The sequence below is a fragment of the Actinomadura latina NBRC 106108 genome (genome assembly GCF_001552195.1).
In the GTDB taxonomy this organism is placed as follows: domain Bacteria; phylum Actinomycetota; class Actinomycetes; order Streptosporangiales; family Streptosporangiaceae; genus Spirillospora; species Spirillospora latina.
The window spans coordinates 227,030-336,372 of sequence record NZ_BCQS01000007.1 but is presented as its reverse complement, the minus strand read 5'-3'; the positions used below and the strand labels follow the sequence as shown (position 1 = coordinate 336,372).

The 109,343-nt window shown below is 72.6% G+C and carries 110 protein-coding genes and 2 pseudogenes (1 of these 112 cut by a window edge); 51 read left to right on the top strand and 61 right to left on the bottom strand.

What is annotated here, in order from left to right:
* Together AL2_RS13690 and AL2_RS13685 are read left to right on the top strand one after the other, a co-directional pair.
* Positions 1 to 397, top strand: a 397-nt coding sequence (locus AL2_RS13690; RefSeq protein WP_174550841.1) for an alpha-glucosidase C-terminal domain-containing protein, incomplete at its 5' end; no start/stop codon positions are given.
* A gap of 2 nt (positions 398 to 399) precedes the next feature.
* The gene (locus AL2_RS13685; protein ID WP_067633714.1) at positions 400 to 1,830 is read left to right on the top strand and encodes a maltokinase N-terminal cap-like domain-containing protein; all 1,431 of its coding nucleotides are present in this window, start codon (positions 400 to 402) and stop codon (positions 1,828 to 1,830) included.
* Between the two features lie 13 nt (positions 1,831 to 1,843).
* Here the strand turns inward: AL2_RS13685 and AL2_RS13680 are convergent, their stop codons facing one another.
* Positions 1,844 to 2,602, bottom strand: coding sequence for a GntR family transcriptional regulator (locus tag AL2_RS13680; protein WP_067633712.1), 759 nt, complete (start codon positions 2,600 to 2,602; stop codon positions 1,844 to 1,846).
* Between the two features lie 201 nt (positions 2,603 to 2,803).
* Here AL2_RS13680 and AL2_RS13675 point away from each other — a divergent pair, with 201 nt between their 5' ends.
* The 3 genes from AL2_RS13675 (at position 2,804) to AL2_RS13665 (ending at position 6,054) form a co-directional block, all read left to right on the top strand.
* On the top strand, positions 2,804 to 3,022 hold the full coding sequence (locus AL2_RS13675; RefSeq protein ID WP_067633710.1) for a hypothetical protein: 219 nt from the start codon (positions 2,804 to 2,806) through the stop codon (positions 3,020 to 3,022).
* A 402-nt stretch (positions 3,023 to 3,424) separates the two neighbouring features.
* Positions 3,425 to 5,656: a 1,4-alpha-glucan branching protein GlgB gene (glgB, locus tag AL2_RS13670; protein WP_067633709.1), complete on the top strand. Its 2,232-nt coding sequence runs from the start codon at positions 3,425 to 3,427 to the stop codon at positions 5,654 to 5,656.
* Between the two features lie 44 nt (positions 5,657 to 5,700).
* Positions 5,701 to 6,054 (top strand): ACT domain-containing protein, encoded by a 354-nt coding sequence (locus tag AL2_RS13665; RefSeq protein ID WP_067633707.1) that lies wholly within the window; start codon positions 5,701 to 5,703, stop codon positions 6,052 to 6,054.
* 28 nt (positions 6,055 to 6,082) lie between these two features.
* On the opposite strand, the gene AL2_RS13660 is transcribed toward AL2_RS13665, so the two are convergent.
* Complete coding sequence (locus AL2_RS13660) at positions 6,083 to 6,940, bottom strand: NUDIX hydrolase (protein ID WP_067633705.1); 858 nt, start codon at positions 6,938 to 6,940, stop codon at positions 6,083 to 6,085.
* A gap of 100 nt (positions 6,941 to 7,040) precedes the next feature.
* On the opposite strand from AL2_RS13660, the gene AL2_RS13655 reads away from it, so the two are divergent.
* From AL2_RS13655 to AL2_RS13645, 3 genes are all read left to right on the top strand, one after another.
* Positions 7,041 to 7,529, top strand: coding sequence for a PaaI family thioesterase (locus AL2_RS13655; protein WP_245666628.1), 489 nt, complete (start codon positions 7,041 to 7,043; stop codon positions 7,527 to 7,529).
* Positions 7,530 to 7,603: 74 nt separating this feature from the next.
* Positions 7,604 to 9,307 carry a signal peptide peptidase SppA gene (sppA, locus tag AL2_RS13650; protein WP_067633704.1) on the top strand — a complete coding sequence of 568 codons (1,704 nt, stop codon included), beginning with the start codon at positions 7,604 to 7,606 and terminating at the stop codon, positions 9,305 to 9,307.
* On the top strand, positions 9,292 to 9,786 hold the full coding sequence (locus AL2_RS13645) for a flavin reductase family protein (protein ID WP_083946488.1): 495 nt from the start codon (positions 9,292 to 9,294) through the stop codon (positions 9,784 to 9,786). The genes sppA and AL2_RS13645 overlap by 16 nt, the downstream gene beginning before the upstream one ends.
* A gap of 24 nt (positions 9,787 to 9,810) precedes the next feature.
* Here the strand turns inward: AL2_RS13645 and hutI are convergent, their stop codons facing one another.
* The 5 genes from hutI to hutH all read right to left on the bottom strand — a co-directional run bounded on the left by hutI (position 9,811) and on the right by hutH (position 16,835).
* Complete coding sequence (hutI, locus tag AL2_RS13640) at positions 9,811 to 10,983, bottom strand: imidazolonepropionase (RefSeq protein ID WP_067633702.1); 1,173 nt, start codon at positions 10,981 to 10,983, stop codon at positions 9,811 to 9,813.
* Positions 10,980 to 12,335: a formimidoylglutamate deiminase gene (locus AL2_RS13635; protein WP_067633701.1), complete on the bottom strand. Its 1,356-nt coding sequence runs from the start codon at positions 12,333 to 12,335 to the stop codon at positions 10,980 to 10,982. The genes hutI and AL2_RS13635 overlap by 4 nt, the downstream gene beginning before the upstream one ends.
* A gap of 9 nt (positions 12,336 to 12,344) precedes the next feature.
* Complete coding sequence (locus AL2_RS13630; RefSeq protein ID WP_245666624.1) at positions 12,345 to 13,544, bottom strand: allantoate amidohydrolase; 1,200 nt, start codon at positions 13,542 to 13,544, stop codon at positions 12,345 to 12,347.
* Between the two features lie 83 nt (positions 13,545 to 13,627).
* A complete protein-coding gene (hutU, locus tag AL2_RS13625; RefSeq protein ID WP_083946477.1) occupies positions 13,628 to 15,280 on the bottom strand; it encodes a urocanate hydratase in 1,653 nt (550 codons plus the stop codon).
* Positions 15,281 to 15,290: 10 nt separating this feature from the next.
* Positions 15,291 to 16,835, bottom strand: a complete 1,545-nt coding sequence (gene hutH, locus AL2_RS13620; RefSeq protein WP_067633698.1) for a histidine ammonia-lyase — start codon at positions 16,833 to 16,835, stop codon at positions 15,291 to 15,293.
* 80 nt (positions 16,836 to 16,915) lie between these two features.
* On the opposite strand from hutH, the gene AL2_RS13615 reads away from it, so the two are divergent.
* From AL2_RS13615 to AL2_RS13560, 12 genes are all read left to right on the top strand, one after another.
* Entirely contained in the window at positions 16,916 to 17,695 is a 780-nt protein-coding gene (locus AL2_RS13615; protein WP_067633696.1) for an IclR family transcriptional regulator, read from the top strand.
* A 127-nt stretch (positions 17,696 to 17,822) separates the two neighbouring features.
* The gene (locus AL2_RS13610; protein WP_067633694.1) at positions 17,823 to 18,272 is read left to right on the top strand and encodes a YbaB/EbfC family nucleoid-associated protein; all 450 of its coding nucleotides are present in this window, start codon (positions 17,823 to 17,825) and stop codon (positions 18,270 to 18,272) included.
* Positions 18,269 to 18,664: a YbaB/EbfC family nucleoid-associated protein gene (locus AL2_RS13605; protein ID WP_067633692.1), complete on the top strand. Its 396-nt coding sequence runs from the start codon at positions 18,269 to 18,271 to the stop codon at positions 18,662 to 18,664. The genes AL2_RS13610 and AL2_RS13605 overlap by 4 nt, the downstream gene beginning before the upstream one ends.
* Before the next feature lie 19 nt (positions 18,665 to 18,683).
* Positions 18,684 to 19,013, top strand: coding sequence for a hypothetical protein (locus AL2_RS13600; protein WP_083946476.1), 330 nt, complete (start codon positions 18,684 to 18,686; stop codon positions 19,011 to 19,013).
* Positions 19,013 to 19,507: a WXG100-like domain-containing protein gene (locus AL2_RS13595; RefSeq protein WP_067633691.1), complete on the top strand. Its 495-nt coding sequence runs from the start codon at positions 19,013 to 19,015 to the stop codon at positions 19,505 to 19,507. The genes AL2_RS13600 and AL2_RS13595 overlap by 1 nt, the downstream gene beginning before the upstream one ends.
* Complete coding sequence (locus AL2_RS13590; protein ID WP_067633689.1) at positions 19,500 to 20,120, top strand: hypothetical protein; 621 nt, start codon at positions 19,500 to 19,502, stop codon at positions 20,118 to 20,120. The genes AL2_RS13595 and AL2_RS13590 overlap by 8 nt, the downstream gene beginning before the upstream one ends.
* A complete protein-coding gene (locus AL2_RS13585) occupies positions 20,117 to 20,644 on the top strand; it encodes a hypothetical protein (protein ID WP_067633687.1) in 528 nt (175 codons plus the stop codon). The genes AL2_RS13590 and AL2_RS13585 overlap by 4 nt, the downstream gene beginning before the upstream one ends.
* A complete protein-coding gene (locus AL2_RS13580) occupies positions 20,644 to 21,165 on the top strand; it encodes an SUKH-4 family immunity protein (RefSeq protein WP_067633686.1) in 522 nt (173 codons plus the stop codon). The genes AL2_RS13585 and AL2_RS13580 overlap by 1 nt, the downstream gene beginning before the upstream one ends.
* Before the next feature lie 82 nt (positions 21,166 to 21,247).
* Complete coding sequence (locus AL2_RS13575) at positions 21,248 to 21,766, top strand: EndoU domain-containing protein (RefSeq protein WP_210748222.1); 519 nt, start codon at positions 21,248 to 21,250, stop codon at positions 21,764 to 21,766.
* Between the two features lie 18 nt (positions 21,767 to 21,784).
* On the top strand, positions 21,785 to 22,225 hold the full coding sequence (locus AL2_RS13570) for a hypothetical protein (protein ID WP_067633682.1): 441 nt from the start codon (positions 21,785 to 21,787) through the stop codon (positions 22,223 to 22,225).
* Between the two features lie 64 nt (positions 22,226 to 22,289).
* Positions 22,290 to 22,688 (top strand): hypothetical protein, encoded by a 399-nt coding sequence (locus AL2_RS13565; protein ID WP_157438134.1) that lies wholly within the window; start codon positions 22,290 to 22,292, stop codon positions 22,686 to 22,688.
* A gap of 351 nt (positions 22,689 to 23,039) precedes the next feature.
* On the top strand, positions 23,040 to 23,522 hold the full coding sequence (locus tag AL2_RS13560; protein ID WP_067633678.1) for a DUF4189 domain-containing protein: 483 nt from the start codon (positions 23,040 to 23,042) through the stop codon (positions 23,520 to 23,522).
* A 5-nt stretch (positions 23,523 to 23,527) separates the two neighbouring features.
* Here the strand turns inward: AL2_RS13560 and AL2_RS13555 are convergent, their stop codons facing one another.
* Positions 23,528 to 23,959, bottom strand: a complete 432-nt coding sequence (locus tag AL2_RS13555; RefSeq protein WP_083946475.1) for an ATP-binding protein — start codon at positions 23,957 to 23,959, stop codon at positions 23,528 to 23,530.
* Positions 23,960 to 24,294: 335 nt separating this feature from the next.
* Here AL2_RS13555 and AL2_RS13550 point away from each other — a divergent pair, with 335 nt between their 5' ends.
* Together AL2_RS13550 and AL2_RS13545 are read left to right on the top strand one after the other, a co-directional pair.
* The gene (locus tag AL2_RS13550; protein ID WP_067633676.1) at positions 24,295 to 25,176 is read left to right on the top strand and encodes a helix-turn-helix domain-containing protein; all 882 of its coding nucleotides are present in this window, start codon (positions 24,295 to 24,297) and stop codon (positions 25,174 to 25,176) included.
* Positions 25,173 to 25,364, top strand: a complete 192-nt coding sequence (locus AL2_RS13545; protein WP_067633675.1) for a DUF397 domain-containing protein — start codon at positions 25,173 to 25,175, stop codon at positions 25,362 to 25,364. The genes AL2_RS13550 and AL2_RS13545 overlap by 4 nt, the downstream gene beginning before the upstream one ends.
* Positions 25,365 to 25,466: 102 nt before the next feature.
* On the opposite strand, the gene AL2_RS38510 is transcribed toward AL2_RS13545, so the two are convergent.
* Positions 25,467 to 26,462 carry an SDR family oxidoreductase gene (locus AL2_RS38510; RefSeq protein WP_210748224.1) on the bottom strand — a complete coding sequence of 332 codons (996 nt, stop codon included), beginning with the start codon at positions 26,460 to 26,462 and terminating at the stop codon, positions 25,467 to 25,469.
* A pseudogene (locus AL2_RS40070) lies at positions 26,435 to 26,518 on the bottom strand (NAD-dependent epimerase/dehydratase family protein); the annotation flags it as partial. The gene AL2_RS38510 and the pseudogene AL2_RS40070, both read right to left, overlap by 28 nt.
* Before the next feature lie 92 nt (positions 26,519 to 26,610).
* Between AL2_RS40070 and AL2_RS13535 the strand changes: the two are divergent.
* Together AL2_RS13535 and AL2_RS13530 are read left to right on the top strand one after the other, a co-directional pair.
* The gene (locus AL2_RS13535) at positions 26,611 to 27,687 is read left to right on the top strand and encodes a hypothetical protein (RefSeq protein WP_067633673.1); all 1,077 of its coding nucleotides are present in this window, start codon (positions 26,611 to 26,613) and stop codon (positions 27,685 to 27,687) included.
* 74 nt (positions 27,688 to 27,761) lie between these two features.
* A complete protein-coding gene (locus AL2_RS13530; RefSeq protein WP_067633671.1) occupies positions 27,762 to 28,652 on the top strand; it encodes an endonuclease/exonuclease/phosphatase family protein in 891 nt (296 codons plus the stop codon).
* A gap of 66 nt (positions 28,653 to 28,718) precedes the next feature.
* Here AL2_RS13530 and AL2_RS13525 read toward each other — a convergent pair whose 3' ends face one another.
* From AL2_RS13525 to AL2_RS13510, 4 genes are read right to left on the bottom strand one after another with little or no spacing between them, the layout of a single operon-like run.
* Positions 28,719 to 29,642 (bottom strand): ABC transporter substrate-binding protein, encoded by a 924-nt coding sequence (locus tag AL2_RS13525; RefSeq protein WP_067633670.1) that lies wholly within the window; start codon positions 29,640 to 29,642, stop codon positions 28,719 to 28,721.
* Positions 29,643 to 29,663: 21 nt separating this feature from the next.
* Entirely contained in the window at positions 29,664 to 30,350 is a 687-nt protein-coding gene (locus AL2_RS13520) for an ABC transporter permease (RefSeq protein ID WP_067633794.1), read from the bottom strand.
* Positions 30,347 to 30,997: an ABC transporter permease gene (locus AL2_RS13515; protein WP_067633668.1), complete on the bottom strand. Its 651-nt coding sequence runs from the start codon at positions 30,995 to 30,997 to the stop codon at positions 30,347 to 30,349. The genes AL2_RS13520 and AL2_RS13515 overlap by 4 nt, the downstream gene beginning before the upstream one ends.
* Positions 30,997 to 32,127: an ABC transporter ATP-binding protein gene (locus AL2_RS13510; protein WP_067633665.1), complete on the bottom strand. Its 1,131-nt coding sequence runs from the start codon at positions 32,125 to 32,127 to the stop codon at positions 30,997 to 30,999. Before AL2_RS13510 ends, AL2_RS13515 begins: the two co-directional genes overlap by 1 nt.
* Positions 32,128 to 32,286: 159 nt before the next feature.
* Here AL2_RS13510 and AL2_RS13505 point away from each other — a divergent pair, with 159 nt between their 5' ends.
* Complete coding sequence (locus AL2_RS13505) at positions 32,287 to 33,750, top strand: aromatic amino acid ammonia-lyase (RefSeq protein ID WP_067633663.1); 1,464 nt, start codon at positions 32,287 to 32,289, stop codon at positions 33,748 to 33,750.
* Positions 33,751 to 33,757: 7 nt separating this feature from the next.
* Here AL2_RS13505 and AL2_RS13500 read toward each other — a convergent pair whose 3' ends face one another.
* The gene (locus tag AL2_RS13500) at positions 33,758 to 34,765 is read right to left on the bottom strand and encodes a LacI family DNA-binding transcriptional regulator (protein WP_067633662.1); all 1,008 of its coding nucleotides are present in this window, start codon (positions 34,763 to 34,765) and stop codon (positions 33,758 to 33,760) included.
* Between the two features lie 157 nt (positions 34,766 to 34,922).
* Here AL2_RS13500 and AL2_RS13495 point away from each other — a divergent pair, with 157 nt between their 5' ends.
* Complete coding sequence (locus AL2_RS13495) at positions 34,923 to 35,447, top strand: cysteine dioxygenase (protein ID WP_067633660.1); 525 nt, start codon at positions 34,923 to 34,925, stop codon at positions 35,445 to 35,447.
* A gap of 136 nt (positions 35,448 to 35,583) precedes the next feature.
* Here AL2_RS13495 and AL2_RS13490 read toward each other — a convergent pair whose 3' ends face one another.
* A complete protein-coding gene (locus tag AL2_RS13490) occupies positions 35,584 to 36,729 on the bottom strand; it encodes a hypothetical protein (RefSeq protein WP_157438131.1) in 1,146 nt (381 codons plus the stop codon).
* The gene (locus AL2_RS13485) at positions 36,653 to 37,795 is read right to left on the bottom strand and encodes an acyltransferase family protein (RefSeq protein WP_067633656.1); all 1,143 of its coding nucleotides are present in this window, start codon (positions 37,793 to 37,795) and stop codon (positions 36,653 to 36,655) included. The genes AL2_RS13490 and AL2_RS13485 overlap by 77 nt, the downstream gene beginning before the upstream one ends.
* A gap of 168 nt (positions 37,796 to 37,963) precedes the next feature.
* On the opposite strand from AL2_RS13485, the gene AL2_RS13480 reads away from it, so the two are divergent.
* Positions 37,964 to 38,743 carry an SGNH/GDSL hydrolase family protein gene (locus AL2_RS13480; RefSeq protein WP_067633654.1) on the top strand — a complete coding sequence of 260 codons (780 nt, stop codon included), beginning with the start codon at positions 37,964 to 37,966 and terminating at the stop codon, positions 38,741 to 38,743.
* Positions 38,744 to 38,746: 3 nt separating this feature from the next.
* Here AL2_RS13480 and egtD read toward each other — a convergent pair whose 3' ends face one another.
* The 4 genes from egtD to egtA are packed head-to-tail and all read right to left on the bottom strand — an operon-like array spanning position 38,747 to position 43,018.
* Positions 38,747 to 39,700, bottom strand: a complete 954-nt coding sequence (gene egtD, locus AL2_RS13475) for an L-histidine N(alpha)-methyltransferase (protein WP_067633652.1) — start codon at positions 39,698 to 39,700, stop codon at positions 38,747 to 38,749.
* 28 nt (positions 39,701 to 39,728) lie between these two features.
* Complete coding sequence (gene egtC / locus AL2_RS13470; RefSeq protein ID WP_067633650.1) at positions 39,729 to 40,463, bottom strand: ergothioneine biosynthesis protein EgtC; 735 nt, start codon at positions 40,461 to 40,463, stop codon at positions 39,729 to 39,731.
* The gene (egtB, locus tag AL2_RS13465; RefSeq protein ID WP_245666620.1) at positions 40,464 to 41,819 is read right to left on the bottom strand and encodes an ergothioneine biosynthesis protein EgtB; all 1,356 of its coding nucleotides are present in this window, start codon (positions 41,817 to 41,819) and stop codon (positions 40,464 to 40,466) included.
* On the bottom strand, positions 41,810 to 43,018 hold the full coding sequence (gene egtA, locus AL2_RS13460; RefSeq protein ID WP_067633648.1) for an ergothioneine biosynthesis glutamate--cysteine ligase EgtA: 1,209 nt from the start codon (positions 43,016 to 43,018) through the stop codon (positions 41,810 to 41,812). Before egtA ends, egtB begins: the two co-directional genes overlap by 10 nt.
* Positions 43,019 to 43,299: 281 nt before the next feature.
* On the opposite strand from egtA, the gene AL2_RS13455 reads away from it, so the two are divergent.
* Complete coding sequence (locus AL2_RS13455) at positions 43,300 to 44,556, top strand: RNA polymerase sigma factor (RefSeq protein ID WP_067633646.1); 1,257 nt, start codon at positions 43,300 to 43,302, stop codon at positions 44,554 to 44,556.
* 7 nt (positions 44,557 to 44,563) lie between these two features.
* Here the strand turns inward: AL2_RS13455 and AL2_RS13450 are convergent, their stop codons facing one another.
* Positions 44,564 to 45,223, bottom strand: a complete 660-nt coding sequence (locus AL2_RS13450; RefSeq protein ID WP_157438130.1) for a rhomboid-like protein — start codon at positions 45,221 to 45,223, stop codon at positions 44,564 to 44,566.
* A 7-nt stretch (positions 45,224 to 45,230) separates the two neighbouring features.
* Positions 45,231 to 46,788, bottom strand: a pseudogene (locus tag AL2_RS13445) (MFS transporter); the annotation flags it as partial.
* A 228-nt stretch (positions 46,789 to 47,016) separates the two neighbouring features.
* Here AL2_RS13445 and AL2_RS13440 point away from each other — a divergent pair.
* Together AL2_RS13440 and gad are read left to right on the top strand one after the other, a co-directional pair.
* Entirely contained in the window at positions 47,017 to 47,688 is a 672-nt protein-coding gene (locus tag AL2_RS13440; protein ID WP_067633640.1) for a TetR family transcriptional regulator, read from the top strand.
* Positions 47,689 to 47,738: 50 nt separating this feature from the next.
* Entirely contained in the window at positions 47,739 to 49,169 is a 1,431-nt protein-coding gene (gene gad, locus AL2_RS13435; protein ID WP_067633638.1) for a glutamate decarboxylase, read from the top strand.
* Positions 49,170 to 49,173: 4 nt separating this feature from the next.
* Here the strand turns inward: gad and AL2_RS13430 are convergent, their stop codons facing one another.
* The 3 genes from AL2_RS13430 to AL2_RS39155 are packed head-to-tail and all read right to left on the bottom strand — an operon-like array spanning position 49,174 to position 51,984.
* Positions 49,174 to 50,346, bottom strand: a complete 1,173-nt coding sequence (locus tag AL2_RS13430) for an acyl-CoA dehydrogenase family protein (protein ID WP_067633636.1) — start codon at positions 50,344 to 50,346, stop codon at positions 49,174 to 49,176.
* Positions 50,347 to 51,453: an acyl-CoA dehydrogenase family protein gene (locus AL2_RS13425; protein ID WP_067633634.1), complete on the bottom strand. Its 1,107-nt coding sequence runs from the start codon at positions 51,451 to 51,453 to the stop codon at positions 50,347 to 50,349.
* Positions 51,454 to 51,984 (bottom strand): hypothetical protein, encoded by a 531-nt coding sequence (locus AL2_RS39155; RefSeq protein WP_245666618.1) that lies wholly within the window; start codon positions 51,982 to 51,984, stop codon positions 51,454 to 51,456. It lies immediately after the preceding gene.
* Positions 51,985 to 52,195: 211 nt separating this feature from the next.
* Here AL2_RS39155 and AL2_RS13415 point away from each other — a divergent pair, with 211 nt between their 5' ends.
* Positions 52,196 to 52,831, top strand: coding sequence for a TetR family transcriptional regulator (locus tag AL2_RS13415; protein ID WP_083946473.1), 636 nt, complete (start codon positions 52,196 to 52,198; stop codon positions 52,829 to 52,831).
* Positions 52,832 to 52,916: 85 nt separating this feature from the next.
* Positions 52,917 to 53,153 carry a DUF397 domain-containing protein gene (locus tag AL2_RS38315; RefSeq protein ID WP_067633630.1) on the top strand — a complete coding sequence of 79 codons (237 nt, stop codon included), beginning with the start codon at positions 52,917 to 52,919 and terminating at the stop codon, positions 53,151 to 53,153.
* A gap of 56 nt (positions 53,154 to 53,209) precedes the next feature.
* Here AL2_RS38315 and AL2_RS13405 read toward each other — a convergent pair whose 3' ends face one another.
* The 11 genes from AL2_RS13405 to uraD all read right to left on the bottom strand — a co-directional run bounded on the left by AL2_RS13405 (position 53,210) and on the right by uraD (position 64,599).
* The gene (locus AL2_RS13405; RefSeq protein WP_067633628.1) at positions 53,210 to 54,553 is read right to left on the bottom strand and encodes an alpha/beta fold hydrolase; all 1,344 of its coding nucleotides are present in this window, start codon (positions 54,551 to 54,553) and stop codon (positions 53,210 to 53,212) included.
* A 131-nt stretch (positions 54,554 to 54,684) separates the two neighbouring features.
* On the bottom strand, positions 54,685 to 55,698 hold the full coding sequence (gene alc / locus AL2_RS13400) for an allantoicase (RefSeq protein WP_067633626.1): 1,014 nt from the start codon (positions 55,696 to 55,698) through the stop codon (positions 54,685 to 54,687).
* Positions 55,695 to 57,074: an amidohydrolase family protein gene (locus AL2_RS13395; protein ID WP_067633625.1), complete on the bottom strand. Its 1,380-nt coding sequence runs from the start codon at positions 57,072 to 57,074 to the stop codon at positions 55,695 to 55,697. Before AL2_RS13395 ends, alc begins: the two co-directional genes overlap by 4 nt.
* The gene (locus AL2_RS13390) at positions 57,059 to 57,877 is read right to left on the bottom strand and encodes a hydroxypyruvate isomerase family protein (protein ID WP_067633623.1); all 819 of its coding nucleotides are present in this window, start codon (positions 57,875 to 57,877) and stop codon (positions 57,059 to 57,061) included. The genes AL2_RS13395 and AL2_RS13390 overlap by 16 nt, the downstream gene beginning before the upstream one ends.
* Positions 57,874 to 60,207 carry a xanthine dehydrogenase family protein molybdopterin-binding subunit gene (locus AL2_RS13385; protein WP_174550840.1) on the bottom strand — a complete coding sequence of 778 codons (2,334 nt, stop codon included), beginning with the start codon at positions 60,205 to 60,207 and terminating at the stop codon, positions 57,874 to 57,876. The genes AL2_RS13390 and AL2_RS13385 overlap by 4 nt, the downstream gene beginning before the upstream one ends.
* Positions 60,207 to 61,586 carry an 8-oxoguanine deaminase gene (locus AL2_RS13380; protein ID WP_174550839.1) on the bottom strand — a complete coding sequence of 460 codons (1,380 nt, stop codon included), beginning with the start codon at positions 61,584 to 61,586 and terminating at the stop codon, positions 60,207 to 60,209. The genes AL2_RS13385 and AL2_RS13380 overlap by 1 nt, the downstream gene beginning before the upstream one ends.
* Positions 61,583 to 62,065, bottom strand: coding sequence for a (2Fe-2S)-binding protein (locus AL2_RS13375; RefSeq protein ID WP_067633621.1), 483 nt, complete (start codon positions 62,063 to 62,065; stop codon positions 61,583 to 61,585). Before AL2_RS13375 ends, AL2_RS13380 begins: the two co-directional genes overlap by 4 nt.
* Entirely contained in the window at positions 62,065 to 62,943 is an 879-nt protein-coding gene (locus AL2_RS13370) for an FAD binding domain-containing protein (RefSeq protein WP_067633619.1), read from the bottom strand. The genes AL2_RS13375 and AL2_RS13370 overlap by 1 nt, the downstream gene beginning before the upstream one ends.
* Before the next feature lie 14 nt (positions 62,944 to 62,957).
* Positions 62,958 to 63,821: a factor-independent urate hydroxylase gene (gene pucL / locus AL2_RS13365; protein ID WP_067633617.1), complete on the bottom strand. Its 864-nt coding sequence runs from the start codon at positions 63,819 to 63,821 to the stop codon at positions 62,958 to 62,960.
* 5 nt (positions 63,822 to 63,826) lie between these two features.
* The gene (gene uraH / locus AL2_RS13360; protein ID WP_067633615.1) at positions 63,827 to 64,138 is read right to left on the bottom strand and encodes a hydroxyisourate hydrolase; all 312 of its coding nucleotides are present in this window, start codon (positions 64,136 to 64,138) and stop codon (positions 63,827 to 63,829) included.
* Positions 64,135 to 64,599 (bottom strand): 2-oxo-4-hydroxy-4-carboxy-5-ureidoimidazoline decarboxylase, encoded by a 465-nt coding sequence (gene uraD / locus AL2_RS13355; protein WP_245666616.1) that lies wholly within the window; start codon positions 64,597 to 64,599, stop codon positions 64,135 to 64,137. The genes uraH and uraD overlap by 4 nt, the downstream gene beginning before the upstream one ends.
* A 199-nt stretch (positions 64,600 to 64,798) precedes the next feature.
* Between uraD and AL2_RS13350 the strand changes: the two genes are divergently transcribed.
* The 3 genes from AL2_RS13350 (at position 64,799) to AL2_RS13340 (ending at position 69,219) form a co-directional block, all read left to right on the top strand.
* Positions 64,799 to 65,383 carry a rhodanese-like domain-containing protein gene (locus tag AL2_RS13350; RefSeq protein WP_067633611.1) on the top strand — a complete coding sequence of 195 codons (585 nt, stop codon included), beginning with the start codon at positions 64,799 to 64,801 and terminating at the stop codon, positions 65,381 to 65,383.
* Complete coding sequence (locus tag AL2_RS40065; RefSeq protein ID WP_312032887.1) at positions 65,380 to 67,692, top strand: TSUP family transporter; 2,313 nt, start codon at positions 65,380 to 65,382, stop codon at positions 67,690 to 67,692. The genes AL2_RS13350 and AL2_RS40065 overlap by 4 nt, the downstream gene beginning before the upstream one ends.
* 81 nt (positions 67,693 to 67,773) lie before the next feature.
* Positions 67,774 to 69,219, top strand: a complete 1,446-nt coding sequence (locus AL2_RS13340; protein WP_067633609.1) for a PucR family transcriptional regulator — start codon at positions 67,774 to 67,776, stop codon at positions 69,217 to 69,219.
* A gap of 37 nt (positions 69,220 to 69,256) precedes the next feature.
* Here the strand turns inward: AL2_RS13340 and AL2_RS13335 are convergent, their stop codons facing one another.
* Positions 69,257 to 69,889 carry a TetR/AcrR family transcriptional regulator gene (locus AL2_RS13335; protein WP_067633607.1) on the bottom strand — a complete coding sequence of 211 codons (633 nt, stop codon included), beginning with the start codon at positions 69,887 to 69,889 and terminating at the stop codon, positions 69,257 to 69,259.
* A gap of 148 nt (positions 69,890 to 70,037) precedes the next feature.
* On the opposite strand from AL2_RS13335, the gene AL2_RS13330 reads away from it, so the two are divergent.
* Positions 70,038 to 71,429 (top strand): MFS transporter, encoded by a 1,392-nt coding sequence (locus tag AL2_RS13330; RefSeq protein ID WP_067633605.1) that lies wholly within the window; start codon positions 70,038 to 70,040, stop codon positions 71,427 to 71,429.
* Here the strand turns inward: AL2_RS13330 and AL2_RS13325 are convergent.
* The 7 genes from AL2_RS13325 to AL2_RS13295 are packed head-to-tail and all read right to left on the bottom strand — an operon-like array spanning position 71,398 to position 78,453.
* Positions 71,398 to 72,258 (bottom strand): alpha/beta fold hydrolase, encoded by an 861-nt coding sequence (locus tag AL2_RS13325; protein WP_067633603.1) that lies wholly within the window; start codon positions 72,256 to 72,258, stop codon positions 71,398 to 71,400. The two genes, AL2_RS13330 and AL2_RS13325, sit on opposite strands and share 32 nt — an antisense overlap.
* A gap of 54 nt (positions 72,259 to 72,312) precedes the next feature.
* On the bottom strand, positions 72,313 to 73,044 hold the full coding sequence (locus tag AL2_RS13320; RefSeq protein WP_067633601.1) for a Clp protease N-terminal domain-containing protein: 732 nt from the start codon (positions 73,042 to 73,044) through the stop codon (positions 72,313 to 72,315).
* Between the two features lie 49 nt (positions 73,045 to 73,093).
* Positions 73,094 to 74,008 (bottom strand): NAD-dependent epimerase/dehydratase family protein, encoded by a 915-nt coding sequence (locus tag AL2_RS13315; RefSeq protein WP_245666614.1) that lies wholly within the window; start codon positions 74,006 to 74,008, stop codon positions 73,094 to 73,096.
* 8 nt (positions 74,009 to 74,016) lie between these two features.
* Positions 74,017 to 75,528 carry a class I adenylate-forming enzyme family protein gene (locus AL2_RS13310; protein ID WP_067633597.1) on the bottom strand — a complete coding sequence of 504 codons (1,512 nt, stop codon included), beginning with the start codon at positions 75,526 to 75,528 and terminating at the stop codon, positions 74,017 to 74,019.
* The gene (locus tag AL2_RS13305; RefSeq protein ID WP_067633595.1) at positions 75,525 to 76,682 is read right to left on the bottom strand and encodes a cytochrome P450; all 1,158 of its coding nucleotides are present in this window, start codon (positions 76,680 to 76,682) and stop codon (positions 75,525 to 75,527) included. Before AL2_RS13305 ends, AL2_RS13310 begins: the two co-directional genes overlap by 4 nt.
* Positions 76,679 to 77,449, bottom strand: coding sequence for a glycosyltransferase family 2 protein (locus tag AL2_RS13300; RefSeq protein WP_245666612.1), 771 nt, complete (start codon positions 77,447 to 77,449; stop codon positions 76,679 to 76,681). The genes AL2_RS13305 and AL2_RS13300 overlap by 4 nt, the downstream gene beginning before the upstream one ends.
* A gap of 2 nt (positions 77,450 to 77,451) precedes the next feature.
* Positions 77,452 to 78,453, bottom strand: coding sequence for a 3-oxoacyl-ACP synthase III family protein (locus tag AL2_RS13295; protein WP_067633591.1), 1,002 nt, complete (start codon positions 78,451 to 78,453; stop codon positions 77,452 to 77,454).
* A 190-nt stretch (positions 78,454 to 78,643) separates the two neighbouring features.
* On the opposite strand from AL2_RS13295, the gene AL2_RS13290 reads away from it, so the two are divergent.
* Complete coding sequence (locus AL2_RS13290; protein ID WP_067633589.1) at positions 78,644 to 79,840, top strand: cytochrome P450; 1,197 nt, start codon at positions 78,644 to 78,646, stop codon at positions 79,838 to 79,840.
* 8 nt (positions 79,841 to 79,848) lie between these two features.
* Here AL2_RS13290 and AL2_RS13285 read toward each other — a convergent pair whose 3' ends face one another.
* A complete protein-coding gene (locus AL2_RS13285; RefSeq protein ID WP_067633588.1) occupies positions 79,849 to 80,241 on the bottom strand; it encodes a hypothetical protein in 393 nt (130 codons plus the stop codon).
* Between the two features lie 199 nt (positions 80,242 to 80,440).
* On the opposite strand from AL2_RS13285, the gene AL2_RS13280 reads away from it, so the two are divergent.
* From AL2_RS13280 to AL2_RS13245, 8 genes are all read left to right on the top strand, one after another.
* Positions 80,441 to 81,685, top strand: coding sequence for a cytochrome P450 (locus AL2_RS13280; protein ID WP_067633586.1), 1,245 nt, complete (start codon positions 80,441 to 80,443; stop codon positions 81,683 to 81,685).
* Between the two features lie 107 nt (positions 81,686 to 81,792).
* The gene (locus AL2_RS13275) at positions 81,793 to 82,950 is read left to right on the top strand and encodes a steroid 3-ketoacyl-CoA thiolase (protein ID WP_067633584.1); all 1,158 of its coding nucleotides are present in this window, start codon (positions 81,793 to 81,795) and stop codon (positions 82,948 to 82,950) included.
* A 69-nt stretch (positions 82,951 to 83,019) separates the two neighbouring features.
* Positions 83,020 to 84,009: an MBL fold metallo-hydrolase gene (locus AL2_RS13270; protein ID WP_067633582.1), complete on the top strand. Its 990-nt coding sequence runs from the start codon at positions 83,020 to 83,022 to the stop codon at positions 84,007 to 84,009.
* Between the two features lie 198 nt (positions 84,010 to 84,207).
* Positions 84,208 to 85,479 (top strand): cytochrome P450, encoded by a 1,272-nt coding sequence (locus tag AL2_RS13265; RefSeq protein WP_067633572.1) that lies wholly within the window; start codon positions 84,208 to 84,210, stop codon positions 85,477 to 85,479.
* A gap of 30 nt (positions 85,480 to 85,509) precedes the next feature.
* Complete coding sequence (locus tag AL2_RS13260) at positions 85,510 to 86,757, top strand: cytochrome P450 (protein WP_067633566.1); 1,248 nt, start codon at positions 85,510 to 85,512, stop codon at positions 86,755 to 86,757.
* A gap of 28 nt (positions 86,758 to 86,785) precedes the next feature.
* Positions 86,786 to 88,096, top strand: coding sequence for a glycosyltransferase family 4 protein (locus AL2_RS13255; protein WP_067633561.1), 1,311 nt, complete (start codon positions 86,786 to 86,788; stop codon positions 88,094 to 88,096).
* Between the two features lie 41 nt (positions 88,097 to 88,137).
* Positions 88,138 to 88,899: a class I SAM-dependent methyltransferase gene (locus tag AL2_RS13250; protein WP_174550846.1), complete on the top strand. Its 762-nt coding sequence runs from the start codon at positions 88,138 to 88,140 to the stop codon at positions 88,897 to 88,899.
* Positions 88,889 to 89,998, top strand: a complete 1,110-nt coding sequence (locus AL2_RS13245; RefSeq protein WP_067633542.1) for a glycoside hydrolase family 15 protein — start codon at positions 88,889 to 88,891, stop codon at positions 89,996 to 89,998. Before AL2_RS13250 ends, AL2_RS13245 begins: the two co-directional genes overlap by 11 nt.
* A gap of 59 nt (positions 89,999 to 90,057) precedes the next feature.
* On the opposite strand, the gene AL2_RS13240 is transcribed toward AL2_RS13245, so the two are convergent.
* Positions 90,058 to 90,759, bottom strand: a complete 702-nt coding sequence (locus AL2_RS13240) for a class I SAM-dependent methyltransferase (RefSeq protein WP_245666610.1) — start codon at positions 90,757 to 90,759, stop codon at positions 90,058 to 90,060.
* Between the two features lie 162 nt (positions 90,760 to 90,921).
* Here AL2_RS13240 and AL2_RS13235 point away from each other — a divergent pair, with 162 nt between their 5' ends.
* The 4 genes from AL2_RS13235 to AL2_RS13220 all read left to right on the top strand — a co-directional run bounded on the left by AL2_RS13235 (position 90,922) and on the right by AL2_RS13220 (position 94,490).
* The gene (locus AL2_RS13235) at positions 90,922 to 91,113 is read left to right on the top strand and encodes a ferredoxin (protein ID WP_067633540.1); all 192 of its coding nucleotides are present in this window, start codon (positions 90,922 to 90,924) and stop codon (positions 91,111 to 91,113) included.
* 67 nt (positions 91,114 to 91,180) lie between these two features.
* A complete protein-coding gene (locus AL2_RS13230) occupies positions 91,181 to 92,269 on the top strand; it encodes a Zn-dependent alcohol dehydrogenase (RefSeq protein ID WP_067633538.1) in 1,089 nt (362 codons plus the stop codon).
* Positions 92,270 to 92,317: 48 nt separating this feature from the next.
* On the top strand, positions 92,318 to 94,174 hold the full coding sequence (locus AL2_RS13225; RefSeq protein ID WP_067633536.1) for a DUF8508 domain-containing protein: 1,857 nt from the start codon (positions 92,318 to 92,320) through the stop codon (positions 94,172 to 94,174).
* Between the two features lie 130 nt (positions 94,175 to 94,304).
* Complete coding sequence (locus tag AL2_RS13220) at positions 94,305 to 94,490, top strand: hypothetical protein (protein ID WP_067633535.1); 186 nt, start codon at positions 94,305 to 94,307, stop codon at positions 94,488 to 94,490.
* Between the two features lie 276 nt (positions 94,491 to 94,766).
* Here AL2_RS13220 and AL2_RS39745 read toward each other — a convergent pair whose 3' ends face one another.
* The 3 genes from AL2_RS39745 to AL2_RS13210 form a co-directional block, all read right to left on the bottom strand.
* Entirely contained in the window at positions 94,767 to 94,892 is a 126-nt protein-coding gene (locus tag AL2_RS39745) for a hypothetical protein (protein ID WP_281181582.1), read from the bottom strand.
* Positions 94,893 to 94,900: 8 nt separating this feature from the next.
* On the bottom strand, positions 94,901 to 97,468 hold the full coding sequence (locus AL2_RS38035) for a hypothetical protein (protein ID WP_067633533.1): 2,568 nt from the start codon (positions 97,466 to 97,468) through the stop codon (positions 94,901 to 94,903).
* Positions 97,469 to 97,579: 111 nt separating this feature from the next.
* Positions 97,580 to 98,140, bottom strand: a complete 561-nt coding sequence (locus AL2_RS13210; RefSeq protein WP_067633531.1) for a DUF1707 SHOCT-like domain-containing protein — start codon at positions 98,138 to 98,140, stop codon at positions 97,580 to 97,582.
* Positions 98,141 to 98,346: 206 nt separating this feature from the next.
* Here AL2_RS13210 and AL2_RS13205 point away from each other — a divergent pair, with 206 nt between their 5' ends.
* Both AL2_RS13205 and AL2_RS13200 read left to right on the top strand, forming a co-directional pair.
* Positions 98,347 to 98,931 (top strand): Uma2 family endonuclease, encoded by a 585-nt coding sequence (locus AL2_RS13205; protein ID WP_067633529.1) that lies wholly within the window; start codon positions 98,347 to 98,349, stop codon positions 98,929 to 98,931.
* A 42-nt stretch (positions 98,932 to 98,973) separates the two neighbouring features.
* The gene (locus AL2_RS13200; protein WP_245666608.1) at positions 98,974 to 99,666 is read left to right on the top strand and encodes a cupin domain-containing protein; all 693 of its coding nucleotides are present in this window, start codon (positions 98,974 to 98,976) and stop codon (positions 99,664 to 99,666) included.
* Here AL2_RS13200 and AL2_RS13195 read toward each other — a convergent pair.
* The 11 genes from AL2_RS13195 to AL2_RS13145 form a co-directional block, all read right to left on the bottom strand.
* Complete coding sequence (locus tag AL2_RS13195; RefSeq protein ID WP_067633527.1) at positions 99,663 to 99,869, bottom strand: hypothetical protein; 207 nt, start codon at positions 99,867 to 99,869, stop codon at positions 99,663 to 99,665. The two genes, AL2_RS13200 and AL2_RS13195, sit on opposite strands and share 4 nt — an antisense overlap.
* Positions 99,870 to 99,902: 33 nt before the next feature.
* Positions 99,903 to 100,907, bottom strand: coding sequence for a sugar phosphate isomerase/epimerase family protein (locus AL2_RS13190; protein WP_067633525.1), 1,005 nt, complete (start codon positions 100,905 to 100,907; stop codon positions 99,903 to 99,905).
* 2 nt (positions 100,908 to 100,909) lie between these two features.
* Positions 100,910 to 102,049, bottom strand: a complete 1,140-nt coding sequence (locus tag AL2_RS13185; RefSeq protein ID WP_067633523.1) for a Gfo/Idh/MocA family protein — start codon at positions 102,047 to 102,049, stop codon at positions 100,910 to 100,912.
* Between the two features lie 145 nt (positions 102,050 to 102,194).
* Positions 102,195 to 103,259 (bottom strand): ABC transporter substrate-binding protein, encoded by a 1,065-nt coding sequence (locus AL2_RS13180; RefSeq protein ID WP_067633521.1) that lies wholly within the window; start codon positions 103,257 to 103,259, stop codon positions 102,195 to 102,197.
* A gap of 86 nt (positions 103,260 to 103,345) precedes the next feature.
* Positions 103,346 to 104,410, bottom strand: a complete 1,065-nt coding sequence (locus AL2_RS13175; protein ID WP_083946469.1) for an ABC transporter permease — start codon at positions 104,408 to 104,410, stop codon at positions 103,346 to 103,348.
* Positions 104,407 to 105,915: a sugar ABC transporter ATP-binding protein gene (locus AL2_RS13170; RefSeq protein ID WP_067633520.1), complete on the bottom strand. Its 1,509-nt coding sequence runs from the start codon at positions 105,913 to 105,915 to the stop codon at positions 104,407 to 104,409. Before AL2_RS13170 ends, AL2_RS13175 begins: the two co-directional genes overlap by 4 nt.
* Before the next feature lie 13 nt (positions 105,916 to 105,928).
* Positions 105,929 to 107,116, bottom strand: coding sequence for an ROK family transcriptional regulator (locus AL2_RS13165; RefSeq protein WP_210747985.1), 1,188 nt, complete (start codon positions 107,114 to 107,116; stop codon positions 105,929 to 105,931).
* Positions 107,117 to 107,298: 182 nt separating this feature from the next.
* Positions 107,299 to 107,904, bottom strand: coding sequence for a GTP-binding protein (locus AL2_RS13160; RefSeq protein ID WP_067633518.1), 606 nt, complete (start codon positions 107,902 to 107,904; stop codon positions 107,299 to 107,301).
* The gene (locus tag AL2_RS13155; RefSeq protein ID WP_067633516.1) at positions 107,885 to 108,274 is read right to left on the bottom strand and encodes a DUF742 domain-containing protein; all 390 of its coding nucleotides are present in this window, start codon (positions 108,272 to 108,274) and stop codon (positions 107,885 to 107,887) included. Before AL2_RS13155 ends, AL2_RS13160 begins: the two co-directional genes overlap by 20 nt.
* A gap of 1 nt (position 108,275) precedes the next feature.
* Complete coding sequence (locus AL2_RS13150; protein WP_067633514.1) at positions 108,276 to 108,722, bottom strand: roadblock/LC7 domain-containing protein; 447 nt, start codon at positions 108,720 to 108,722, stop codon at positions 108,276 to 108,278.
* Positions 108,719 to 109,343, bottom strand: the 3' end of a protein-coding gene (locus tag AL2_RS13145; RefSeq protein ID WP_067633512.1) for a sensor histidine kinase. Its footprint extends 2,084 nt past the window's final position; the window shows 625 of its 2,709 coding nt (coding positions 2,085–2,709); its start codon lies off the right edge, out of view; its stop codon occupies positions 108,719 to 108,721. The genes AL2_RS13150 and AL2_RS13145 overlap by 4 nt, the downstream gene beginning before the upstream one ends.

Below are 109,343 nucleotides of genomic sequence, written 5' to 3'. Positions count from 1 at the left end.
CCAGGCCAACAACCCCGGCAGCCTGCTGCACTGGACCCGCAAAATGATCGAGATCCGGCAGCGCCACCCCGTCTTCGGCGTCGGCTCCTACGTCGAACTCTCCGCCTCCAACCCCTCCGTCCTCGCCTTCACCCGCGAGATCAACGGTGGGGACGCCAACCAGTGGGGCGGCATGGACACCGTCCTCTGCGTGAACAACCTGTCCCGTTTCCCGCAGCCGGTGGAACTCGACCTGCGGCGCTTCCGCGGCTCCGCGCCGATCGAATGCATGGGCGGCGTCCAGTTCCCGGCCATCGGCGAACTCCCGTACCTGCTGACGCTTCCCGGACACGGCTTCTACTGGTTCCTGCTTCCGCCGGCGCCCGGGGAGACCGAACCGGGCGAAGGAGTGATGTAGCCGTGCCGCCGCCCGACCCTTCCCTCGTCCGGCTCCTGTCCGACTGGCTGCCCCGGCAGCGGTGGTTCGGCGGCAAGGACGTCCCCATCGAGGAGCTGTCCATCGGCACCGCCACCGAACTGCGCGCCGGCGACCCCGCACTCCACCATCTCGTCCTCGACGTCCGCCAGAACGGCGCCACCGAGCACTACCAGCTGCTCCTCGGCGTCCGCCACGAGCTGCCCGAGCGGCTGCAGTCCTGCGCGATCGGGCGGACGTCCGGCGAGCCGGCGGTCACCGGGCACGTCTACGACGCCGTCCACGACCCGGAACTGACCGGGATCCTGCTCGACTTCATGGCGGACGAGACGGCCGTCGAGCCGCTGCGGTTCCGCCGCGCCCCCGGGACCGGCATCCGCACCGGCCTGGACGGCCTGCCCACCTCGGCCGAGCAGAGCAACACCTCGCTCATCTTCGACGACGCCTACATCTGCAAGCTGTTCCGGCGCCTGTCCCCCGGCGTCAACCCCGACCTGGAGGTCAACCTGGCGCTGTCACGCCAGGGCTGCGAGCACGTCCCGGCCGTGCACGGCTGGATCGAGCTGGAACCGGGCGCGCACGGCGGCGGCGACGAGCCGGTCACGCTGGCGCTGCTGTCGGAGTTCCTCCGCACCGGGACGGACGGCTGGCAGCTCGCCCTCACCAGCGTCCGCGACTGGTTCGCACAACCGTCGCCGCCCGGACCGGTCGCGGCGTTCACGACCAGCGACGCGGGCGACGCCGGCGGCGACTTCGCCGCCGAGGCCGAGCGGCTCGGCGCCGCCACCGCGCAGGTGCACCGCGACCTCGCCGCCGCGTTCGGCGTGACCTGGACGCCGCCCGAGGTGCTGCGGGACATCGTCTACGGGATGAACGAGCAGCTCGACCAGGTGACCGCCGCCGTCCCGGAGCTGCGCCCGCACGCGCACGCGATCCGCGCGGTGTTCGACCAGGTCGCGTCCGAGGCGGCGTCGCTGCCGTTCCAGCGGGTCCACGGCGACTACCACCTCGGCCAGGTCATGCGCACCGACGCGGGCTGGGTGCTGCTGGACTTCGAGGGCGAGCCCGCCCGCGCCCCCGCCGAGCGGCGCGCCCTCGCGCACCCGCTGCGCGACGTCGCGGGAATGCTGCGCTCCTTCGAGTACGCCGCGCGGTTCCTGCTCGCGCGGGACGGCGGCCTGCCCGCCGACACCGCCGACACGCTGGAGCAGCGCGCCCGGACGTGGGCGGAGCGGAACCGGGCGGCGTTCTGCGACGGCTACGCGGCGGCCGGCGGGCCCGACCCGGCCGCGCACGCGGCGCTGGTCCGGGCGTTCGAGTTCGACAAGGCCGTCTACGAGGTGCGGTACGAGGCGCGGAACCGGCCCGCGTGGCTGCCCGTCCCGCTGAAGTCGCTGGCCAGCCTCGCCGGCTGACCGTCCCGCCCGGTCAGAGGTCGATCGAGTAGTCGAGGACGACGCGGTCGGCGGGCAGCACGATCTCCCGGCACACCTCCATGACGCCGTCGCGCGCGAGCATCCGGCGGGTGATGCCGAGGACCGGCACGCCGCCGGTCATCCGGAGCGTCTCGGCCTCCTCGGGGGTCGGCATGCGGGACCGGACGGCCTCCTCCACCCGGATCGGCGGATGCCCGAGGTAGGCGAGCTGCGCGAGCGTCCCGCCGGGCCACGGCTCGCGCGCCGGGTCGGAGACGGGCGTGTCGCCGACGAGGTCCCACGGCAGGTAGTTGACGGATATCTGCTGCGGTTCGCCGCGCGCGTGGAAGACGAACCGGCGGCGCAGCAGCTCGGTGCCGGCCGGCAGCTCGAACAGCGCGCCCAGCTCACCGTCCGCCCGCACCCGGGTGAACTCCTTGTCGAGCCGGTACTCCGCCCAGGTGATCTTCTGGTCGCGGGTGAAGGTCGTCTCGGGGACGGCCAGCGGCCGGCTCACCGCGCGGTACCGGTCCATCGCGACGCGGCGCGCCGGCGGGACGACCTTGACGAGGGTGCCGCCGCCGCGGCGGGTCTCGACGAGGCCCTCCCCGCGCAGCAGCGCGACCGCCTGCCGGACGACGATCTCCGACACGCCGTGGGTCTCGCACAGCTCGGCGATGGTCGGCAGCCGGGTCCCCGGCGGCAGGCTGCCCTCCCGGATCCCCTCCCGCAGCGTGTCGGCGATGCGCAGGTAGGCGGGACGGTCCGGCACCGGCGTCACCTCCCAACTCGGTTGCCAGGCGTTCGAATCACGTTCGACCTGGTGTTCGATCCTTGCTCGTCCCTCCCTGCCATCCATACCTTCCACGCGCTATCCGCGAGGGAACGGTCCGCTTACGGACAGCTTGACACCTCTCAGACCAAGTAAGACTTTTGTATACAGAAGAACGGCCTCGGGGAAGGGACGACCTTGATGGGCGACTTCGATGAGTTGAAGGCGGCCATCGAGGAAGAGTTCCCGGGCTGGCAGGTGTGGCGCAGTGACGCGGGACGCTGGTATGCGACCCGCAGCGGCGACCTCAGCGACGCCGAACTCCAGGCGGGATGTGCGATGACCGTGGCCGCGGACGACTCGGCGGGGCTCCGCGGACTGCTCGCCGAACAGGCGCGCCAGGGACGCGGGGACAGGTGAACGGGCGCCATGGGGAACGGCGCGGCCCGGTCCGCGAGCGGGGGCGGACCGGGCCAGGGCCCTCCGGCACGGCAGGTACCTGTGTCGCTGAGGTGACACATGAGTGGATCCCTGGGCGGTGGGGTCGGTGTCACCCCTGGGGCGAGGCTGCCGTTCCCCGAACGGGCGGGGGCCCGAACGGGCGGGCCCGGAAGGGCGGAGCCCGCTGGACGTGGCCGCACGGGCGGCGCCATTCGGCGCGACCCCACGACGAAGAGTCGAGCCGCCCGTGCGACCGCAACCCGTCCTCCAGGCGATCATGAACTTCAAGCTCGTGGAAACAGGCCGGCCCGTCATGTGAGACCGGCGCTTCTCGGGGCACCCCTACAGGGATGAAGCTCAGTGACGGGAGGCCATGAGGTCATGGCACGGGTGACGCGCGCGGAGATCGACCGGCTCGTCGGCGGCGACCACCACGATCCGCACGGCGTCCTCGGGGCGCATCCGGGCAAGGACGGCGTGACGGTGCGGGCGCTGCGGCCGCTCGCGGAGAAGGTCGAGGTCGTCCTGCCCAACGGCGACCGGTATCCGCTCAGCCATTTTCACGAGGGCCTGTTCAGGGGCACGCTGCCGGCCGGGACGTCGCTCGCCGACGGCGACGAGGGGAAGGCGCCGCTGGCCGTCCCCGACTACCGGCTCGCCGTCACCTACGGGGACGGCATCGAGTCGGTCCAGGACGACCCCTACCGGCATCTGCCGACGCTCGGCGACCTCGACCTGCACCTGATCGGCGAGGGACGGCACGAGGAGCTGTGGCAGGCGCTCGGCGCGCGGCCCCGCTCCTACGCGTCCGCGTTCGGCACCGTGCACGGCACGGGTTTCGCGGTGTGGGCGCCGACGGCGCGCGGCGTGCGCGTGGTCGGCGACTTCAACCACTGGGACGGCCGCGCCCACCCGATGCGGTCGCTCGGCTCCACCGGCGTCTGGGAGCTGTTCGTCCCGGGCGTCGGCGACGGCATGTGCTACAAGTACGAGATCCTCGGCGCGGACGGCGTGTGGCGCAGCAAGGCCGATCCCATGGCGCAGTGGACGGAAGGCCCCCCGGCGACGGCGTCCCGCGTGTTCACCTCGTCCTACGAGTGGGGCGACGGCGAATGGATGGACGGCCGCAAGGACCACGACTGGCTGCACGAACCCATGAGCGCGTACGAGGTGCATCTCGGGTCGTGGCGGCCTGGGCTCGGCTACAGGGAACTGGCCGAGGAGCTCACCGAGTACGTACGCGACATGGGGTTCACGCATGTCGAGCTGCTCCCGGTCACGGAACACCCCTATGGCCCGTCGTGGGGCTACCAGGTGACGTCCTACTACGCGCCGACGGCACGGTTCGGCGACCCGGACGACTTCCGTCACCTCATCGACCGGCTCCACCAGGCGGGTATCGGCGTCATCATGGACTGGGTGCCGGCCCACTTCCCCAAGGACGAATGGGCCCTGGCACGGTTCGACGGCACCGCCCTGTACGAGCACGACGACCCGACGCGCGGCGAGCATCCCGACTGGGGGACGCTCGTGTTCAACTTCGGGCGCGCCGAAGTCCGCAACTTCCTCGTGGCGAACGCGTCGTTCTGGCTGGAGGAGTTCCACATCGACGGCCTGCGCGTGGATGCCGTGGCCTCGATGCTGTACCTCGACTACTCGCGCAACGAGGGCGAGTGGTCACCGAACATCTACGGCGGCCGGGAGAACCTGGAGGCCATCTCCTTCCTCCAGGAGATGAACGCCACGGTCTACAAGCGCAACCCGGGCGTCGTGACGATCGCGGAGGAGTCGACGGCGTGGCCGGGCGTGTCCCGTCCGACCCATCTCGGCGGGCTCGGGTTCGGGTTCAAGTGGAACATGGGCTGGATGCACGACACGCTCCAATACCTGCACCACGAGCCCGTGTTCCGGCACTACCACCACAACGAGATCACGTTCTCGCTGGTGTACGCGTTCTCGGAGAACTACGTCCTGCCCCTGTCGCACGACGAGGTCGTCCACGGCAAGGGGTCGCTGCTGAGCAAGATGCCCGGCGACGCGTGGCAGCAGTTCGCGGGGCTGCGCGCCCTGCTCGCCTACATGTGGTCGCATCCCGGCAAGCAGCTGCTGTTCATGGGGCAGGAGTTCGGGCAGGGCGCCGAATGGGCCGAGGAGCGCCCGCTCGACTGGTGGCTGCTCGACAACGCCGCCGAGGGCGCCAACCACCTCGGGCTGCAGAAACTCGTCCGCGACCTGAACCGCGCCTACCAGGCCGAGTCCGCCTTGTGGACGCGCGACAGCGACCACGAGGGGTTCCGCTGGATCGACGGCAACGACGCGGGCGGCAACACCCTCTCCTACCTGCGCTACGGCACGCCCCGGGACGGCGGCGAGCCGCCGGTCGTCGCGTGCGTCGTCAACTTCGCCGGCAACCCGCATGAGAACTACCGGCTGGGCCTGCCCCGCGCGGGCGGCTGGCGGGAGGTCGTCAACACCGACGCCTACGACTACGGCGGCAGCGGCGTCGGCAACATGGGCCGCGTCGACGCGACCGCCGACCCGTGCCACGGGCTGCCCGCGTCCGCGGTGCTGCGCGTCCCGCCGCTGGGCGCGGTCTGGCTGGTTCCCGAATAAAGCTCGTTCCCGCAAAGGGCTCGCGCCTGCATAGGGTGGTGCGCATGCAGCGCCTGCACATCGTCCCCGGCCAGTTCACGGTGGAACACCTGCCGCACGCGACGTTCCCCGAGGACGACGAGTGGATCGCGCTGGTGCGCGCCCCGGAGGGCCTCACCATCGTGCGGGACGCGTCACCGTTCGCCGAGGTCGAACGCTGGGCCGGCTTCTACGGCGACGCGGGCCACGGCCTGGACGTGCCCGGCATGCTGGCCGCGATCGTGGGGCCGCTCGCGGAGGCCGAGGTGCCCGTCTTCGTCGCGTCCACGTACCACGCCGACCTCGTCCTCGTCCCCGAGCACCGGCTGAAGGACGCGACGACGGCGCTCCGCGACGCGGGCCACCGGGTCGAGGTCTAGCCGCGCGCAGAGCTAGAGGCGCAGCGATCTAGAGGCGGTCGAGGAGCCAGCGCGGGCCGGTGACGGCGGCGCCGGCCGCCTCGCAGCGGGCGCGCAGCTCCCGGTCCGCCGTGACCACCAGGTGCGCGGTGTCGGGCCCCGCCCGCTGGACGAGGTCCACGATCTGGTCGTCTCCGCTGCCGGGCGCGGCCACCACGCTCACCCCGCCGGACGGCTCGTCCGCGACCCGCCGCGCCGCGCCCTCCACGACCATGACGACCTCGGGGAAGCAGTGGTCGAACGGGACGACCCCGGCGGGCAGGCCCCGCACGCCGGAGTCCAGTGCCTTCAGGTCGTCGCGGAGCCGCGCGTTGGCTCCCGCGCGGTCCTTCCACCAGCCGTCTGCGCGCGCGCCCACGACGTTGGCCGCGTCCACGACGAGGACGAGGCCCTTCATCGCGTCCTGCAGGCGGGGCCACGACCGGGCGAACGGCTCGAACAGCTTGCGGTCGGTGACCTCTTCCAGCTGGACCCATTCGGCCCTGCGCGTCTCCCTCGACGCGGCGTCCACGGGGATGCGCGCGGACAGCGACCCCAGCACGGACGTGTACCTCCAGCCGCCGTGGTCCTCGACGCTGGTGCCGTGCACGTTCACCACTCCGGTGTCGAGCGTGCACTCCTCGGACGTCTCGCGCAGCGCGCCGGTGACGGCGTCCTCGTGGCTGTGCAGCGCGCCGCCGAACATGCCCCACGTCCCGCCGCCGATCCCCCACCACGCGCGCTGCTGCAGCAGGATCCACACCTGGCCGCCGGGGTCGCGGTGGTAGGCCAGCAGTCCCGCGGCGCCGAACCGCCCCCAGTGCGTGTGGCCCTGCCCGCAGCCGGCCCAGCCGTCGCCGTCTCCCATGCGTCCGAGGTTAGCGCCGGACGCCCGTGATGAACCGCATAGTGCCGCGTCCCCGGCGACCGAATACCATTCGAAGATCACCGTGATCAGGGAGAGTGAGTTGAGCGTCGACGCGAGCACGGAGGCCTTGCAGGAGGCCGCCGAACTGTGGAACACGCTGTCCGGCGCCGGCTTCATCCAGGCGATGATCGACAAGCGGCTGCCCGAGATCTCCGACATCAGCGACTACATCGGCCAGGCGGTCCGGTTCGCCGAGCCCGGCCGGGTGGACATCGCGTGGACGCCGGAGGACAAGCTCTGCAACCCCGGCGGGACCGTCCACGGCGGCTACATCGCGATGATCCTCGACAACGCGGTCTGCCTCGCGGCGAGCAGCACGTGCGACCGCTTCATGCCGATGCTCACGCTCAACCTCAACGTCGACTACCTGCGCGGCGTCCAGTCCGGCCAGACGTACACGGTGACCGGGACGTGCCTGCACCCGGGCGGCACCCGGATGGTCTCCAACGCGCTGGTCACCGACCCGCAGGGCCGCCCCGTCGCGCAGGCGTCCGCGAGCGTGATCCCCAACAAGGCGTTCGCGCGCTGAGGTCCTCCCTCCGGCGGAACGCGGCCGGACCCGGGGCGCGGGAAGGGCCGCGGGCGAGCGCATAGGCTGGTGCCATGGTGGATCCCGGCACAGTCCTCAACGTGATCAAACAGGCCCGCGACCGGCGGACGGCCCCGCTGATCCTCGAGCTCGACCTCACCGACGGGCTCATGGAGACGCCGCCGTCCGACCCGATCGCGGCGATCCTGTCCATGCGCCGGACGAACCTGCGGGACGTCCTGGACGGGCTGCGCCGCGCCCGCTCCGACAGCCGGGTGCGCGCCCTCGTCGTGAAGGTCTCCGGGGGCATCGGGCTGGCGCTGGTCCAGGAGCTGCGCGAGGCCGTCCAGGGGCTGCGGAACGCCGGCAAGCTCACCGTCGCGTGGGCCGAGACGTTCGGCGAGGGCGGGCGCGGCACCGTGCCGTACTACCTGGCCACCGCCTTCGACAAGGTCTACCTGCAGCCCACCGGCGAGGTCGGGCTTACCGGGATTGCGCTCGAGGAGCCGTTCTTCGCGGGCGCCCTGGAGAAGGCCGGCATCCAGCCGCGGTTCGCCAAGCGGTACGAGTACAAGACCATGGCGAACACGTTCATGGAGAAGACCTACACGCCCGAGCACGAGGAGTCGTCCCGGCGGCTCGTCACCTCGCTCGGCGAGCAGATCGCCGCCGGGGTCGCCGCCGCCCGCGGCCTGCCCGCGGACAAGGTCCGCGAGCTGGTCGACCGCGGCCCGTTCCTCGCCGCCGAGGCCCTCGACGAGCGGCTCGTCGACCGCCTCGCCTACCGCGACGAGGTCTACGCCGACCTGCGCGCGGAGTTCGGCGCGGAGGCGCAGCTCCGGTTCGTCTCCCGCTACAACCGCGCGCACGGCCTCGCGGGGCGCATCCCGCAGCCCGGCAGGCAGGACGTCATCGCGCTGATCAACGGGCACGGCCCGATCCGGCTCGGCCGCAGCGGCCGGGGCGGCCCGCTGCCGAACTCCGGCCCCGCGATGGGATCCGACACGATCGGCGCGGCGTTCCGCGCCGCCGTGAAGGACGACCGCGTCAAGGCCATCGTGTTCCGGGTGAACAGCCCCGGCGGCTCCGCCGTCGCGTCCGACGCGATCTGGCGCGAGGTCGTCCTCGCCCGCCGCGCCGGCAAGCCGGTGATCGTCTCCATGGGCAACGTCGCCGCGTCCGGCGGCTACTACGTGTCGATGGCCGCGGACACCATCGTCGCGCAGCCCGGCACGCTCACCGGCTCGATCGGCGTCGTCGTCGGCAAGGCCGTGGTGAGCGGCCTGCTCGACCGCGTCGGCATCGGCCTCGGCGCCGTCGCCGACGGCGACCACGCCCGCATGCTGAGCGCCACCAAGGACTTCAGCGACTCCGAGTGGGAGCGCGTCAACGCGTCCCTCGACCAGATCTACGACGACTTCACCGCGAAGGTCGCCGAGGGCCGCGACCTGTCCCGCGAACGCGTCCACGAACTGGCCCGGGGCCGCGTCTGGACGGGCGCGGACGCCAAGGACAACGGCCTCGTCGACGAACTGGGCGGCATCGACACGGCCCTCGGCCTGGCCCGCAAGAAGGCGGGGCTGGCGGCCGACACGCCGATCCGGGTCTATCCGCACACGTCGCCGCTGGAGCGGCTCCGCCCGCCGGAGTCCAGCGAGGACCGCGCCGCCGCGTCCGCCCGCTTCGACGGGTGGGGCTCCCTCGGCGGCCTCGCCGCCCGCCTGGGCCTGCCCGCCGCGGGCCCGCTCACCCTCCCGGGAACCTGGGAGATCCGCTGAGCGCCGACTTCGTCGAGGCCGTCGCGGGCTTCGCCACGGGCGTGGTCGTCCTGACCGTCCGCGACGGCCGCGACGACCTCGGCACGACGGTGACCTCGTTCATGTCCGTCTCCCTGGACCCGCCCATGGTGCTGGCGGGCGTGGCGACGTCGTCCTACCTCTCCGAGGTGCTCAACCGCCGCCCCCGCTGGGCGGCGACGATCCTCTCCTCGTCCCAGCGCGCCCTGGCCGGCCGGTTCGCGGCGGAGGGCCGCCCCAGCGCCCGCATCCTGCTGGCCGCCGAACCGCACCACCGCGGCGAGCATTCGGACGCCCTGATCCCCGAAACGGGCATCTCCGCCCTGGAATGCGAAACCCGCCAGACCATCGAAGCGGGGGACCACACCCTCTTCGTAGCCGAAGCCCTCGCGACGGACTACATCACCCGCGACCAGAAACCCCTGGTAAGGGCGAACCGCCGCTATCTCAGGGGCGACTAGAGCGCCCGACCGCGGCGACCCCGGCTACTGGCGGCCCCCGACCCGGTGGCCCGCTTTCCACACGGCGGCCGTTTGGGGGACGCCGGGGCGGTAGGCGAGGTGGATGTGGGACGGGGCGTCCAGGACGTGGACGTCCGCGCGGGCGTCCACGGCGAGGTGGCCCACGTCGGTGCGGCGCAGGGCCCGGGCGCCGCCGGCGGTGGCGGACCAGACGGCTTCGGCCGGGGTCATGTGCATGTCGCGGACGGCCACGGCGATGCAGAACGCCATGCTGGAGCTGTAGCAGGAGCCCGGGTTGCAGTCGGTGGCGAGCGCGACGGTGGCTCCGGCGTCCAGGAGGCGGCGGGCGTCGGGGTAGGGCTGGCGGGTGGAGAACTCGACGCCGGGGAGCAGGGTCGCGACCGTCTGAGACGCGGCCAGGGCGTCGATGTCGGCCTCGCTGAGAAAGGTGCAGTGGTCCGCTGACGCGGCGTCCAGTTCGACGGCGAGTTGTACGGCGGGGCCTTGGGTGAGCTGGTTCGCGTGGAGGCGGGGGCTCAGGCCCGCTTTCATCCCCGCCCGCAGGATCTCGCGGGTCTGGTCGGCGTCGAACGCGCCTTCCTCACAGAAGACGTCCACCCAGCGGGCGTGCGGGGCGCAGGCGGAGAGCATCTCGGTCGCGGCGAGACGCGCGTAGCCCGGCGCGTCGTCCTTGTACTCGGCGGGGACGACGTGGGCGCCCAGGTACGTCACCTCGTCGGCGAGTTCGGCGGCGATGCGCACCGCGCGTTCCTCCTGCTCGACCGTGAGGCCGTAGCCGGATTTGCACTCGACGGTCGTCGTTCCCTGGCGCGCCATCTCGTCGATGAGGCGGCGCAGGTTCGCGCGGAGATCGTCGTCGGACGCGGCGCGGGTCCGTTCGACGGTGGTGCGGATGCCTCCGGCCGCGTACTTCCGGCCGCTCATGCGCGCGGCGAACTCCTCGGCGCGCTCGCCGGCGAAGACGAGGTGGGCGTGGGAATCCACGAAGCCGGGGAGGACGGCGCGCCCGGCGGCGTCGAACGACTCGTCGGCGGCGGGCGCGTCCGCGGACGGCCCGGTCCACGCGACCCGGCCGTCCTCGACCACCAGGGCGGCGTCCCGGATGATGCCGAGGCCGCCGCCGGCGGCGGGGTCGTTGGTGACCAGTTCCCCGATGTTCCCGATGACCGTGCTCAAGCGGGCTCCTCCCGGGTGGCGGCGGTGATGGCCGCGGCGAGGGCGGCGGGGACGTCGTCGATCATGAGGTGGCGGCCGTCGTGGACGATGGGGCGGCCGGAGACGACGACGTGCCGGACGTCGGCGGAGGTGGCGGCGAAGACGGCGGCCTCGGCGGCGTGGCCGGGCGCCGCGCCGGCCGTGCGGACGGAGTCGAGGTCGACGGTGACCAGGTCCGCGTACGCGCCGGGCTCCAGGCGCCCTGCCTCGGGCCAGCCGAGCCCGTAGTGGCCGTTGGAGGTCGCGGCGGCGAGCAGTTCCCCGGCCGTCCAGTGGCCGCGGGCGCGGGTGCGGAGCCGCTCGTCCAGCTCGACGGCGCGGGCCTCCTCGAACAGGTCGATGACGGCGTGCTGGTCGGAGCCGAGGCAGATCGGGACGCCGGCGTCGGCGAGGGTCCGGGCGGGGCCGATGCCGTCGGCGAGGTCGCGTTCGGTGGTCGGGCACATGCACACGCCGGTCATCGTCGTCCCGAGGAGGCCGATGTCCTCGCCGGTGAGGTGCGTCGCGTGGACGGCCGTGGTGAGCGCGCCGAGCGCCCCCGACTCGGCGAGGAGGCGGGTGGGGGTCATGCCGTAGGCGTCCTGGCACGCCTCGTTCTCGGCGGGCTGCTCGGACACGTGGACGTGCAGCGGCGCGCGGTGCTCCTTCGCCCAGGCCGCGACGGCGCGGAGCTGCTCGCGGGGCACCGCGCGGACGGAGTGGATCGCGGCGCCGACGCGGGCGTGCAGCCGGCCCGCCTTGTCGGTCTGCTCGTAGAGGGTGTCGACGCGGCGCGCCCAGTTGCCGGCGGTGCCGTCGCCGAAGCGCAGCTGCGGGCCCTGGAGCGGACGGCCGATGCCGCCGGCGAGGTAGCAGGTGTCGAGGAGGGTGATGCGGATGCCGGCGTCGGCCGCGGCGGCGATCAGCGCCTCGCCCATCGCGTTGGGGTCGGCGTAGGGCGTGCCGCCGGGTTCGTGGTGGAGGTAGTGGAACTCGCCGACGCAGCTGATCCCGGCGAGGGCCATCTCCGCGAACACGGCGGTGGCCAGGGCGCGGTAGGAGTCGGGGTCGAGCCGGTCGGCGACCTTGTACATCTGCTCCCGCCACGCCCAGAACGTCCCGGAGCCCGCTTGGACGCGGGAGCGGAGGGCGCGGTGGAAGGCGTGGGAGTGGGCGTTGGCGAGGCCCGGGAGCGTCAGGCCGGGCAGGCGCTGCGCGTGGGGGGCGGCCGGGACGCCGGCCGCGATGCTCGTGATCCGCTCGCCGTCGGCCTCGATGAGCACGTCGGCCGCCACACCGTCTCCGAGCCAGGCGAACTGGGCATGCCACTGCATAACGGACCCTTACCCGCGTGCCAGGTCGTCCAGTACCGCGGTCAGGGCCTCCACTCCGGCCAGGCAGTCCGCCGGCTCGGCGAACTCGGCGGGCGCGTGCGAGACCCCGGTCGGGTTCCGGACGAACAGCATCGCGGCCGGCAGCCGGGCCGATAGCACGCCCGCGTCGTGACCGGCGCCGGTCGGCAGGACGGGCACGCCGCCCAGCGTCCCGGCCACCCGGTCGCGCAGGGCGCGGTTGAAGTCGACGATCTCGGTGTAGGACTCCTCGGCGAGCTCGACGCTCACCCGGTGCGGGCGCGCGGCGACGCGGGCGGCCTCGTCGACCTCCATCACGGTGCGGCGCACGGCGTCGTCGGCCGGCCCCCGGGCGTCCAGCCAGGCGGTGACGGACGAGGCGATCGCGTTGACCCCGCCCGGCACGACGCCGACCTTTCCGACCGTCGCGACCGTGCCGTTGCGCTCGGCGGCCTCGCGGGCGGCGAGGACCATGCGGGCGAACGGGAGCATCGGGTCGCGGCGGTCGGCCAGGGCGGTCGTCCCGGCGTGGTCGCCCTCGCCGGTGAAGCCGAACCGCCACCGGCCGTGCGGGACGATCGAACTGGCGACCCCTACCGGCCGGTCCAGGGCCCTCCCCTGCTCGACGTGGAGTTCGACATAGCAGGCGATGCGGCCGAGGAGGCCGTCGTCCGCGCCGATCGCCTCGGGGTCGAGCCCCGCGTTGTGCATGACCTCGGCGAACGTGCGGCCGTCGCCGTCGGTCAGCGCACGGGCCCGCGCCGGGTCGATCGCCCCGGTGAGGAGGCGCGATCCCAGGCAGGCCACGCCGAACCGGGCGCCCTCCTCCTCGGCGAACGCCGCGACCCCGACCGGCCGCCCCGGCCGGACGCCGCGTTCCCTGAGCCCGTCGATCGCCGCGAACGCGGACACGATGCCGAGCGGGCCGTCGAACGCTCCCCCGCCCGGGACGGAATCGAGGTGGCTGCCGGTCAGGACGGCGTTGCCCCTCGTCCCGTCCTCCGGGAACCACCAGGCGAACATGTTGCCGTTGGCGTCGTGCTCCACGTCGAGGTCGCGGCGGCGCGCCTCGTCCAGGAACCAGGCCCGGCACTCCAGCTCTGGCGGCGTCCAGGCGAACCGGTGGTAGCCGCCGGTCGCCTCGTCCCGCCCGACCGGCAGCAGCGCCGCCCACATCTCCTCGAAACCCACGCTTCTCCTCCCGCCCCGACACCACCGTTCATCTGCGGCATGTTGTTGTTAAGGGACGCCCCATAACAACAACACGCCGCAACTCAACGCATCGGGATGCGGACGCCGCGCTCGGCGGCGACCTCGGCGGCGCGGTCGTACCCGGCGTCGACGTGCCGCATGACGCCGGTGCCGGGGTCGTTGGTCAGGACGCGCCGGAGCTTCTCGCCGGCGAGGGCCGTCCCGTCCGCGACGCAGACCTGGCCCGCGTGGATGGACCGGCCGATCCCGACCCCGCCGCCATGGTGGATGGACACCCACGTCGCGCCGGACGCGGTGTTGAGCATGGCGTTGAGCAGCGGCCAGTCGGCGATCGCGTCCGAACCGTCCTTCATGCCCTCGGTCTCCCGGTACGGGCTGGCGACCGACCCGCAGTCGAGGTGGTCGCGGCCGAGCACGATCGGCGCGCTGATCTCGCCGCGCGCGACCAGGTCGTTGAACACCTCGCCGGCCTTGTCGCGCTCGCCGTAGCCGAGCCAGCAGATGCGGGACGGCAGGCCCTGGAAATGCACCCTCTCCCCCGCCATCCTGATCCAGCGGGTCAGCGGCTCGTTGTCCGGGAAGAGGTCGAGAATGGCCCTGTCGGTGCGGGCGATGTCCTTCGGGTCACCGGAGAGCGCCGCCCAGCGGAACGGCCCCTTGCCCTCGCAGAAGAGCGGCCGGATATAGGCGGGCACGAACCCCGGGAATTCGAACGCCCGCGTGTAACCGGCGAGCTGCGCCTCCCCGCGAATGGAGTTCCCGTAGTCGAAGACCTCGGCGCCCGCGTCCTGGAATCCGACCATCGCCTCGACGTGCGCGGCCATCGACGCGCGCGCCTTGGCGATGAAGCCGTCCCGGTCCTTGTCGCGCTCGGCGGCCATGTCCTCGAACGCGACGCCGTCCGGCAGGTACATGAGCGGGTCGTGCGCGCTGGTCTGGTCGGTGACGATGTCGATCGGCGCGCCGCGCCGCAGCAGTTCGGGGACGACGCTCGCGGCGTTCCCCAGCACGGCGATCGACAGCGGACGCCGGTGCGTCCTGGCCTCCTCGGCGAGCCGGAGGGCCTCGTCCAGCGAATCGGCCGCGACGTCGCAGTACCCGTGCGCGACGCGCCGCTCGATGCGGGACGGGTCGCACTCGACGCAGATCGCGACGCCGCCGTTCATCGTGACGGCGAGGGGCTGCGCGCCGCCCATCCCGCCGAGCCCCGCGGTCAGCGTGACCGTCCCGGCCAGGGTGCCGCCGAACCGCTTCTCGGCGACCGCCGCGAACGTCTCGTACGTGCCCTGCAGGATGCCCTGCGTCCCGATGTAGATCCACGACCCGGCGGTCATCTGCCCGAACATCGTCAGGCCGAGCGACTCCAGCCGGCGGAACTCCTCCCACGTCGCCCACTGCGGGACGAGGTTGGAGTTGGCGATCAGCACGCGGGGCGCCCACTCGTGCGTCCGGAAGATCCCGACCGGCTTGCCGGACTGGACGAGCAGCGTCTCGTCCCCCTCCAGGTCGGACAGCGACCTGACGATGCCGTCGAAGGCGTCCCAGTTCCGGGCCGCCTTCCCGGAGCCGCCGTAGACGACCAGCTCGTCGGGGTGCTCGGCGACCTCGGGATCGAGGTTGTTCTGGATCATGCGGAGGGCGGCCTCCTGCGGCCAGCCCTTGGCGGCGGTCAGCGCGGCGCCGCGCGGCGCGCGCACGGGACGAGGTCCGGACATGTCGGGCTCCTTACGAGAGGGGGCCGGTGACGGCTTCGGCGGCGGCGGTGAGGGAGCCGTCCCGCACCAGCGCGGTGGCGGCGGCGATCTCGGGGGCGAGGTAGCGGTCCGGGCCGGGCGGCGGGACGGCCTCGCGCAGCTTCGCGACGACGGCGCCGGTGGCCGGGCCGGGACGCAGCGGGGTGCGCAGGTCCAGCGCCCGCGCGGCGGTGAGGATCTCGACGCCGATCACCTGGGCCAGCCCGTCCACCGCCCTGCGCAGCTTCCGGGCCGCGTTCCACCCCATCGAGACGTGGTCCTCCTGCATGGCCGAACTCGGGATCGAGTCGGCGCTCGCCGGGGCCGCGAGCCGCTTCAACTCCGACACGATCCCGGCCTGCGTGTACTGGGCGATCATGTGCCCGGAGTCGACGCCGGGATCGTCGGCGAGGAATGCGGGCAGCCCACCAGAGCGTCCCTTGTCGAGCATCCGGTCGGTGCGCCGCTCCGACATGGAGGCGACGTCGGCGACCGGCACCGCGAGGAAGTCGAGCACATACGCGATGGGCGCCCCATGGAAATTGCCGTTGGACTCGACCCGCCCGTCCGGCAGCACCACGGGATTGTCGATGGCGGACGCCATCTCCCTTCCCGCGACCGTTTCGGCGTGCTGGAGGGTGTCGCGCGCCGCGCCGTTCACCTGCGGCGCACAGCGCAGCGAGTAGGCGTCCTGGACGCGGGTGCAGTCGGGCCCGCGATGCGATTCCATGATCTCGGACGCGGCGAGCAGCGCCCGCAGATTGGCGGCGCTCGCGGCCTGCCCCGGATGGGGCCTGAGCGCCTGCAGATCCGCGGCGAAGACCCGGTCCGTCCCCAGCAGCGCCTCGACGGTCATCGCGGCGGCGACATCGGCCGCCGTGAGGAGCCTCCGGAGATCCTCGATGGCCATGACGAGCATGCCGAGCATGCCGTCCGTCCCGTTCAGGAGGGCGAGCCCCTCCTTGGCCGCGAGCTTGACGGGCGTGATCCCGGCCGCGCCGAGCGCCTCCGCCGCCGGCTTCAGCTCACCGCCCGCGTCCCGGACCGACCCCTCGCCGATCAGCGCGAGCGCGACGTGGGCGAGCGGCGCGAGATCCCCGGAACACCCGAGGCTGCCGTACTCGAAGACCTGCGGGGTGATGCCGGCGTTGAGCAGTCCGGCGAGCGTCCGCGCCGTCGTCGGCTGGACGCCGGTGCGCCCGGTGGCCAGCGTCCGCAGCCGCAGCAGCATCAGCGCCCGGACGACCTCCCGCTCGACCTCGGGCCCCGACCCGGCCGCATGCGACCGGACGATGTTGAGCTGCAGCTGGTCGCGCAGTTCCGGGGCGATGTGCCTCGTCGCGAGCGCCCCGAACCCGGTCGAAACCCCGTACACGGGCGTGGGACGGGCCGACAGCTCCTCGATATGGGCCCGCGCCTCGCCGATCAGCTTCAACGCCTCGTCGGTCAGCGCGACCCGGGCGCCGTCCCGCGCGACGGCGACGACCTGCGGGAACGTCAGCGCTTCCGGCCCGACCTCAACCATAGGAACACCCATACCCACCATTGGACCCGCTCGCCGGCGCCCGTCCCACCCCGGAACGGCGCCATGTGTCTCAGATACGAGACAATGCGGCCATGCCCCAGGTCCCCGCCGCCCGCCGCGCGCTGGCGGTGCTGCGCCTCCTCGCGGCCGCGCCCGGCCCGCTCCCCGCGTCGTCCATCGCCCGCAGCCTGGAACTCCCCCGCTCCAGCACCTACCACCTGCTCACCGCGATGGCGGAGGACGGCTTCGTCGCCTACGTCCCGGAGGAGCGCCGCTGGGGTCTGGGCGTGGCGGCCTTCGAAATAGGCTCCGCCTACCTGCGCCACGAACCCCTGGAGCGCCTGGCCCGTCCCCTGCTCCGCCGCCTGGTCGACCATGTGGGCGAGATCGCCCAGCTCGGCGTCCTGCACGGTGCCGAGACCCTCTACCTCCTCAAGGAGCAGCCGCCCCGGCACGCGACGGTGGTGACCGACGTGGGCGTCCGCATGCCCGCCCACCTGACCGCCAGTGGCCTCTCCCTCCTCGCGCATCTGCCGCCCGCCCAGGTGCGCGCCCTGTTCCCCGGCCGCTTCGTGGACCGCACGGGCAAGGGCCCCACTTCCCTGCGCGACCTGCGCCGCACCCTCGCGGAGGACGCCAGGAGAGGCTGGTCCGCGGAGGACGGCCACATCACCGAGGGATTCGCGAGCATCGCCGCCTGCGCCTTCGACCACACCGGCCATCCCACGGCCGCGATAACCGTCACGTTCCGCCGCGAGGACCACCCGCCGGAGACCTGGCCGGCCCTGGCCGCGCGAATCCGCACGTCGGCGGCGTCCCTGACCACCCGCCTGACCGGCCGGCCACCCGCCCGGACGCCCGCCGGCGCCTGATCACCACGGGACGATTCGCACATTCAGCGACAGATCACCCAGAACAACTGGCTATCCGACATGCCGTGATCATCGCTGATTGGTAAAGTTTCGGCTGATATTCAGTTGACCGTCAGGGGGAGCCGCGATGACCGAACCTTCGCCCGGCAGTCCGGAGGAACGCCTGGCCGAGGCACGGGAAAGGCTGAGGTCACTGCGCACCGCCGGCCATTCCGGTCCGGGCAGAAACGGGATATCCGACCAGGCCCCACCGCTGCCCGGACGCGGTACCGGCACGGCGGACGAGGAGCGCGTCCGGGCGACCGCCGCGGGCGGCCGGCTGACCTCCCTGGCGCTCGACCCGCGCGCCCTGCGGTCCTCGCCGGAGGAGCTCGGACGGCACATCGCCGCGGCCGCCAACGCGGCGCTGGACGACCTGCGCGCCCAGGCGCAGGCCGCGGACACGGAACCGGCCATCGACCCGGCGGCGCTCGTCAGCTCCCTGCGGGACGTCCAGGAACAGGGCCTCCAGCAGCTCGCGATGATCAACCAGTCGATCGGCGAAGCACTCGCCAAGGCCCGGGCGAGCATGCGATGAGCTACGAACGCGCCTCCGAGGACCTCGGCCGGCTGCTCGGCGACGTCCTCGAAACCGCCGCCAAGGCGCAGGACGCCTCCCCCGCCGCGGGCGGGGAGTGCGAGGGCCACGACCCCGACCGGACGGTCCGCGCGGTCGTCGCCCCCGGCGGCCGGATCGAGTCGGTCGAGATCGGGCCCCGGGCCGCGCGGCTCGGCTCCCAGGAGATCGCCGAACGCGCGATGGCCGCGATCAACGACGCGCTGGACGCCATGGCCGCGTCGTCCTCCCCGGCCGGGGCCCTGGACGACGAGCTCATCGGCCGCCTGCGCGAAACCCAGGACCAGAGCCTGCGGCAACTCGGCGAATACACGCAGTCCTTGCGCGACCTGATGAACGGCTTCGAGCGCTGACCGACAGGGAGAAGAACTCATGGGCATGCCGGGATACGAGGTCGATCCCGAGGGGATCCGCCGCTCGGGAATCGGCATCGGCACTTCGGCGCAGCAGCTGAAGTCCGACTGGCAGGCATTCCAGGCCGAACTCGCCGGATTCGGCGAGCCCTGGGGCAACGACGACATCGGTTTCCTCATCGGCGGCTGCTACCAGGCGATCTACGAGGTCGCCGCCGAGTGCTACATGGAGAACCTGGAGGCGATGGAGGAGGACGGCACCGCCGTGCAGGCCGTGGCCGCCAACCACTTCGCCGCCGAACAGCACAACGTCGTCGAGATCAACCGGGTCCGGGACGTGCTCGGCTGATGGGCCTGCAACTACCCGGCGAGCTGATCTCGCTGCTGTCGATGCTCGGCTACACCTGGCCCGAGGCCGACGAGGTCAAGCTGATGCAGATGGGCGGCTCCTGGCTGTCCTTCGCCGGCTCCCACTCGGGCCCCCTCGGCGAGGCCGACGCCCAGGCTTCGCGCGTGTGGCAGGCCAACAGGGGCGACGACATCGAGGCGTTCCGCACCGCCTGGACCTCCGAGGACTCCGCCAGCACCAACCTGCAGGACTTCACCACCGCCGCCAACATCATCGGCGCCGGCCTCATGGTGTGCGGCGGCATCGTCCTCGCCCTGAAGATCAACGTGATCGTCCAGCTGACCATCCTTGCCATCGAGATCGCCCAGGCCATCGCCACCGCCGCCCCCACCCTGGGCGCCTCGCTCGCCGAGATCCCCATCTTCAAGGAGATCACCGGAGCCCTCATCGACATGCTCATCGACATGGCCCTCCAGGCCATCCTCAATGGCTAAGGGCGGCGGGCGAAAGGAGCCGGGGGCGGCGCGGAACCACGCCCGGCTCTGGGCGGCACTGCTCGTTCTGATCGTCCAGTTCGTCCTCGCGCGCCGCTCGCACCACATGCCGCGAGGCGCGTCGGAGAACAGCGCCCGCGGCGTCTTCAAGGCCGCGGCCAGTTTCATCCGCTGGGCGGAGCGGCACGGCCCGAAGAAGCCGGTGACGATCGAACTCCGGCATGCGCCCGGAATGCCGAAGGCCGAATTCCGCCGCAAGGCGAACGCGCTCAAGAAACTCGGCGACGAGGGCAAGCTCTTCAAGGCGCACAATCCGGTGCGACCGCGGGACCGGAGCCGCTCGACGGCGCACCAGCAGGATCTGATTCGGCGAATCCACGAGCAGTACGGCCGGCGCAACCCGGAACTGAGCCGCAGCCTGATCAGGCGGATCACGGATGGTAGCATGCAACTCGACCACCGCCACGAACTCCAGCTGGCCGGCCCGGATCTCCGCAACAACCTGCGCTATCTGGATACTTTCACCAATCACCATGTGGGTTCCCGGCAAATTCGGCCGCAGATCCGTGACCTGCCCGATGGAACACCGATACGCATCAGGATCATAGAATGAGGCCGAGCACACTTCAGAAACTGCAGCGCGCGGCCGCCCTCCTCGCCGACCGCGAGGATTCGTACATGTTCGCGGAGCTGCCGCCCGGCGGCCCCGAGGCGAACGCCGCCGACTGGGACGCGCTTCCGGAGGATCTGCGCGACCTGCTCTCCTTCTCGAACGCTCCGCGAGCCGGCAGCATCGCCCTGCTCAAGGACACGCGGATTCCGGCGAACCAGTTCTATCTGGACTCCCCGGACGTGCGGCAGATCATCGGCGGGGAGAAGGAGTCCTGGCTCGTCTTCGGGACCTGTTTCGACTTTCCGCTCCTCCTGCGGCGCGACAGCGGGGCGGTGTGGCATTTCCCCGACCTCGGCAAGGAGCACTTCGAGGACAGCGAATTCCGGCAGCTGACCGCCGGCCTGGACGAATTCGTGGCCGACTGCCTGCTGGGAACGCGCTATCTGGAGATCACCGGTGTCTCGGACTGGTGGTGGGAGTTCGCGGTCGAGACCGGCCTCGCCGAGAACCGGGACGCGTCGTGATGGATTACCGGGACATGGTCGCCCTGTGGGGTGAGGACGGGTTGCTGTACCTGCCCGCCGACCGGGTCGAGCCCGTGAGTTTCGACGTCGCCCGCCTCTCCCCCGAGGCGGCGATACCCGCCGAGGTCGATCCCGTGTTCACCGCCTACGTCGAGGGCGATGTCAACCTGTTCAACGTCCTCGAAATCCAGATCGGCGACCGCGATCCGCTCGCGCTCATCGTCCTCGGCGGCGTCCCCGAACAGCAGATGTACTACTGCCTCGACGGCGACACCGGGGCCGTGGTCCTGCTCACCGTGGAGGAGCATGCCGACCTGGAGACCGTCAACACGTCGATGGCGGCGTTCGTGGAGTTCCTCTACCACCTGCAGATCCTCATCCGGGAGGACCAGGGACGCGCGAGCCGCGCCGCCCCCGCCGCGCAACTGCGCGAGCGCCTCTCCCGCCTCGATCCGCACGCCTTCCGCGACCCCGAGTCGTGGTGGAACGCGGCCTTCATGCAACTCGAAGGCCGCGTCTGACGCGCCGAGACCCCCGTCTTCGAAGAGACCTACGGAGCGATCACCGACATGCTCATCGACATGGCTCTCCTGGCCGTCCTCAATGGCTAAGGGCAGCGGCAAGGCGGCCGGGGGACTTATGGCGGCCGCTTTGAAGTTCCTGAAGCGCGCGAACAAGCGGAACCGCCCGGGGCGGATGACCCCGCATTTCAGAGACCACGTGTTCGGCGGACACGTGAAACCGGGCATGCCCAAGGGGTCCGGTTACCACTACCGTCCGGGTGGCCAGGACTTCCCGGGGCGGCGCCTCAAGCCCGGCACCAAGGTGACGGACCCCAGGACCGGCGCCTACCGCGCCAAACCGGAATTCTTCGATCCGACCATAAACCCGCCGCACGGCGCCTGGAAGCCGAAGAACGGCCCGAATGGCGGGGAAAGCTCCTTCTACCCTGATCACTGGACGCCGGCGCAGGTGGATGCGGCCGTCCCGGGCGCCTTCAACAACGCCTCCCCGGTCCCGGGATTTCCCAACAAGTGGCGCGGCACCTACAATAATGTCGTCATTGAAGGGTTCTATGACGGCAGCGGCGGCTTCACGCACGGCTGGCCGATCGTCCCATAATGTGAAAGGACCGCCACGGTGCACGGGATTTCCTTCGCCCTCGACGACTTCAGGCTCCCCTACTGCAAGGCCGATGATGAGCGGCTCCAGCGGCTGGGGAACTGGATCACGACGGACATTTCGATCTATAAAGGGGTCTGCCTGGACGCATTGGCCACTCTCGCCGACGCCGCGTCCGGAAAGCCGACGGAGCCCTGGGACAGCGAGAATTACACCGTGCAGTTCTCCGCGGCCACCGTGCGCATACAGAACGACTGGGTGGAGTCCGAGCGGGGCGACTTCGCACTCACCGAGGTCCGTGAGGCGACGGAAGACTACTGGCGCTTCCTCGTCTCCATTCCCGACAACCGCGACCTGGTGCGCGAATTCCGTCCCGACCTCCCGGAATGGGAGGCGGCCCTGCTGATGTGGGAGGAGTCGTGGAGCCGCCCCCACCCGTACCGCGGCACGCTCTTCTGATGCGCGTACCGGCCAGATCAGTGATCGCCGCCGGGCTCCTCGAACCGGCGTTGCGCGGATGCGCATGATCTCGTTCGTCAACGGCAGGCACGGCACTCCCGACTACGACTTCACCGAGGAGTCCGAGACGGCACTCGGTGCGTTCCTGGTCGGTGACATTCAGACCGGCGGTGACTGGCTCCTCAGCATGCTGGCCCGGCTGGACGACGTGCGGGCCGGCCGCAGCGCCCGCGAGGACTGGTCGGGTAACTCCTGGATCGCCGAGGTCGAGCCGGACGGGCTGCACCTGCACGACATCTACTCCGGCGACTGGCAGGGGCACTATCCCCTGGCTGACGCGATCGAGGTGATGCTGCGCTACTGGGCCTTCCTCGCCGCCAACTCAAGCGAAGGCTGGCAGCAGCGGCGGCTCGCAGAGTGGGAGGCGCGGCACTCCCGCTCCCACCCATTCCACGCCCTCTGACCGGCTTCGGTCTTCAACGGGACCTGTCGGCCACTGTGCACCCTGTTTTACGTTATGGAATGGCGGCCTTGACTGCTCCGGCTCAGGACAGTGGCGGGCCGGGAAGATCACCTGTCCAGCCCGATGGGGAATCGCTATGATCTTCCGGATATCGATGCATTTCGGGGAGCGGTCACAGTGCAACCTCCACAGCCGCCGTACGGCGGCCGTCCACCCGCCTACGGGCCCCAGGGCGGCCCGCCCGGCCCGCCCGGCCCCCCGGGATGGGGGCCGCCGCCGAACGGACCTCCGGGGTGGCGACCGCCCGGCCCTCCTCAGCGCCCGAACAACAACGGGCCGGTCATCGCCATCGTGGCCGTCGTGGCCTTCCTGGTGGTGATCGGCGGCGGCGTATTCCTGTTCACCGGCGGGGACGATTCCGACGATCCGACGATCAGGCCGCTGGCCGCCACACCCACGATCTCGGACTTCCCGACCTCCCCCACCTACAGCCCGCCGTCCCTGCCCACTTCGGAGCCGTCCACCCCGGAACCCGCGTACTCACCGCCGCCGATGAACTACGGGGCCATCGCGGTGGGACGCAACGGCAGCATCGGCAAAGCCTGGGACTTCGACTCCCCGAGCACCGCCAGACGGCGGGCGTTGAACGAGTGCAAGTCCTCCAGCTGCAAGGTCCTCACGACGTTCGTCAACGGCTGCGGAGCGGTCGCGTACAACTCCAGGACCAACAAGTACTGGGGCGGCCGCGGGGCCACGAAGACCGCGGCCCAGAGGAACGCGATCTCCAACGCGGGCGGCGGCCGCTGGGTCAGCTGGGTCTGCACCACCCGGTAGAGGCATTACGCACGGTGGTCCGTGCGCGGGAAGGTGGCGCGGATGGTGCGGCCCCGCGGCGTGCCGGTCCACGACCAGCTCGCGGCGAGGGCGTCCACGGTGAGCAGGCCGCGCCCGCCCTCCGCCAGCTCGGCCGGGTTCCGCAGCGTGGGCTCGCCCGGCCCACCCTGGTCGGTGACGTAAACGATCACGCCTGCCACGTCCATGTTGACGTCGACCGTGAACCGGCCGCCGTCCTCCCCGGAGCGGGCGTGCTGGATCGCGTTGACGGCCAGCTCGTCCAGGACGAGGAGGACGTCGTCCAGCGCGGGGAAGTCGGCCAGCAGGTGCGCGGCGAATGCCCGGACGAAACGGACCTGTTCCGGTCTGCCCCAGAACTCGCGGCGCCAGTACATCGGAGCCTCGTGCGCGGCGGGGACGGTAACGGCGAGCAGCATTGATCACCTCTCGGGACGATGTGTCATCGGCCGTTCCATCCTCAGTAGCCGTCCGGCCCCAGTACGTGAAAGAAGCAGGCCGACGAACCGCCCGGCGCACCGGCACGCCGCCGCCTCGAACGTTCGGACCGTTTACGTAAACGAGCGGAACGATGCGCTGGACGAGCGTCCACCTCCGGAACACCACCACAGCGAACAGCGATTCTCTTATTCGCGTGTTCGAAATACTGGCTATCGATGACACTCTTAGAGACCGAGTGATAACACAGAGTGGACACGCTGGCTCCCTCGGTCAGTGCCGCCCCCGCCCGCCGGCCCGCCCCAGGAGGTTTCCGGTGACCAGCCCGTTCGTCCGCCGACGCCGCCTCGCCACCGAGCTTCGGACCCTCCGCGAGCAGAACGGCATGACCGCCGATGAACTGGCCGGCCGGATCTACCGCTCCCGTATGACGGTGTCCAAGCTGGAGAACGCCCGCTGCCGCCCGGACGTCCGCGACATCGTGAAGATCATGAAGATCCTCGGTGTCACAGGCGAGAAGTTCGACGAGATCTTCAAGATCGCCTGCGACGCCGCCGACCGCGGCTGGTGGGACTCCTACGGTGACGCCATGGGTCCCCGCCAGCGCATGTACGCCGACTTGGAGTCTGGAGCCGCCTCGATCCACGAGTACAACCAGTTCACCATCCCCGGCGTCCTCCAGACGCCCGACTTCATCAGATTCATCATCGAAATGGCCGAGGCGGAAGGGGAGAACGCCTTTATCGCTGACCGTCTTGTAGAGGCCCGGCTCCGGCGCCGGGCGCACCTACTCGGCACGGACGGGCCTCACTATGAAGTCATCCTCGACGAAGTCGTCGTACGCCGCCCCACTGCACCGCCACGGGTCATGCTCGCCCAACTCCGATCCTTGATCGAAACAGCCACCCGGCACCCTTACGTCACGCTTCTCGTCCTGCCGATCGCAGCGGATTTCACAGGACGTCTGCTGCCCAAATCGGCATTCTTCCTCTTCGGCTTCAAGGACCCTGCCGACCCGCCTTTGGCAGTGGTCGACACCGTTAGCACGGACATCGTGCACACCGCCCGCGACGAGGTGATGAGGTATAACCAACGGTACGAGCATCTTCGGCAGGCCGCTCTCTCAGGCGCCGCCAGCCTCGGCCTGCTGGCGGATGCTGCCGGCGACCTTGAGAAAAGGATCGATTCCTCCCCATGACCACGCAGTACGGCACCTGGCGCAAGTCCCGCACCAGCGAGGCCAACGGTGCCTGCATCGAAGTCGCCCGCTCGATCCACGGAACGATCGGCGTGCGGGACAGCAAACAGAACGGCACAGGGCCCGTACTCGACCTCTCGGCCCGTGAGTGGGCCGAGTTCATCAAGACCATCCGGTCGGCCACCTGAAGACGACCCGGATGGGAACGGCGTTCGGATGATCTCCGGTCAACGCCCCGGAGACCGCCGGGCGACCGATGCCGGCGGGCCGCGGTATCGCCTTCGGCCATCTCAGCGTGGCCGGGCGGCGGCGAAACGGTCGGTGATGAGGTGGTCGGCCCAGTGGCGTAGTGCGTCTTCGACCGGTGGGTGGCGCAGGCCCGCCGCGGCGGCCAGGGCATCGGCCGAGGACGTGTCGTAGCGGTCCTCGGAGAGGAAGGTCAGCGTCTCGGGTTCGACGCCGGTGAGCGCGCGCGGCAGGCGCCGCACCAGGCCGGTCGGCAGGAGAATGCGGGGCGGGCGCCGGCCGAGGTGGCGGGCGAGTAGGGCGATCAGGTCGGGCAGGTCCGGAGTGGCGTCATCCAGGACCCAGTGCGCGCAATACGGCTCCCGGTCGTGGCCGGGTACGGCGGCCATGAACCGGGCGAGGTGATCGACGGTCACGAGGGGGACGAACGTGCGGCGCGTGCCGGCCAGCGCCGGGAGGCGTCCGGCCCAGAGCTTCTCCACCATCTCGGCCAGCCCGATGTACTGCCCGGACTCACCGGTGGCCGAGTGGCCGATCACCGTGGCGGGATGGACGGCGGTGACGGGGATCCCCTCCTTCGCGGCGGCGGCCCGTACCGCCGCGTCCCCCTCGCGTTTGGACGCCTCGTACGCGCCGTACCGCCGGTAGAGGGCGGCCGGCTCGTCCTCCGGAAGGGGGCGGCTCTCCGCGACGCGATAGCCGGAGACGTGGACGACGCGGCGCAGGCGGGGACGCGATGCAGCCCAGCGCACGACGTTCACGGCGCCGTCGACGTTCGTCCGGCGGGCCTCGTCCCGGGCGAGGCCGAAACGGAATAGCGCGGCGGCGTTGTAGACGTCCCGCACCGGCTCCAGCCGCTCGTGATCGGCCGCGGCCATGGCGAGGCCCGGCCGGGTGATGTCGGCGTCGACGATGGTGAGACCGCGGTCGGCGACGCCGTGCTCGCGCAGCCATGTCCGCAGCTCGCCGCGCGGGCGGCCGGCCGCCGGACGGTCACTGCGACCGGCCGCCCCCGGCCGAGCAGCTCCGCCACCAGCCATCGTCCGATGAAGCCCGTCGCGCCCGTCACCAGAACGTCGGGGTCGTGGAAGTCCATACAGAGAAACTAGACCGGTCTACCTAGTTTGTCGAGCCGGGTCAAGGCGGGGTGAAGCGGCCGTCTCGGACGGATCAGCGCCCGGAAGCCTGATGATCAAGGACGGAGTGTCGCCGGGGCGGCGCCCGGCGTCCGCCGCGAGGGTGGTCCGGCCGGCACCGGTGCGCACGTTCACCGGGCTCGAACCCGGGGGGAGCATGCGCGTCTCCAGCGCGGCGGCCGTCCTCGCCGCCGTCCTGCTCATCGCCCAGCCCGCGGCCCGCTCCGCCGCGAGGGAGGCGGGGGCGCCGCTGGGCAAGTCGAACTTCGCCGTCGCCGTCGGCGCGCTCGAAGGGGCGTCGAGGGCGAACTGGGTCCGGCTCGGCCGGTACGCCTTCGCCGCGGACGGCGGCGTCTCCGCGGAGTACTGGTCCTGGCGGCAGCAGGTGCGCGTCCGGCGCTCCTCCACCGGGAACCGCGCCCAGGGCTGCGCGGGACGGGACTGCACGGTGCTCACCGCGTCCGGCTGGCAGTCGGCCGACGCGGCGAGGACGCTGACGGGCGGGTACGACGTCCACGGGGACGAACTGCACATCGCCTGGGACGACGGCCACTGGGAGAAGTGGAGGCTCACGTCCCTGGCGGGAGGCGAGATCGCCGACCTCGAACTCGCCGCCAACGACCTCGGGGCGACACACGGTTTCGGCGACGGCAGCAACGCGTCATGGGACGCGCGCGTACCGGCGGCCACCATCGCCGCCGCGGACCACACCTCGTTCGTCCACCGCTACGACCTGTGGAAGACCGACCCCGACTCGGGCGCGGGGTACATCGACCACGGCGACGGCTCGCCATTCTGGGTCACCCGCTGGAAGCCGTGCCGGGACGGCCGATGCCTGGGCGCGCGGACGCACCGCGAACGCGACCCGGCGCACACCGTGTACTACGTCGCGCCGGCCGACACCGCGTCCGGCCACCGGCGCGACACCCTGTGGCACTGGCGCACCGCGCTCGCCGACGCGCGCCACGAAACCTGCTACACGGGGAACTCGCACGTCAAACCCATGATCCAGATCGTGGACGACGACGGCGGGTTCCACGGCTGGGTGGGGGTCGAGGCGTCCCTGAACCAGACCACGTCCGAGGGACGCGACGCCGACGACATCGGCGTCTTCCGCATCCTCGGCTGACGCAATGCCACGAATAGGGCAAATGGACAGAAAAGGAGGCTAGACCTACTCTCAGAGCGGCGGGAGGGGGAAAAGTGCCGGGACGCGTCCTACGTCGTCGCTGGTTCTGGCCGGCGGTCGCGGCCGCGGTGGCGTTGCTCATCTCCGGGTTCGTGCTGGCCGAGCCGAAGGCGGACGCCGACGGGACCGTCCGCGTCATGACGTACAACCTGCGCGGCGTGAACGACCCGCCGCCCAGGGACTGGAAGACCCGGCTGCCGCTGGTCGAGCACCTGCTGGACGAGCACGACCCCGACCTGCTGGGCGTCCAGGAGGCGCGCTGGTACCAGGTGCGCGACCTGGCACGGGCGCTGCCCGACTACGGCTGGGTCGGCCTGGGGACGCAGGGCGGCACCCGCGACCAGTTCCTGTCGATCTTCTACCGGAAGCAGCGGTTCGAGGTCCTCGACTTCGACCACTTCTGGCTCTCCGACACACCGTCCCTCATCGGGTCGGCCACCTGGGGCAACGGATACGTCCGGATGGTGACGTGGGCCAAGTTCCGCGACCGCCGCACCGGCACGGTGATGTACCAGGCCAACACCCATCTGGACAACATGTCGGCGGACTCCCGGGTGAAGAGCGCCCGGCTGATCCTCGACCGCGTCCGCAGGTTCCAGGCGGGCGTCCCCGTAGTGCTCACCGGTGACTTCAACTCCGCCGCCGGGACGTCGCCGGTGTACTCGATCCTCACCGGCTCCGACGCGTTCCAGGACACCTGGACGGCCGCCGCCCGGCGCGGCCCGCAGTACCGCACCGAGAACCACTGGCTCCCGCCGGAGAAGGACGGCAGGCGGATCGACTGGATCCTCGCGCGCGGCGCCGTCCGCACGTCCTGGACGGAGATCGACCCGTACCGCAAGGGCGACACCTACCCCTCCGACCACGACCCCGTCATCGCCCACCTGACGATGGGCGGGCGCTGACCCGCGTCCGGTCATGCGGAAGCCCGCCGTGCCAGGGGAGGGACGGCGGGCTTCCGGGAGCGTCTGTCAGGCGAGGCCGGACTTCTTCAGCCAGTCTTCGGCGACCTTCTCCTGGTCGTCCTTGTCGATGGCGATGCGCTTCATCATGTCCAGGAGGTCCTGGGTGGTGAGCTTGGCGGAGACGGCGTTCAGGGCCGCCTTCGCCTGGTCGTTCACGGCGGTCTTGTTGACCAGCGGCGTGACGTTCTGGGCGCTGAAGACGTTCTGCGGGTCTTCGAGGACGACCAGCTTGTTCTGCTGGATGGTCGGGTCGGTGGTGAACAGGTCGGCGGCCTGGATCTTGTTCTCGGTGAGGAGCTTCACCAGGGTGGCCTGCGCGCCGGCGTCGAACGGCTGGAACTTCTTGAATTCGAGGCCGTAGACCTTCTTGAGCCCGACGAGGCCCTGCTGGCGGGTCTTGAACTCCGACGGCCCGGCGATGGTGAGGTCCTTGGCGACCGGCTTCAGGTCGGCGATCGACTTCAGGTTGTACTTGGCGGCGGTCTGCGGGTTGACGGTGACGGAGTCCTTGTCCTCGGCCTCGGCCGAATTCAGGATCTCGACCGACGAGGGCAGCTTCGCCTTCAGCGCGGCGTTGATCTCCTCGGTGGTCGCGGCCGTGCTGTTCTTGTCGACCGAGGTGGTGAGCAGGGCGCCGTTGTACTCGGGCATCACGGAGATGCCGCCCTTGACGACCTGATCGTAGTAGATCTCGCGGGCGCCGATGTCGAACTTGCGGGTGACCTTGACGTCCTTGGCCTCAAGGGCCTGGGCGTAGATCTCGGCGAGCAGGTTGCTCTCGGGGAAGTTGGCGCCGCCGACGGTGACGGTGCCGCTCTTGCCGCCGCCGGCGAGCGGGTTGTCGCCGTCGCCGGAGTCTCCGCCGCCGCAGGCGGACAGCGTCAGGGCGGCCACGAGGCCGATCGCCGCACCACGGATGAGTTTCTTCATTGTCCTTAGTCCTTCGGTCGGTCAGGAGGAACGGGCGGAGCCGAGCAGGCCCGGCGAGATCACGAAGCGGCGCAGCGCCGCGAAGACGAACTGGACGATCAGGGCGAGCATGACGACGAGCACGGTCCCCCCGATGACGAGCTGGTAGTCGTTGCGGGCCAGCCCGTCGATGATGTAGCGGCCGAGGCCGCCGAAGCCCGGGTAGGCGGCGATGGTGGCGGTGGCGACGACCTGGATCGCGGACGTGCGGAGCCCGAGCAGGATCAGCGGCATCGCCATCGGCAGCTCCGCGTGCCACAGCACGCCCCAGCCGGTCATGCCCATGCCGCGGGCGGCGTCCTTGGCGTCGGCATCGACCCCGCGGATGCCCTCGTAGGTGTTCACCAGGATCGGCGGGACGGCCAGCGCCACCAGGGCGACCAGCACCGGCGTGATGCTGTACTCGATCACGACGATGAACAGGATGAGCCCGAAGGTGGGGATCGCGCGGGCGAAGTTCGCGAGCGTGATGGCCAGGAAGCCGCCGCGTCCGGTGTGGCCGATGAGGAGGCCGAGCGCCAGGCCGATCACCGCGGCGGCCAGCAGCGACACGCCGCTGTAGTAGACGTGCTGGAGCAGCCGGTGCGGAATGCCGTCGGCGCCGTGCCACTGGGGCGAGGCGGTCAGCCACCTCCAGAACAGGTCGAACTGGTTCCACACGCCGTTCATGAGGACGCTCCCCGGGCTCGGGCCCACGGGGTGAGCAGGCGCTGGACCAGGACCAGGATCGCGTCCGTGACCAGGGCCAGCAGGATGATCAGGACGGTCGCGGCGATGATCTGCGTCTGGAATTGGAGCTGGTAGCCGCGGATGATGTCGGCGCCGAGCCCGCCCTGCCCGATCAGCTGCCCGACGGCGACGAGGCTGATGGACGAGACGGCGGCGACCCGCGTCCCGGCGATGACGATGGGCACCGCGATCGGCAGCTCGACCTGCAGGAGCCGGCGCAGCGGCCCGAAGCCCATCGCGGTGGCGGCCTGCCGGACGGGTTCGGACACCGACGCCAGCCCGTCCACCACGTTCGGGACGAGCACCGACAGGCTGTAGAGGGTCAGCGGGATCATCACCGTCGCCGGGTTGAGCCCGGTGTAGTCGATGAACAGCATGAACAGCGCGAGCGACGGGATCGCGTACAGCACGTTCGCGAGCGTCAGCGCCGGCGGGTAGAGCCAGCCCCAGCGGCGGCACAGCACGCCGAGCGGCAGCGAGATGAGCAGCCCGAACAGCACCGGCAGCAGCGCGAGCCGCAGGTGCAGGACGGCGTGCTCGCCGAGCGAGTCGGTGTGCTCGCCGATCCAGCCCCAGTCGATGTCCATCAACCGCCCTCCTTGGAGAGGGCGGGCGCCTCCGGTTCGACGTCCCGGCCGGAGCGGGCGATGGCGGCGCTCAGGTCCTGCTGGTCGGCGACGCCCACGAGCCGCCCGTCGGCGTCGACGCTCACGGCGCGGCCGGACGGGGACAGGATCGCGGCGTCGAGCGCCGCCCGGACGGAGTCGGTCCCGACGTCGAAGGTGTGCCCGATCGGCGCGAGCCGCGCGTCGCCGAGCACGCCGGAGGACGGCAGGACGCCGCCCGAGGCCCAGCCCAGCGGACGCCGGTCGCCGTCGACGACCAGGACCCACCCGCCCGAAGGCGCCTCCGACACCGGCGTGTCGGACGGCAGCACGTCCCGCTGGTTCAGCGGCACGGCGGAGGACGGGACGAACGACAGGCGCCGGATGCCGCGATCGTGCCCGATGAACCCTGCGACGAAGTCGTTCGCCGGGCGGGCCAGCAGGTCCTCGGGGCTGTCGATCTGGACGAGCTTGCCGCCGGTCTCGAACACCGCGATCCGGTCGCCGAGCTTGATGGCCTCGTCGATGTCGTGGGTGACGAACACGATCGTCTTGTGCAGCTCGTCCTGCAGGCGGAGGAACTCGTCCTGCAGCTCGGCGCGGACGACCGGGTCGACGGCGCTGAACGGCTCGTCCATCAGCATGATCGGCGGGTCGGCGGCGAGCGCCCGCGCGACGCCGACGCGCTGCTGCTGCCCGCCGGACAGCTGGAACGGGTAGCGCCTGGCCATCGACGGTTCGAGCCCGACCCGCTCCATCAGCTCCAGCGCCCGCTCGCGCGCCTTCTTCTTGTTCCAGCCGACCAGGTACGGGACGGTGGCGATGTTGTCCTGGACGGTGCGGTGCGGGAACAGCCCGGCGTGCTGGATGACGTAGCCGATGCCGCGCCGCAGCTCGGCCGGCCTGCGCTGGCGGACGTCCTGGCCGTCGATCAGGACCCTGCCGGACGTCGGGTCGACCATCCGGTTGATGGTGCGCAGCGCCGTGGTCTTCCCCCCGCCGGACGTGCCGACGAACACGGTGATGCGGCCCGTGGGGCAGTCGAGGCTGACATCGTCCAGGGCGACGGTGCCGCCCGGGTAGCGCTTGGTGACGCCCTCAAAGGTGATCAACGATTCACGTCCTCGTTGGGCGCCCGCGACGCCGATGATCGATTTCGGCCTTCTACCCAACCGTAACCAATGGGTACGGTCACCTCGGTGTCCCAGCTTGTCCGGAACGGCGGTTCCTGAGCATAACTACCGGTAAACCGGGGAAAGTAGCGCTGCGGGGTGGAGAACAGCCGAATCGTTATCGACGGAACCGCGCTCACCTGCGCGCAGGTCGTCCGCGCGGCCCGTGAAGATGTGACAGTCGCCATAGGCCCGGACGGTGCCGAGCGTGCCCGCGCCGCGTGGCGGGTCGCCCGCGAGGTCGCCGGGTCGCAGCCGGTGTACGGGCGGACGACCGGGGTCGGCGCGAACCGCGTGGTCGACGTCGAATGGGAGGACGCCGACGCGCACGGCCTCCGCCTCCTGCGCAGCCACGCCGCCGGGGCCGGGCCGCTGGTCGCGCCGGAGATCGTCCGGGCGATGCTGACGGTCCGGCTGAACCAGATCGCGGCGGGCGGGTCGGGCGTGGAGCCGGCTGCGCTGCAGGCCCTCGCGGACGTCCTCAACCTCGGGCTCCTTCCTCCTGTGCCGGTGTACGGGGCGATCGGCACGGGCGACCTGACGGCGCTGGCGTCGACCGCGCTGTGCCTGCTCGGCGAGCGGCCGTGGCTGGCCGACCCGGACGGGACGGCGCCGCGCGGCCCCGGCTACCGGCTGCAGTCCGCCGACGCGCTCGCGTTCATCAGCTCCAACGCCGCGACGCTCGGGGAGGCGGCGCTCGCGGTCGCCGACCTGCGGGAGACGCTCCGGGCGTCCACGGTCGTCGCGGCGCTGTCGCACTTCGCCGTCCGGGGCTCGGGCGAGCCGTACGCGCAGCCGGTGCAGGACGCGTGCCCGCACCCCGGCCAGCAGGACGCGGCGGCGGCGATGCGGGCGCTGCTCGCCTTCGACCTGCCCGCGCCCATGCGCATCCAGGACCCGTACGGCTACCGGGCGTTCCCGCAGGTCCACGGGCCGGCGCTGGAGGCGGCCGGCTACGCCGAGGCGGTCGTCACCCGGGAGATCAACGCCGCCGCCGAGAACCCGCTGGTCGACGCCCCCGGCCGGACCGTCTGGCACAACGGCAACTTCCACACCGCCTACGTCGGACTCGCCCTCGACTCGGCCCGCGCCGCGCTGTTCCAGACGATGGCGCTCGCCGCCGCCCGCCTCGGGACGCTCGCCGAGCCGTCGTTCACGGGCCTCTACCCCTTCCAGGGCGCCACGGAGGCGTCGTCCGGGATCATGATCCTGGAGTACGTGGCGCACTCGTGCCTCGCGGACGTCCGGCGCCTCGCGACCCCGGCGGCGCTCGGCAGCGCGGTGCTGTCGCGCGGCGTCGAGGAGCACGCGGGGTTCTCGACGCAGTCGGCGCGCGCGACGACCGACGCCGTCGCCGCCTACCGGCTCGGGCTCGGCTGCGAGCTGGTCGCCGCCGTCCGGGCGCTGCGGATGCAGGGGCGCACGCCGTCCGGCGGGCCGCTCCGGGCGGCGACCGATCTGGCCGGCGCCGCCCTCGACCCGGGCATCGAGGACCGCCCGCTCGACACCGACATCGCGGCGGCGGCGGACCTCCTCCCCCGGCTGGCCCGGCTCCATCCGTGAACGCCCCTTACTCCGGCGCGCCGCCGGTCGACGCGCGGACCCGCAGCGACGGCTCGCGCACCACCCGGCGCTTGCGCGGCTTGCCGTCGATGACGTCCACGACGAGCCGGACGGCGGAGTGGACGATGCCGTCGATGTCCCAGTCGACGGTGGTGAGCGGCGGGGTGAGCAGGGCCGACATCGGATGGTTGTCATATCCGCAGACCGCCACCTCGCCGGGCACGTCCAGCCCGAGCTCGCGCGTGGCGGCGTAGACCCCGTAGGCGATGGAGTCGGCGAAGCAGAAGACGGCCGACGGCCGGTCGGGCCCGCCGAGCACCCGCTTCGCGACGCCGGTGGCCTCGGCGAGCGACTGCGGCACCACGACCACGTCCACCCGCAGGCCCAGCCGCTCGGCCTCGGCGTTGACGTGCACATCGGCGGGACGGTCGGGAGTGCTCGCGTGCGTCGGCGTGAACACGGTGACGCGCCGGTGCCCGAGATCGCGCAGATGCTCCAGCGCGAGCGTGACGCCGCGCCGGTTGTCGAACACGACCTCGCCCTGCGCCTGGCCCCCGTGCAGCGCGTCGCCGATGGACACGACCGGGATCGTCCCCGCCAGCTCCGACCACAGCGCGGCGGACGGGTCGAGCGGCTGGACGATGAGGCCGTCCACCCGCTGGTCGCGGAGCCGGCGGGCGAGCGCCAGCTCCCGCTCGGGATCGCCGCCCGCGTCCACGATCAGGGCGTAGCGGTCGCGGGCGAGCAGCGCCCGGCCGATGCCGACCGCGAGGGACTGCTGCCAGTAGTCCTCCAGGGAGCCGCACAGCAGCCCGACCTGGCCGGTGCGGCCGCTGGCCAGGGCGCGCGCGATCGGGTGCGCCTCGTAGCCGAGCTCATCGGCCGCGGCGCGGACCCGCTCCTGCGTCTCCTCCGACGTCTGGATGCCGCGCAGCGCGTACGACACCGCCGCAGGCGACAAACCGGTCGCCTGCGCCACTTCCCGGATGGTCGCGCGCTTGCGCTTCTCCGACATCCCTCCAACCCTAGAGGCCGCCACCGACAGAACAGCGGACCCGCGCTTGACGGTATGACTACTGAAGCGGTTCACTGAATCGGTTAACTGATGCGGTTCAGTAGCCGCGTCCTGCGGTTTCACCGCACCCGACGACACAACGGAAAGGAGCGAACCCGTGTCCTCCGAGGTCCTGCCCCGCGCCGCCGGCTTCGAGCACCTCCCCGGCCGCCCCCTCGCCCAGCGCGAACTGCGGGAGCTGGTCGACGACCTGGCGGAACGGCCCGGCCTGTGGCGCCAGCACGTCGCGTTCCCCGAGGGCCGCCGCCACTACGCGTCCCTCCACCGGGACGAGCACGTCGACGTCTGGCTCCTGTGCTGGACGCCGGAGAACGACACCGGGTGGCACGACCACGACGTCTCCTCGGGGGCCGTCCGCGTCGTCGCCGGCGCCATCGAGGAGAACAACCCGCGCATCGGCGGCGACCCGCTGCGCACCGTCGTCGAGGAGGGCGGGTCGTTCTGCTTCGGCCCCGACCACATCCACCGGCTCACCGGCGTGGAGGACGCGAGCGTCTCGATCCACGCCTACTCGCCGCCGCTCGAGCGCCTCGGCCAGTACTCCGTCGACGAGTCGGGAGTGATGCGCCGCCTGCCGGTCAGCTACACCGACGAGCTGCGGCCGCCCGAAGAGCCGGCCTGACGGGAACGTTCCGGCGGAGAGCCTCCGGCGCGCCCGACCGGGGGACGCGGGCGCGCCGGAGGAACGCGTCCGGCTGGAGCCCGCTCACTCCCACCGAACCCTCTCACCAGGTACAGCGCCCCCTGCGCCGGAAGTGTCACCCACCCGCCGCCCAGCGGTCGCTCAACGCGCATACGGCGACGACCACGGCGAAGAAGGCGGCCGCGCCGCGGAGGAGACCCGCCTCGTAGTACCTGTCGGTGACCAGGCGAACGGCCGCGCAGCCGACGACGCCGCCGAAGGCCAGCGCCGTCGTCCCCTGCGCGGCCCAGAGCGCGATGCGCGCGGTTCCGGCGCCCGCCAGGGTCTCCCGCAGGGCGCGCACTCCGGCGACCAGGCAGATGGACAGGCCGGCGGCCACGGCGAGAATCGGCGTGCCGAAGTTGACGCCGTAGCGGACGGCCAGGGCCGGGACGAAGAAGAGCAGCAGCGCCCATCGCAAGGCGCCGGTAACGGACGACAGCGCGATACCGGCTTCACCGTCCGGCAGTCGGGACGAGGCCGCACGCGCGCCCACGAGAACACAGAGCGCCACGGCCGCGCCCGGCAGGCGTCCGCCCAGATGGCCCAGGTTGTAGAGCAGGGCGGTGTCGTACACGGCCAGCACCAGGTGCCCAAGGGCCCAGGTGGATGCGGCGAAGAGGAGCATCTGCGCGAACGAAACACGCTCAGCGTGGTCCTCCTCTTGCTTGGCCAGCCACTGGAGGAGGAGCGGTGTGAGCACGGCTGAGCAGGCCCGGATCACGATGTCGTCCACCGTGTAGGGGTTGCGCAGGTCCCACTCGACCACGCAGAAGACGAACGTGTAGGAGAGCGACGCCGCCCACACCAGCCATGAACTCGCCAGCCGCCGGTACAGGCCGGCATCCAGCCAGCGCAGAAAGGTTACGTAGGCGAGCAGGCCGAACGGCAGCTCAAGGAACGCCTGCACCCGCAGGAGGGATGGTGCGAGCAGTTCGGGCCTGGGGAAATGCTCTGCCAGGCCGCGCATCGCCGAACCGTCCGCAAGCGCGAAATAGCCCTCCGGCAGGTACTTCGCGATGAACGACGTGTCCCCGCCGTGGACGCGCAGCACGTACACGGTGAAGAGCACCTGGTTCAGGTAGACGAGCGCGACCACCAGGGCGAGGAACACTTCTGGACGTGCCCAGCGGCGTGCCCCCGGTTCAGGTGTGCGCCGCGTCGACCGGGACGCGGCCACGAGGCTCAGCAGCGTCGAGACCAGGACCGCCCCATTCACCATGATCGACGAACTTAGACGGTTCCGCCGGACGACGCGGAGGTTCCAGCGAAGCGCGCAGGCGAACCCGCATCCAAGCCGCACCCGGACGTTCAACCAGCCGATGGACCCCATACGCGGTCAGCAGGGACACGGCCAACACCGCGCCCAGGGCAGCCCACTTGTCCAGGCTCGGATAGAGCGCGTCCAAGAGGGGCAGCGCCAGTTGTGAGTGGACGAGATACAGCGGATACGTGAGCGCTCCCAGGACGGTCAGCCGAGACCACCGCAGACGCCGCAACCGACCGGTCGCCACCAGGATCATCAGCGCGAAGATCCCGGTGATGACGGCACTGACCGCGATCTCGTTCGCACCCCGGAAGACATGCTCCGCGCGCCATGCACCCCAGTGCAGCGCGAGCAAGTAGCACACGGCCACGTAGCCCCATAGCAGCAGCGTGGGCCCGAACGTATGAATCATGTAGAGCGCCATGCCGGCGATGAAGTAGCAACTCCAGGTCGGGATCAGCATGACCTGGAGGAGGTCGCTGCCCGCCTCGTCGGCGAAGACGCCGCCGAGCATCCAGGCCGCCATGAAGATCAGGCACGAGCGGTAGGTGATGCCGATGCTCGCGAGGACGGCGACGAGCACGTAGAAGTGGAACTCGACCCAGAGCGTCCAGTAGACGGCGTCCACGTTCTTCAGGCCGAGGCCGCTCTGCAACATCGTGAGGTTCGGCAGGACAAGGCCGGGAACACCGTGCCCCTGCCGGAACACCACGTACACGACCGCGCCCAGCAGCACGCTCACCCAGTACGCCGGCATGAGCCTGACCAGCCGTGACACGCCGAACTGGCCCGGCCCTCGTCCCCACGCGCTCATCAGGATCACGAACCCGCTGATCACGAAGAACAGGTCGACGCCCAGATACCCGAACCGCGTAACGGCCGCGATCCCAGGGAACACGTCCCGCGCGGGCACCGGCCACGGCCCCGCGCCCCGAAACCCCGTGAAGTGGTACAGCACCACTGCCAGCGCCGCCGCGAAGCGCAGCAGGTCCAGTTCCCTCAACCGCTCCCGTCCAGCCACCGCGGAACCCTCCCGCCCCGCGGTGGCCCGCGGAGATCCGCAAGGTGAGCCCGCGGTGAACGGACGATGTGAACGCGGATGCGACCGACCCGGCGAGCTGGGCCCTTCCGGGCCCGGTAGTTGACTAATATGCGGGGTGCATCCCCCGGAACATTTGGATGGTCCTTCATGACACTTCGCCGCGCCCGACGCGGCGCGGCGACTCTGGTCCTGTGCCTGAGCCTGGTGGCGGTTCTGACGGCCACCGGCTGCTCCGTGCTCGCGGGCTCGGTGCACAAGCCGGCCGCGGCGGACGGCCCCGGGAAGGGAGCCGTCGAGGACGGCGGGTCCCGCAAGGCCCCGTCCGTGGTGATGTTCCTCGGCGACAGCTACACGGTCGGCGACCGGGGCGTCCAGCCCGAGACGACGTACGCGTCCGCGACGGCGCGGCTGCTCGGCTGGCAGGTCGTCGTGGGCGGGCGCGCGGGCACCGGGTTCGTCGCGCAGGGACGCGGGCGAGAGGCGTTCCTCAGCCTGTTCGAGAGCCAGCTCGGCTGGCGGCCCGCGCCCGACATGCTGATCGTGTCCGGCGGCCACAACGACTGGCGGTATCCCGCGCCGCAGGTCGCGGCGGCGGCGCACCTGCTGCTCGAACGCGTCCGGCAGCGCTGGCCCGGCACCCGCATCGTGCTGCTCGGGCCGCTGTGGGGGACGGGCGCGCCGGTGCCGGGGGCCATCGCCGTCCGGGACGCGCTCAAGGGGCTCGCCGGGCAGCTCGGCGTGCCGTTCGTCGACCCGATCGGCGAGAAGTGGGTCACCGGCGACCGGCTGACGGGCACGGGCAACGCGGTGCGGCTCATCAAGCAGGACCGCACCCATCCGAACCCGGCGGGCCACCGGTACGTGGCGACCCGCCTGGCCGCGGACGTCACCCGGCTGGGCCTCGCCCACCCGGTCCGGAAGGGCTGAGCGTCAGGCGGCGGGCCCGGCGAGGGTGAGGGAGAAGTCGCCGTCCCGGTCGGTCCAGAACTCGGCGATCTCCAGGCCGGCGGCGCCCAGCTCGGCCGCCAGCCGGTCCCGGCGGAACTTGGCGGAGATCTCGGTGCGCATCTCCTCCCCCGCCGCGAACGCTATGTCCAGGTCGAGGCCGCCGATGCGGACGTCCTGGTCGCGGACCGACCGCAGCCGCATCTCGATCCACTCCTCCGCCCCGTTCCAGACGGCGACGTGCTCGAACGCGTCCGGATCGAACCCGGCGTCCAGCTCGCGGTTGATCACGTACAGGACGTTGCGGTTGAACTCGGCGGTGATCCCGGCCGCGTCGTCGTAGGCGCGGACGAGGCGCCCGGGGTCCTTGACGAGGTCGGCGCCGAGCAGGAGGAAGTCGCCGTCGTCCATGGTGGCGCGGACGCCGCCGAGGAACCCGATCCGCTCGGCGGGCGGCATGTTGCCGATCGTCCCGCCGAGGAAGGCGATGAGGCGCCGCTCGCCGCCGGGCAGGAGGGGCAGGTGCTGCTCGTAGTCGGCGACGACGGCCCGGACGGCCAGGCCCGGATGGTCGGCGGCGATCCCGGCGGCGGACCCGTCGAGGAACTCGCCGCTCACGTCCACCGGCACGTAGGAGCGGAGCGTGCCGGAGAGGGCGTCGAGCAGCAGGCGGGTCTTCTCCCCCGAGCCGGCGCCGAGTTCGAGGAGCGTCTTCGCGCCGGTGGCGGCGGCGATGCCGGGCGCGTGCGCGACGAGGATCTCCCGTTCGCGCCGGGTCGGGTAGTACTCCTCCAGCTTGGTGATCTGCTCGAAGAGGGCGCTGCCGCGCTCGTCGTAGAACCACTTGGGCGGCAGGGTCTTGGGCGCGCCGGTGAGCCCCTCCCGGACGTCCCGGCGGAGCGACTTGGCGAGGTCGTCGGCGGTCAGGAACCGATCCACGTGTGGTTCTCCTTCAGCGAGTTCGGCATCACAGGGCTTCGATGCGGACGCCGGTTCCGGGACCGGCGGTGACGAGGGAGCGGTCGGGCACGCGGCGCCACCCGGGGGTGTCGTCGAGCGGCTCGGACGCGACCCGGATCGCGTCGGCGTCCTCCCGGACGAACAGGGAGTCGCCCCAGGTCGTGGCGGCGAGGGACGTGCCGTCGGAGGCGAGCAGGTTGTAGCGGCCGGGGGCGAGCGCGGTGATCGCCGCGACGACGGCGGCGAGGCCGTCGCCGAGCGGCGCGCCGTCCCGCCACTGCCGGGCGGCGAGCGCGAACAGCGGCGCCGAGTCGACCGGGGCGCGGGCGTCCGGGATCTCGGCGATGTCGCCGGCCAGCTCCCGGAGCTTGGCCTCGACGCCGCCGTAGCCCTCGATCTTGCCGTTGTGGCTGAACAGCCGGCGGCCGGCGCGGAACGGCTGGGCACAGGACTCGTCCACGGGGAACCCGGCCGTCGCCGACCGGATCGCCGCGACCGCGCAGGACGCCCGGACGGCCCCGGCGACCTCGCGGAACGACGCGTCGGTCCAGAGCGGCTGGGCGCGGCGGAACCGGACGGGCGCGCCGTCCCGGTACCAGCCGACGCCGAACCCGTCGGCGTTCAGCAGGTTCCCTTGGGTCATGCGCGGCGCGTACGCCTGCGTCTCCAGCGAGTGCTCACCGTCGTAGATGAGCGAGTGGAGGGTCTGCTCAGGCCCCAGGTAGCCGAGATGGCGGCACATTCAGCGGTCCTCCCCCGGGGTGCGGGCACAGCGGAACCCGGAGAAGATCTGCCGCCGGATGGGGTAGTCCCAGTTGCGGAAGGATCCGCGTATGGCGAGTGGGTGCGTCGCCCAGGAGCCGCCGCGCAGAACCTTGTATTCGGGCCCGAAGAACACCTCCGAGTACTCCTTGTAGGGGAACGAGCGGAAGCCGGGGTAGCCGTGGAAGTCGGACGACGTCCACTCCCACACGTCCCCCAGGAGACGCCTCACCCCGTAGGCGGAGGCACCCGACGCGTACGAGCCGTTCTCGGCCGGGTGCAGCGTGCGCTGCCCGAGGTTGGCGCGGCCCTCCTCGTACACCTCGCCCCATGGGTAGCGCCTTGAGTGCTGCGTGGCCGGGTCCCAGCGGGCGGCCTTCTCCCACTCGGCCTCGGTCGGCAGGCGCTTGCCGGCCCACCGCGCGTAGGCGTCGGCCTCGTACCAGCACACGTGCTGGACGGGTTCGGCGGGCGGGACGGGTTCCGTCCGTCCGAACCGGCGCCGCACCCACTGGTTCCCTTCACGGGCCCAGAAGGCGGGGGCGCGCTTACCGCCGGCGTTGCGCCACTCCCATCCCGCCGGGTCCCACCATCGCGGGTCGTCGTAGCCGCCGGCCTCCATGAAGGCGAGGTAGGCGGCATTGGACACCGGCTCCACGTCGATGTAGTAGGCGGGCAGGTCGACGAGGTGCACGGGGCGTTCGTTGTCGTACGCCCATGGGTCGTCCGAGGTGCCCATCTGGAACGGGCCCGCCTCGATGAGCACATCGCCGGCCCCCAAGCCCTCGGCAGGTCTCTGGAGGGGCTCGGCCACGGGGTCGAGCAGCGCGGGAGCGCCCTTCCGCAACTGGTGGGTGGCGAGCATGGTCTCGTCGTGCATGTGCTCGTGCTGCACGACCATCCCGTACACGAACCCCCCCGAGGTCAGCGGATTCGCCGTGTCGAACCGTGCCGACGAGAGTGAGTCGAGCACCTTGGCGCGGACCGTGCCGATGTAGGAACGAGCCTCCTCCGGTGACAGAAGCGGCAGTGTCGGCCGTTCGGAGCGCGGATGCTCGAACGCGTCGTACAGATCGTCGATCTCCGGACGCATCGCGTCCTGGCCCGCCGCCTCGCGCAGCAGCCACAGTTCCTCGTAGTTGCCGACGTGGGCGAGATCCCACACGAGCGGCGACATCAGCGGCGACACTTGCGCGGTGAGGTCGTTCTCGGCGAGGACCTCGGTGGTGAGGCCGAAGCTGCGGTCCCGCACCGCGCCCAGCTCATCGGCGATCAGTTCTTTGAGGGCGGATTCATCCTGAGTGCCGATCGGGCCCGGGGAGTTCATCAGGGCCATGTCTGCTCCTCCTCGGAGAGGGGGGACGGGGTGTCGTCGGCGGGGCTGCGCCCCTGCTCGACGTACCGTCGGGTGTACTCCTCGACCAGCGGGACGAGCCCGGACGCACCGAGTCCCGGCAGGGCGTCGAGGGCGGCCGTGAAGCAGGCCAGCGCGGCGGCGGCGAGCGGCGCGTCCGACAGCCCGCGGCGGGTCGCCTCCGCCCACCGGTCCGCGACCGGTTCGGCGGCGGCCTCGGCGGCCCGGGACGCGGCCGGGTCGTCCAGCAGCGCCGTCGCGACGGCGACGGGGACGGGCCAGTACCGGCCGGGCGGCGCGTCGATCATCCGCAGCTCCAGCCAGCCGCGCGGCCGGACCGGCGGGAAGAGCGTGGACAGGTGGTAGGCCAGGTCGTCCTCGCCGGGCTCGCCCTTGGCGAGCCACTCCAGGAACGACATGCCGGGGTCGGACACCCACTCGCCCTCGGCCGTCTGGACGAGCATGACCCTGGCGTCGAGCGCGTACCGCGTCCACGCCTCGGCCGGGTCGCCGTCCGCGCCGTCCCGCAGGACGGGCAGGGTGCGGCACGGGTCGAGCTCGGTCCAGATGCCCTGCCGGGACGAGCGCATCCCGGTGCGGCGGCCGGCCCGCAGCGGCGAGTTGGCGAACGCGGCGACCAGCACCGGCCCGAGCGAGTGCGCGAGCCGCCAGCGGCGGGACGCGTCCGGGTCGTCGGCGCCGATGTCCAGGTTCACCTGCACGGACGCGGTCGAGCACATCATCGCCAGGCCCGCGTCCGGGAAGCCGCCCGCGCGGAAGTAGTCGCGCATGCACGCGTAGCGGGGGTGGTCGGCCTGGAACCGGGGGCGCCGGACGGGGTCGACGCCGTGCCCGGCGAGCGCCAGCCCGTCCGCGGCGAGGGCGTCCCGCACCTGCGCGATGTCCCGGCCGAGCGCGGCGTGCAGCGCGCCGAGCCCGCGGAACGGCGCGGAGCTGAGTTCGAGCTGCCCGCCCGGCTCGTAGGTGATCTTGCTCCCGGCGGCCGGCGGCCCGGCGCCGGCGACGAGCGCGCGCACCCGCCCGGCGGGGACGTGGGCGGCGGTGTCGGCGGTGTCGACCACGAACCACTCGGTCTCCGCACCCACCGTCCCGGGCGGGCCGGTCTTGAAGCAGACACCGCGAATGTGCTGGTAGACACCATCAACCGTCAGACGCGTCACCGTTGACTCCTCGCGTAAATCGATAGCGAGTTCGAATCCTTCCCTGCTGAACCGCATCAGGAATCCGCCGATTTTCAGGAAATTCCTTAAATCTCCGTGAACATCACCGTCCGCAGGCGTCACGACTACCTTCCGTGCTATTCGACGCGCTGTCCGATCTCGGGCTTCTCAGCCGCGGACCGGAGGCGCTAGAGTCCGTTGATCAGCGGTATGCACCATTGATCAGCGGTATGCACCGTGTCAGCCGAGCAGTCGGACGCCGGACGGGAACGGGAGGGCACATGCGCGGGGACCTGGGCTCGCTCTACGACGCGCACGCCGACCGCCTGTACGCGTACTGCTGGTCGCTCGTCGGCGACCGGCTCGCGGCGGCGGCCCTCGGCGACACGTTCGGCGCCGCCGTCCACCAGCCGCCGCGCGGCGACAGCGTGCTCTGGCTGTACTCGCTGTCCCGGACGGCCTGCGCCGAGCGCGGCGCCTTCACCGGCGAGATCGCCGCGCGGGGCGGGACGCCGTTCGCCGGCTCCGACCCGCTGCTGCGCGCCGCCGCCGGGCTGCGCTCCGACCACCGCGAGGTCCTGCTGCTGTGGGCGGGCGAATGGCTCGAACCGCACGACATCGCCCGCGTCCTCGGCATCGCGCCCGACACGGTCGTGCAGCTGCTCGCCGCCGCGCGGACGCGGCTGGAGCGGGCCGTCCTCGACATCCTGATGCGCGGCACCGCCGAGCCGCAGCTCGACCTGATCGCCGCGTTCGAGAAGGGCCGGCTGCCGCAGCTGCTGGCCCGCCGCGCGCCGGCGCGCGCGCCCGGCGGGCTGCGCGAGCGGGTCCTCGCCGCCTGCGCGGAGGAGGCCGCGAGGCCGCTGCCGAGCGTGATCTCGCCGAGCCCTCTCGTCGTGATCGGCTCCGAGCGCCGGGAGCGCCCGAAGCGCGGCATCTCCGGCGGCGTCTCCAAGGGTCTCGGCGCCGCCGCGGGAGTCGCCGCGTCGGCCGCCGCCGTCATCGGCCTGCTCGTCTCCTGGCCGGCGGCCAGGGGCGGCGGTGACGCCGCCTCGATGGTGCCGTCGGCGAGCGAGGGGCAGACGCACCCGGCGTCGGCGCGGACCAGCGGCGTGCCGCAGAACCCGCTGCCCGGCCTCACCGGTTCCGAGCGGGGCACGGGCGGGACGCCGTCCGCGTCCGAGAACCCGGTCGGCAGCGCCTTCGACGACCCGCCGCGCCCGGCGGGCGGGACGCCGGCGCCGCCCGCTCCGCCCGCGACCTCTCCCGCGGACACGCCGTCCCCGGAGAAGAGGCCCGCGTCGGACACGCCGTCGCGGCCGGAGCAGCCGTCCACCCCGCCGGAGGAGCCGCCCGGCACTCCCCCCGCTCCCCCGACGACCACGCCGCCGTCCGACCCGGCGACTCCGCCGGACGACGGCTCGACGCCGCCCGCCACGCCGCCGGCGGACACCCCGTCGACCCCGCCCGCGGACGACTCCGGGACGCCGAGCCCGAGCCCCACCGCCAACCCGGCCCCGGAGCCGGGGCAGGGCTGACCCGGGGTCAGGCCCCCGCGACCGGTCCCGGCCGCGCGATCTCCGGAGCCGCGGGCACGGCGACGCGGCGGCGCTCCAGCAGCAGGAGCAGCCCGCCGATCAGCGCGCCCGCCAGCATCGCCGTCAGATGCCCGACGGCGGCGACCTGGAGCGCGAGCAGGCCGTCCAGCAGGACGGGCACGAGCGCGCACCAGCCGGCGAGCGCCAGCAGCCGCCGCATCCGCCCCCGCCCGTACAGGAACGCCGCGACGAGCGCCGCGCACAGCACGTAGGACGGGCCGACGTCGGGGATCGTGCGGATGGACTCCGACAGCAGGCCGGACTCCAGCCGCACGAGCGCGATGCCCTGGCTGACGAGGGTGCCGAGGACGTGCGAGGCGCCGACGAGCACCACGGCCCGCAGGTTCCCGAACCGCCGGGTGAGGGGGAACAGCCCGATCGCCGCCACGACCAGCAGCACGCCCTGCGCCCCCTCGGCGACGAACGCCGACGCGACCATCGTCCCGACCGGGTTGACCGCGAGGTTCGACAGGTTGGTGCTGGCCCAGGCGATCAGCGCGTGCCGGGCGCCCGGCGGCAGGACGAGGGCCTGCACCATCCAGATGGCGGCGAACAGCCCCAGGAACGTCAGCGGCATCGCGTACCGCCTCACGAACGCAGCGATCACACCGGCAGCCTAACCCCGCGCGATCAGACGGCCGCGGCGCCGTCGACCGCGGTGCCGCCGCGCCGCACGAGCAGGGCCGCGAGGACGGCGGCGAGCGCGACCGCCGCCGCGACGGTCAGGGACTCCTGGAAGCCGTCCATGAACGCGAGGTGGCTGCCGGTGGTGATGGCGTCCGCGGCCTGGTCCGGCGTGCCCGGCGGGACGGGCGCGACGCCCTGCGACACGAGCCCGCCCGCGCCTTCCAGTCGCTGGGCCGCCGGGGCCGGCACACCCGCGTCCGTCAGCCGCCCGAACAGCACGTCCCCGACCTTGGTCGACAGCAGCACGCCCAGCACGGACGTGCCGAGGACGCCGCCGACCTGCGAGGCGGTCTGCTGCAGGCCGCCCGCGACGCCCGCGAGGTGGGCGGGCGCGTTGCCGACGATGGCCTCCGTCCCGGCGACGATGATCATGCCGAACGCGAGGCCGACGAGGACGAACCACGGCCAGAGCTGCACGTAGGGGGCTTCCACCCCGATGCGGGACAGGCCGAACATCGCGACCGCGGTGAACCCCATCCCGAGGGCCAGCGGCACGCGCGGTCCGAACCGGCTGGTCAGCGCGCCCGCGATGGGGGACGCGACGATGAACACGCCGGTCATCGGCAGCATCCGGACACCGGCCTCCACCGGGCTCATCCCGTGCACCTGCTGCAGGTAGAGGGTGATGAAGAAGATCGTCCCGAACATCGCGAAGAAGCCGAGGACGATGAGGCCGGTCGCGGCCGACAGCGACACCGAGCGGAACAGGTCCAGCGGCAGCAGCGGGCGCTCCACCCGCAGCTCGTTCCAGACGAACGCGGCGAACAGCACGGCGGACACGGCGAACGACACCAGCGGGACGGCGTCCCCGAACCCGTTCTCACCGGCCTTGATGAGCCCCCAGACCAGGGCGAACAGCGCGCCGCTGAGCAGCGCGACGCCGGGCAGGTCGAACGAGCCGGCGGCCTCCTCGTCCCGCGACTCGCGGATCACCCAGGCGCCGACCAGCAGCGCGACCAGGCCGAGCGGGGCGTTGAGGAAGAACACCGACTCCCAGTTGACGTTCTCGACCAGCAGTCCGGCCACGATCGGGCCGCCCGCGATCGAGATGCCGACGGTGGAGCCCCAGATGCCGATCGCGGTGTTGAGTCGCTCGGCGGGGAAGGTGTTGCGCAGGATGGCGAGGCTGGCGGGCTGCAGCAGCGCGCCCGCGAAGCCCTGCACGACCCGCCAGAAGATCACCATCCCGAGCCCGCCGGACAGCCCGATGAGCAGGGAGGAGACGGCGAACCCGATCACCCCGGCGAGGAACGTCCGCTTGCGTCCGAACCGGTCGGCGATCTTCCCGGCGGGGATCAGCGTGACGGCGAGCGCCAGCAGGTAGGCGTTGGTCACCCACTGCAGGCCGGACAGGCTCGCGCCGAGGTCCTTGGCGATCGCGGGGTTGGCGATGGACACGACGGTCGCGTCCAGGCCGACCATCATCACGCCGAGCGCGACGGCGACGAGGGTGAGCCACGGGTGCCCGTGCCCCGGTCTTGATGGGAGGGCCCGCGCCCGGTCGCGCGGGGGGGCGTGGACGGCGCCGGGTTCGAGTGTTCCGGCGCCCTGCAAGTGAGTCATGATCGACCTCCGGCTTGACTGGGGTTCAAAGTGTCATGCCATGACAGTTGTCGTCAACTGCCTGAGGTCACATCCAGACATGATTCAGCTTACGACAGAATTCGTCCACTGCCACTTGGCACGCGTTCACCCGCTGGTTACACTGCGCGCATGACCGCGACCGCCCCCGAGGCCGGCACGCCCGGTCCCGGACCCCAGCCCCCGGGCAGGCGCGAACGCAAGAAGCAGCGCACCCGTGAGGCGCTCATCGACGCCGCATTCGCCCTCTTCGCCGAGAAGGGGTTCGACGCCACCACCGTCGAGGAGATCGCCGACGCCGTGGACGTCTCGTCCCGCACGTTCTTCCGCTACTTCGCCTCGAAGGAGGACGTCGCACTCACCTTCCAGGAGGATCAGGTCCGGGCCGTCACATCGGTGCTGGCCACGCGTCCCGCCGACGAGCCGATCATGACCGCGCTGCGGCGCACCGTGGTGGAGATCGCGCGCGCCTGCGAGGCGGGCGAGCTGGGCTTCGACCCGGGGCGCTTCGAGTGCATGGTGTCGATGGTGAAGGACAGCCCCACCCTGATGGCGGGCAGCCTGGAGCACGCGCAGCGCAAGCAGGCGCTGCTGACCGACATCGTCGCGCAGCGGATGGGCCTCGACCCCGGCACCGACCTGCGCCCGCACGTCGTCGCCGCCGCCGCGCACTGCGGCTTCCAGGCCGCGGCCGACGCCGCCGGCCGCATGGGCGGGACGTTCGCCACGCTCTCGGAGGCGGTCGACCAGGCGTTCGCCATCCTGGAGAGCGGCCTCAACTTCCCGGTGCAGCCGGCCGAGTAGCCGTCCCCCCGCGCGGGTGTGGTGCCGGAGGGGGCGGGTACTGCGGCGGCATGGCCCTCAAGCATCCCCATGCCGCCGGGGACGGCGGGCGTGACCTGCGGATCAATCCCGTCTTCAGCCGCGAGCCGCTCACCATTCCCCGCTACGCGCTGCCCGCCGGCGAGCTCGACCCGGGCATCGCCTACCAGGTCGTCCACGACGAGCTGATGCTGGACGGCAACGCGCGGCTGAACCTCGCGACGTTCGTGTCCACGTGGGCGGAGCCGGAGGCGCTGCGGCTGATGGCCGAGTGCGCCGAGAAGAACATGATCGACAAGGACGAGTACCCGCGCACCGCCGAGCTGGAGATGCGCTGCGTGCACATGCTCGCCCGGCTGTGGCACGCCGCGGACCCGCGCCGCGCCGTGGGCTGCTCGACCACCGGGTCCAGCGAGGCGGCGATGCTCGGCGGCCTCGCGCTGAAGCGGCGCTGGCGGCGGCGGCGCCGGGAGGCCGGCGAGCCCGCGGACCGGCCGAACCTCGTCATGGGCGTCAACGTGCAGATCTGCTGGGAGAAGTTCGCGGACTACTTCGAGGTCGAGCCCCGCTACGTGCCGATGGAGGGCGGCCGGTACCACCTCGGCGCCCGGGAGGCCGTGGAGCTGTGCGACGAGAACACGATCGGGGTCGTCGCCGTCCTCGGCTCGACGTTCGACGGCAGCTACGAGCCCGTCGCGGAGATCGCCGCCGCGCTCGACGACCTGGAGCGGCGGACCGGGCTCGACGTGCCCGTGCACGTGGACGGCGCGTCCGGCGCGATGATCGCCCCGTTTCTCGACCCGGACCTGGAGTGGGACTTCCGGCTGCCGCGGGTCGCGTCGATCAACACGTCCGGGCACAAGTACGGCCTGGTCATGCCGGGCCTCGGCTGGGCGCTGTGGCGGGACGAGGAGGCCCTCCCGGAGGACCTGGTCTTCCGGGTGAACTACCTCGGCGGCGACATGCCGACGTTCGCGCTGAACTTCTCCCGTCCCGGCGCGCAGGTCGTCGCCCAGTACTACAACTTCCTGCGGCTCGGCTTCGACGGGTACCGCCGGGTCCAGCAGACGTGCCGGGACGTCGCAACGCGGCTGGCGGCGGAGATCGGCCGGTTCGGCCCGTTCGAGACGCTCACCGGCGGGGACGAGCTGCCGGTGTTCGCGTTCCGGGTCCGGAAGGACGTCCGGAACTTCACGGTCTACGACGTGTCGGCCGCGCTGCGCGAATCGGGGTGGCTCGTGCCCGCCTACACCTTCCCGGAGAACCGCACCGACCTCGCCGTCCTGCGCGTGGTGGTGCGCAACGGCTTCGGCCACGACCTGGCCGAGCTGTTCCTGGACGACCTGCGCCGCGTCCTGCCCCGGCTGGAGGCCCAGCGGGAACCGCAGCGGGGCGCGGACGACACGACCGGCTTCGCGCACGGCGCCGAGCCCAAGAAGGCGCCGGCCGCGAAACCCTCCTGAGCGATCAGCGGGGGGCGCGGGGGAGCCCGAGGCCGATCATGGCGATCAGCTCGCGCTGGATCTCGTTGACGCCGCCGCCGAACGTCAGCACGAGCGCGCCCTTGGCCAGCCGGTCGAGCGCCGCCATGAAGGCCGCGGTCTCCGGGTCGCCGGGGTCGCCGTAGCGGGCGAGGACGTCGCCGATGATCCGGCCGACGTCCTGCATCCGCTCCGAGGAGTAGATCTTCGTGGCGGACGCGTCGGCGGCGCCGAGCCAGCCGAGGTCCTGGTTCGCGGCGACCTGCCAGTTGAGGATCTCGTTGACGCGCAGGTAGGCGTGCACCTGGGCGAGCGCGCGGCGGACGGCGGGCGCCTCGATGAGCGGGCGGCCGTCCCGGCCGGCGGTGCTGCGGGCCCAGCGCTCGAACCGGATGCGGGTGTGCCCGATGTTGCCGGCCGGGCCGAGCGTGACCCGCTCGTGGTTGAGCTGGTTGACGATGAGGTCCCAGCCCTTGTTCTCCTCGCCGATCATCATGTCGGCGGGGACGCGGATGTCCTGGAAGTACGTCGAGTTCGTGTGGTGGGCGCCGTCCATCGTGATGATCGGCGTCCAGGAGAAGCCCGGGTCCTTGCAGTCGACGATGAACATCGAGATGCCCTTGTGCTTCTTCGCGGACGGGTCGGTGCGGGCCGCGAGCCACACGTAGTCGGAGTGGTGCGCGCCGGACGTGAAGATCTTCTGCCCGTTGACGACGTAGTGGTCGCCGTCCCTCACCGCGGTGGTGCGCAGGGCGGCGAGGTCGGTGCCCGCGCCCGGCTCGCTGTAGCCGATCGCGAAGTGGCACTCCCCCGCGAGGATGCGCGGGATGAAGAACTCCTTGTGCGCGTCCGACCCGTACTGCAGGATCGTCGGCGCGACCGAGTTCAGCGTGATCAGCGGGTAGGTGACCTCGGCGCGGGCGATCTCGTTCGCGAAGATCGTCTGCTCGACCGGGCCGAACCCGCGGCCGCCGTACTCCTTCGGCAGCGCGACGCCCAGCATCCCGTCGCGGCCGAGCCGCCTGCAGTGCTCCATGTAGGCGGAGCCGAACGGGTCGGCCGCGATCGCGGCGCGCTGCCCGGCGGTCAGGCAGTTCTCGAAGTATTCGCGCAGCTCGGCGCGGAGCTTCTTCTGCTCGTCGGTCAGGTCGATGAACATTCAGGCCTCCTGGGCGATGAGCGCACCGAGCGCGTCGAGCCGGTCTTCCGCGCCGCCGAGCAGGTGCCCGCAGTGCTTGCCCCAGGCGAAGTAGCGGTGCAGCGGGTAGGTGACGTCCAGGCCGATGCCGCCGTGCAGGTGCTGGCAGGTGTAGAGGGCCTTGATGACGGGATCGCACGCGTTGACCGAGGCGATCGTCAGCAGCTCCTCGGCGTCGGCGGCGCCCTGGGCCAGCCGCCACACGCCCGCCCAGACGGCCACGTCCAGGGCCCGCTTCGCGATGTAGACGTCACTGATCTGCATCGTGACCGCCTGGAACTGCGCGAGCGCCCGGTCGAACTGCTCGCGGGTCTTCGTGTACTCCTTGGTCAGCTCCAGCGCGCCCTCGATGACGCCGGACGAGATCGCGACCGCGCCGGCGACGGCCGAGCGGCGGAGGGTGTCCCAGGCGGCGCCGTCCGCCGTCCCGCCGAGCAGGGCGCCGGGACCGACCCTGGTGTCGCCGAGCTCGACGCGCGACAGCGACTCGCTCGTCGCCGACGGCTGCTTGATGATCGTCGCGGCGGCTGGCTCGACCAGGAAGACGCCGACGCCCTCGCCCTCGACGCGCGCCGGGACGAGAATCCGCGACGCCTCCCGCGCATACGGGACGAACGTCTTCACGCCGTTGAGGACGTAGCCGTCGCCGCCCTTGCGGGCGGTCGTGGCGATCTCCCCGGCCGGGCCGATCTCCCGGTACGCACCGGTCAGGACGGTCGCGCCCGCGGCCAGCGGAGCGAGCAGGGCGCGCTGCTCCGCCGTGCCGTGCGCGGCGATCGGGACGGCCGCCAGCGCCAGCGACGCGTACACCGGGACGGGCGCGGTGCGGAGGCCGACCTCGCGCAGGATCACCGCCAGTTCGACCGGGCCGAGGCCGGCGCCACCGGCGTCCTCCGGCAGGACGATCCCGAGCAGCCCCGCCTGCGCGAGCGCCTTCCAGGCCGCCTCGTCGTAGGGGGCGCCGCTCTTCTCGAACGCCTCCAGCCGCTCCTGCGCGGCCTCGCGCCCGAGCACTCCGGCGGCGAGGCCCTTGATCTCTTGCTGGGTCTCGTCGAGGTTGAAGTCCACTCATCCGCTCCCTTCCAGGAGGTGCAGCCGGCCGCACCACTCGAACTCGGCCCGCAGGCCGGCCGCGTTCGCGGCGGTCATCCGGCGGTAGGCGAGGTCGCGTCCGGGCCGCCACCACACCGGGTCGTCGGTGCGCCAGCCGTCCTTGGCCAGCCGGCGCTTGCGGATCTTGTAGGTGCAGCCGTGCGCGCGTACGTCGGGCAGCAGGCCGGACGCCGAGAACCTCGCCCGCAGCACCAGCTCGGCGCCGGCCGCGAGCGCGGGCGCGTACGCCGCCATGACCGCGCCCGAGTGGAACAGCGGCATCGGGCAGTAGACGACCGACTCCGGGGACAGCATGCGCTCGGCGAGCATCTCCCCCGGCACGGCCATCTTGCGGTGGGTGACGCGGACGGCGCATTCGGCGACGACCTCCCGCCACGTCCAGGCCCGTCCGTCGTCGGCGGAGCGCAGCCCCGGCCGGTCGTCGTCCGCCCTGGCCGCGAGCAGTGCCGCGACGCTCACCATGCCCACCTCCCGGGACGCCCCCACGGCGAAAAAGTAGAACAGATTCTACTCTGTGTCCAGAGATCGGCCGGTCCCCGTTATCGGCCCGAATCCGCTGGCGTGCCAGGGTCCCGCGCTGGGTAGATGTCCACCGGAACCGACCGTCATCGGCCGATCAGATAACACGTTCTCGCCGAGGCTGTAGGCTGGGGAGGACGCGTCGGGTGACCGAGCCCGCACAGAAGGGACGACGACCGTGACCGCAGAGCCGACCGTGACCGGGGACGAGACCCGGAGTCAGCCGGCGGGACAGGCGGCCGGGCAGGGCGTGCGCTCCCGCAGCCAGCACCAGCGGCGCAAGCGTATCGTCCAGGCGGCCGCGGCGCTCGCGTCGCGCGGCGGCATCGAGGCGATGCAGATGCGCACCGTCTCCGAGCGGGCCGGGGTCGCGCTCGGCACGCTCTACCGCTACTTCCCGTCCAAGATGGACCTGGTCGTCGCGGTCGTCAGCGAGGAGATCCTGCTCCTCGAAGGCAGCATCGAGCGCCGCCCGCCCCGCGCCGGCGACGCCCCCGCACGCGCGGTGGAGGTGCTGATGCGCGCCACCCGCGGCCTCATGCGCGAGCCCGAGCTGGCGGAGGCGCTGATCCGCTCCCTCCTCCTGTCCGACGTCAAGACCGACTTCGGCGAGCGGATGAGCGAGTTGCTGCTGCGCGCCGCGTCCGGCCCGCCCGAGGACATCCCCGCCGACGACCCGCGCCGCCTCGTGGCCCGTGCGCTGTCCGGCATCTGGACCATGGAGATGATCGAGATGCTGCGCGGCAACGCGACCGCCGAGGAGATCCAGTCCCGCCTGGAGATCAGCGCCGCGCGCCTCCTCATCGACCCCTGACCGCGAACCGCGTTCCGCGTGTGGCGCCGGCCCCTTCCGCACTAGCCTTGAGCCCGACACGAGCCGGGACGAAGAAGGTGTGCCAGTGACCGAGCAGGAACCGATCCTCAGCGACGGGGTCATCATCGAGTTCATCGATGGCAAGGACGTCCCCGTCCAGCACAAGGACTTCGGTGAGCGGGCCGTCGTCATGCGCGACGCCAAGAACCCGGAGGGGCCCATCCTCTACTTCACCGAGGCCGAGTGGGACGCCTTCATCGCGGGCGTCAAGGACGGCGAGTTCGACGACCTCCTGGAAGAGGACCCCACCGAGGCTCCCTGACCCCGCCGACGGCGACGCCCCCGGCCATCCGCCGGGGGCGTTCCGCATGCGCCCGGTCAGGGGCGGGACGGCTGCACCACCAGGGGGTCCGGGCGGTAGCGGAGGAAGGCCGAGGAGTCCAGGGAGAGGGACGCGGCGGCCTTGTTCAGGGACTTCGCGGTCGTGCCGGGCCAGTGGCCGGTCTCGACGCGCTTCTCCAGGGCCTGGAGGGACGCCACGTACTCGGACGCGGTGAAGTTGCAGTGGCCGATCCGGTGGACGTACGCCTGGCGCAGGAGCGGGGCGCGTCCGGCGGCGCGGACGGCTCTGGCGTACTCGTTCTGGTGCTCGACCGGGACGAGCTGGTCCGAGACGGTGTGGATGGTCAGGGTCGGGACGGTCAGGCGCCCGGTGGGCTCGGAGGTGCGGGTCATCCAGGCGAGGGGGCCGGGCTCGACCTGCTTGGCGGCTTTCGCAGTGAGTTCGGAGAGGTCGGCGTTCAGGCTCAGGCCGGCCTTCCCGTAGAGGGCCTTGACCTGGCGGAGATCGGCGGACTCGCGAAGCAGGCGCGCGTAGTTCAGGCCCTTGTTCCAGGCGCTGTCGCCGCCGGCGGCCTGGTCGATCGAGTACCGGCCCCCGAAGATGAAACCGAGCACGCCGGACGTCAGCCACTGGTACTGCTGGAGTTCCCGGGCGGCGTAGTCGTGCCGGGGCGGTTCGGTGTCGCCGGAGAACCAGGACGACTGGTTGAGGAACGCCGAGGCGAGGGCGATGCGGGCGCGGCCCGCCGGGGTCGCCTGGGCGTCCCGCACGGCCTGGGTGAGCTGGGCGCCGGCGGCCGCCGCCTCGGCGGGGGACGTGTAGTCGCTGATCTTGATCTGCTGGGACGGGGCGAGGAGGGTCGCGATGGCGTGGCCCGCGTTGAGCTGGTAGTTGTTCAGGTCGGCGCCGCCGCCGACGATGCCGCAGGCGGTGAGGGCGCCGTCCACGGCGCGGGTCTCGGCGAGCTCGGCGCTGACCAGTCCGCCCATGGACTGGCCGAGCGCGAGGGTGCTGCGCGGCCGGCCGATGATCTCCGAGACGGCCCGGCCGGTGGCGATCTGGTCGCGCACGGCGCTGCCCAGTGCCCAGAGGGAGCCGTCCGGGTCGTAGGACGAGCCCGCGAGCGCGTAGCCGCGGTCGAGGAGGGCCTGGCCGGCGGCCTCGCTCGGGCGGTCCGCGGGGGTGAGCGGCCCGAAGCCGTGGCTGAAGAGGACGAGGGTGCCGTTCCAGCGGGCGGGGACGTCGGCGATCCAGGACGCGCCGTCGGGAAGGGCGCCGGCGTAGTGCGCGGGGCCGGCGGACGCGTGGGCGGCCGCCGGGGTGAGGGCCGCGGGCACCGCCAGGACGGCGGCGAGGGTACCTGCCTGGAGTCGTTTCATGGGGGATCCTCCGGGGCCGGGCTTACGAAATGTCATCTCCACGGGCGTCAGAATTTTGTCGAGTATTGGGCCGGCGGACGAGGCTTCGACGGGATCGAGTGCTCAGAATGTAGGCAGATATCTAGCGGCGGTCAATACTTTGCCGAATGTTGGGTGAGGGCGTCCCAGCGGGCGGCGAGTTCCTTGGCTCCGTCCGGCGTCATGTCGCCGAGGAGGCGGAGCCGGGCGATGCCGCCGTCCGGGTGGATGTCCAGCCTGACGTGCGTGACCTCGGGTGTTACGAGCCGGAAACGGTGCCGGGTGTCCGGGAGGAGGCCGGTGCGGGGCAGGAGGGGGTGCCAGGCGTCGGCGGCGGCGGTGCGGGCGTCGAGTCCCTGCAGCGCGGCGGCGCCGGGCGCGTTGAACTTGAGGTTGGTGGTGTCGATCTCGGCGAGCCTGATGACGCCGGGTGCGGCGAGCCGGATCACCGCCCAGTCGTGGCCGTCGTCGCGGCGGCGGGCCGTCTCCCAGCCTTCGGCCTGATTGCGGGCCAGGCCGGGGAACAGCATGTTGTCGGGCGAGGAGTAGAACATGTCCGAGCACTCGATGACGCGGGCGCCGTTCTCCAGGGCGGCCAGGTCGGCGGTCAGGCCCCGCAGGACGCGTGGATCGGGGACCACGTCGCCGTGGACGCGCAGCCGGGCGATGCCGCCGTCCGGGAACATGTTCAGCCGGACGTGCGTGAACAGGCGCTCCGCCCGCACCGGGAAGGCGTGCGCCGCGTCCCCCTTGAGCGGGCTCTCCGGGACGATCTCCACCCACTCCGCGCCGGAGAGGTCGGCGGGGTAGCCGTCCACGGCGCACGCCTCGACGGACGCGCGCGGCGGGTAGTTGCCCTTGAACCAGGCCGTGTCGATCACGACGCCGCGGACGACGCCGGGGAGGCCGAGCCTGACCAGCGCCCAGTCGTGCCCGCCGGTGCGGCGGCGGGCCGTCTCCCAGCCGTCGTACAGCTGCCCCTTCGGCCCGAAGGTCTCCGCGCTGAACGCAGGCGCCCACGGGTTGACCAGGTTCTCCTTCGCGGCGAAGGACTCGTCGCTCGCGGCGACGACCGAGCCGCCGAGGGTGCGGACGGCCAGGTCCGGCAGGGAGGTGAACTCGGTCATCGCGCCTCCCGGGCGAGCAGCCGCCCGGCGGCCCGCTCCCCGGTGGGAACGCCGCGCAGCCAGGTGGTCCGGACGGCGCCCGTCAGCGTCCGGCCCGCGTAGGGGGTGACGGGGTGCCGGTGGTGGAGGGCCGCCGGGTCGACGGTGAACGACTCGTCAGGGGCGAACGCGACCAGGTCGGCGTCATTCCCGACGGCGATGGCGCCCTTGCCGGGGACGGCGGCCAGGGCGGCGGGCGCCGCGGACATCCAGCGGACGACCTCGTCCAGGCGGTGCCCGCGCTCGCGCGCGGCCGTCCACACGACCGGCAGCCCCAGCTGGAGGGACGAGATGCCGCCCCACGCGGTCGCGAAGTCGCCGCGCTTCAACTCGGGTGTGCAGGGCGAGTGGTCGGTGACGACGCACGAGATCACGCCGGAGGCGAGCCCCTGCCAGAGCAGCTCGCGGTTGGCGGCCGGACGGATGGGCGGGCAGCACTTGAACGCGGCCGCCGGTGGGCGCAGCGGAGCAAGCGGCTCCGGCGGCCGCCCTCCGGGGGTCTGGGGGTCGCCCCCCGGATGAGCAGAACCCGCGGCGTCTTCGGAGGCGAGGGCCAGGTAGTGCGGGCACGTCTCGGCGGTGACGGGGAGGCCGTCCGCCTGGGCCTTGGCGAGAACGTCCAGGCAGCCGGCGGCGGACAGGTGCAGGATGTGGGCGCGCACGCCGGTCTCCTCCGCCAGCCGGACGACCTGCTCGACGGCGCGGCGCTCGGCGGCCGGGGGCCGCGACGCGAGGAAGTCCGGGTACCCGCCGCCGGACGGTGCGCTGAGCTCGGCCGGGTCCTCGGCGTGGACGATGACCAGCCCGCCGAACGAGGCGATCTCCCGGAACGCCGCCCGCATCTCCGCGTGCGTCAGCGGCGGGAACTCCGGGACGCCCGAGTCGGACGTGAAGCACTTGAACCCGAAGACGCCGAGGTCGTGCAGCGGGCGCAGCGATGCCAGGTTTCCCGGGATCGCGCCGCCCCAGAACCCGACGTCCACGGCGCACGCGGCCTCGGCGGCCTCCCGCTTGGCGGCCAGCGCGGCGGGGTCGACGGTCGGCGGCAGCGAGTTGAGCGGCATGTCGATGAGCGTGGTGACGCCGCCGGCGGCGGCCGCGCGGGTCGCGGTGGCGAAGCCCTCCCACTCGGTGCGGCCCGGCTCGTTGACGTGCACGTGCGTGTCGACGAGGCCGGGCAGCAGCGCCACCTCGCCGAGGTCGACCTCCGCGGCGGCCCGGACGGCGGCCGCGTAGCCGGAGATCGCGGTGATGCGGCCGTCCCGGACGGAGACGGCGGCGGGGCGCTCGCCGTCCGGCAGGACGGCCCGGCGCGATCTGATCAGGAGGTCGTCCACGCGAACTCCTCCGGCGACGGGCCCCGCGGCACGTATTCGAGCGAGATCCGGCCGCCGTACCCGATCTCGTCGAGGACGGCGAAGACCCGGTCGAAGTCGATGCCGCCCGTGCCGGGGCGCCCGCGTCCGGGCGCGTCCGCGAGCTGGACGTGCCCGATGTCGGCGGCGTGCTCCCGCGCGGCCCTCTCCAGGTCGTCGCCGTTCACGGCCAGGTGGAACGTGTCGAACAGGAACCGGACGTTCCCGGCGCCCTCCGCCCGGACGCGCCGCAGCACCGCGGCGACGTCGGCGGCCGTCTCCAGCGGGTAGGCGCCGTTGAGCCCGCGTGCCAGCGGCTCGACCAGCAGCGTCCCGCCGAACTCGCCGACCCGGCCGGCGGCGTGGACGAGGTTCGAGGTCGCGACCCGGTCCTGCCGGGCCGCGTCCACGCCGTCGAGCCGCTGCCCGTAGAGCGCGTTGAACGACCGGGTGCCCATGCGCCCGGCGATCCGGATCAGTACGCCGAGGCTGCGCCGGAACTCCTCGGCACGGGACGGGTCGGACAGCACGCCCCGCTCTCCCGCCGCCATGTCGCCCGCGTAGAGGTTGAGCGCGACGAGCCGCACTCCGGCGTCCTCGACCGCTCCGCAGAACGCGTCCACCTCCGCGCCGGACGGTACCGGCTCACCGTTCCACGGCCACCAGAACTCCACTTCTTCGAACCCGGCCGCCCGCGCCGCGGCCGGACGCTCCAGCAGCGGGAATTCGGTGAACAGGATCGAGCAGTTGACCACGAACCGGCCGGTCGCGCCGCTGCGCGTCATGCGGCGCCGCCGGCGGGCGTTGGTGCGGGTCGCGCGATGTGCTCGGGGCGGACGGGGACGCGGGTGAGGGCGCGGCCCGTCGCGGCGCGGATCGCGGCGACGATCGCGGGGGTGGACGACAGGGTCGGGGGTTCGCCGGCGCCGCGCAGGCCGTAGGGGGCTTCCGGGTCGGGATTTTCCAGGATGTCCAGCCGCATGGGCGGCATGTCCAGGATGGTGGGGATCAGGTAGTCGGTGAACGACGGGTTCCGGACGAGGCCGTCCGACACGACGATCTCCTCCATCACGGCGAGGCCGAGTCCCTGCGCGGAGCCGCCGTGGATCTGGCCCTCCAGCGACAGCCGGTTGATGATCTTACCGACGTCCTGGACGGCGGCCAGCTCGACGACCTTGACGAGGCCGAGGTCCACGTCCACGTCGACGACGGCGCGGTGGACGCACAGGGCGAGCTGGGTGTGGCTGCGGCCCTGCCCGGTGACCGGGTCCATGCGGGCGGTGGGCCGGTGGTGGTACTCGCGGGTCTCCTCGATCACCTCGGAGCCGAGGACGTCCTCGATGGTGCCGAGCACGCCGTCCGCCCGCGACACGATCTTGCCGCCGGCGACGGTCAGGTCGCCGCGCCCGAGGCGGCGCTCCGCGAGCGCGAGGAGTCCGGCCCGCACCGCCTCGCAGGCCGCCTTCACCGCGCCGCCCGTCATGTACGTCTGGCGGGACGCGCTGGAGGAGCCCGCGTCGCCGACCCCGTTGTCCGCCGGCGCGATCGTGACCCGCTGGACGCCCAGTTCCGTGCGCGCGACCTGCGCCTGGACCGTGACGAGCCCCTGCCCGACTTCGGCCGCCGCCGTGTGGACGAGCGCGGTGGCCTCGCCGCCGATGACCTCCAGCCGGACGCGGGCCGTGGACAGGTCGTCGAAGGCCTCGGAGAAGCAGATGTTCTTGATGCCGACGCCGTAGCCGACGCCGCGCACGACGCCCTCGCCGTGCGTCGTCTGCGACACCCCGCCCGGCAGGTTCCGGATGTCGGTGCCGTCCGTGGCGGCGGGGAGCGGCATCGCCTCCAGCCGCGTCAGCATCTCGGCGAGCGGCGCCGGGGACTCGATGACCTGGCCCGTCGCGAGCTTCGAGCCCTGCGTGACGGCGTTGCGGCGGCGGATCTCGACCGGTCCCAGGCCGCAGGCGTCGCCGAGCCGGTCCATCATCGACTCGTAGGCGAAGCACGCCTGGACGGCCCCGAAGCCGCGCATCGCCCCGCAGGGCGGGTTGTTCGTGTAGACGCCGTACCCGTCGATCCTGATGTTGGGGATCTCGTAGGGCCCGACGCCCAGCGAGGCCGCGTTGCCGACCACGTTCATGGTGGACGACGTGTAGGCGCCCCCGTCGAGGATGATCTCGACGTCGGCGTAGAGGAGCCGCCCCTCCGATGTGGCGCCGTACTCGTACCGCATCTGGGCGGGATGCCGGTGGACGTGCCCGAAGAACGACTCGTACCGGTTGTACGACATCTTCACCGGCCTGCCGGTGTGCAGGGCGAGCATGCCGGCGTGGATCTGCATCGACAGGTCCTCGCGCCCGCCGAACGCGCCGCCGACGCCCGCGAGCGTCATGTGCACCTGGTCTTCGGCGAGGCCCAGGCAGGGCGCGATCTGCTTGAGGTCGTTGTGGATCCACTGCGTCGAGACGTACAGGTCGATGCCGCCGTCCTCGGACGGGATCGCCAGGCCTGACTCGGGCCCGAGGAACGCCTGGTCCTGGATGCCGACCTCGTACTCCCCCGACACGATCACGTCGGCCTCGGCCTTCGCCGCGTCGACGTCCCCGACCCGGACAGGCTGATACCGGGTGATGCCGCCCCGTTCCTGAACCTTCAGCCGCTCGGGGTCGGCGATCACGGCGCGCGGGTCGGTGATCGGCTCCAGCACCTCGTACCCGACGGCGATCCTCTCCATCGCGCGGCGCGCCGTCTCCGGGTGGTCGGCGGCGACCAGCGCGACCGGCTCGCCCTGGTGCCGGACCTGGTCGATCGCGAGGACGGGCTGGTCCTCGGTGTGGTCGATGCCGAACATCGCGCGTCCCGGCACGTCTGCGTGGGTCAGGACGGCCCGGACGCCGGGCAGCGCGAGCGCCGGCCCGATGTCGATCGACCTGATGAGCGCCCTGGGATGCGGGCTGCGGAGCGTCGCGCCCCACAGCATCCCGTCCATCCACAGGTCGGACGCGAAGGCGAACTCGCCCGCGACCTTCAGCGTGCCGTCCGGCCGCAGCGGGCTCTCCCCGACCCCGCCGATTCCGGGCGCGGCCACATGACCGGGGCTCTTCACCGGGGACGCCATCAGAGCACCTCCTCCGCGAGTCGCATGAGCCGGCGGTGGGCGTCGGCGCCGCGCCGGCCGGCCTCGTCCTGCGGGACGGTCACGAGGGTGTCGCCGTCCACGACGGTGCGCCCGCCGACGAGGAGGCGCCGCAGCGGCGGCACCGGGCCGAACGCGAACGCGACGACCGGGTCGTCGATCGCCGCCTGGAAGCCGTCCACCCGCCACAGCGCGATGTCGGCGAGCTTGCCGGGTTCGAGGGAGCCGATCTCGTCCTCGCGGCCGAGGCAGCGGGCGCCGCCGAGCGTCGCCATCTCCAGGGCCTGGCGGGCGGTCAGCGACGTCGGGCCGTAGCGGGCCCGCTGCAGGTAGAGGGCCTGCCGCAGCTCCCCCGCGAGGGGGACGAGCTCCGCCGACGCCGACCCGTCCACGCCGAGCCCGACCGCCGCGCCCTCCGCCAGCAGGTCCGACACGCGGGCGATCCCGGCGCCGAGCCGCGCGTTCGAGCTCGGGCAGTGCGCGGTGCCCGTGCGGGTCTCGGCGAGCCGCTTCACGTCGGTGTCGTGCAGGTGGACGCAGTGCGCGAGCCACACGTCGGGGCCTAGCCAGCCGATCGAGTCCATGTACTCGGCCGGCGTCATGCCGAACTGCTCCCGCGTGTGCTCCTCCTCGTCCACCGTCTCCGCGAGGTGGGTGTGCAGCCGGACGCCCTTGTCGCGCGCCAGCCGCGCCGACTCGGCCAGCAGCTCGCGGGTGACGGAGAACGGCGAGCAGGGCGCGACGGCGACGCGCAGCATGGAGCCGGGCGACGGGTCGTGGTACCGGTCGATCGCGGCCTCGGTCTCGGCGAGGATCGTGTCGAGGTCCTCGACGACCTCGTCCGGCGGCAGCCCGCCCTGCGACTCGCCGCGGTCCATCGACCCGCGGCACGGGTGGAAGCGGACGCCGATCTCGTGTGCCGCCTCGACCTCCGCCGCGAACAGGTCGCCGCGCCCCTTCGGGAACAGGTAGTGGTGGTCGGTGGACGTGGTGCAGCCCGACTTGGCGAGCCAGGCCAGCCCGGCGGTCGCCGCGCCCGAGACCACCTCGGCGTCCATCTTCGACCACGGCTTGTAGAGGGTGGTCAGCCACTCGAAGAGCGTGCCGTCGGTGACCATCCCCTGGCTCGCCCACTGGTAGAGGTGGTGGTGGGTGTTGACCAGGCCCGGGGTGGCGAGGCAGCCGGCGGCGTCGACGCGCTCGGGGTCGCCGGCGCGCTCGGGGTCGCCGGCGCGCTCGGGGTCGCCGGCGGGGGCGGGGCCGGGGCCCACCGCCGTGATGCGGTCGCCGTCGATGACGATGTGGCCGTCCGGGTACTCGTCCCCGGAGACGGTGACGACGTGCGCGTTCTCGATGATCATGTGGTGGCCTTCCGCCGCGCGGCGAGGCGGACCGCGTCCAGGATCTTCTCGTAGCCGGTGCAGCGGCACAGGTTCCCGGCGAGCGCCTCGCGGATCTCGGCGTCCGTCGGCGCCGGGTTCCGCGCGATCAGGTCGTGCGACTGGACGATCAACCCGGGGGTGCAGAACCCGCACTGGACGGCGCCCGTCTCCACGAACGCCTCCTGGACGGGATCGAGCTGCTCATCACCCGGTGACCCCTGGGCCAGACCTTCGACGGTGACGACCTCGCGTCCCTCGGCCTGACCGGCCGCGACCAGGCACGCGCACACCGGCACACCGTCCAGGTAGACGGTGCAGGAACCGCATTCGCCCTGCTCGCAGGCGTTCTTCGAGCCGGGGAGGCCCATCCGCTCACGCAGCATGTAGAGGAGGCTCTCGCCCTCCCACACGTCGTCCACGGCCTCCGCGGCCCCGTTGACGTTGACGTTCACACGCATCAGGACGCCTCCCTTCCCGGCTTCGCCGCCCTGTAGTCGTCCCAGGCCCAGGTCAGCGTGCGGCGCGCCAGCACCGACAGCGCGTGCCTGCGGTAGTCGCCCGTGCCCCGGACGTCGTCGATCGGGGACGCGGCCTCCCGCACCAGCTCGCCGAAGCGCTGCTTCGCGGACTCGGCGAGCGGGCCGCGGCCCTCCCAGTCCAGTTCGTGCGAGATGAAGGTCTCCGCCTCGGTGGCGCGGCGCGGAGTCGGCGCGGCCGAGCCGAGGCCCGTGCCGACCCGGCGCTCCCCGGGGTGGAGGGCCAGCGCGAACGAGCAGACGGCGATCACCATCGCGTTCCTGGTGCCGATCTTGGAGAAGTACTGGGGGCCGGACGCGGGCACCGTCCAGAACGCGCGGATCAGCTCGTCCGGCTCCAGCGCGTTCCGCTTCACGCCGGTGAAGAAGCCGGCCGCCGGGATCATCCGTACGCCGCGCGCCGCCGACTCGACCTCGATGACCGCGTCCCCGGCCAGCAGCGGCGGGTGCGCGTCCCCCGCGGGCGACGCGGCGCCGAGGTTGCCGCCGGCCGTGCCGCGGTTGCGGATCTGCGGCGAGCCGACCGTCCGGGACGCCTGCGCGAGACCGGGCAGGTGCCCGCCCAGCTCGGTGATCAGGCGCGCGTAGGGGACGCCGGCGCCGACGCGGAGCCGTCCGTCCGCCATGTCCCATCCGGCGAGGGCGCGGATCCGGGTCAGGTCGAGCAGCGCCTCCGGCCGGTCCGCGTCGAAATTGATCTCGACCATGACGTCCGTGCCGCCCTGGACGGGGCGCGCGCCGGGCCGTTCCGCCTTGGCGGCGAGCGCGTCCTCCCAGGTCAGTGGTCGCAGGAAGTCCATGTCTCCAGAGTTCCTCAGTTCCAGGCGGACGGGTCGCCGGGGGCGTCGTCATCGAGGACCGTGCCCTCGATGAGCCCGTACGGACGGTCCGCGGCGAAGTAGACCTCGTTGTCGTTCTCCATGCCGAACGGCGCCAGATCGACCAGGAAGTGGTGCTTGTTGGGCATCGACAGCCGGACCTCGCAGATGCCGTCCTGTTCGTCCAGGACGCGGCGTCCCATCTGGAAGAGCGTCTGCTGCAGGGACAGGCTGTGCGTCTCGGCGAACGCTGCGAGGAGGGCATCGCGAGAGGCGGCGTACGACGCGTCCCAGGCCGCCTCCGTGCTCGTGTGGCGCCACCGCGCGGTCACGGCCGTCGCGAGGACGCGGTCGCCGGTCGGTTCGAGGGTCGTGTACTCGTCCCGCGCGAACCCGTGGAACTCGCTGCCCGTCGAGTTGAGGACGACGAGGTCGGTGAGGCCGGACACGACCGTCCCGGCGCCCGCGGCGTCGCTGTGGACGAGCGCCGTCCTGACTTCGCCGCCGTCCCGGACGAACGAGTGCCCGCCCGCGATCCGGCTCCAGCCGTACTCGTGGATCTCCACGCGGGCATGGGTGACGGCGCGCTGCGACGCGGCGAAGTGGCGCGCGAGCAGCAGGCCGAAGTCCTCGATCGCGCCGATGCCGTGCTTCTTGGCGAACGCGAACACGGTGTTCTTCTGGCTGTCGGTCGGCAGGACGGCCGCGTTGTCGCCGGTCAGATGCACGTCCTCCATCGCGCCGGAGAGCGAGACGCTGACGTTGACGTCCTTGAGCCGGTGGGTGCCGCCGTCCCGGGTCACGCGGACGACGCGGGTCTCCGCCTTCCCGTAGCGGTTGGGTCCGAGCACGATGGCCATCGCCGCTAGCTCCCCCGGTAGGTCGAGTACGCGAACGGGCTGATCAGCAGCGGGACGTGGTAGTGCCGCCCGGGGTCGTCGATCGTGAAGGCGACCGTGACCTCGGGGTAGAACTCCGACAGGCCCGCGGTCTCGAACGTGAGCCGGTGCACGCCCTTCCCGGTTTCCGCGCCCCACTCCGCGATCCGGCCGTCGGCGTCGGTGCGCGCCTCCGCCAGGCTCGTCCAGCCGCCGTCGTCGCGCCGGTCGAGCCGGACGGTGACACCCGCCGCCGGCAGCCCCTTCGCCGCGTCCAGCACGTGCGTCGACAGGCTCATGCGCCCTCCTTCGCCAGCTTGACCAGCCGCAGGTCGACGATCGCGGCCAGCTCCCTCCGGACGGCCTCCCGTTCGGTCTCGACGTCATTCCCCAGCCGTTCCCGGAGATCCGCGAGCATCTCCAGGGCCGACCTGCCCGACGCGCAGATCAGGAACACGTGCCCGAATCGCTCCTCGTAGGCGCGGTTCCCCTCGACCAGCGCGTCCCGCAGCTCCCTCGCCGCGCCGTCCATCCCGGACTGCTCGCCCCGCGACCAGCCGGCCTCCCGCGCGTCGCCCCGCACCCGGTCCCCGATGCGGGGGTGCGCCGCGAGCGCCTCCTCGACCTCGGGCCACTCCAGGTCCGCCAGCACCCGTTTCGAGGCCTCGCGCAGCGCGTCGAGATCCCGGTGCCCGGCGACCGCCGCGACCCACCTGCGGGACGCGCAGCACGCCAGCAGATCCACCTCGCTCAGCTCCACGCCTGCCAGTACACACACCCGTCCGCGGGCGGGTCGAGGCACAGGACGTCCGAACTGTGGCCCCGGTCACGCTCGGACGTTTGTGCCTTCCTCCAGCCAAGGTTACCCCCGGGGGTATTTGCACATCCGCGGAGTCGTCGGCTACCGTGCGACCTATACCCCCCTGGGTATCCCGCCAGTCAACAAGGAGCCACCAGAGATGACGACCGCACCCGCCCGCCTGGACGCGGCGAGCCTGCGCGACCGCCTCAACGCCGCAGATCCGCCCCGCCTCCTCGACGTGCGCACCCCCGGAGAGTTCTCCGCCGCGCACATCAACGGCTCCTACAACGTGCCGCTCGACACGCTGAAGGAGCACCGCGACGAGCTGCGCACCCATCTCTCCGAGGTCGTGCTGATCTGCCGGACCGGCAACCGGGCCGCGCAGGCCGAGCAGGCGCTCGCCGAGACCGGCCTCACCAACGTCCACGTGCTGGACGGCGGCATCGTCGCGTGGGAGGCCAACGGCGGGCCGCTCAACCGCGAGGCGGAGAACCGCTGGGAGCTCGAGCGGCAGGTCCGACTGGTGGCCGGGAGCCTGGTGGCCGCCGGCGTGGTCGCGAGCCTGTTCGTGCCGGGAGCGCAGGTGCTGTCCGGACTCGTCGGCGCCGGCCTGGTCGTCGCGGCGGTCACCAACACCTGCACGATGGGCATGCTGCTGTCCAAGCTGCCCTACAACCGGGGCCCCCGGTGCGATCTCCCCACGATCGTCGAGCGGCTGACCCAGGACGGACGCCCATCGTGACACTCGCGATCACCCTGGCCGCGTCCGTCCTCATCGGCCTGTCGCTCGGGCTGCTCGGCGGCGGCGGATCGATCCTCACCATCCCGGTGCTCGTCTACATCGCCGGGGTGGACGCCAAGCCCGCCATCGCCATGTCCCTGTTCGTCGTCGGCACCACCAGCCTGGCGGGCGTCATCCCGCACGCGCGGGCCGGGCGGGTGCGCTGGAAGACCGGCATCCTGTTCGGCCTGGCCGGGATGACCGGCGCGTACGCGGGCGGCCGGCTGGCCGAGTTCATCCCGGCCGGCGTGCTGCTCGCGGCCTTCGGCGTGATGATGGCGGTCACCGCGGCGGCGATGCTGCGCGGGCGCCGCAACGTCCAGGCCGACCCGGCCACCGGCGAGCACCACCACCCGGTCTTCAAGATCCTTCTTGAGGGCGTCGCCGTCGGGCTGGTGACCGGCCTGGTCGGCGCGGGCGGCGGATTCCTCGTCGTCCCGGCGCTCGCCCTGCTCGGCGGCCTGCCGATGCCGGTGGCGATCGGCACCTCGCTCCTCGTCATCGGGATGAAGTCGTTCGCCGGGCTCGCGGGCTACCTGTCCAGCGTGCAGATCGACTGGGGGCTGGCCGCCGCGGTGAGCGCCGCCGCCATCCTCGGCACCTTCATCGGCTCCCGTCTCACCAGCCGGATCGACCCCGACCGGCTGCGCAAGGCCTTCGCCTGGTTCGTGGTCGTCATGTCGGTCTTCGTCCTCGGCCAGCAGGCTCCGGCGGGGGCCCGGCACGCGATCCTCGCGACCCCGGCCGGCTGGGCGTCACTCGCCGCCGTCGCCGCGCTGATCGCCGCGCTGCTCCTGCGCCGCAGGCTGCACCGGCCGCGAACCCCGGACAGTCCCCACCGCCCCACGGCGGATTCCCGCAACCTCGAACCTAGGAAGGACCACATGTACTTCGCCCAGCACTACCTCGACTGCCTCTCCCAGGCCGCCTACCTGATCGGCGACAAGACCACCGGCCGGGCGGTCGTGGTCGACCCCCGCCGCGACATCTCCGAATACCTCGACGACGCCGAGGCCAACGGGCTGCAGATCGAGGGCATCATCAACACCCACTTCCACGCCGACTTCCTGTCCGGCCACCTGGAGCTGGCCGCGCGGACCGGCGCCTGGATCGGCTACGGGTCGCGCGCCGAGACCGAGTTCCCGATCCGCAAGCTCACCGACCACGAGCGGATCAGCCTGGGCGACGTCACCCTGGAGATCCTGGAGACCCCCGGGCACACCCCCGAGTCGATCAGCGTCCTGGTGTACGAGCACGCCGACGACACCGTCCCCTACGGCGTGCTGACCGGCGACGCGCTGTTCATCGGCGACGTCGGCCGCCCCGACCTGCTCGCCTCCATCGGCTACACCGCCGACCAGCTGGGCAGGGAGCTGTACGAGAGCGTCCAGCACAAGCTGATGGACCTGGACGACCAGGTCCGGGTCTTCCCCGCGCACGGAGCCGGCTCGGCCTGCGGCAAGAACCTGTCCACCGAGCTGCAGTCCACCATCGGCGTGCAGCGCCTCGCCAACTACGCGTGCGCCCCGATGGCCGAAGAGGAGTTCGTCGCCCTCGTCACCGACGGGCAGCCGTCCGCCCCCGGCTACTTCGTCTACGACGCGGTCCTCAACCGCAAGAACCGCGAGCTGCTCGACCTGGACGACCGCATGAAGCCGCTGGCCATCGCCGACGTACTGGCCCGCCGGGACGCCGGCGCCATCGTCATCGACGCCCGCGACCCCCTGGAGTTCGCCGCCGGTCACCTGCGGGGCTCGGTCAACGTCCCGGTCTCCGGCCGGTTCGCCGAGCAGGCGGGCATGGTGATCGAGCCCGGCCGCGACATCGTCGTCATCGCCGCGGACGGCCTGGAGGCGGAGACCGTGACCCGCCTCGCCCGGATCGGCATGGACACCGTCGTCGGCTACCTCGCCGACCCGGAGGACGCGTTCGCCACCGTCCCCCACCAGATGCGGCAGGCCGACCGCCGGACGGTCCAGGAACTCGACGGCGAGCTGCGCGGCGAACGGCCGCCCTACCTGCTGGACGTCCGCAACGTCGGCGAGCTGGCGGACGGCGCCATCGCCGGTGCGGTGACCATCCCGCTGGCGGAACTGCCCGGGCGGCTCGCGGAGGTCCCGGCCGACCGGCCGGTCGCCGTGTACTGCGCCGGCGGCGCCCGCTCCTCGGTCGCCGCGAGCCTGCTCCGCGCGGCCGGGCGCACCGAGGTCTGCGACCTGCTCGGCGGCTACAACGCCTGGCGGCAGGCCCTCAGCCGCACGGGAGACTGAACCGCCGGCCGAGTACCGGCCCGCGTGCCCGGGACCACCGCGTGTGGTCCCGGGCACGCCTGCTTTTGTAGCTTTCTCCATATGAGGCTGCGTTCGCTGCTCGCGATGCCCGAACTCCGGCTGGAGGTCGTCACGGGGAGGGACGAGCTGGACCGCACCATCCGGTGGGTCGTCACCACCGACCTCCTGGACCCGGGCCGCTACCTGCGCGGAGGGGAACTCGTCCTGACCGGCCTCGTCTGGCGGACCTCCCCCGCCGACTCGGAGACGTTCGTGCGGGCCCTCACCGAGGCGGGCGTGTCGGGCGTCGCCGCCTGGGACCTCACGCTCGGCACCGTCCCGGACGACCTCGTCGACGCCTGCCTGCGGCACCGGCTCCCGCTGTTCAAGGTGCCGGAGGACGTGGCGTTCGCGACCGTCACCGAGGAGGTCGTCCGGCACCTGTCCGGGGCCCGCGCCGCCGACCTCGCCGCCGTCCTCGACCGGCACCGCCGCCTCGTCGAGGGCACCGGCCTGGGCGCCGTCGTCGACCTCGTCGGCCACTGCCACGTCCTCACCCCGGCCGGCCGCGTCGTCGCGGGCCCGGCCCCGCCCGACTCCGCCGCCCTCGCCCGCGCCTTCCTCACCGCGCCGCGCCTGCCGCACCACGTCCCCGCCCTGGACGCCTCGGTCTTCGCGGTCGCCGCCGGCGGCACGCCCCGCGTCGCGGACTGGTTCATCGCCTTCGAGGGCGACTTCGCCGACTGGCCCGCCGAACGCCGCGCCCTCACCGCCGAACTCGCCGCGATCGTCGACCTCGAGCGGACCCGCCTGGACGTTGCCGCCGACGTTGCCGCCGACGTGGCCGCCGACGTGGCCGCCGTCGCGGCCGGGGACCTCTCCCGGCTGCCGGACGTCCCCCACGTCGCCGTCGCCGCCTCCGGCCGGGGGCGGCTGCGCCCGGCCGAGCTGCGCGCCGTCCTCGCCGAGATCCTCGCCGCCTCCCACCCGGCGGTCGGCGTGCTGGACGACGAGGCCCTCGCACTCGTCCCCTCACCGGACCGCGACGTCGCGGGCATGCTGCAGGACGGCCTGGACCTCCTGGCCCCCGGTCTCGCGGGGGACGGCATCGCGGTCGGCGTCAGCGACATCGCCGCGCCGTCCGGCCTGCGCACCGCCATCGAGGAGGCCCGCTATGCGCGCAGCCTCGCCGCCACCCGCCCGTCCCCGACCTGCGTCGTCCGGCACGACGAACTGGCCACCCACGTTCTGTTGCTGGCCAGCGTGCCGGACGATGTCCGCCGGATGTTCCGGGAGCGCCTCCTGGACCCGCTGCACGACTACGACACGTCCCATGGCGCCGACCTCGTCCGCACCCTGGGGACGTTCCTGGAGAACTCCGGCTCCTGGACGCGCTGCGCCGAGCAGCTCCACCTGCACGTCAACTCCGTCCGCTACCGCATCCAGCGCATCGAGGAGCTGACCGGCCGCGACCTCTCCCGGCTGGAAGACCGGGTCGACTTCTTCCTGGCCCTCCGCCTGACCTGACCCGGACCTGTTCCGCCGCGCTCAGAGCACCCGCCCGTCAGGGAGTCAGGGCGGGAGGTTCTCCGGGGAGTGGGGCGGAGCCGTGGCGGCGCAGGCCGTCCAGGACGATCCGGAGGTTGCGGTCCCACTGGCGGGCGCCCGCCTGGAGCCCCAGGGTGTGGGGGCCGGTCGAGGACGCGGCGACCATGAGGAACGCCACGTCCTCCCAGGTCACGTCCGTACGCATCGCTCCTGCGCGCTGGGCGCGCTCCACCAGGTTCTGGATGCGGCCCCGCAACTCGGCCCGGGAGTGATCGAGGACGTCGCCGAGGCGCTGGTTGACGTCGCACAACTCGTTGCGAAGGCGGATGTAGGAGAAGGCGAACGTCGTGAAACCCGTCCAGGGATCGGGATCGGCCATCCCCTCGTCGCCCTTGGCGGTGATCTCCTCCAGCACTTCGCCGAGGACCGCCTCCAGCAGGGCTTCGAGTGAGCCGACCCGGCGGTAGAACGTGCCGACACCCACACCGGCGCGGCGCGCGATCTCGTGGGCGGTGACCTCGCCGCCCTCGGCGGCGGCCTGGCGGGCGGCGGCCACGAGGCGTTCCACGTTGCGCCGGGCGTCGGCGCGCGGACGGCGGCCAGAACCGTCCTCCAGGAGCCGCGTCACCGCGGGTACCGCTGCCGCCATGCGGCCAGCCTAGCAACAAGCGGACGAGATCGGTCCGGTTTAAGTGGACAGACTGCGTCCGCTTGCGTTAACGTCCGAACCGGACGGGAGTAGTCCGCTTAGTACCGGGAACGCGAGGTCGACCATGTCCAGGATTCCGCCGGGACCGATGAAGATCACGGCACTGGCGACCGGGTTCGTCATGGCGAGCCTGGACGCCACGGTGATGCAGGTGGCCGGGGCCACGATCCAGGTGAGCCTGCACGCCTCTCTGCCCCGGCTCACCTGGGCCGTGGACGGCTACGTCCTCAGCTTCGCCGCACTGCTGATGCTGGGCGGCGGCCTGGCGAACCGGCTGGGCGCGAGGCGGGTCTACGTGTGGGGCATGGGGATCTTCGGTGTCGCGTCGCTGGCCTCCGCGCTGGCACCGGGCATCGAGGTCCTGATCGCGGCGCGGCTCCTGCAGGGGGCCGGGGCGGCGCTGTTCATGCCGAGTTCGCTCGCGCTGCTGGTGCGGGCCTTCCCCGACGCCCGGGAACGCGCCAGGGCGCTCGGCGTCTGGTCGGCGGTGGTCTCCTCGTCCATGGCGCTGGGCCCGACGATCGGCGGCGTCATGGTCGGCGCGTTCGGCTGGCCGAGCATCTTCCTGATCAACCTGCCGATCGGCATCGCCGGCATCCTCCTCGCCCGCCGGCACCTCGCCGCCGCCGACGGCGACGCCCAGCCGCTGGCGGTCGCCGGGCACGCCGCCGTCATCGTGCTGCTGGCCGGCCTCAGCTTCGCACTGATCGAAGGCCCGCAGCTCGGCTGGCTCACGGCCCCGGTGATCGGTGCGACCGCCGCCGCGGTGCTCGCCACCGGCCTGCTCATCGGACGTGAGCGCCGGACGGCCGACCAGGTGATGCCCTGGTCGCTGTTCCGCGGCGCCCGGTTCACCGGCGCCAACGCCGTGGGCTTCCTGTTCAACGCCGCGTTCTACGGCTCGCTCTTCCTGGTCGGCCTGTACGTCCAGCACGTCCGCGGCGCGAGCCCGCTCCAGGCGGGGCTGATGCTGCTGCCGCTCACGGCCTTCATCCCGGCCGGCAACATCGCCTTCACCCGCGTCTCCGGACGCGTCGCGGCCGGTCCGCTCCTCACCGTCTCCCTGCTGGTCGCAGGCGCGGCCTCGCTGAGCCTCGTCGCCCTCTCGCCCTCGACCCCGTGGTGGACGGCCGCCGCCGCCCTCGGCGCGACCGGCGTCGCGGGCGGCCTCACCGCTCCCGCCATGACGGCGGCCATGATGGACGCCGCGGGTACCCGGCACGCCGGCATCGCCGGTTCGGTGCTCAACGCCAACAGGCAGACCGGCTCCCTCATCGGCATCGCCTCCATCGGCGCCGTCCTGGCCGCCGCGCCCGGCTGGGCCACCGGAGCCGCCGTCTCGTTCGGCCTCGTCGGCACCGCCTACCTCGCCGGGGCCCTGGTCGCCTGGCTCCTCGTCCACCGCCGGGAGGCCGCCCGGCCGCGGCGCGCCTCCCCGCCCGCCCCGGTCAGGACGTGTGCTGGAGGAGGGCCGGGATGACCGCGGGCCAGGTTCGGCGCGGGAGCCCGCTCCCCGTGCCGGGGAGGGTGAGCAGGGCGGCCTTCGGGATCTCGGCGGCCAGGGCCTCGGCGTTGCCGATGGGGAAGAAGAGGTCGTCCTCACCGTGGATGACCAGGGTCGGGGCGGTGATGCCGGGGAGGCGTTCGCGCCAGCGGGGGCCGCAGTCCAGCGCGGCGAACGCGGTGGCCATCTGGTCGGCGCGGTGGGCGGCGCCCTGGTCGTCGCCGAAGCGGGTGCGGTCGTAGACGCGTTCGATGTCCGCGCGCGACTCGTCCTCGTCGAAGTCGCGGCCGCCCATGCGGCGGGCGTTCTCCAGGAGGAAGGCGATGACGGAGGCGCGGTCCGTCCAGTCGACGCGCGGCGGGCTCATGAAGTGCTCCATGAGTTCGGGCGCGTGGTCGGGCAGGTCGGGGTCGGCCGGGCCGGGGGCGGTGGGCCGCGTGCCGATCAGGGTGAGGGAGGCGACGCGGGCGGGGTGGTCGAGGGCGAGGAGCTGGGCGATCCAGCCGCCGGGACCGGCGCCGGCCACGTGCGCGCGGGGCAGGCCGAGGGCGTCGAGCAGGGCCGCCGCGTCCGCGACCAGGTCGCGGAGGGTGTGGGACGGCGCCTCCGGGGCGGCGGCCGCCGAGTGGCCGGTGCCGCGCAGGTCGTAGCGGACGACGAACCGGCGCAGGGCCGCAAGGCGCTCGCAGAGGGCGTCGGGCCAGGTGAGCATCGTGTTCCCGATGAGCAGCACGGGCACGTCGGCGGGATCGCCGAAGGTCTCGGTGCAGAGGTCGACGCCGTTGGCGGTGATGAGCTTCTCCATGCCTGTTCGGACTTCGGCGGCGTCCGGAAATCATCGGGCGCCGCCGGTCGCGATTCAGCGGTTCTGCTCTCCGGTCAGTGCGGTGAGGGCCGCGGTGATGTCGGCTTCGGCGGCCGCCTTGTCGATGCCGAGCCCGGAGAGGAGGCCGGTGCCGTTCTCGTGTTCGAGGAGGGCGAGCAGGATGTGCTCGGTGCCGATGTAGTTGTGGCCGAGGCGGAGGGCCTCGCGGAAGGTCAGTTCGAGGGCCTTCTTGGCGTCCTGGTCGAAGGGGATGAGCGCCGGGACGTCGGCGGACTCCGGCGGCAGCGCGGCGGTGGCGGCCTGGCGGACGGTGTCCAGCAGGACGTCCTGCCCGGTGATGGCCTTGGCCGCGAGCGCCTCGGGTTCGGAGATCAGGCCCAGGACGAGGTGGGCGGGGGTGATCTCGGCGCTGCCGGCGGCGCGGGCCTCGTTCTGCGAGGCGATGACGACGTTGCGGGCGCGGACGGTGTACCGGGAGAAGCCCTGGGACGGGTCGAGGTCGGGGGACGCCCCCTTGGGGACGAAGCGCTTCTGCGCGGCCTGCTTGCTGACGCCCATGCTCTTGCCGATGTCGGTCCAGGACGCACCGGAGCACCGGGCCTGGTCGACGAAGTGGCCGATGAGGTGGTCGGCGACCTCGCCCAGGTGCTCGGCGGCGAGGACCGCGCTGGTGAGCTGTTCGAGCGCGTCGGGGTGGACCTTCTTGATCGCGTTGATCAGGTCGTCCAGCCGGACCTGGACGTTGGACTGCGTGGGTTCGGTCATACGTCAACCATAGGTTGACGGTCGGACATCGTCAACCCGAGGTTGACGATCACCAGCCGGCGGCGCCCGCGAAGGACGTCGGGCGCGGGTCGTAGCCGAGGACCTCCCCGGCGGCGGTGATGTCGAGGGTGCGCTCCAGGGCCAGGTGGCTGATCGCGTAGCGGGTGATGCGCGGCGGTTCCGGGCGGCGGGCCAGCAGGAACGCGCCTTCGGCGAGGGCCGCCAGCGGGCGGGCCACGCCGGTGGGAAGGTAGACCGGTCGCGCCCTGATGCCGCGTTCGCGGAGGATGTCGCGGAACGCGTCGTCGATCGTGACCGGCGCCGCGTCCGCGATGTTGAAGACGCCCGAGGTCACCGGGCCCGTCGCGGCCAGGACGCAGGCTTGGACCAGGTTGCCGATCGACGTCAGGCTGACGCGCTGGCGGCCGGTTCCCACGGCGGGCAGGAGCGGGCCGCGCACCGCCGAGAGGACGCGCGGCAGGAGCGTCGTGTCGCCCGGACCGTAGACCGCGTGGGGGCGCAGGACGATCGCGCCATGGTCCTGTGCGAGGCGTTCGGCGGCGGCCTTCGAGGCGCCGTAGGCGTTCATGTAGCGGGATACCGGCGCCTCGTCCTCGCGCACCATGACGCTGGGACGGTACGGGTCGTACACGCTCGCGGTGCTGACGTGCACGAACCGCGCGTCCGGAAATGTCGCGAGGGCGTTGCGGGTGCCCGTGAGGTTGGCGGCGAAGAGGGCGGACGCCGGTCCCCAGTCGGTGACGCTGCCCGCGCAGTGGATGACCGCGTCCACGCGGGGGGCGTCTTTGAGCGGGCCGCGGGTCAGGTCCCATGACCGGTAGGGCGCGTCGCCCAGGCGGGTCGCGGGGACGGCCGGACGGCGGCCGAATGCGTGCGCCGTGATGCCCTGGGCGGTCAGGGCCCGGCAGACCGCGCCGCCCACGAAGCCTGATGCTCCGGTCACCGCGATCCTCATCGCGTCACCATGCCGCGGAGCCGGTCGCGGTCCAGTTTGCGGGTGCGGCCGGAGCGGGGCAGTTCGTCGAGGACGACGATGCGGTCGGGCAGCGCGTCGTGGTCGATGACGTCCGGAAGGGCGCGGTGGAGCCGGTCGGGCAGGTGGGGCGGCCCCACTACGGCCAGCACGACTTCTTCGTCCCCGGTCTGCGGGTCAGGGACGCCTACGATGGCGGCTTCCACCACGTCGGGGAGGGCCGCGATCGACGGTTCGTAAAGGCCGGGATAGAGGTTGAACTTGCCCCGGATCAGCATGTCCTTCTTGCGGCCGATGAGGACGAGGCGTCCTTCGTCCACGCGGGCCAGGTCGCCCGTCGGGAGTTCGGCGATGGGGTCGGCGCCCAGGTAGCCGCGGCACAGGTTCGGGCCGGACAGCAGCAGTTCGCCGTCATCCGCCAGGCGTGCGCCCACACCGGGCAATGGCGCGCCCAGGAGGTCACCTGATCCCGAGTCCGCGTGGGCGAGCTTCTCTTCCGCCGAGGCGATCGCCACCGGCAGGATCTCCGTCATCGCGTACACGGACAGGACTTCGGCGGACGGCGCCGCCGCGGCCGCCCGCCGCAGGATCGGCGCGGGCGCGGGCGCGGCACCGAGCAGGACGTACCGGACGGCCGGCGGCAGTTCCGGAGCGACGTCAAGGATCTCCGCCAAGTGGACAGGGACGCAGAACGTGTGCGTGGCCTCGCGTTCCCGCATCAGCCGGGCGAAGTCGGCGGGCGAGCAGAACAGCGGCGGCATCGACCAGCGGGCTCCCGCGATCAGCGTCGGCAGGCCGAGCATGAGCTGGTCGGTGTGCACGACGTCGCCGGGGCCGAGGGGCAGCCGGGTCCGGAACAGGTCGAGCGCGGCGGCGAGGGATGCCTGCGTGTGGACGACCGCGCGCGGGTTCGCCGTCGTCCCCGAGGTGAAGATCACTGCGGCGGGCGCGTCCGGGTCGGTGTCCCGGCCGGGCTCCGGGGCGTCCCCGCGGATCAGGCGGGCGAACGGCAGGGCGCCGCGCGGCACGCCCGGCAGGCGGCGTCCGACGCGGATGTGCCGCATCGGGCCCTCACCCGGGATCTGGAGGTCGGCGAGGTTCGGCAGCAGCAGCCCGCGCCGCCGCGCGTAGGCCCGGACGGGACGCAGCCGGCTGCCCGCGTACAGCACGGACTCCGCCGCCGACCAGCGCGGACGCGCCAGCCGCAGCCGCGCGGTGAACATCTCGGGTCCGGCGCCGGGGTCGGCGAAGACGACCACTCCCCCGGCCGCGACCACGCCCAGCGCCAGGACGAGCGACTCCGGCGACGGCCGGACCGAGAACAGCACCCCGTCACCCGGCGCGAGCCCGTCCGACAGCAGCCCGTGCCGGACGGCCAGGACCCGCCGCCGCAGCTCGCCGTACGCCAGCTCCGCGCCGTCCCCCGAGACCAGCGCGACGGCGTCCGGCGTCCGGGCGGCCTGATCGAGCAGTCTCCGGACCAGTGTCATCGCGTGCCCCGCTCCGACCGGACGGCCAGGTACCGGTAGGTCGGGATCAGCACGTTCCGCGCCGCGGCCCGGCGTGTGATCGAAAGGGGCGCCTCGCCCAGGAGGGTCCGGGCGGCCAGGCGGATCTGCGACATGGCCAGCGGGTAGCCGATGCAGAAGTGCGGCCCCGCGCCGAACCACAGGCGGCGCAGCTCGGGCGGGTGCGGGCGGTCCAGGTCGAACGGGCCGTACGCGCGGCAGCAGTTGTGCGTGGCGATCAGCACCCGGTCGCCGGGGCGGATCGCGACGTCCCCCACCGCGGCGGGCCGGTGCACGCTGCGCAGCATCACCGGCGTCGGCGTCGTCACCCGCAGGGCCTCCTCGACGGCCCGGTCGAGCAGCGAGAGGTCGCGGGCGACGCGCATCAGCTGACCGTGGTCGGCGAGGAGGGCGATCAGGCGGGGCAGCAGCGTCGCGACGGTCTCGGTGCCGGTCAGGAAGAAGGCGCCGGCCGCGCCGCGCGCCTCGTCCTCGGACAGGCCGAGCACCCGCATCCGCCCCATGACCGTCGACTCGTCCCCGGCCAGGTACGCCTTCGCCGCGATGTCGCCGAGCGGGCCGAGCACGTCGCGGGCGCGCCGCAGCTGGGACGGCGACAGCCGGCGCGTCCGCAGCGACACCATCGCGACGATCCGCTCGCCCTGCTCGAAGAGGTCCCGGTAGGCCGCCTCCGTCCCGCCTTCGAGGCCGATGACCTCGCCGATCACCGTGCCCGCCATGACGCGGGCGAAGTCGACCAGGTCGATCGTCGCGCCGCGCCGGAGGCTGCCGGTCAGCCGTTCCAGGGGTTCCGCCAGGACGCGTGCGCACAGCGCCTCGGTGTAGGACGGGACGAACAGGTCGGTGAGGCGGCGGCGGAGCGCCCGGTGCGCCTCGCCCTCCATGTTGAGCAGGACGGACGGGCCCAGCACCGGCGTCCACAGCTCCCCGGGCGAGCCGGGGCCGTCCTTGCGGAACGTCTCGCCGTCCATCAGGACCTCGCGGGCCAGGCGGGCGTCGTTCACGACCACGCCGACGCCGGGCACGCGGACGACCGGGCCGCGCCGGGCGACCGCGCGCAGCAGCGGGTAGGCGAACGGGTGCGCGGTCGTGTAGAGCCGCTGCTCCCAGTTCACCGGATGTCCACGACGGGCGGGCGGTAGCGGTGGTCGGCGTACCAGCCGAGCGTCCTGACCAGGCCGAACGCGCGCAGCCGGCGCACCGACCCGTACACGGTCACGTCCTCGCGCAGGCCGTAGGCGTCGGTGATGTAGCGGACGCGGTTGACGAGCGCGCGGTCCTCGTGGACGTCTTCGATGCGGGTGCGCGGGAAGCCGCCCGCCCGCTCGTACAGGTCCGCGGTGATGGCGACGTTGCAGCCCGGCATCATCACGTACGGGCCCAGGTAGAGCGGGTCCTGGTTGCCGGGGCGGAATCGTCCGAAAAGGGCGGCGACGTCGATGACGGCGGGCAGCAGCCGCCGCTCCCAGAACTTCAGCGCGAACTCGTCGGTGCGGGGCAGCAGCGGGCCGGACACCATCTCCAGCCCGTCGCCGAAGGCACGCTTCACCGCCGCGACCCAGCCGCGGTGCGGCAGGCAGTCGGCGTCGGTGCGGGCGACGTGCGTGGCGCCGGCGCCGATGGCGTGCCGGACGCCCGTGTCGGCGGCGGCGCCCGTCCCCTTCTCCGGTTCGTGGACGATCCGGACGTCGAACGCCGGGTGCCCGGCCGCGAACTCCTTGACGACCTGCGCCGTCCCGTCCGTGCTGCCGTTGTCGACGACGACCAGCGCGAAGCCGGTGTCGGTCTGCTCGGCGAGGCGGCGCAGCGTCGCGCCGATCGAGCGCTCCTCGTCGTAGGCGGGGATGACGACCCACAGCCGCATTCCAGGAAGACCCGGCATGATCAGAGCTCCGCGAACATGACGCCGAGGCTGACGCCGCCGGCGAGGCCGATCAGCGCGACGCGGTCGCCGGGGCCGCAGCGTCCGGCGGCGCGCGCGGTGGCGATCTGCAGCGGCAGGCTCGCGGACGCGACGTTGCCGTGCTCGGGCAGCGTCACGACGAGCCTGCCGGACGGGATGCCGAGGATCGAGCGCAGCACCTCCAGGTAGGGCAGCGTCACCTGGTGGACGGCGACGACCGCGAAGTCGTCCCAGGTCAGCCCGGTCTTCTCCAGCGCGGTCGTGAAGATCTCCGGGCCGTTGGCGACGAACGCGTCCTTGAGGCGCCGCCCGTCCCCGCTGAAGTAGCCGAACTCGGGGTCGCGGGGGTGCATCGAGCCGCCGCCCGGCAGCGTCCCGACCTGCCAGGCGCTGGAGACGGCGGCGAAGTCGCGGTAGAAGATCCCGCCGTCGGGGGCGGCCTCGACCAGCATCGCGGCGCCGCCGTCGGACAGCGTGTAGCCGGCGAACGCGTCCACGAACTGGGCCCGGTCGCGGACGTTCCAGCGGATCGCGCGGGACGGGCTCTCGCCGGTGCAGACCAGCACGCGCTCGTGCTGCCCGGTGCGGATCAGCGCGTCCGCCATCTGCAGCCCGTTGAGGAAGCTGTTGCAGGCGTTCTTCACGTCGAAGACCGGGCAGGTCGCGCCGAGCTTGGCGGCGACGATGTGCGCGGTCGCGGGTTCGACGAGGTCCTGCGACGCCGAGCCGAAGATCAGCAGGTCGAGGGCGGCCGGCTCGGCGGCGCGCTCGGCGAGGACGCGGCGGGCGGCGGCGACGGCCAGGTCGGACGCCTGCTCGTCGTCGCGCATGACGTGCCGGGCGCGGATGCCGGTCATCCGCTCGACGATCGTGGGATGCGGCCGGTATCCCGCGCTCTCGGCCGCGACGCGGGCCTCGACCTCGGCGCTGGTGACCGTCCGCGCGGGCAGCTGCGCCGCGACGGCGGTGATGCGGGCTCTCATGGGCTGGGGTTCCCCCGGTTCCTCGTGCTCGGTGTCCGGCAAGCCTCGCCGACGCCGGGCGCCTTAGGTGAGGGAGACCCTACGGAACATCGACCGGGCGTTGTACCCGGTTCGCCGTGAGTACTGCCACTCACCCGGTTTGAGTAGTACCGCCTTTCCGTCCGGATTCCCAACCGGGGACAATGACCGGATGACCAGCATAAAGACCCCCGGGCGCCTCCGCGGCGCGGCGCGGCATGAGGCGCGGCTGCTGTGGTCGGCCAACCCGGGGCTGTTCGCCCTCCTGGAGGCGGCGCGGCACACCGGGCCGATCACGCGCGTCCCCCGGCTCGGGTGGGTGGTGACGGATCCCGTGCTGGCCCGGCACGTCCTCAACGACCACGTCGCCTTCGGCATGAACGGCGAGGGCGGCGTCGGCCACCTGTGGACGCAGCTGTTCGGCGACGAGATGGCGCAGTTCTTCGGCGGCGCGCGGCACGCGGAGATCCGCACCCGGGCCCGCGACCTGTTCACCGAGGACGCCGCGCGGACCCTGGTGGAGCGTTCCCAGGGCCCGTCGCACGCCGCGCTGGCCCGCCGGCTCGCCGCGGGCGGGACCGTGGACGTCGCCGACGCCGCCCGCGTCCTCGCCGGGCGGATGGTCGCCGACCTGCTCGGGCTGCCCGCCGGCCGGCGCGACGAGGCCTACCGGGAGCTGTACGGCGCCGGGGAGCGGCTGGCCCGGCTGGCGCTGGGCACCACCGCGTCCACCGATCTCGACCCGGCGGTCGTCGCGCGGGCCCGGGACATCGTGGACGAGATCACCGCGGGCGTCCCGCACGCCTACCGGAACGCCGGGCCGGACACCCTCCTCGGCCGCTGCCGCGACATGGAGCTCGGCCTGCCGCTCGCGCGCGGGCTCGCGACCCTGCTCGTCATCGCCGGAACGGAGACCGGCGTGTCCGGGACCGTCCGGACGGTGGCGCTCCTGCACGACACCGGCCGGCAGCAGGCGCTGCTGGACGACCCGTCCCTGCTGGACAACGCGGTGCGCGAGGGCCTGCGCGTCGCCGCCCCGGCCCCGGTGATCGGGCGGCACGTGAACCGGGACGCGACCGTCGGCGGCCGGCGGCTCCGCGCGGGCGAGCGGGTCCTGCTGCTGACGTACCGGGCGACGAACGGCGCCGGGCCGTTCGACATCCACCGGGAGTACGTCCCGGAGACGCGGCAGCTGTGGTTCGGCGGGGGCCGGCACCTGTGCCTGGGCGCGTCCGTCGCGCGCACACAGGTGGCGCGGATGCTGGGCACGCTGCTGTCCGGCGGCCGTCCGTACCGGGTCGTCTCCCGGCGCGCGGCCCGCGGCGTCCTTGTCCCGGCGTACGCCGGGCTCCGGGTGCGCCGCTCCTGAGGCGGGGCCTAGACCTCGGGGATCACGGTCGGCGGCGCCTGCGTGGCGGGGGCCGTCGGGGTCGGGGCGGGCGACGGGGAGTGGGTGATCGTCGGGCCGACGGGGCGCACCGGCTCGGCGTCGCGGGGAGCGGAGTTCCACCACCAGAGCCCGAACGAGATCGCGAACAGCACCAGCACGGCTCCGATCAGCTGGAACACCGCCCGGCGATGGCTCGGCTCGCGGCGCCGGCGCCGGAACGGGCCGGCTCCGCCGCCCCGGGCGCGGCGTGCGGCGCGGCGTGCGCGCCGCCGCTGGCGGCGGCTCGGCGGCCGTGCGCGCTCGCGTGCGGACGGCTCGGTGAACACGGCGCTGCGGACGAATTCCTCGTCGAACGCGGGCTCGTCGAAATCTGCGGCCATGGGGGCTCTCCGGCGCGGGGGCTGTCGAGTGCCCAGGCTAGTCGACCGGTCCGCCACCCCTCACACCATGACTGCCCGGTCACCAATCAATCGCTTGCTGGAGACGGAAGAATAGACTTGAGTCTCATTTGCTCTTGAAGTCGCCGTGGAACCGGTTCTACGGTGGCGGCAAGCGCCGTGATTTCGGGAGGTACCGCGCATGACCGCCACCACTTCGGAGACCGCCGCCGTCCCCGCCGGCTTCGACTTCGCCAGCCCGGACCTGATGGCCGAGCGCATCCCGCTCGCCGAGTTCGCGCTGCTGCGCCGGACCGGCGCGCCCTGGTGGAACGAGCAGCCGCGCGGCCGCACCGGGTTCGCCGACGACGGCTTCTGGGTGATCAGCAAGCACGCCCACATCAAGGAGATCTCCCGCGACCACGAGCAGTGGTCGTCCAACGCAAACGGCGCCGTGATCAGGTTCAACGAGACGTTCAGCGCCGAGGAGCTGGACGTCCAGCGGGAGAACCTGCTGCTGCACATGGACCCGCCGCAGCACGCCAAGCTGCGCAAGATCGTGTCGCGCGGATTCACGCCGCGCGTGATCAACGGGCTGCACGACGCCCTGCGGGACCGCGCCGGGCGCATCGTCGCCGAGGCGCGCCGCCGCGGCGGCGAGGGCGACTTCGTCAGCGAGGTCGCGGCCGAGCTGCCGCTGCAGGCGATCGCCGAGCTGATGGGCGTCCCGCAGGAGGACCGGCGCCGGCTGTTCGACTGGTCCAACAAGATGCTCGGCTACGACGACCCCGAGTACAACGACGACCCGGCCTGCGCCGCCGCCGAGATCATCGGCTACTCGATGGGGCTGGCCGAGCAGCGCCGCGGCTGCCCCGCGCACGACATCGTCACCAAGCTCGTCCAGGCGGACGTGGACGGGCGCGGCCTGTCCGACGACGAGTTCGGCTACTTCATGATCCTGCTCGCCGTCGCCGGCAACGAGACGACCCGCAACGCGATCACGCACGGGATGATCGCCTTCATGGACAGCCCGGACCAGTGGGAGCTGTACAAGGCCGAGCGTCCCGAGACCATGGCGGACGAGGTCGTCCGGTGGGCGACGCCGGTCACCGCGTTCCAGCGGACGGCCGTCCGGGACGCCGAGCTGGGCGGCGTCGAGATCAAGGCCGGCGACCGCGTGGCGATGTACTACAGCTCCGCCAACTTCGACGAGGACGTCTTCACCGACCCGATGGCGTTCGACGTCACCCGGGACCCCAACCCGCACCTCGGGTTCGGCGGCACCGGCGCGCACTACTGCATCGGCGCGAACCTCGCCCGGCTGGAGATCGGCCTCATGTTCGACGCGATCGCCGACCAGATGCCGCACATCGCCCGGCTGGGCGAGCCGCGCCGGCTCCGCTCGGCGTGGCTGAACGGCATCAAGGAGCTCCGCGTGCGGTACTGATCGCGGTACCGGCCGCGGGCCGGTCCCTCTCAGCGGGACCCGGATCTCCCCAGGAAAGTTAGAACACGTTACATTCGAAGGCGAATCGCGTTCTAGAAGGAGACCGCATGGGTACCCCGGTGATCGTTGAGGCCGTGCGCACGCCGCTCGGCAAGCGCAACGGATGGCTCGCGGGCATGAAGCCGATGGCCGTCCTCGCACACGCGCTGAACGCGCTGGTCGAGCGCTCCGGCATCGACGCCGCCGAGGTCGAGCAGGTCTTCGCGGGCTGCGTCACCCAGGCGGGCGAGCAGGGCGGGCACATCGGCCGCTACTCCTGGCTGTACGCGGGGCTGCCGTGGCAGACCGGCGTCACCACGCTCGACGCGCAGTGCGGCTCCTCGCAGCAGGGCGTCCACCTCGCGGCGTCGCAGATCGCGGCCGGCGTGGTCGACGTCGCGATCGGCTGCGGCGTCGAGGTGATGAGCCGCGCCCCGCTCGGCACCAACGTGATGCCCGCGAACCCGCGCCCGGACGACTGGTCGATCGACATGCCGAACCAGTTCGAGGCCGCCGAGCGGATCGCCGCCCGGCGCGGCATCACCCGCGCCGACCTGGACGCGTTCGGCGCCCGCTCGCAGCAGCTCGCCGCCAAGGCGTGGGCGGACGGCCGCTTCGACCGCGAGGTCGCGCCCGTCACCGCGCCCGTCCTGGACGCCGAGGGCAAGCCGACCGGGGAGACCCGCGAGGTCACCCGCGACCAGGGCCTGCGCGAGACGACCGCCGACGGCCTCGCCGGCCTGCGGCCCGTCATGCCGGACGCGCTGCACACCGCGGGCACCTCGTCCCAGATCTCCGACGGCGCCGCCGCCGTCCTGCTGATGTCGGAGGAGAAGGCCGAGGCCCTCGGGCTGCGGCCCCGCGCGCGGATCAGGACACAGGCCCTCGTCGGCGGCGAGCCGTACTACCACCTGGACGGGCCGGTGCAGGCGACCGAGCGCGTCCTCCAGCGGTCCGGGCTGACGATGGACGACATCGACATCACCGAGATCAACGAGGCGTTCGCGTCGGTCGTGCTCTCCTGGGCGTCGGTCCACAAGCCGGACATGGACCGGGTCAACGTCAACGGCGGCGCCATCGCCATCGGCCACCCGGTCGGCGCCACCGGCGCGCGCCTGATCACGACCGCCCTCCACGAACTGGAGCGCCGCGACGCCGGGACCGCCCTCATCACCATGTGCGCGGGCGGCGCGCTGTCCACGGCGTCCATCCTTGAGCGCATCTGACCCGGTCATCCGCCCCGGCCGCCCCGGCCGGGGCGTTCCCATGCTTTGAAGGCGCGAAAGGCGGTCTCGGTGCAGCCGGAACCTGAGGACCTCGGCGGCGGGCTGTGGAGCGTTCCCGTCCCCATCCCGGACAACCCGCTCGCGTACACGCTCGTGTACGCGGTGGAGAGCCCGAAGGGGCCCGTCCTGATCGACGCGGGCTGGCAGCACGAGGACGCCTGGGCGGCCCTGCGCGACGGGCTCGGCACGTTCGGGATCGACGTCTCGGACGTGCACGGCGTCGTCGTCACGCACTTCCACCCCGACCACTCGGGGCTCGCCGGCCGCGTCCGCGAGACGTCCGGCGCCTGGATCGCCATGCACCACGCCGACGCCGACGTCGTCCGCCTCTTCCACGCCGCCGGCATGGGCGGCCGCCGCCAGTTCGAGCTGACCGCCCTGCGCCGCGCCGGCGCCGCCGAGTCCGACCTGGCCGGGCCGGCCCGGCAGATCTCGGTCTCGCCGCCCGCGATCCCCGACCGCGAACTGTCCGACGGCGACCTGGCCGACGTCCCGGGCCGCCGCCTGCGCGCCGTCTGGACGCCCGGCCACTCCCCCGGCCACATCTGCCTGCACCTGGAGGACGGCGACCGCATCTTCACCGGCGACCACGTCCTGCCGCGCATCACCCCGCACATCGGCCTCTACCCGTACGACACCCCGGACATCGACCCGCTGAGCGACTTCCTCGGCTCGCTCGACAAGGTCTCGGCCATGACCGTGGGCGAGGTCCTCCCGGCGCACCAGTACCGCTTCAGCGGCCTCTCCGAGCGGGCCCAGGAGATCATCGGCCACCACGAGGAGCGCCTCGCCGAGGTGACGGCCCTCCTCTCCTCCGCCCCCATCACCCTGTGGGACCTCACGGCGGGCCTCACATGGCGCCACCCGTGGGCCGGCATGTCCCAGCAGGCGCGCCGCATGGCCGCCGCCGAGGCCGCCGCCCACCTCCGCACCCTCGAAACCCGCGGGACGGCCCGCCGCGAGGGCACCGACGACCCCCTGCGCTACGTCCTCCGCTAGCGGGCGCAGGCGTCCGGCCGGCGCCCCCGTACCGGCTGCCGCGACGACGGGAGGCTCGTGCGGGGGTGCGGCGTGGGTCACTCCGGGGGGCCGGGCTCTTGATGAGACTCCAGTCTCATGTTAGAACGTGTTCTAGATCTATTCCCAAGCAAGCGCTCAGTTCAGGGACTGGCTCCGTCCCGGCACGAAGGGTGTTCCATGGCACTTGCGACGTCCATCGCCTCCACCGACCGGATCTTCCGCGCGCCCGAGATCGACATCATCGATCCGGGCGTGTACGAGCGCGGCGGGATCCCGCACCGCCAGTTCCAGTGGCTGCGCGACAACGATCCGGTGCACTGGCACCAGGATCCCAACGAGGGCGTCCCGGGGTTCTGGGCCGTGACGCGGCACGAGGACGTGGTGTCGGTGTCGCGGCGCGCCAACCCCTACTCCTCGCACGAGCGGACGGCGATGTTCGAGGAGTTCTCCTCCGACGACATCGCCCTGTACGGGCAGATGATGCTGTTCCAGGACCCGCCGGACCACACGCGGCTGCGCGCCATCGTGAACAAGGGGTTCACGCCGCGGATGATCGGCCGGCTGGAGGACCACATCCGCGCGATCTGCAACGAACTGATCGACGAGGCGGCGCCGCTCGGCGAGTGCGACTTCGTGGAGAAGTTCGCCGCGCCGCTGCCGCTCTACACGATCTGCGAGCTGCTCGGCGCGCCGCTGGCGGACCGGGAGAAGATCTTCCACTGGTCGAACAAGCTGGTCGCGTTCAACGACCCCGACTTCATCGGGGGGCGCGAGGAGTCGACGCTGTGCGCCGCCGAGTTCGCCGAGTGGGGCGGGCAGCTCGCGGCGGCGCGCGAGTCGACGCCGCGCGACGACATCGTGACCAAGCTGCTCACCCCCGACGCGGACGGCTCCAGGGTCAGCCTGGAGGAGTTCCAGCTGTTCGTGATCATGCTGTCGATCGCCGGGAACGAGACCACCCGGACGGCGACCGCGGGCGGCATGCTGGCCTTCTTCGAGCGGCCCGACCAGTGGGAGCGGCTGCGCGCCGACCGGAGCCTGCTGCCGACGGCGGTCGAGGAGATCGTCCGCTGGGTGAGCCCGCTCAACCAGTTCCGCCGGACGGCGCTCGTCGACACCGAGCTCGGCGGCAAGGAGATCAAGGCCGGCGACAAGGTCGTGCTGTTCTACGGCTCCGCCAACCGCGACGAGCGCGTGTTCGAGGACCCCTTCGCCTTCGACGTGGGGCGCGACCCGAACCCGCACATCGGGTTCGGCGGCGGCGGCCCGCACTACTGCCTCGGCACGCACCTCGCGCGGATGAACCTGCGGATCATCTTTGAGACGATCCTGGAGCGGATGCCCGACATCCGGCTCGCCGGGGAGCCCCGCCGACTCCGGTCCAACTTCGTGAACGGCTACAAGGAGATCCCGGTGAGCTTCACACCGTCGGCCCCACTGGGGGGTTGACGGCGTCTCCGGACGAGGAGGTTCGAGGCGATGAGCACCACTGCCGGCACCACCCCCGACATCGAACTGGTCGACCCCGGCGCGTACGAGCGCGGCGGCATCCCGCACGAGCAGCTGACGTGGCTGCGCGAGCACGATCCGGTGCACCGGCACCACGGCGACCCGGAGCGGGAGTACCCGCCGTTCTGGGCGGTCACCCGGCACGAGGACGTCGTCCACGTGTCGCGGCATCCGGAGGTGTTCTCGTCGTGGCGGCGGCTCGCGCTGTTCGACGAGCCGCCGGAGGAGCACCTCGTCCTGCAGCGGATGATGATGCTTAACCAGGACCCGCCGGAGCACTCGCGCAAGCGGAGCATCGTCAACCGGGGGTTCACCCCCCGGGCGATCGGCGCCCTGGAGCAGCACATCCGGGACATCTGCCGGAAGCTCGTGGCGGAGACGGTCGAGCGGGGTGAGCGGGCCGACTTCGTCCGGGACCTGGCGGCGCCGCTGCCGCTGTACGTGATCTGCGAGCTGCTGGGCGCCCCGCCGGAGGACCGGGAGAAGATCTTCACCTGGTCGAACACGCTGATCGGCGGGGACGACCCGGAGTTCCAGCGGACGCCGGAGGAGGGCCAGGCGGCGGCGACGGAGCTGTACGCGTACGCCAACGTCCTGGCCGCCGACCGGCGGGAGAACCCGCGCGAGGACATCGTCACCAAGCTGCTCCAGCCGGACGCCGGCGGCGAGGTCCTGTCCGGCGACGAGTTCGAGCTGTTCGTCATGCTGCTGTCGGTCGCCGGGAACGAGACGACCCGGAACGCGGCGACCGGCGGCATGCTCGCGCTGCTGGAGCACCCGGAGCAGTGGGCGCGGCTGAAGGCCGACCGGTCGCTGGTGCGGACGGCGGTGGACGAGATCGTCCGCTGGGTCACCCCGGTCAACCTGTTCCGGCGGACCGCCGTCCGGGACGTCGAGATGCGCGGCAAGAAGATCAAGGAGGGCGACAAGGTCGTCGTCTTCTACTCGTCCGCCAACCGCGACGAGGCGGTGTTCGCCGACCCGTGGACCTTCGACGTCGGCCGGGACCCCAACCCCCACCTGGGCTTCGGCGGCGGCGGACCGCACTTCTGCCTGGGGTCCCACCTCGCCCGACTCGAGCTGAGTGTGCTTTTCGAAACACTTTTGGACGCCGTGCCCAATATTGAACTCGGCGGTAACGTTCGCAGGCTAAGGTCTAGTTTCATCAACGGCATAAAGGAGATGCCGGTACGCGTGCGTCCGGTGTCCCTCGACTGACGGGAGTGGTGCGTGGGCAGGGGCTGGCGTGGGTGAGTCAGGAGAGTCGGAGGCTTCGTCCCAGGACGGCCCGCTGCGGGTGGCCCTGCTCTCGTACCGGAGCAAGCCGCACTGCGGCGGCCAGGGCGTCTACCTCCGGCATCTGAGCCGGGAGCTGGCCGACCTCGGGCACGCGGTCGAGGTGATCTCCGGTCAGCCGTACCCGCAGCTGGACCGGGACGAGATCACCCTCACCAAGCTCCCGAGCCTGGACCTGTACCGGGACGAGGACCCGTTCCGCACCCCTGCCCTCGGCGAATTCCGCGACTGGATGGACGTCCTGGAGTTCGCGCACATGAAGACCGGCGGCTTCCCCGAGCCGCTGACGTTCTCGCTGCGCGCGCTGCGGCTGCTGAGGCGCCGCCGCCGCGACTTCGACGTCGTCCACGACAACCAGGTCCTCGGGCTCGGCAACCTCGGCATCGGCCGGCTCGGACTGCCGCTGGTGACGAGCATCCACCACCCGATCAGCGTCGACCGGCGGATCGAGATCGAGGCCGCGCGCGGCGTCAAGCAGAAGCTCGGCAAGCTCCGCTGGTACGGGTTCGTCGGGATGCAGGCGCAGGTGTCGCGGCGGATCGGCCCGGTGCTGACGGTGTCGGAGTCGTCCAAGGTCGACATCGTCAAGGACTTCAAGGTCGACCCGCGCGACATCGACATCCTGCCGCTCGGCGTCGACACCCGCATCTTCCACCCGCGCGGCGAGCGCGTCCCCGGCCGGATCGTGGCGATGGCCAGCGCCGACGCGCCGATCAAGGGCGTGGACGTGCTGCTGCGCGCGGTCGCCAAGGTCGCCACCGAGCGGGACGTCCACGTGGTCGTCGTCAGCAAGCCGCAGAAGGACGGCCCGACCGTGCGGCTCGTCCGGGAACTGGCGCTCGGCGACCGGGTGAAGTTCGTCAGCGGCATCAGCGACGACGAGCTGGGCGAGCTGCTGGCGTCGGCGGAGATCGCCGTCGTCCCGTCCCGCTACGAGGGGTTCTCGCTGCCGGCCGTGGAGCACATGGCGTCCGGGACGCCGCTGGTGGCGAGCCGCGCCGGGGCGCTGCCCGAGGTCGTCGGCGACGCCGGTATCCTCGTGCAGCCCGGGGACGTCGAGGAGCTCGCCGCCACCCTGCACCGCCTGCACGACTCCGCCGAGGAGCGGGCAAGGACGGGCGCCGCGGGTCTCGCGCGCGTCCAGCGGCGTTTCGCCTGGCCGGCCGTGGCGCAGGCCACCGTCGAGCACTACCGGGCGGCCATCGCCCAGCAGAACTACCTGCGGCTGGCCGCCCGCGCCGATCAGGCGCGGGGCAAGTAGGGGACGCCCGCCGGGCACCCCTGTACGGAAGGAGCACCACCCTGCTGACCGTGGATTTCCAGCGGTTCCGCGTCACCCCCGGAGACCGCGTCCTCGACATGGGATGCGGCGCCGGACGGCACGCCTTCGAGCTGTACCGCCGGGGTGCGCACGTCGTGGCCTTCGACCAGGACGCCGAGGAGCTGGCGGGCGTCGAGACGATGTTCGGAGCGATGCGCCTCGAAGACGAGGTGCCCGCGGACGCGACCGCCGAGACCGTGCAGGGTGACGCGCTCGACCTGCCGTTCCCCGACGACCACTTCGACGCGATCGTCGCGTCCGAGGTTCTGGAGCACATTCCCGACGACATGCGGGCGATGCGCGAGCTGCTGCGCGTCCTCAAGCCTGGCGGGAGGCTCGCGGTGACGGTGCCGAGCTGGCTGCCCGAGCGGGTGTGCTGGGCGCTGTCGGAGGACTACCACACCGCCCCCGGCGGGCACGTGCGGATCTACACGCGCGCCGAGCTGGAGGCCAAGCTGAAGTCGGTCGGTTTCAAGGTCGGCGGCCACCACCACGCGCACGGGCTGCACGCCCCGTACTGGTGGATCAAGTGCGCGGTGGGGGTGAACAACGACGGCAACCCGCTCGCCAAGGCCTACCACCAGATCCTCGTCTGGGACATCATGAAGCGGCCGCTGGCGACCCGGGTCGCCGAGCGGGTGATGAACCCGCTGATCGGCAAGAGCGTCGTCGTGTACTTCGCCAAGCCCGCGACGCCGGGCGCCCCCGCGACCCCGGCCAAGGAGACGGCGGATGCGGTCTGAGACCGTCCCGCCCTCGGTTCCCGGCGTCCTGACCTCGGACGACATCGTCGCGACGGCGCGGAGCATCGCGGCGCAGCAGGAGCCGTCCGGCGCGATCCCGTGGTTCTCGCCGGTGGGCGGCGTGCCCGGCCACGTGGACGCCTGGAACCACGTCGAGGCGGCGATGGCGCTGACCGTCGCCGGGTTCGGCGCGGAGGCCAGGCGCGCCTACGAGTGGCTGCGCGGCGTCCAGCGGCCGGACGGGTCGTGGCCCGCGAAGTGGGTGCTCGGCGAGGTGACCGAGCCGGGCGGCGAGTCCAACCACGCCGCCTACCTCGCGGTCGGCGTCTGGCACGAGCTGCTGGCGACCGGCGACGAGGGCTTCACGCGGCACATGTGGCCGGCGGTGCGGCGGGCGATCGACTTCACGCTCGGGCTGCAGACCCGGCGCGGGGAGATCATCTGGATCCGGCACGAGGGCGGCGAGGCGTCCGACCACGCGCTGCTGACCGGCTGCTCGTCGATCTACCAGTCGCTGCGCTGCGCGGTCGCGCTGGCCGAGCACCTCGGCGAGCCGCAGCCGGAGTGGGAGCTCGCCGCCGACCAGCTCGGGCACGTGGTGGCGGCGCATCCGGAGGCGTTCGCCGACAAGTCCCGCTGGTCGATGGACTGGTACTACCCGGTGCTCGGCGGCCCGGTCCGCGGCGCGGACGCGGCGCGCCGGTTCGACGAGCAGTGGGACACGTTCGTGGTGCCGGGCCTCGGCTGCCGCTGCGTGTCCGACCAGCCGTGGGTGACGGCGGCGGAGAGCTGCGAGCTGGTGCTGACGCTGGACGCCGCCGGCGACCGCGACCGGGCGCTGGAGCTGTTCACGACCATCCAGCACCTCCGGCACGAGGACGGCTCGTACTGGACGGGCTGGCAGTTCGAGAACGAGCGGCACTTCCCCGGGGACCGTTCCACCTACACGGCGGCCGCGGTGATCCTCGCGGCGGACGCGCTGGCGGACGCCTCCCCCGGCTCCCGGATCTTCAAGGAGATCGCGGGACGGCCGCTCGGGCCTTCGGAGGCGTCCGATCCGCTCGCGTGCGGGTGCGCCCTGGTCGCCGCATCCCGTTGAGTTGCGGCGTGTTGCCCTTAAGAGACCGCTCATAAGGACAACACGCCGCAACTCAACGATTAGGCGGGTGCGTCGCCGACGCGTTCCAGGACGCGCAGCGACCCTTCCACCCGCCGTTCCTCGAACGCGCCGCTCTCCAGGGCGCGCAGGTAGAGGTGGTAGGGTGCCTGCCCGCCGTCCTCCGGGTCGGGGAAGACGTCGTGGATGACGAGGGCACCGCCGGCGGCGACGTGCGGAGCCCAGCCCTCGTAGTCGTTCTGGGCGTGCTCTTCGGCGTGCCCGCCGTCGATGAACAGCAGCGCCAGGGGCGTGCGCCAGAAGGCCGACACGGTGCGGGACTGGCCGACGATGGCGACGACCTCGTCCTCCAGGCCGGCGTACCCGATCGTCTTGCGGAACGTGGGCAGCGTGTCCATCCGGCCCGTGCTCGGGTCGACCAGGGACGGGTCGTGGTACTCCCAGCCCGCCTGGTTCTCCTCAGAGCCGTGGTGGTGGTCGACGGTGACCAGGATCGTCCCGGCGGCCCTGGCCGCGGCCCCCAGGTAGACGGCGGACTTGCCGCAGTAGGTGCCGACCTCCAGCAGGGGGCCGGTCCCCGCGAGGCGCGCCCCGTAGTCCAGGGCCGTCTCGTAGAGCGCGAGGCCTTCGCCGTCCGGCATGAAGCCCTTGGCCATGCGCGCGGTGCGCAGCAGCTCCGCGGGCATCGCGGTGGCGGTTCGGTCGGTCGTCCCCGGCTCGGTGGACGCCTTGATGTTGGTCATCGATCTCCTCCGTCGGGGCACCCTACTATCCGTGCCCGCCGCCATGAGACGCGAGTCTTGCCCGGGCAGACTGGAACGTGTTCTACTTCCGGGGGTGGGCGCCCTCTTCCGAACCGGATTCGGTAAGTTGGCGGTCACGATCGGCCCTTGAACGGAGAAGCGATGAGAGTACGAGTCGACCCGCTGGTGTGCGAGGCGAACGCCGTGTGCGTCGGGCTCGCACCCGAGGTCTTCGACCTCAATGACGAGGACGAGCTCCAGATCCTCCTGCCGGACGTCCCGGCGGAGCACCAGGACCGCGTCCGGCACGCGGTCCGGTCGTGCCCCAAGGCCGCGCTGACGCTGGAGGAGTAGCCCTCCCCGCCGCCTGTCCCCCATCCCTCACACCTCACCCTTTCTTCTCCTCAATGTGGAGGCAGCCATGGCACGTGCCGCGGTCCTGCGTGCGGTCGGCGACAAGGAACTCGACCTGCGCGACGACGTCACGACGATCGATCCGGGCCCCGACCAGGTCAAGGTCAAGATCAAGGCGACGGGGGTCTGCCACTCCGACCTGTCCACCATGACCGGCGTCCTGCCGTCCGCGCTGCCCACGGTGATCGGCCACGAGGGCGTCGGCGTCGTCGCGGAGGTCGGCGAGCGGGTGACCGGCGTCCAGCCCGGCGACCACGTCGTCATCAACTGGACGCCCGACTGCGGCGAGTGCGCCGAGTGCCTGCGCGGCGAGCCGTACCTGTGCATGACCTACCTCGCGCAGTCGTTCAGCCAGCCCGGCTTCACGCTGGGCGACGGCAGCCCCGCGTTCGGCATGGCCGGCGCGGGCACGTGGGCCGAGGAGGTCGTGCTCCCCCGGCGCGGCGTCGTCAAGGTGGCGGAGGACATCCCGTTCGAGTACGCGGCCCTGCTCGGCTGCGGCATCCCGACCGGCCTCGGCGCGGTCTTCAACACCGCGAAGGTGGCGCCGGGCTCGAAGGTCGCGGTCGTCGGCACCGGCGGTATCGGGCTGTCGGTCATCCAGGGCGCCAGGATCGCCGGCGCGTCCACCATCCTGGCGATCGACCCGAACGAGGCCAAGCACCCGGTCGCCAAGCAGCTCGGCGCCACGCACACCGCGACGCTGGACGATCTGGACGCGACCAAGGGGCTGCTCACCGGCGGCGCGGGCTTCGACTACGTCTTCGAGGCCGTCGGCAAGTCCGCCGCGATCACCACGGCGTGGAACGCGACCCGGCGCGGCGGCGACGTCATCGTGGTCGGCGCGGGCTCCTTCGAGGACAACTGGAGCCAGACCGCGTTCGCGCTGCTCTTCGACGGCAAGAGCCTGAAGGCGTCCCTCTACGGGGGCTGCGACCTCAAGCGCGACATCCCGCTCTTCGTCGACCTGTGGCGCGCCGGGAAGCTCGACATCGACGGCCTCATCAGCCGCCGGATCGGCTTCGCCGACCTCAACGACGCCGTCCGCGCGCTGAACGACGGCGAAGTGATCCGCCAGGTCGTGCTGTTCGACTAGTCCGGCCGCGTGGCGCGGCCGGGGCCGTCCCGCCCGTATCATCCTTGGGTGATCCACGGTCTGGGGACTGTCCTGGCCGCGGCGTCGCTCGCCGCGCCCCTCGCCATCGCCTCCCCCGCGCATGCCGCCTCCCGCCCGGTCCGCATCCATGACATCCAGGGTGCGGCGCACGTCTCGCCGCTGAACGGCGCCCGGGTCTCCCAGGTGCCCGGGGTCGTGACGGCGCTCGCCGTCAACGGGTTCTGGATGCAGGACCCGCGTCCCGACCGGAGCGCCGCGACGTCCGAGGGCGTCTTCGTCTACACCGGGAAGCGGCCGGGCGCGGCGGTCGGCGACGCGGTCCGGGTCGACGGCAGGGTCGGCGAGTTCCGGCCGGGCGGCGCGTCGTCCGGCGGGCTGACCCGCACCGAGATCGACGCGACGGGCGTCTCCGTCTCCGCGCACGGGGCGGCGCTGCCCCCGGCGGCCGTCCTCGGCGGGCGGCGCGGACGCCGCGCGCCCACGAGCGTGATCGACCGCGGGCACGGGAACGTGGAGCGGGGCGGCGCGTTCGACCCCCGCCGCGACGGCCTCGACTTCTACGAGGCCCTCGAAGGCATGCGGATCGAGATCGGCGACGCCGTCGCGGTCGGGCCGTCCCGCTACGGCGAGCTGCCCGTGCTGCCCGCGAACGGCGCCGGGGCCGGGGCGCGGACGACGCGCGGCGGCATCCTGCTCCGCGACCTCGACGCCAACCCCGAGCGGGTCATCCTCGACGACGCGCTCGCCCCGCTGCCCGGCATGAACGTCGGCGACCGGCTGCCCGGCGCCAACCGCGGCGTCCTGGACTACTCCTACGGCGACTACAAGCTGCTGCTCACCGCGACCCCGCGGCGCGCCGCCGGCGCGCTCGCCCGGGAGTCGACCCGCCCGCAGCGGCCCGGCGAGATGGCCGTCGCCACCACCGCGCTGGACGGGCTGAACCCCGACGCGCCGCCCGCCCGCTTCACCGCGCTCGCGGGCGACATCGTGCACGGCCTGCGCTCCCCCGACCTCGTCGCGGTCACCGGCGTCGGCGACAACAGCGGCCCGGACGACGACGGCACCGTCGCCACCGACCAGACCGTCGCGCAGCTCATCACCGCGATCAGCGCGGCGGGCGGCCCCGCCTACGACTGGCGCTCGGTCGACCCGCGCGACAACGCCGACGGCGGCGAGGACGGCGTCAACGAGCGGGCCGGCTTCCTGTTCCGCACCGACCGGGGGCTCGCGTTCGTGGACCGCCCGGCCCCCGGCGAGCCGGTCCCGGACGAGCCGCCCGAGCGGCCCGACCCGGCCGTCACCACGGTGAAGGCGGTGCGGCGCGGCGGCACCGCCGGGCTCACCCTGAGCCCCGGCCGGATCGCGCCCGGCAGCGCCGCCTGGGCGGGCACGCACAAGCCGCTCGCCGGGGAGCTGACCTGGCAGGGCCGCCCCCTCATCGTCATCGCCAACCGCTGGTATCCGCGCACCGGCCAGGACCAGCCGCTGTTCGGCCGGTACCAGCCGCCGGCCCGGCCCACCGAGTGGCGCCGCGACGCGCAGGCCCGCGCGGTGGCGGGCTTCGTGAACTCGGTCCGGAAGGTGGACGCGGACGCCCGCGTGATCGTCGCGGGCGAGTTCAACACCGGCGGGACGTCCATCCCGGTCCAGAGCCTCACCGCGACCGCCGGGCTCACCGACCTCTCCGCCGGGCTGCCCGCGGGCGACCGCTACACCGCGGTGACCGCCGGCAACTCCGAGGACCTCGACCACATCCTGCTCAGCCGGTCGCTGCGCTCCCGCAAGCACGAGTTCGACATCCTGCACCGCAACGCGGAGTTCGCCGCGCGGGCCGGTGAGCGCGACCCGGCCGTGGTCCGCATCGACATGTCCGGAGGGAAGTAGGCGGCTCTCCGAATTTGGGAGATACCAAAAAGATCGTCGCGGTATGTCCCGGAATGCCGCCGGTGTTTTCTCCCGGTACCTCCGGGCAGCGACGGATCGTCACACCCCCCATCCGGAGGAGACGCCTTCCATGGCGAGACGATATCGGCCGCACATCAGCCTGCTCACCCTCATCTACCTCATCATCGGCGTGTTCATCGCCTGGGACCGCGGCTACATCGACGAGGGCCTGGTCGAGCGCATCATCAGCGCCCTGCTGGCCATCTTCCTCTGGGTCCTCGTCCTGCTCGGCGTCGACTTCCACATCAACTTCTGACCCCCTGACCGGGCACGGGCCGTCCCGCGTCCCCGCCACGGGACGGCCCGTGTCCTCCACGACAGATGCACATCGCGCCCCGGTCATAGACCGCACAGTGCCGCAGAGGTTACGTTCCGCTCATGACGAAAAAAGACTGCAGTTGCGGACACGGCGGCGGATGCTCCTGCCCGAAGGGCTGCTCCTGCGGCTGCAACGGCTGACCGCTGAGCCGCGCGCCCGAGCCCGGGCCAGAGCGCGGCCTCGACCGCCTTCCGGCTCCGCCGACGTGCCGGCCTAGGCTGACGGCTTGGTGGGGACCCAGTAGCGGAGACGGCCGCCGCGTCCTTCGGCGCGGAACTCCTCCATGGCCGCGACGAACGACCTGTGGACGGAGGTGACGGGCTCGACGAGGTCCGGCATGCGACCCCCTACTTCGGCACGGGCGTGCGCCAGAGGGTCGGTGCTCCGCCGTCGGTGCCCGTGGCCAGGACGGTGCCGCCCATCGTGGTCAGGGTGGTGAGGCGCTGCTCGCCGGGGCCGGTGAGCCCGCCGACGTCGAGGCGGCGCCAGGTCGTCCCGTCGGCGGACGCCAGGACGGCGCCGTCGTCGTTCGTGCTCGCGGTCAGGACGAAGCCCCGCGGGGTCGAGGTGACCGCGGCGGCGGCCAGGCCGGGGCCGATGTTGCGCTGCGTCCACGTCGCTCCGGCATCGGTGGAGACCAGCGCGATGGCGCTCGCGGAGATCGCCACCAGCGTGTCGCCGTGCGCGGTGACCTGGGTGAGCGGAGCGGTGAGGCCGGGGGGCAGTTCGGCGGCCGTCCACTTCGCGGCGTCGGGGGACGTCCAGACGGCGGGCGCCTCGCCGCGGGCGCCGACCGCCACGTACGCGCCGGACGTCGCGGTCACGTCGGCCGGGACGCCGTCGAGACCGGCGCGCTTCCAGGTCCGGAGGTCGGTGGAGCGCCAGGACCCGCGGGGCCCGACCACGACGTAGCCGGACGGTCCCGTGGCGGCCGCCACCGGCGCCGGCCCCGCCGGGAACGCGGTCTTCTCCCAGGCCAGCCCGTCCTGCGAGGTCATCGCCAGCGGGGCGGGCGACGTGCCGGACGCCCGGCCCACGGCCAGCCAGCCGGCGGTGCCGTGCACGGCGTCCGACAGCCGGCCGGGGGTGCCGGGGATCCGGGCCCGCGACCACCGCAGGCCGTCGGGGGCCGTCCAGATCGCGGCGCCGCCGTTCGTGCTGCCCACGGCGACGGAGAGGGCCGGGCCGGCGGCGAGGGACCCGACCGAGCGTTCCGCGTGGACGGCGCCCGGCACGGTGCGCAGGTCGACGCCGTGCAGGTAGGCGTCGTCGCCCTGCCGGCCGGTGACGGAGACCCCGCCGAGGCCCGCGCGCGCCAGGCCGCTGATCCGCACGCCCGCCGGGATGCTCCCGCCGGGCTGCCAGGTGCGGCCGTCGGCGCTGCGCAGTATCGCGCGGGCGCCCTTCGCGCCGCGCACGATGACGGCGAAGCCGCCGTCGGTGTCGCCGAGACGCTCGATGCCGGACCCGCCGAACCGGCCCGCCACCCGCCACTTCAGGCCGTCCGCCGAGGTGAACAGGACCCCGGACCGCTTGGTCTTGCGGTGCTTCTTCCGCCCGGACGTCTGCTTGCCCTCGCGGACGGTCGCGAAGCCGCCGGCGGCGACCACCAGGCCCTTCATCGGCCCGTAGGAGCCCTGCGCCTGGGGCACCTTCACGCTGGTCCACGTCCGGCCCTCGTCCACGGAACGCCACAGGGCGTCGGCGCGGACCGTCCGCGTGACCTTCTTGCGGCCCTTCTTCTCCGTGACCTTCCTGGCGTACGTGCCGTGGGCCATGACGACGTTCCCGGCCACCGCCGCACGGTCGAAGCCGGTGATCCCCTTGATGCCGTCGACGCGCTGCCACGTCCGGCCGTCCCCGGAGGTCCAGGCGACGGCGCGGCCCTTCGAGCCGCCCACGGCGATGAAGCCGCGGTCGGTGTAGACCAGGTCGTTCACCTGGTCGGACGGTGTGAAGCCGGCGCCGGGTGGACGCCGCGTCCAGACCTTGGCGTCCTCGCTCGTCCACTCCACCGTGCCGCCGCCGGGCGCACGTCCGAGGGCCGTCCAGTGGCCGGACCAGCCCGAGACGAGGTGCGGCGTTTCGCCGGGCGGAGGCGTCGAGCCGTCCTGCGTGCGGATCTCCGCGAGCGTCCAGGTGCGCCCCCTGTCGGTGGAGACGAGGAAGCGGGCCCGCTCCCGGCCGGGCGCGCCGTCGCCCTCGGTGCCCGCCGCGACGACCACCGAACCGGTGGACGCGATCGCGGTGAGGTCCTGGACGAGGCCGTCGGTCGCGGCGGCCGGGTCGAGGGCGAACAGTTCGTCCGCCGCGATCGGGCCGCGGATGCCCGGCTCGGTCGGCGCCTCCGCGCGCTGCGCCACGGCGAAGACCGTCCCGGCGGCGACCACGGTGAGCCCGGCCCCGATCGCGGCGCGTGTGCGGAGCCGCCGCCACAGCGCCGGCCGCTGCGCGGGCTTCGGGGCCTTCTTCGGGGCCGGCTTCGGGGAGCCGGCGACCAGCACATCGCCGGGGACGGGCTTCGCGGGCTTGGGCTTCTTAGCTGCGGGCTTGGGCTTCTTACCGGAGGGCTTGGGCTTCTTGGCCGTCGGCTTCGGCTTCTCGGCCGCCGGCTCGGGCTGTTCGGCCGCGGGCTCGGGCTTCGGCTCGGCCGATGCCGCCTCGTCCGGCGGGCTCCCGGCCCGGACCGCGTTGCGGCTCGCCGCGCGCTCGCGGGGCGGGGCGCCGTGCCCCCAGCTGAGGCCGGCCGCCCGCCAGGCCTCGTAGGCGCGCTGCCAGGGCGACAGGGCGGCGCGCATGTCGGCGATGTCGCCGGCGACGCCGAACGTCAGCCGCCGCCGGACCTCTCGGGAGCCCGCCGGGCCGTCCTCGACCGTCCGCGGGGCCTCACCCTGCTCCGGGGTCCTCGCCGTCACACGCGCTCCTTCACGGTCCTGTCGGACCACCATCAAATCGCGCCATGGGACGTCCTGTACCGACATCCGCATGAACGGCGGCCAATGGGGCCGCTGGAGCGTTCTATCACTTCAGGGCAGTCGTATCAGACCTTTCACCCGGATCGCCCCCTTGTACGCATAACCCCGGACATGGACAACCGGGGCGCCCGCCGGCGGGTCCCCGTGCACCTCGGCGGAGACCCCCACACCGTCCGCTTCCACGCGGATACCCGCGGGCACGATGATCTCCACCGCGGACTTGTAGGCGATCACCCGGAGGGTCGTGATCGGGCCGTCCAGCTCGGCGGAGCGGAGGTCGATCATGCCGGAGCCCTTATAGACGGCCGTCGTGAAGCGCTCGGGCAGCCGCCACCGCCCGGCGCGCGTCACCGAACTCTTGTAGGCGACCTGGAACCGCCCCACGGGGCCGCCGCGGGGAACCGCCGGGACGGGCCGGCCGGACGGGAGGTCCGCGGCCACGGCGCCCAGCTCGTCGTGCGTGCGCGCGGCGAGGACCCGGTCGATGCGCTCCTCCAGTTCCGGCTCGTTCAGCCGCCCCTCGGCGAAGGCGGTGTGCAGCCGGACGAGCATCTCGTCGCGGTCGCGGTCCGAGGCGCGCAGTGCGGGCGCGGGATGCTGCTCGACGCTCATCGCTTCTCTCCTTCGAGGCGGCCGGCCTCCGCAGGCTGCCCCCTCCAGCCGGTGGAGGGTCAAGACGCGATACATCGTAACTCGACGTCGCTCGGATTTCGAGACATTCGGCCGCATCCCGACGCGCGATCATGCTTACCGGCCTTTCGGACGCCCGTCCGCTAGGTTCGAAGCAGCCCGTGATCGAGCGGTGAGGGGGACGATCCATGGGCGGGACGCTCGGCCGCGCACACGGCCCGTACACGCTGTACGACCTGGACGCGCTGCCCGAGGAGGGCCGCCGCTACGAACTCGCGGACGGCTGGCTGAACGAGCTTCCGGGCGACCTGTGGCACGACCACGCCGCCGAGCAGCTGAAGACGATCCTGAAGGACGCGGCCCGCCAGGCCGACGCCGACGTCCACATCGCGGGCGCCCCGCAGGACGTGACGACGCCGTCCGGCATCCGCAAGCCCGATGTCTTCGCCGTGGCCCGCGACGTCGCCCGCGCCGCCCTGGAACGCCAGACCCGCACCTACTACGGGCCCGACCTCATCCTGGTCGCCGAGGTCGTCACGCCGCGCACGGTCAACGAGCAGATCGACCGCGTCCGCAAGGTCGACGAGTACGCCGCGACCGGCATCCCCCACTACTGGCTCGTCGACCTGGAGCCACGCCCCACCATCACCCTGCTCGAATTGGAGGGCGACCGCTACGAGGTGGCGGGCAGGGCCCGCTCCGGCGAAACCCTGACGCTGGACCGCCCCTACCCCATCACCTTCGACCCGGCCCGCCTCTCCGAAATGGACTGACCGCCGCCTGGCGGCCCCCCGAACTCGCACTAGGCTCGTTGCGTGCTGCTGCTCACGATGCTCGACGCCTGGGAGGCCGAGCCCGGCCCGCGCTTCGTCCTGCCCGAGACCGGTGCCGCCTGGGCGCCCGAGGAGGCGGCGCTGGCCGTCGCGGACGACGTGTTCGAGGGCGGGCAGGTCGTCGCGGTCACGCTGGATCCCGAGCCGGGCGCGGCGCCGGGCCGCGGGGTGATCGACAAGACGGCGGCGACCCGCGTCCGCTACCTGCGGCGCGGGCCGGACGGACGGCACGCCGCGCTCCTCGACCGGCCCGCGACGGCGGCGGCGCTCGGCCTGCTCCCGCATCCCGAGGGCGGCTGGTACCGGGAGACGTGGCGGTCGGACGTGACCTTCGCACCGGACGGCTATCCGGGCGAGCGGGCGAGCGCCACCGGCATCTACTTCCTGCTGCCGCCGGGCGAGGAGTCGATGTGGCACGCCGTCCGGTCCGCCGAGGTTTGGTTGTGGCACAAGGGCGGGCCGCTGGCGCTGCTGCTCGACGGCGACGGCGAACGTCCGGCCGGGAACCCGGAGACGGTGATGCTCGGCGACGGCCTGGCCGACGGGCAGGTCCCCCAGGCCGTCGTGCCACCCGGCGTCTGGCAGGCGGCGCGTCCGGCCGGGAACGAGGAGGTCCTGGTCAGCTGCGTGGTCTCCCCCGGCTTCGACTTCACCGACTTCCGCGCCCTCCCTTAGCGTTTGCGGCGTGGGCGGATCATCTGTTCGGCCCAGAACGGCTGCATGACGCGGCCGATCGCCTTCGCGACCGTGCGGGCCACGTCGTCGGCGAGGGCGCGGGCGCGGTGGTGGAGGTCGCTGCACATCTCGGTGAGCCCGCCGAAGCTCCCGGACGCCGGATACGTCCGGGAGTACGGCGACCTGGGCGTGGACCGGCTCATCGTCGTCCCGCCGATGGGCGTCCCGGCGTTGGCTCAGTCGGAGGAGAACGCCGCGTCGAAGGCGCCCTCCGGAGGCTCCATCGCGTTCAGGGCTCTGACGAACTCCAGGGCCTCCGGGGCGCCCTGGAGGCGGTCCATGCCCGCGTCCTCCCATTCGACGGAGATGGGGCCGTCGTATCCGATCGAGTTCAGGGCGCGGAACACGTCCTCCCAGGGGACGTCGCCGCGTCCGGTGGAGATGAAGTCCCAGCCGCGCCGCATGTCCGCCCACGGCAGGTGGGACGAGAGGCGCCCGCGGCGGCCGTCGCCCGTCCGGACCTTGGTGTCCTTGCAGTCGACGTGGTAGATCCGGTCGCGGAAGTCGAACAGGAAGCCGACCGGGTCGAGTTCCTGCCACACGAAGTGCGACGGGTCGAAGTTCAGCCCGAACGCGGGACGGTGCCCGATCGCCTCCAGCGTGCGGACGGTCGTCCAGTAGTCGTAGGCGATCTCGCTCGGGTGGACCTCGTGCGCGAACCGGACGCCGACCTCGTCGAACACGTCCAGGATCGGGTTCCAGCGCTCGGCGAAGTCGGCGTATCCGCGCTCCACCATCGCGTCGGGGGTGGGCGGGAACATCGCGACCGTGTGCCAGATCGAGGAGCCGGTGAAGCCGACGACCGTGTCGACGCCCAATGCGGCGGCGGCGCGGGCGGTGTCCTTGATCTCGGCGGCGGCGCGCTGCCGCACGCCCTCGGCCTCCCCGTCGCCCCAGATCCGCTCCGGCAGGATCGCCTTGTGGCGTTCGTCCGGGATGTCGCAGACCGCCTGCCCGACGAGGTGATTGGAGATCGCCCACACCTTGAGGTCGTGCTTGGCGAGCGTCTCCAGCTTGCGCGGGATGTAGGAGTCGTCGGCGACGGCCTTGTCGACCTCGAAGTGGTCGCCCCAGCAGGCGATCTCCAGGCCCTCGTAGCCCCAGCCGGACGCCAACCGGCAGACCTCCTCGAACGGCAGGTCCGCCCACTGGCCGGTGAACAGGGTGATCGGTCGTGCCATGGCTAGTTGCTCCCCTCTACGTCGACCCAGCCGCGGGACGCCGCGCTGTCCGCGACCGCGGCGAGGACGCGCTGCACCTGCAGGCCGTCGGCGAACGACGGGCGCGGGTCGGTGCCGTCCGCGATGGCGGTGAGCAGGTCGGCGATCTGGTGGGTGAAGGTGTGCTCGTATCCGAGGATGTGGCCGGGCGGCCACCAGTGCCCCGCGTACGGGTGGACGGGCTCGGTGACGACGATGCGGCGGAACCCGGCGGTCTCGCCGTCCTCGGTCCCGTCGTAGAACCAGAGTTCGTTGAGCGATTCCAGGTCGAACGACAGGGCGCCGGACGAGCCGCTGACCTCGATGCGCAGCGAGTTCTTGCGGCCGGTGGCGAAGCGGGTGGCCTCGAACGTGGCGAGCGCGCCGGCGTCGGTGCGTCCGATGAACAGGGCCGCGTCGTCGACCGTGACCCGCGCCGTACCGCCGCCCGGCGCCGGACGTTCCGGGACGAAGGTGTCCGTCAGCGCCGACACGCCGACGAGCGACTGCCCGGTGATGAACTGCGCGGTGTCGATGATGTGCGCGCCGATGTCGCCGAGCGCGCCCGACCCGGCCCTGTCGCGGTCCAACCGCCAGGTGAACGGGGCCTCCGGGTCGGCCAGCCAGTCCTGGAGGTACTGGGCCCGGATGTGCCGGACGGTCCCGATGCGCCCCTCGTCCACCAGCCGCCGCGCCAGGGTGACCGCCGGGACGCGCCGGTAGTTGAACCCGACCATCGACCGGACGCCGCGCTCGCGCGCCCGGTCGGCGGCGGCGACCATCGCCTCGGCCTCCGCGACGGAGTTGGCGAGCGGCTTCTCGCACAGCACGTGCTTGCCGGCGTCCAGCGCGGCGACCGCGATCTCGGCGTGGCTGTCGCCCGGCGTGCAGATGTCGACGAGCTCGACGTCGTCGCGGCGGAGCAGCTCCTTCCAGTCGGTCTCCACCGACGCCCAGCCGAGCGACTGCGCGGCGGCGCCGGCCCGGTCGGCGGAACGTCCGGCGAGGGCCGCCATGACGGGCGTCAGCGGCGGCCCGAAGAACGGCCCCACGCTGCGCCACGCCTGGGAGTGGGCGCGCCCCATGAACGCGTACCCGACCATCCCGACTCCGACGGTCGTCATATTCAGCTCACCTCTCTGTGTCGTTTCCGGGGGACGCCCCCCGGACCGGTCCCGGTCGATCCGCGGGCTCGGCCGCGGCCGCCCGGCGCCGGGTCCGTGCGCCCGCCCGCCGAAGGAGGGGCGGGCGCACGGACGCCACCGTCGCTCAGGACTCGAAGCCGAGCGGCATGTACGTGTCGACGTTGTCCTTGGTGACCGTCTCCGACGCCAGCGTGATCGACTGCGGGACCTGCAGCTCCACCAGGTCCGCCATGCCCTTGCCCTGCGCGATCAGCCGGCCCAGCTTGATCGCGGACGCGGCCATCGTCGGCGGGTAGGTGACGGTCGCCTCCAGGACGCCGCTCCCCGCCTTGATGTCCCGCATGGCGTTCGCGGACCCGGCGCCGCCGACCATGAAGAACTCCTTGCGGCCGGACTGCTTGATCGCGGCGAGCACGCCGACGCCCTGGTCGTCGTCGTGGTTCCACATCGCGTCGATCTTCTTGTGCGCCTGCAGCAGGTTGGACGCGACCTGGTTGCCGGACTCGACGGTGAACTTCGCGTCCTGCTTCGCGGTGACGGAGAAGCCGTAGGACTTCAGCGCGTCCGCGAAGCCCTTGCTGCGGTCCTGTGTGAGCGGCAGCGTCGCGATGCCCTGGATCTCCACGATCACCGGGTCGGAGACGCCCTTGTCCTTCAGCTTCTTGCCGATGTAGTGGCCGGCGGAAACGCCCATGCCGTAGTTGTCGCCGCCGACCCACGTCCGGTACGACAGCTTGTCGGGGAAGACGCGGTCGAGGTTGACGACCGGGATGCCGGCGTCCATCGCCTTGCGCGCCACCTGGTTCAGCTGCTCGCCGTCGTTCGGCAGGATCACCAGCACGTTCACCTTCGCCCGGATCAGCGACTCGACGGCGGAGATCTGCTGGTTGATGTCGTTCGTCGGCTCGACCGGCTTGAACGTCACGTCCTTGTACTTCTTGGCCTGCGCCTCGGCGTTCTTCGCGATCGCCGCGATCCAGCCGTGGTCGGCGGCGGGCGCGGAGAACCCGATGGTGACCTGCTCGCCCGGCTTGTCGTTGTCGCCGGCGAGCGAACCGGCCTGCGCGGCGGGCGCCGGGTCGTCCTTCTCGTTGTTGCTGGTGCAGGCGGCGGCGAGAGTGCCGGCCGCGACGACGGCGCCGCCGAACAGGACGCCTCTGCGGCTCGGACGAGGGCTCTGATCACGCATGACGTGCTCCTGATGAAGGGATGGGCGTCCCGCGCCGCGCGCATCCCCGCGGCGCGCGGCGCTGGACATGGGGCGAGAGGGTGAGGTCAGGTGGGCGAGCGGAGGCCGCGGCGCTGCAGCAGCACGGCGATCCCGATGATCGCGCCCTTGGCGATGAGCTGGTCGCTGGTCTGCAGGCCGTTCAGGATGAACAGGTTGGTGATGACGGTGAAGATCAGCACGCCGAGGATCGACCCGACGACGGTGCCGCGACCGCCGGTGAGCAGCGTCCCGCCGATGATGACGGCGGCGATCGCGTCGAGTTCGTACAGGTCTCCGTGGGTGCTGGAGCCCGTGGTGGTGCGCGCCATGATGATGAGCGCCGCGACACCGCAGCAGAACCCGGACAGCGCGTACAGCAGCAGGGTGTGCCGGCGGACGTCGATGCCGGCGAGCCGCGCCGCCTCCGGGTTGCCGCCGACCGCGAACGTCCGGCGGCCGAACGTGGTGCGGTTGAGCAGCACCCACCCGGCGACCGCGACCGCCGCGAAGATGTAGACGACGAGCGGGATCCCGAGCACCTTGGTGGTGGACAGCGAGACGATCGCGTCGTTCTCCGTCCGGACGAGCTGGGTCTTGCGGTCCGACATCCGCTGCGCGAGGCCCCGCGCGGCGACGAGCATCGCGAGCGTCGCGATGAACGGGACCATCCGCCCGTAGGAGATCAGCAGCCCGGTCACGACGCCCGTGCCCGTCCCGACGAGGATCGCGCACAGCGCCATCACGACCGGCCCGTACGACTGCGTCGCGACCGTGGTCGCCCAGACCGAGGCGAGGGCCATGACCGATCCGACGGACAGGTCGATCCCGCCGCCGATGATCACGAAGGTCTGGCCGACGGTGATCACGCCGATGGTGGCGGCGAGCGCGAGGATGCCGATGACGTTACCGGACGTCGCGAAGTTGTCCGGCTCGGTCACCAGGCCGACGACCGCGAGCAGCACCAGCGCGGCGACGAGCCCGAGATGGTGGATCTCGCGGGTCCCCGCGGCGCCGCCCCGCGCGAACGGCCGCCATGGCCCGCCGGCCTCCGCCTTCTTCGTCGGCGGCCCCCACCTGCCGTTCCGGGGGGTCTGGGGGGTCGGCCCCTCAGAATGACGGGTCTCGGTCACAGGGCACTCCCTTCCATGATCATGTTGAGCACGGTGCCCTCGTCGAGGTCGCGGGCGCCGCCGGTGTGCACGACCCGCCCCTCCCGGACGACGAGGACCCGGTCGGCGAGCCCGAGCACCTCGGGGACCTCGCTGGACACCAGCAGCACCCCGATCCCGCGCCCGGCCAGCTCCCGGATCACCGCGTACAGCTCGGCGCGGGCGCCGACGTCCACGCCGCGGGTCGGCTCGTCCAGGATCAGCAGCCGCAGACTCGCCGCGTCGAGCAGCCAGCGGGCGAGGACGACCTTCTGCTGGTTGCCGCCCGACAGCGTCACGACGGGGCGCGAAGGGTCGGGCGGCCGGATGTCGAGCGCCTCGATCTGGCGGCGCACGTCCGCCACCTCGCGGCGCCGGTCGAGCCAGCCGAGCCGGGCGTAGCGCGACAGCCCGGCGACGGTGACGTTCCCGGCGACGGTCTCGTTCAGCAGCAGCGCCTGGCTCTTGCGCTCCTCCGGCGCCATGCCCATGCCGCGCCGCACCGCCGCGCCGGTGTCGCCGGGGCGGACGGGGCGCCCGTCCACGAGCACCCGGCCCCGCGCGGCGCGCCGGGCACCGTAGATCGTCTCCAGGATCTCCGAGCGGCCCGACCCGACGAGCCCGGCCAGCCCGACGATCTCGCCGGCGTGGACGGTGAGCGACACGTCCTCGAACGCGCCCGGCAGCGCCAGCCCCTCCACCCGCAGCACCTCGGCCGGGTCGCCGGCCGCCGCCGGCCGCTCGGGGAACACGTACTCGACGTCCCGCCCGGTCATCAGCGACACGATCTCGTCGGTGGAGGTGGTCTTCGCCGGGAGCCCGACCGCCACGGTGCGGCCGTCCTTGAGGACGGTCACCCGGTCGCCGATCTCGCGGATCTCCTCCAGCCGGTGCGAGATGTAGACGACCGCGACGCCGGCGGCGGTCAGCTCCCGGATGATGCGGAACAGGTTCCCGACCTCGTCGTGCGCGAGCGCGGCGGACGGCTCGTCCATCACGATGAGGCGGGCGTCGTGCGACAGGGCGCGGGCCATGCTGACGACCTGCTTGCCCGCCGCCGGCAGCCGGCCGACCTCGCGGCGCGGCGGGATCTCGCCGTGCCCGAGCCGGCCGAGCAGCTCGCGCGCGGCCCGCTCGGCGTCGCCGCGCCGGGTGAACCCGAGCCGCGCCTTCTCGTGCCCGAGGAAGATGTTCTCGGCGACCGACAGCCCGTCGACGAGATCCAGCTCCTGGTAGATGGTCGCGATGCCGGCCCGCATGGCGGCGGTCGGCCCGGCGAGCCGCACCGGCTCCCCGGCGAAGACGATCTCGCCCTCGTCCGGCTGGTGGGCGCCGGCCAGCACCTTGATGAGCGTCGACTTGCCGGCGCCGTTCTGCCCGAGCAGGCAGTGCACCTCGCCCGGGCGGACGTCGAGGTCGACGCCGTCCAGCGCGCGGACGCCGGGGAACTGCTTGACGATGCCGCGCATCAGCAGCAGCGGTTCCATTCGAGGGGCCTCCTCAGGACGCGGAGAAGACGTGGTCGCTGATGAGCCGGGCGCCGCCGACCACGCCGGCGGCGCCGGCGAGCTCGGACAGCACGATCGGCAGGTTGCCGGTCGCGAGCGGCGCGGACCGGCGGTAGACGACGCTGCGGATCTCGGCGAGCAGCGCGTGGCCGAGGCCCGCGACGCCGCCCGCGATGATGACGAGACCCGGGTTGAAGAAGCTGACGAGCCCGGCGAGCACCTGCCCGACGTGCCGGCCGCCCGCCCGGATGATCCGCACCGCGGCCGGGTCGCCCGCGGCCGCCGCCTCGCCGACGTGCTCGGCGGACAGCGCCCCGTGCGTCTCCAGCAGCGCGGCGAGCGCGGGCGACTCCCCCGACCGCGCCGCCGCCTCCGCGTCCCGCGCGAGGGCGGCGCCGCCGAAGAACGCCTCCAGGCACCCGGCGTTCCCGCAGGCGCAGATCGGCCCGTCGTCGTCGACCCGGATGTGGCCGATGTCGCCCGCGCTGCCGGACACGCCCCGGTAGATGGCCCCGCCGACCACGATCCCGCAGCCGATACCGGTACCGATCTTCACCAGCAGGAAGTCGTCGACCGACCGGGCGAGCCCCGCGTGCAGCTCGCCGAGCGCCATCAGGTTCACGTCGTTGTCGACCAGCACCGGGCAGCCCAGCTCCTGGCCGATCGCGTCCCGCACTGGGAAGCGGTCCCAGCCGGGCATGATCGGCGGGACGACCGGCATGCCGTCCCGGAAGCTGACCGGGCCGGGAACCCCGATGCCCGTGCCGTGCACCTGCGGGATGAGGCCCTCGTCGCGCAGCTTGCCGAGCAGCTCCAGCGCCCGCTCCAGCACGACGGTCGCGCCCTGCCGCACGTCGCACTGCTCGCTCACGTGGCCGAGGACCTCCAGCGTGCCGTCGGTCACCGCGACGTCGATCGAGGTGGCGCCGATGTCGAACGCGACGAACCGCAGGCTCGGCGACAGCCGGACGATCCCGGACCGCCGGCCGCCCCGCGACGCGGCCAGCCCGGCGCCCTCGACGAGCCCCAGCTCGACCAGCCGGTCCAGCTCCACCGCCAGCTTCGATCGCGACAGCCTGACGACGTCGCCCAGCTCGGCGCGCGAGCGCGGCCCCTCGTCGCGCAGCAGCCGCAGCAGCCGTGCCTGATGCACGTTCTGCGGACGAGCCGACATGCGCATCACGTCGTCCTCTCGGGATCGGTGCAGCCGTGTGACTCCGGTCTCATGGCCGAGACCGTAACCCGCTTTCGCCGCGTTGAGAAGACCTTTTCTCTAGATCATCACAACTTTCTCCACTCAGAGGACAAAGCTTGGCAGCGCGAACGGCCCCCGCCCATCGGACGGGGGCCGCTCGGCCGATCTCAGTAGCTGACCGCCTGGCGGCCGCTCATGGTGCGCATGATGTGCTCGACCAGGGTGATGAGGACCCGCTTGGCGTCCTCGCGGTCGCGCACGTCGCAGTCGATGACGGGCACGTCGGCGGGGAGGTCGAGGGCGTTGCGGACCTGGTCGTGGGAGTGCTGGCCGGCGCCGTCGAACTGGTTGACGCCGATGATGAACGGGACGCCGCGCCGTTCGAAGTAGTCGACCGAGGCGAAGCAGTCGGCCAGCCGGCGGGTGTCGACCAGGACGACGGCGCCGAGGGCGCCCTTGGCCAGCTCGTCCCACATGAACCAGAAGCGGTCCTGGCCGGGGGTGCCGAAGACGAACAGGACCAGGCCGTTCGGCAGCGTGATGCGGCCGAAGTCCATCGCCACGGTCGTCGTCGTCTTGTTCGCGACGGCGCTGGTGTCGTCGACCCCGATGCTCTTCTCGGTCAGCGCCTCCTCGGTGCGCAGCGGGCGGATCTCGCTGACCGCGCTCACCAGGGTGGTCTTTCCGACGCCGAAACCACCGGCCACGAGGATCTTCACCGTCAGCGCGGACTCGCCCTGGTGGGCGGCCGCGTCAGAGCGCACGGATTCCATCGATCACTTCCTTGAGTACGCGCTCGCTGGGGAACTGCGCCACCGGCGCGGGGCGCCGGACCTGAATCAGCGAGTGGTCGAGCAGATCACCGAGCAGGACACGGACCACCCCGAGGGGGAGTTCCAGATCCGACGCTATCTCGGCGACCGACAACGGGGTGCGGCAAAGCTCCAGGATCATGTCATGTTCCGGCTCCAGGGCCCACGGCGTTGCGGGAAGCGCGTCCTCCGCGGGCGCCGGCGGGTCCGCGGCGGCGATCAGCGCGACGAGGTCGAACTCGTCGCCGTCGTAGTGGGTCCGGCCCCCGGTGAGCGCGTACGGGCGGACCACGGGCCCCGCAGCGTCGTCGTACCAGGCCGTCCCGCCCATGTCACCGCCCGCCGGGATCGGCCGCGGCCACCCGCGGGTCCGCGGACAGGTGCTGGCCGACCCGGGTGACCAGCATCGCCATCTCGTAGGCGATGATCCCGAGGTCGGCGTCGGCGGCGGCCAGGACCGCCAGGCACGCGCCGCGCCCGGCGGCGGTGACGAACAGGAACGACGACTCCATCTCCACGATGGTCTGCCGGACGGGGCCGCCGCCGAACGACTCCCCGGCCCCGCGCGCGAGGCTCTGGAAGCTGGCGGCCACCGCGGCCATGTGGTCGGACTCCTCGCGGGCGAGGCCGCGGGAGGCGGCGATCTTCAGGCCGTCGCTGGACAGCACCACCGCGTTCTGCACCGCGGCGACCCGCTGGACGAGGCTGTCCAGCAACCAGTTCAGGTCACCTCCGGCTCCGCCCGGGACCTCCGCGCCGGAGTGCTGGGCATGTGTCATGGGGTGTCGTCCTCCTGGTCGCCTGGATTCCGCGCGGCCGGGCCCGGGGCCTCCGCGTCGGCCGCCTCCTGCCTGCCACGCTGCCAGCCGGCCTGCATGGCGGAGAGCATCGATCGCATCGCCTCGGCCGAGCGGGCCGCGTCGTCGTCCGGGTCCGCGCCCGCCGGAGCGGTCCCGGCCGGCTCGGCGGGCGGCGGGGGCGCGTCCATGGGGACGGGCGCCGCGAGCGGCATCCCCGCCGGTTCCGGCGCGGGCGGCGGGCCCGGCGGCGCGGCCCGAGGCTCGGCAGGCGGCACGGCGGGCGGCTCGTCGGGGACGGGCGGCGTCTGGCCCTGCGCGGCGAGGTGCGCGTCCACCCGCTCCTTGAGCTGGGGCGCCAGGTGGGTCTGGCGGCGGCGCTTGGGCAGCTCACCCTCCCTCGGCGCCGCCTGCGGCTCCGGCGGCGCCACGGCGGGCGCGGGCGGCGGAACCGGCGGCGGCGCGGGCCGCGCGGCGGGACGGGACGGCTCCGGTGCGGCCGGTTCGGCGACCAGCCGCATCACACCACCGGACTCGACCGCCGGGCGGCTCGCGAACGCCGACAGCGCCGCGGCCTGCTCCGGCAGCGCCTGCATCGGCCCG

What these genes read in the sequence shown, in the direction of transcription:
- AL2_RS13235 (WP_067633540.1), top strand. Translation starts at nt 90,922, where the DNA reads ATGAGAGTACGAGTCGACCCGCTGGTGTGCGAGGCGAACGCCGTGTGC.
- uraH (WP_067633615.1), bottom strand. Translation starts at nt 64,138, where the DNA reads ATGAGCCTGTCGACGCACGTGCTGGACGCGGCGAAGGGGCTGCCGGCG.
- AL2_RS13580 (WP_067633686.1), top strand. Translation starts at nt 20,644, where the DNA reads ATGGATTACCGGGACATGGTCGCCCTGTGGGGTGAGGACGGGTTGCTG.
- alc (WP_067633626.1), bottom strand. Translation starts at nt 55,698, where the DNA reads ATGACCGAGTTCACCTCCCTGCCGGACCTGGCCGTCCGCACCCTCGGC.
- egtB (WP_245666620.1), bottom strand. Translation starts at nt 41,819, where the DNA reads ATGGCCCTGATGAACTCCCCGGGCCCGATCGGCACTCAGGATGAATCC.
- AL2_RS13430 (WP_067633636.1), bottom strand. Translation starts at nt 50,346, where the DNA reads ATGTTCATCGACCTGACCGACGAGCAGAAGAAGCTCCGCGCCGAGCTG.
- AL2_RS13605 (WP_067633692.1), top strand. Translation starts at nt 18,269, where the DNA reads ATGAGCTACGAACGCGCCTCCGAGGACCTCGGCCGGCTGCTCGGCGAC.
- AL2_RS13600 (WP_083946476.1), top strand. Translation starts at nt 18,684, where the DNA reads ATGGGCATGCCGGGATACGAGGTCGATCCCGAGGGGATCCGCCGCTCG.
- AL2_RS13375 (WP_067633621.1), bottom strand. Translation starts at nt 62,065, where the DNA reads ATGCGTGTGAACGTCAACGTCAACGGGGCCGCGGAGGCCGTGGACGAC.
- AL2_RS13525 (WP_067633670.1), bottom strand. Translation starts at nt 29,642, where the DNA reads ATGAAGAAACTCATCCGTGGTGCGGCGATCGGCCTCGTGGCCGCCCTG.
- AL2_RS13350 (WP_067633611.1), top strand. Translation starts at nt 64,799, where the DNA reads ATGACGACCGCACCCGCCCGCCTGGACGCGGCGAGCCTGCGCGACCGC.
- AL2_RS13155 (WP_067633516.1), bottom strand. Translation starts at nt 108,274, where the DNA reads ATGGGCGGGACGGCCTGGTACGACGACGCTGCGGGGCCCGTGGTCCGC.
- glgB (WP_067633709.1), top strand. Translation starts at nt 3,425, where the DNA reads ATGGCACGGGTGACGCGCGCGGAGATCGACCGGCTCGTCGGCGGCGAC.
- AL2_RS13590 (WP_067633689.1), top strand. Translation starts at nt 19,500, where the DNA reads ATGGCTAAGGGCGGCGGGCGAAAGGAGCCGGGGGCGGCGCGGAACCAC.
- pucL (WP_067633617.1), bottom strand. Translation starts at nt 63,821, where the DNA reads ATGGCCATCGTGCTCGGACCCAACCGCTACGGGAAGGCGGAGACCCGC.
- AL2_RS13480 (WP_067633654.1), top strand. Translation starts at nt 37,964, where the DNA reads ATGACACTTCGCCGCGCCCGACGCGGCGCGGCGACTCTGGTCCTGTGC.
- AL2_RS13205 (WP_067633529.1), top strand. Translation starts at nt 98,347, where the DNA reads ATGGGCGGGACGCTCGGCCGCGCACACGGCCCGTACACGCTGTACGAC.
- AL2_RS13340 (WP_067633609.1), top strand. Translation starts at nt 67,774, where the DNA reads ATGAGGCTGCGTTCGCTGCTCGCGATGCCCGAACTCCGGCTGGAGGTC.
- AL2_RS13190 (WP_067633525.1), bottom strand. Translation starts at nt 100,907, where the DNA reads ATGGCACGACCGATCACCCTGTTCACCGGCCAGTGGGCGGACCTGCCG.
- AL2_RS13535 (WP_067633673.1), top strand. Translation starts at nt 26,611, where the DNA reads ATGATCAAGGACGGAGTGTCGCCGGGGCGGCGCCCGGCGTCCGCCGCG.
- AL2_RS13230 (WP_067633538.1), top strand. Translation starts at nt 91,181, where the DNA reads ATGGCACGTGCCGCGGTCCTGCGTGCGGTCGGCGACAAGGAACTCGAC.
- egtC (WP_067633650.1), bottom strand. Translation starts at nt 40,463, where the DNA reads ATGTGCCGCCATCTCGGCTACCTGGGGCCTGAGCAGACCCTCCACTCG.
- AL2_RS13150 (WP_067633514.1), bottom strand. Translation starts at nt 108,722, where the DNA reads ATGACACATGCCCAGCACTCCGGCGCGGAGGTCCCGGGCGGAGCCGGA.
- AL2_RS13585 (WP_067633687.1), top strand. Translation starts at nt 20,117, where the DNA reads ATGAGGCCGAGCACACTTCAGAAACTGCAGCGCGCGGCCGCCCTCCTC.
- AL2_RS13280 (WP_067633586.1), top strand. Translation starts at nt 80,441, where the DNA reads ATGACCGCCACCACTTCGGAGACCGCCGCCGTCCCCGCCGGCTTCGAC.
- AL2_RS13165 (WP_210747985.1), bottom strand. Translation starts at nt 107,116, where the DNA reads ATGCGCATGTCGGCTCGTCCGCAGAACGTGCATCAGGCACGGCTGCTG.
- AL2_RS13320 (WP_067633601.1), bottom strand. Translation starts at nt 73,044, where the DNA reads ATGACCGAACCCACGCAGTCCAACGTCCAGGTCCGGCTGGACGACCTG.
- AL2_RS13675 (WP_067633710.1), top strand. Translation starts at nt 2,804, where the DNA reads ATGGGCGACTTCGATGAGTTGAAGGCGGCCATCGAGGAAGAGTTCCCG.
- AL2_RS13385 (WP_174550840.1), bottom strand. Translation starts at nt 60,207, where the DNA reads ATGGCGTCCCCGGTGAAGAGCCCCGGTCATGTGGCCGCGCCCGGAATC.
- AL2_RS13565 (WP_157438134.1), top strand. Translation starts at nt 22,290, where the DNA reads ATGATCTCGTTCGTCAACGGCAGGCACGGCACTCCCGACTACGACTTC.
- AL2_RS13245 (WP_067633542.1), top strand. Translation starts at nt 88,889, where the DNA reads ATGCGGTCTGAGACCGTCCCGCCCTCGGTTCCCGGCGTCCTGACCTCG.
- AL2_RS13160 (WP_067633518.1), bottom strand. Translation starts at nt 107,904, where the DNA reads ATGGAATCCGTGCGCTCTGACGCGGCCGCCCACCAGGGCGAGTCCGCG.
- AL2_RS13185 (WP_067633523.1), bottom strand. Translation starts at nt 102,049, where the DNA reads ATGACGACCGTCGGAGTCGGGATGGTCGGGTACGCGTTCATGGGGCGC.
- AL2_RS13170 (WP_067633520.1), bottom strand. Translation starts at nt 105,915, where the DNA reads ATGGAACCGCTGCTGCTGATGCGCGGCATCGTCAAGCAGTTCCCCGGC.
- AL2_RS13325 (WP_067633603.1), bottom strand. Translation starts at nt 72,258, where the DNA reads ATGGAGAAGCTCATCACCGCCAACGGCGTCGACCTCTGCACCGAGACC.
- AL2_RS13610 (WP_067633694.1), top strand. Translation starts at nt 17,823, where the DNA reads ATGACCGAACCTTCGCCCGGCAGTCCGGAGGAACGCCTGGCCGAGGCA.
- AL2_RS13515 (WP_067633668.1), bottom strand. Translation starts at nt 30,997, where the DNA reads ATGGACATCGACTGGGGCTGGATCGGCGAGCACACCGACTCGCTCGGC.
- AL2_RS13615 (WP_067633696.1), top strand. Translation starts at nt 16,916, where the DNA reads ATGCCCCAGGTCCCCGCCGCCCGCCGCGCGCTGGCGGTGCTGCGCCTC.
- AL2_RS13210 (WP_067633531.1), bottom strand. Translation starts at nt 98,140, where the DNA reads ATGAGCGTCGAGCAGCATCCCGCGCCCGCACTGCGCGCCTCGGACCGC.
- AL2_RS13290 (WP_067633589.1), top strand. Translation starts at nt 78,644, where the DNA reads ATGACCAGCATAAAGACCCCCGGGCGCCTCCGCGGCGCGGCGCGGCAT.
- AL2_RS13500 (WP_067633662.1), bottom strand. Translation starts at nt 34,765, where the DNA reads ATGTCGGAGAAGCGCAAGCGCGCGACCATCCGGGAAGTGGCGCAGGCG.
- AL2_RS13180 (WP_067633521.1), bottom strand. Translation starts at nt 103,259, where the DNA reads ATGCGTGATCAGAGCCCTCGTCCGAGCCGCAGAGGCGTCCTGTTCGGC.
- AL2_RS13555 (WP_083946475.1), bottom strand. Translation starts at nt 23,959, where the DNA reads ATGCTGCTCGCCGTTACCGTCCCCGCCGCGCACGAGGCTCCGATGTAC.
- AL2_RS13575 (WP_210748222.1), top strand. Translation starts at nt 21,248, where the DNA reads ATGGCTAAGGGCAGCGGCAAGGCGGCCGGGGGACTTATGGCGGCCGCT.
- AL2_RS38510 (WP_210748224.1), bottom strand. Translation starts at nt 26,462, where the DNA reads ATGGCTGGTGGCGGAGCTGCTCGGCCGGGGGCGGCCGGTCGCAGTGAC.
- AL2_RS13285 (WP_067633588.1), bottom strand. Translation starts at nt 80,241, where the DNA reads ATGGCCGCAGATTTCGACGAGCCCGCGTTCGACGAGGAATTCGTCCGC.
- AL2_RS13665 (WP_067633707.1), top strand. Translation starts at nt 5,701, where the DNA reads ATGCAGCGCCTGCACATCGTCCCCGGCCAGTTCACGGTGGAACACCTG.
- AL2_RS13405 (WP_067633628.1), bottom strand. Translation starts at nt 54,553, where the DNA reads ATGAAACGACTCCAGGCAGGTACCCTCGCCGCCGTCCTGGCGGTGCCC.
- AL2_RS13455 (WP_067633646.1), top strand. Translation starts at nt 43,300, where the DNA reads ATGCGCGGGGACCTGGGCTCGCTCTACGACGCGCACGCCGACCGCCTG.
- AL2_RS13310 (WP_067633597.1), bottom strand. Translation starts at nt 75,528, where the DNA reads ATGACACTGGTCCGGAGACTGCTCGATCAGGCCGCCCGGACGCCGGAC.
- hutU (WP_083946477.1), bottom strand. Translation starts at nt 15,280, where the DNA reads ATGTCCGGACCTCGTCCCGTGCGCGCGCCGCGCGGCGCCGCGCTGACC.
- AL2_RS13265 (WP_067633572.1), top strand. Translation starts at nt 84,208, where the DNA reads ATGGCACTTGCGACGTCCATCGCCTCCACCGACCGGATCTTCCGCGCG.
- AL2_RS13660 (WP_067633705.1), bottom strand. Translation starts at nt 6,940, where the DNA reads ATGGGAGACGGCGACGGCTGGGCCGGCTGCGGGCAGGGCCACACGCAC.
- AL2_RS13390 (WP_067633623.1), bottom strand. Translation starts at nt 57,877, where the DNA reads ATGACGCGCAGCGGCGCGACCGGCCGGTTCGTGGTCAACTGCTCGATC.
- AL2_RS13440 (WP_067633640.1), top strand. Translation starts at nt 47,017, where the DNA reads ATGACCGCGACCGCCCCCGAGGCCGGCACGCCCGGTCCCGGACCCCAG.
- AL2_RS39745 (WP_281181582.1), bottom strand. Translation starts at nt 94,892, where the DNA reads ATGCCGGACCTCGTCGAGCCCGTCACCTCCGTCCACAGGTCGTTCGTC.
- sppA (WP_067633704.1), top strand. Translation starts at nt 7,604, where the DNA reads ATGGTGGATCCCGGCACAGTCCTCAACGTGATCAAACAGGCCCGCGAC.
- AL2_RS13260 (WP_067633566.1), top strand. Translation starts at nt 85,510, where the DNA reads ATGAGCACCACTGCCGGCACCACCCCCGACATCGAACTGGTCGACCCC.
- AL2_RS13595 (WP_067633691.1), top strand. Translation starts at nt 19,013, where the DNA reads ATGGGCCTGCAACTACCCGGCGAGCTGATCTCGCTGCTGTCGATGCTC.
- AL2_RS13275 (WP_067633584.1), top strand. Translation starts at nt 81,793, where the DNA reads ATGGGTACCCCGGTGATCGTTGAGGCCGTGCGCACGCCGCTCGGCAAG.
- AL2_RS13545 (WP_067633675.1), top strand. Translation starts at nt 25,173, where the DNA reads ATGACCACGCAGTACGGCACCTGGCGCAAGTCCCGCACCAGCGAGGCC.
- AL2_RS13635 (WP_067633701.1), bottom strand. Translation starts at nt 12,335, where the DNA reads ATGCAGTGGCATGCCCAGTTCGCCTGGCTCGGAGACGGTGTGGCGGCC.
- AL2_RS13335 (WP_067633607.1), bottom strand. Translation starts at nt 69,889, where the DNA reads ATGGCGGCAGCGGTACCCGCGGTGACGCGGCTCCTGGAGGACGGTTCT.
- AL2_RS13300 (WP_245666612.1), bottom strand. Translation starts at nt 77,449, where the DNA reads ATGCCGGGTCTTCCTGGAATGCGGCTGTGGGTCGTCATCCCCGCCTAC.
- AL2_RS13380 (WP_174550839.1), bottom strand. Translation starts at nt 61,586, where the DNA reads ATGATCATCGAGAACGCGCACGTCGTCACCGTCTCCGGGGACGAGTAC.
- AL2_RS13330 (WP_067633605.1), top strand. Translation starts at nt 70,038, where the DNA reads ATGAAGATCACGGCACTGGCGACCGGGTTCGTCATGGCGAGCCTGGAC.
- AL2_RS13295 (WP_067633591.1), bottom strand. Translation starts at nt 78,453, where the DNA reads ATGAGAGCCCGCATCACCGCCGTCGCGGCGCAGCTGCCCGCGCGGACG.
- AL2_RS13195 (WP_067633527.1), bottom strand. Translation starts at nt 99,869, where the DNA reads ATGAGCCGGTCCACGCCCAGGTCGCCGTACTCCCGGACGTATCCGGCG.
- AL2_RS13240 (WP_245666610.1), bottom strand. Translation starts at nt 90,759, where the DNA reads ATGACCAACATCAAGGCGTCCACCGAGCCGGGGACGACCGACCGAACC.
- AL2_RS13490 (WP_157438131.1), bottom strand. Translation starts at nt 36,729, where the DNA reads ATGGTGAATGGGGCGGTCCTGGTCTCGACGCTGCTGAGCCTCGTGGCC.
- AL2_RS13370 (WP_067633619.1), bottom strand. Translation starts at nt 62,943, where the DNA reads ATGGACTTCCTGCGACCACTGACCTGGGAGGACGCGCTCGCCGCCAAG.
- AL2_RS13220 (WP_067633535.1), top strand. Translation starts at nt 94,305, where the DNA reads ATGGCGAGACGATATCGGCCGCACATCAGCCTGCTCACCCTCATCTAC.
- gad (WP_067633638.1), top strand. Translation starts at nt 47,739, where the DNA reads ATGGCCCTCAAGCATCCCCATGCCGCCGGGGACGGCGGGCGTGACCTG.
- hutH (WP_067633698.1), bottom strand. Translation starts at nt 16,835, where the DNA reads ATGGGTGTTCCTATGGTTGAGGTCGGGCCGGAAGCGCTGACGTTCCCG.
- AL2_RS13520 (WP_067633794.1), bottom strand. Translation starts at nt 30,350, where the DNA reads ATGAACGGCGTGTGGAACCAGTTCGACCTGTTCTGGAGGTGGCTGACC.